Annotated in this window: 90 protein-coding genes and 2 pseudogenes (1 of these 92 running past the window's edge); 41 read left to right on the forward strand and 51 right to left on the reverse strand. The window is 69.5% G+C overall.

Features of this window, described 5'->3' with window-relative positions:
• Positions 1-87, forward strand: a pseudogene (locus ACSVC7_RS06045) (IS5/IS1182 family transposase); the annotation flags it as partial.
• Positions 88-276: 189 nt separating this feature from the next.
• Here the strand turns inward: ACSVC7_RS06045 and ACSVC7_RS06050 are convergent.
• Positions 277-1,947 carry a methyl-accepting chemotaxis protein gene (locus ACSVC7_RS06050; protein ID WP_448208605.1) on the reverse strand — a complete coding sequence of 557 codons (1,671 nt, stop codon included), beginning with the start codon at positions 1,945-1,947 and terminating at the stop codon, positions 277-279.
• Positions 1,948-2,721: 774 nt separating this feature from the next.
• Here ACSVC7_RS06050 and ACSVC7_RS06055 point away from each other — a divergent pair.
• Positions 2,722-3,624, forward strand: a complete 903-nt coding sequence (locus ACSVC7_RS06055) for a substrate-binding periplasmic protein (RefSeq protein ID WP_448208606.1) — start codon at positions 2,722-2,724, stop codon at positions 3,622-3,624.
• Positions 3,617-4,924, forward strand: a complete 1,308-nt coding sequence (locus ACSVC7_RS06060) for a dicarboxylate/amino acid:cation symporter (protein ID WP_448208607.1) — start codon at positions 3,617-3,619, stop codon at positions 4,922-4,924. Before ACSVC7_RS06055 ends, ACSVC7_RS06060 begins: the two co-directional genes overlap by 8 nt.
• A gap of 77 nt (positions 4,925-5,001) precedes the next feature.
• Here the strand turns inward: ACSVC7_RS06060 and ACSVC7_RS06065 are convergent, their stop codons facing one another.
• The gene (locus tag ACSVC7_RS06065) at positions 5,002-14,916 is read right to left on the reverse strand and encodes a LamG-like jellyroll fold domain-containing protein (protein WP_483508081.1); all 9,915 of its coding nucleotides are present in this window, start codon (positions 14,914-14,916) and stop codon (positions 5,002-5,004) included.
• Positions 14,917-16,502: 1,586 nt separating this feature from the next.
• Positions 16,503-18,599, reverse strand: a pseudogene (locus ACSVC7_RS06070) (Ig-like domain-containing protein); the annotation flags it as partial.
• Positions 18,600-18,908: 309 nt separating this feature from the next.
• Here ACSVC7_RS06070 and ACSVC7_RS06075 point away from each other — a divergent pair.
• Genes ACSVC7_RS06075 through ACSVC7_RS06090 form a run of 4 tightly spaced genes read left to right on the forward strand, consistent with a single transcriptional unit; the run spans position 18,909 to position 26,357 of the window.
• Complete coding sequence (locus tag ACSVC7_RS06075; protein WP_448203753.1) at positions 18,909-22,007, forward strand: ABC transporter substrate-binding protein; 3,099 nt, start codon at positions 18,909-18,911, stop codon at positions 22,005-22,007.
• Positions 22,004-23,713, forward strand: a complete 1,710-nt coding sequence (locus ACSVC7_RS06080) for an ATP-binding cassette domain-containing protein (protein WP_448203754.1) — start codon at positions 22,004-22,006, stop codon at positions 23,711-23,713. The genes ACSVC7_RS06075 and ACSVC7_RS06080 overlap by 4 nt, the downstream gene beginning before the upstream one ends.
• 38 nt (positions 23,714-23,751) lie before the next feature.
• Positions 23,752-25,023, forward strand: coding sequence for an HlyD family type I secretion periplasmic adaptor subunit (locus ACSVC7_RS06085; protein WP_448203755.1), 1,272 nt, complete (start codon positions 23,752-23,754; stop codon positions 25,021-25,023).
• A 5-nt stretch (positions 25,024-25,028) separates the two neighbouring features.
• Positions 25,029-26,357, forward strand: coding sequence for a TolC family protein (locus tag ACSVC7_RS06090; RefSeq protein WP_448203756.1), 1,329 nt, complete (start codon positions 25,029-25,031; stop codon positions 26,355-26,357).
• Positions 26,358-26,686: 329 nt separating this feature from the next.
• On the opposite strand, the gene ACSVC7_RS06095 is transcribed toward ACSVC7_RS06090, so the two are convergent.
• The 7 genes from ACSVC7_RS06095 to ACSVC7_RS06125 form a co-directional block, all read right to left on the reverse strand.
• Complete coding sequence (locus tag ACSVC7_RS06095) at positions 26,687-27,115, reverse strand: response regulator (protein WP_448203757.1); 429 nt, start codon at positions 27,113-27,115, stop codon at positions 26,687-26,689.
• On the reverse strand, positions 27,115-29,991 hold the full coding sequence (locus ACSVC7_RS06100) for an ATP-binding protein (protein WP_448203758.1): 2,877 nt from the start codon (positions 29,989-29,991) through the stop codon (positions 27,115-27,117). Before ACSVC7_RS06100 ends, ACSVC7_RS06095 begins: the two co-directional genes overlap by 1 nt.
• A 90-nt stretch (positions 29,992-30,081) precedes the next feature.
• Positions 30,082-31,146 (reverse strand): amino acid ABC transporter substrate-binding protein, encoded by a 1,065-nt coding sequence (locus ACSVC7_RS06105; protein WP_448203759.1) that lies wholly within the window; start codon positions 31,144-31,146, stop codon positions 30,082-30,084.
• 125 nt (positions 31,147-31,271) lie between these two features.
• On the reverse strand, positions 31,272-32,894 hold the full coding sequence (locus ACSVC7_RS06110) for an ATP-binding cassette domain-containing protein (RefSeq protein WP_448203760.1): 1,623 nt from the start codon (positions 32,892-32,894) through the stop codon (positions 31,272-31,274).
• Positions 32,895-33,092, reverse strand: coding sequence for a hypothetical protein (locus ACSVC7_RS06115; protein WP_448203761.1), 198 nt, complete (start codon positions 33,090-33,092; stop codon positions 32,895-32,897). It abuts the gene before it with no gap.
• A gap of 49 nt (positions 33,093-33,141) precedes the next feature.
• Positions 33,142-34,194: a TAXI family TRAP transporter solute-binding subunit gene (locus tag ACSVC7_RS06120; RefSeq protein WP_448203762.1), complete on the reverse strand. Its 1,053-nt coding sequence runs from the start codon at positions 34,192-34,194 to the stop codon at positions 33,142-33,144.
• On the reverse strand, positions 34,194-34,940 hold the full coding sequence (locus tag ACSVC7_RS06125) for a YcjF family protein (protein WP_448203763.1): 747 nt from the start codon (positions 34,938-34,940) through the stop codon (positions 34,194-34,196). The genes ACSVC7_RS06120 and ACSVC7_RS06125 overlap by 1 nt, the downstream gene beginning before the upstream one ends.
• 317 nt (positions 34,941-35,257) lie before the next feature.
• Between ACSVC7_RS06125 and ACSVC7_RS06130 the strand changes: the two genes are divergently transcribed.
• The 3 genes from ACSVC7_RS06130 to ACSVC7_RS06140 are packed head-to-tail and all read left to right on the forward strand — an operon-like array spanning position 35,258 to position 40,680.
• A complete protein-coding gene (locus ACSVC7_RS06130; protein WP_448203764.1) occupies positions 35,258-37,825 on the forward strand; it encodes an ABC transporter substrate-binding protein in 2,568 nt (855 codons plus the stop codon).
• Positions 37,826-37,834: 9 nt separating this feature from the next.
• Complete coding sequence (locus ACSVC7_RS06135; RefSeq protein ID WP_448203765.1) at positions 37,835-39,529, forward strand: ATP-binding cassette domain-containing protein; 1,695 nt, start codon at positions 37,835-37,837, stop codon at positions 39,527-39,529.
• The gene (locus ACSVC7_RS06140; RefSeq protein ID WP_448203766.1) at positions 39,511-40,680 is read left to right on the forward strand and encodes a prohibitin family protein; all 1,170 of its coding nucleotides are present in this window, start codon (positions 39,511-39,513) and stop codon (positions 40,678-40,680) included. The genes ACSVC7_RS06135 and ACSVC7_RS06140 overlap by 19 nt, the downstream gene beginning before the upstream one ends.
• Positions 40,681-40,775: 95 nt before the next feature.
• On the opposite strand, the gene ACSVC7_RS06145 is transcribed toward ACSVC7_RS06140, so the two are convergent.
• Positions 40,776-41,042 (reverse strand): hypothetical protein, encoded by a 267-nt coding sequence (locus ACSVC7_RS06145; RefSeq protein ID WP_448203767.1) that lies wholly within the window; start codon positions 41,040-41,042, stop codon positions 40,776-40,778.
• A 227-nt stretch (positions 41,043-41,269) separates the two neighbouring features.
• Here ACSVC7_RS06145 and ACSVC7_RS06150 point away from each other — a divergent pair, with 227 nt between their 5' ends.
• A complete protein-coding gene (locus tag ACSVC7_RS06150; RefSeq protein ID WP_448203768.1) occupies positions 41,270-41,482 on the forward strand; it encodes a hypothetical protein in 213 nt (70 codons plus the stop codon).
• 36 nt (positions 41,483-41,518) lie between these two features.
• Here the strand turns inward: ACSVC7_RS06150 and ACSVC7_RS06155 are convergent, their stop codons facing one another.
• The gene (locus ACSVC7_RS06155; protein WP_448203769.1) at positions 41,519-43,036 is read right to left on the reverse strand and encodes an AMP-binding protein; all 1,518 of its coding nucleotides are present in this window, start codon (positions 43,034-43,036) and stop codon (positions 41,519-41,521) included.
• Between the two features lie 179 nt (positions 43,037-43,215).
• Here ACSVC7_RS06155 and ACSVC7_RS06160 point away from each other — a divergent pair, with 179 nt between their 5' ends.
• Positions 43,216-43,617, forward strand: coding sequence for a response regulator (locus ACSVC7_RS06160; protein ID WP_448203770.1), 402 nt, complete (start codon positions 43,216-43,218; stop codon positions 43,615-43,617).
• Between the two features lie 80 nt (positions 43,618-43,697).
• On the opposite strand, the gene ACSVC7_RS06165 is transcribed toward ACSVC7_RS06160, so the two are convergent.
• From ACSVC7_RS06165 to ACSVC7_RS06180, 4 genes are all read right to left on the reverse strand, one after another.
• Positions 43,698-43,871 (reverse strand): DUF465 domain-containing protein, encoded by a 174-nt coding sequence (locus ACSVC7_RS06165; protein ID WP_448203771.1) that lies wholly within the window; start codon positions 43,869-43,871, stop codon positions 43,698-43,700.
• A gap of 112 nt (positions 43,872-43,983) precedes the next feature.
• Entirely contained in the window at positions 43,984-44,580 is a 597-nt protein-coding gene (locus ACSVC7_RS06170; protein WP_448203772.1) for a DUF1003 domain-containing protein, read from the reverse strand.
• A 120-nt stretch (positions 44,581-44,700) separates the two neighbouring features.
• The gene (locus tag ACSVC7_RS06175) at positions 44,701-44,910 is read right to left on the reverse strand and encodes a hypothetical protein (protein ID WP_448203773.1); all 210 of its coding nucleotides are present in this window, start codon (positions 44,908-44,910) and stop codon (positions 44,701-44,703) included.
• A gap of 60 nt (positions 44,911-44,970) precedes the next feature.
• Positions 44,971-46,371, reverse strand: coding sequence for a YeiH family protein (locus ACSVC7_RS06180; protein WP_448203774.1), 1,401 nt, complete (start codon positions 46,369-46,371; stop codon positions 44,971-44,973).
• Between the two features lie 359 nt (positions 46,372-46,730).
• Here ACSVC7_RS06180 and ACSVC7_RS06185 point away from each other — a divergent pair, with 359 nt between their 5' ends.
• Entirely contained in the window at positions 46,731-47,780 is a 1,050-nt protein-coding gene (locus tag ACSVC7_RS06185) for a C-terminal binding protein (RefSeq protein ID WP_448203775.1), read from the forward strand.
• Here ACSVC7_RS06185 and ACSVC7_RS06190 read toward each other — a convergent pair.
• Positions 47,777-48,193 carry a hypothetical protein gene (locus tag ACSVC7_RS06190; protein ID WP_448203776.1) on the reverse strand — a complete coding sequence of 139 codons (417 nt, stop codon included), beginning with the start codon at positions 48,191-48,193 and terminating at the stop codon, positions 47,777-47,779. The genes ACSVC7_RS06185 and ACSVC7_RS06190 overlap by 4 nt on opposite strands.
• A gap of 249 nt (positions 48,194-48,442) precedes the next feature.
• On the opposite strand from ACSVC7_RS06190, the gene ACSVC7_RS06195 reads away from it, so the two are divergent.
• A complete protein-coding gene (locus tag ACSVC7_RS06195) occupies positions 48,443-48,643 on the forward strand; it encodes a hypothetical protein (protein ID WP_448203777.1) in 201 nt (66 codons plus the stop codon).
• Between the two features lie 27 nt (positions 48,644-48,670).
• Here ACSVC7_RS06195 and ACSVC7_RS06200 read toward each other — a convergent pair whose 3' ends face one another.
• Together ACSVC7_RS06200 and ACSVC7_RS06205 are read right to left on the reverse strand one after the other, a co-directional pair.
• Positions 48,671-48,997, reverse strand: coding sequence for a hypothetical protein (locus ACSVC7_RS06200; protein ID WP_448203778.1), 327 nt, complete (start codon positions 48,995-48,997; stop codon positions 48,671-48,673).
• A gap of 107 nt (positions 48,998-49,104) precedes the next feature.
• Positions 49,105-49,683 (reverse strand): hypothetical protein, encoded by a 579-nt coding sequence (locus tag ACSVC7_RS06205; RefSeq protein WP_448203779.1) that lies wholly within the window; start codon positions 49,681-49,683, stop codon positions 49,105-49,107.
• A gap of 891 nt (positions 49,684-50,574) precedes the next feature.
• Between ACSVC7_RS06205 and oxlT the strand changes: the two genes are divergently transcribed.
• Positions 50,575-51,903: an oxalate/formate MFS antiporter gene (gene oxlT / locus ACSVC7_RS06210; protein ID WP_448203780.1), complete on the forward strand. Its 1,329-nt coding sequence runs from the start codon at positions 50,575-50,577 to the stop codon at positions 51,901-51,903.
• Positions 51,904-52,006: 103 nt separating this feature from the next.
• Here the strand turns inward: oxlT and ACSVC7_RS06215 are convergent, their stop codons facing one another.
• The 5 genes from ACSVC7_RS06215 to ACSVC7_RS06235 all read right to left on the reverse strand — a co-directional run bounded on the left by ACSVC7_RS06215 (position 52,007) and on the right by ACSVC7_RS06235 (position 56,977).
• A complete protein-coding gene (locus tag ACSVC7_RS06215) occupies positions 52,007-52,729 on the reverse strand; it encodes a Bax inhibitor-1/YccA family protein (protein WP_448203781.1) in 723 nt (240 codons plus the stop codon).
• 43 nt (positions 52,730-52,772) lie between these two features.
• Complete coding sequence (locus tag ACSVC7_RS06220) at positions 52,773-53,630, reverse strand: anti-sigma factor family protein (RefSeq protein WP_448203782.1); 858 nt, start codon at positions 53,628-53,630, stop codon at positions 52,773-52,775.
• A 2-nt stretch (positions 53,631-53,632) separates the two neighbouring features.
• The gene (locus ACSVC7_RS06225) at positions 53,633-54,160 is read right to left on the reverse strand and encodes a sigma-70 family RNA polymerase sigma factor (RefSeq protein ID WP_448203783.1); all 528 of its coding nucleotides are present in this window, start codon (positions 54,158-54,160) and stop codon (positions 53,633-53,635) included.
• A 132-nt stretch (positions 54,161-54,292) separates the two neighbouring features.
• Complete coding sequence (locus ACSVC7_RS06230) at positions 54,293-56,518, reverse strand: xanthine dehydrogenase family protein molybdopterin-binding subunit (RefSeq protein WP_448203784.1); 2,226 nt, start codon at positions 56,516-56,518, stop codon at positions 54,293-54,295.
• 3 nt (positions 56,519-56,521) lie between these two features.
• Positions 56,522-56,977 (reverse strand): (2Fe-2S)-binding protein, encoded by a 456-nt coding sequence (locus tag ACSVC7_RS06235; RefSeq protein ID WP_448203785.1) that lies wholly within the window; start codon positions 56,975-56,977, stop codon positions 56,522-56,524.
• Positions 56,978-57,250: 273 nt separating this feature from the next.
• Between ACSVC7_RS06235 and glgP the strand changes: the two genes are divergently transcribed.
• On the forward strand, positions 57,251-58,951 hold the full coding sequence (glgP, locus tag ACSVC7_RS06240; RefSeq protein WP_448203786.1) for an alpha-glucan family phosphorylase: 1,701 nt from the start codon (positions 57,251-57,253) through the stop codon (positions 58,949-58,951).
• A gap of 103 nt (positions 58,952-59,054) precedes the next feature.
• Complete coding sequence (locus ACSVC7_RS06245; protein WP_448203787.1) at positions 59,055-59,444, forward strand: hypothetical protein; 390 nt, start codon at positions 59,055-59,057, stop codon at positions 59,442-59,444.
• 36 nt (positions 59,445-59,480) lie between these two features.
• Here the strand turns inward: ACSVC7_RS06245 and ACSVC7_RS06250 are convergent, their stop codons facing one another.
• From ACSVC7_RS06250 to ACSVC7_RS06275, 6 genes are read right to left on the reverse strand one after another with little or no spacing between them, the layout of a single operon-like run.
• Positions 59,481-60,239 carry an ABC transporter ATP-binding protein gene (locus tag ACSVC7_RS06250; protein WP_483508090.1) on the reverse strand — a complete coding sequence of 253 codons (759 nt, stop codon included), beginning with the start codon at positions 60,237-60,239 and terminating at the stop codon, positions 59,481-59,483.
• Entirely contained in the window at positions 60,236-60,955 is a 720-nt protein-coding gene (locus ACSVC7_RS06255) for an ABC transporter ATP-binding protein (protein WP_448203789.1), read from the reverse strand. Before ACSVC7_RS06255 ends, ACSVC7_RS06250 begins: the two co-directional genes overlap by 4 nt.
• Before the next feature lie 16 nt (positions 60,956-60,971).
• Entirely contained in the window at positions 60,972-61,943 is a 972-nt protein-coding gene (locus ACSVC7_RS06260) for a branched-chain amino acid ABC transporter permease (protein WP_448203790.1), read from the reverse strand.
• Complete coding sequence (locus ACSVC7_RS06265) at positions 61,940-62,830, reverse strand: branched-chain amino acid ABC transporter permease (RefSeq protein ID WP_448203791.1); 891 nt, start codon at positions 62,828-62,830, stop codon at positions 61,940-61,942. Before ACSVC7_RS06265 ends, ACSVC7_RS06260 begins: the two co-directional genes overlap by 4 nt.
• Positions 62,831-62,834: 4 nt before the next feature.
• Positions 62,835-64,385 (reverse strand): amidase, encoded by a 1,551-nt coding sequence (locus tag ACSVC7_RS06270; RefSeq protein ID WP_448203792.1) that lies wholly within the window; start codon positions 64,383-64,385, stop codon positions 62,835-62,837.
• Positions 64,386-64,419: 34 nt separating this feature from the next.
• Complete coding sequence (locus ACSVC7_RS06275) at positions 64,420-65,652, reverse strand: ABC transporter substrate-binding protein (RefSeq protein WP_448203793.1); 1,233 nt, start codon at positions 65,650-65,652, stop codon at positions 64,420-64,422.
• 141 nt (positions 65,653-65,793) lie between these two features.
• On the opposite strand from ACSVC7_RS06275, the gene ACSVC7_RS06280 reads away from it, so the two are divergent.
• Positions 65,794-66,489 (forward strand): FadR/GntR family transcriptional regulator, encoded by a 696-nt coding sequence (locus tag ACSVC7_RS06280; RefSeq protein ID WP_448203794.1) that lies wholly within the window; start codon positions 65,794-65,796, stop codon positions 66,487-66,489.
• A 42-nt stretch (positions 66,490-66,531) separates the two neighbouring features.
• On the opposite strand, the gene ACSVC7_RS06285 is transcribed toward ACSVC7_RS06280, so the two are convergent.
• Genes ACSVC7_RS06285 through ACSVC7_RS06325 form a run of 9 tightly spaced genes read right to left on the reverse strand, consistent with a single transcriptional unit; the run spans position 66,532 to position 75,533 of the window.
• Positions 66,532-66,990 carry a Zn-ribbon domain-containing OB-fold protein gene (locus ACSVC7_RS06285; protein WP_448203795.1) on the reverse strand — a complete coding sequence of 153 codons (459 nt, stop codon included), beginning with the start codon at positions 66,988-66,990 and terminating at the stop codon, positions 66,532-66,534.
• Between the two features lie 32 nt (positions 66,991-67,022).
• Complete coding sequence (locus ACSVC7_RS06290) at positions 67,023-68,186, reverse strand: thiolase C-terminal domain-containing protein (RefSeq protein WP_448203796.1); 1,164 nt, start codon at positions 68,184-68,186, stop codon at positions 67,023-67,025.
• 1 nt (position 68,187) lies between these two features.
• Positions 68,188-69,195, reverse strand: a complete 1,008-nt coding sequence (locus ACSVC7_RS06295) for an aldo/keto reductase (RefSeq protein WP_448203797.1) — start codon at positions 69,193-69,195, stop codon at positions 68,188-68,190.
• 1 nt (position 69,196) lies between these two features.
• On the reverse strand, positions 69,197-70,087 hold the full coding sequence (locus ACSVC7_RS06300) for a 3-hydroxyacyl-CoA dehydrogenase (RefSeq protein WP_448203798.1): 891 nt from the start codon (positions 70,085-70,087) through the stop codon (positions 69,197-69,199).
• Between the two features lie 54 nt (positions 70,088-70,141).
• Positions 70,142-70,948: an enoyl-CoA hydratase/isomerase family protein gene (locus tag ACSVC7_RS06305; protein WP_448203799.1), complete on the reverse strand. Its 807-nt coding sequence runs from the start codon at positions 70,946-70,948 to the stop codon at positions 70,142-70,144.
• Positions 70,927-72,201 carry a TRAP transporter large permease gene (locus tag ACSVC7_RS06310; protein WP_448203800.1) on the reverse strand — a complete coding sequence of 425 codons (1,275 nt, stop codon included), beginning with the start codon at positions 72,199-72,201 and terminating at the stop codon, positions 70,927-70,929. Before ACSVC7_RS06310 ends, ACSVC7_RS06305 begins: the two co-directional genes overlap by 22 nt.
• Entirely contained in the window at positions 72,198-72,794 is a 597-nt protein-coding gene (locus ACSVC7_RS06315; protein WP_448203801.1) for a TRAP transporter small permease, read from the reverse strand. Before ACSVC7_RS06315 ends, ACSVC7_RS06310 begins: the two co-directional genes overlap by 4 nt.
• Positions 72,775-73,803 (reverse strand): TRAP transporter substrate-binding protein, encoded by a 1,029-nt coding sequence (locus ACSVC7_RS06320; protein ID WP_483508092.1) that lies wholly within the window; start codon positions 73,801-73,803, stop codon positions 72,775-72,777. The genes ACSVC7_RS06315 and ACSVC7_RS06320 overlap by 20 nt, the downstream gene beginning before the upstream one ends.
• Positions 73,804-73,847: 44 nt before the next feature.
• A complete protein-coding gene (locus ACSVC7_RS06325) occupies positions 73,848-75,533 on the reverse strand; it encodes an AMP-binding protein (RefSeq protein WP_448203803.1) in 1,686 nt (561 codons plus the stop codon).
• Between the two features lie 205 nt (positions 75,534-75,738).
• Between ACSVC7_RS06325 and ACSVC7_RS06330 the strand changes: the two genes are divergently transcribed.
• Entirely contained in the window at positions 75,739-76,629 is an 891-nt protein-coding gene (locus ACSVC7_RS06330) for an IclR family transcriptional regulator (RefSeq protein WP_448203804.1), read from the forward strand.
• 204 nt (positions 76,630-76,833) lie between these two features.
• On the opposite strand, the gene ACSVC7_RS06335 is transcribed toward ACSVC7_RS06330, so the two are convergent.
• From ACSVC7_RS06335 to ACSVC7_RS06350, 4 genes are all read right to left on the reverse strand, one after another.
• Complete coding sequence (locus ACSVC7_RS06335; RefSeq protein ID WP_448203805.1) at positions 76,834-78,081, reverse strand: ABC transporter substrate-binding protein; 1,248 nt, start codon at positions 78,079-78,081, stop codon at positions 76,834-76,836.
• Between the two features lie 58 nt (positions 78,082-78,139).
• The gene (locus ACSVC7_RS06340; RefSeq protein ID WP_448203806.1) at positions 78,140-79,201 is read right to left on the reverse strand and encodes an amidohydrolase family protein; all 1,062 of its coding nucleotides are present in this window, start codon (positions 79,199-79,201) and stop codon (positions 78,140-78,142) included.
• Between the two features lie 234 nt (positions 79,202-79,435).
• Positions 79,436-80,578, reverse strand: coding sequence for a CaiB/BaiF CoA transferase family protein (locus ACSVC7_RS06345; RefSeq protein WP_448203807.1), 1,143 nt, complete (start codon positions 80,576-80,578; stop codon positions 79,436-79,438).
• A 127-nt stretch (positions 80,579-80,705) separates the two neighbouring features.
• Positions 80,706-81,416, reverse strand: coding sequence for a TetR/AcrR family transcriptional regulator (locus ACSVC7_RS06350; RefSeq protein WP_448203808.1), 711 nt, complete (start codon positions 81,414-81,416; stop codon positions 80,706-80,708).
• A 207-nt stretch (positions 81,417-81,623) separates the two neighbouring features.
• Between ACSVC7_RS06350 and ACSVC7_RS06355 the strand changes: the two genes are divergently transcribed.
• The 13 genes from ACSVC7_RS06355 to ACSVC7_RS06415 all read left to right on the forward strand — a co-directional run bounded on the left by ACSVC7_RS06355 (position 81,624) and on the right by ACSVC7_RS06415 (position 96,266).
• On the forward strand, positions 81,624-83,243 hold the full coding sequence (locus ACSVC7_RS06355) for an AMP-binding protein (protein ID WP_448203809.1): 1,620 nt from the start codon (positions 81,624-81,626) through the stop codon (positions 83,241-83,243).
• Between the two features lie 7 nt (positions 83,244-83,250).
• Positions 83,251-85,245, forward strand: coding sequence for an oxidoreductase (locus ACSVC7_RS06360; RefSeq protein WP_448203810.1), 1,995 nt, complete (start codon positions 83,251-83,253; stop codon positions 85,243-85,245).
• A gap of 34 nt (positions 85,246-85,279) precedes the next feature.
• Positions 85,280-86,044, forward strand: a complete 765-nt coding sequence (locus ACSVC7_RS06365) for an SDR family NAD(P)-dependent oxidoreductase (protein WP_448203811.1) — start codon at positions 85,280-85,282, stop codon at positions 86,042-86,044.
• Positions 86,045-86,066: 22 nt separating this feature from the next.
• Positions 86,067-87,239 (forward strand): thiolase family protein, encoded by a 1,173-nt coding sequence (locus ACSVC7_RS06370; protein WP_448203812.1) that lies wholly within the window; start codon positions 86,067-86,069, stop codon positions 87,237-87,239.
• Between the two features lie 20 nt (positions 87,240-87,259).
• The gene (locus ACSVC7_RS06375) at positions 87,260-88,417 is read left to right on the forward strand and encodes an acyl-CoA dehydrogenase family protein (protein ID WP_448203813.1); all 1,158 of its coding nucleotides are present in this window, start codon (positions 87,260-87,262) and stop codon (positions 88,415-88,417) included.
• 13 nt (positions 88,418-88,430) lie between these two features.
• Positions 88,431-89,492 (forward strand): acyl-CoA dehydrogenase family protein, encoded by a 1,062-nt coding sequence (locus ACSVC7_RS06380; RefSeq protein WP_448203814.1) that lies wholly within the window; start codon positions 88,431-88,433, stop codon positions 89,490-89,492.
• 13 nt (positions 89,493-89,505) lie between these two features.
• Positions 89,506-90,657 carry an acyl-CoA dehydrogenase family protein gene (locus ACSVC7_RS06385; RefSeq protein WP_448203815.1) on the forward strand — a complete coding sequence of 384 codons (1,152 nt, stop codon included), beginning with the start codon at positions 89,506-89,508 and terminating at the stop codon, positions 90,655-90,657.
• A gap of 27 nt (positions 90,658-90,684) precedes the next feature.
• Positions 90,685-91,503: a crotonase/enoyl-CoA hydratase family protein gene (locus ACSVC7_RS06390; RefSeq protein WP_448203816.1), complete on the forward strand. Its 819-nt coding sequence runs from the start codon at positions 90,685-90,687 to the stop codon at positions 91,501-91,503.
• Between the two features lie 241 nt (positions 91,504-91,744).
• Positions 91,745-92,803: a copper-containing nitrite reductase gene (nirK, locus tag ACSVC7_RS06395; protein ID WP_448203817.1), complete on the forward strand. Its 1,059-nt coding sequence runs from the start codon at positions 91,745-91,747 to the stop codon at positions 92,801-92,803.
• 396 nt (positions 92,804-93,199) lie between these two features.
• The gene (gene ubiT / locus ACSVC7_RS06400; protein WP_448203818.1) at positions 93,200-93,835 is read left to right on the forward strand and encodes a ubiquinone anaerobic biosynthesis accessory factor UbiT; all 636 of its coding nucleotides are present in this window, start codon (positions 93,200-93,202) and stop codon (positions 93,833-93,835) included.
• 5 nt (positions 93,836-93,840) lie between these two features.
• The gene (gene ubiU, locus ACSVC7_RS06405) at positions 93,841-94,851 is read left to right on the forward strand and encodes a ubiquinone anaerobic biosynthesis protein UbiU (protein ID WP_448203819.1); all 1,011 of its coding nucleotides are present in this window, start codon (positions 93,841-93,843) and stop codon (positions 94,849-94,851) included.
• A 14-nt stretch (positions 94,852-94,865) separates the two neighbouring features.
• A complete protein-coding gene (gene ubiV, locus ACSVC7_RS06410; protein ID WP_448203820.1) occupies positions 94,866-95,780 on the forward strand; it encodes a ubiquinone anaerobic biosynthesis protein UbiV in 915 nt (304 codons plus the stop codon).
• Positions 95,781-95,897: 117 nt separating this feature from the next.
• The gene (locus tag ACSVC7_RS06415; protein WP_448203821.1) at positions 95,898-96,266 is read left to right on the forward strand and encodes a c-type cytochrome; all 369 of its coding nucleotides are present in this window, start codon (positions 95,898-95,900) and stop codon (positions 96,264-96,266) included.
• A gap of 120 nt (positions 96,267-96,386) precedes the next feature.
• On the opposite strand, the gene ACSVC7_RS06420 is transcribed toward ACSVC7_RS06415, so the two are convergent.
• From ACSVC7_RS06420 to ACSVC7_RS06440, 5 genes are all read right to left on the reverse strand, one after another.
• Positions 96,387-97,508, reverse strand: coding sequence for an NnrS family protein (locus ACSVC7_RS06420; RefSeq protein WP_448203822.1), 1,122 nt, complete (start codon positions 97,506-97,508; stop codon positions 96,387-96,389).
• Positions 97,509-97,831: 323 nt separating this feature from the next.
• Positions 97,832-98,038 (reverse strand): DUF1656 domain-containing protein, encoded by a 207-nt coding sequence (locus ACSVC7_RS06425; RefSeq protein ID WP_448203823.1) that lies wholly within the window; start codon positions 98,036-98,038, stop codon positions 97,832-97,834.
• Positions 98,035-100,086 (reverse strand): FUSC family protein, encoded by a 2,052-nt coding sequence (locus tag ACSVC7_RS06430; protein WP_448203824.1) that lies wholly within the window; start codon positions 100,084-100,086, stop codon positions 98,035-98,037. Before ACSVC7_RS06430 ends, ACSVC7_RS06425 begins: the two co-directional genes overlap by 4 nt.
• Positions 100,087-100,391: 305 nt before the next feature.
• Positions 100,392-101,297 (reverse strand): efflux RND transporter periplasmic adaptor subunit, encoded by a 906-nt coding sequence (locus ACSVC7_RS06435; RefSeq protein ID WP_448203825.1) that lies wholly within the window; start codon positions 101,295-101,297, stop codon positions 100,392-100,394.
• Between the two features lie 13 nt (positions 101,298-101,310).
• A complete protein-coding gene (locus ACSVC7_RS06440) occupies positions 101,311-101,805 on the reverse strand; it encodes a MarR family winged helix-turn-helix transcriptional regulator (RefSeq protein WP_483508098.1) in 495 nt (164 codons plus the stop codon).
• Positions 101,806-102,005: 200 nt separating this feature from the next.
• Here ACSVC7_RS06440 and ACSVC7_RS06445 point away from each other — a divergent pair, with 200 nt between their 5' ends.
• The 3 genes from ACSVC7_RS06445 (at position 102,006) to ACSVC7_RS06455 (ending at position 105,611) form a co-directional block, all read left to right on the forward strand.
• The gene (locus ACSVC7_RS06445; RefSeq protein WP_448203827.1) at positions 102,006-102,431 is read left to right on the forward strand and encodes a hypothetical protein; all 426 of its coding nucleotides are present in this window, start codon (positions 102,006-102,008) and stop codon (positions 102,429-102,431) included.
• A 74-nt stretch (positions 102,432-102,505) separates the two neighbouring features.
• A complete protein-coding gene (recD2, locus tag ACSVC7_RS06450) occupies positions 102,506-104,707 on the forward strand; it encodes an SF1B family DNA helicase RecD2 (RefSeq protein WP_448203828.1) in 2,202 nt (733 codons plus the stop codon).
• 34 nt (positions 104,708-104,741) lie between these two features.
• Positions 104,742-105,611: an alpha/beta fold hydrolase gene (locus ACSVC7_RS06455; protein ID WP_448203829.1), complete on the forward strand. Its 870-nt coding sequence runs from the start codon at positions 104,742-104,744 to the stop codon at positions 105,609-105,611.
• An 11-nt stretch (positions 105,612-105,622) separates the two neighbouring features.
• Here ACSVC7_RS06455 and ACSVC7_RS06460 read toward each other — a convergent pair whose 3' ends face one another.
• The 3 genes from ACSVC7_RS06460 to ACSVC7_RS06470 form a co-directional block, all read right to left on the reverse strand.
• Positions 105,623-106,195, reverse strand: coding sequence for a calcium-binding protein (locus ACSVC7_RS06460; RefSeq protein WP_448203830.1), 573 nt, complete (start codon positions 106,193-106,195; stop codon positions 105,623-105,625).
• Positions 106,196-106,544: 349 nt separating this feature from the next.
• The gene (locus ACSVC7_RS06465) at positions 106,545-106,913 is read right to left on the reverse strand and encodes a hypothetical protein (protein ID WP_448203831.1); all 369 of its coding nucleotides are present in this window, start codon (positions 106,911-106,913) and stop codon (positions 106,545-106,547) included.
• 240 nt (positions 106,914-107,153) lie between these two features.
• The gene (locus ACSVC7_RS06470; protein WP_448203832.1) at positions 107,154-107,474 is read right to left on the reverse strand and encodes a hypothetical protein; all 321 of its coding nucleotides are present in this window, start codon (positions 107,472-107,474) and stop codon (positions 107,154-107,156) included.
• A gap of 395 nt (positions 107,475-107,869) precedes the next feature.
• On the opposite strand from ACSVC7_RS06470, the gene ACSVC7_RS06475 reads away from it, so the two are divergent.
• The 6 genes in view from ACSVC7_RS06475 to ACSVC7_RS06500 are tightly spaced (at most 8 nt apart) and all read left to right on the forward strand, a layout consistent with a single transcriptional unit that may run on beyond the window.
• A complete protein-coding gene (locus tag ACSVC7_RS06475; protein ID WP_448203833.1) occupies positions 107,870-108,718 on the forward strand; it encodes a glucose 1-dehydrogenase in 849 nt (282 codons plus the stop codon).
• A gap of 3 nt (positions 108,719-108,721) precedes the next feature.
• Positions 108,722-109,012 (forward strand): hypothetical protein, encoded by a 291-nt coding sequence (locus tag ACSVC7_RS06480; protein WP_448203834.1) that lies wholly within the window; start codon positions 108,722-108,724, stop codon positions 109,010-109,012.
• A complete protein-coding gene (locus tag ACSVC7_RS06485) occupies positions 108,999-110,591 on the forward strand; it encodes an FAD-dependent oxidoreductase (protein WP_448203835.1) in 1,593 nt (530 codons plus the stop codon). Before ACSVC7_RS06480 ends, ACSVC7_RS06485 begins: the two co-directional genes overlap by 14 nt.
• 3 nt (positions 110,592-110,594) lie before the next feature.
• On the forward strand, positions 110,595-112,781 hold the full coding sequence (locus tag ACSVC7_RS06490; protein ID WP_448203836.1) for an NAD(P)/FAD-dependent oxidoreductase: 2,187 nt from the start codon (positions 110,595-110,597) through the stop codon (positions 112,779-112,781).
• 8 nt (positions 112,782-112,789) lie between these two features.
• Positions 112,790-114,865: an amylo-alpha-1,6-glucosidase gene (locus ACSVC7_RS06495; protein ID WP_448203837.1), complete on the forward strand. Its 2,076-nt coding sequence runs from the start codon at positions 112,790-112,792 to the stop codon at positions 114,863-114,865.
• Between the two features lie 3 nt (positions 114,866-114,868).
• Positions 114,869-115,343, forward strand: partial view of an MGH1-like glycoside hydrolase domain-containing protein gene (locus ACSVC7_RS06500; RefSeq protein WP_448203838.1) — the beginning only. The gene runs 2,216 nt beyond the window's last position; only the first 475 of its 2,691 coding nucleotides appear in the window; it begins with the start codon at positions 114,869-114,871; the stop codon falls past the right edge of the window.

The raw sequence follows: 115,343 nt of genomic DNA on the forward strand, positions 1-115,343 counted from the left end.
CGGGCCATTGCCACACGCTACGACAAGCTTGCCAGCACCTTTCTGGCCGCCGTTTACCTCGTCTCGGCTGTCATCTGGCTCAACTGACGACACGCTCTAACCCGGTCGGCGCGGCGTCATACCGTCGGCACCTGAAGGCGCCGCCGGCATGACCCTTTCGATCAATGCTAACGCATTGGCCTCTCGGACATTGCCACCGGCAATGTCCTGCCGGCCCAAGGGATCTGCCGGGTTTCACGGTTGAAAAATGATGGAAGCGATCATTTTCCAGCCGTATCACACCCGGTAATACTGAACCGTGTCGACCAACCCCTGGCCAAGCTCGTTCAGGTTGGCGGCGGCGCCTTCCAACTGGCGGGTTCCGGCGGCGGTCTGGCTGCCGGCTTCGCGGATGTTGCGGAGGGCCTGGGTCACCTGCTCCAGGCCGATCTGCTGCTGGTTGGTGCCGGCGACGATCTGCTGGAAGGCCAGCACGCTCTCCTGGATGCTTTCGGCGAGGTCGCGGATGGTCGCCTGGGTGGCGTCGGTCTGGCGCTTGCCGGCGCCGACGCGCTTGACCGCCTCCTCGGTCAGCATGACCGAGGAGTTGATGCCGTGCTGGATCTCGCTGAGGTTGGAACGGACCTGGGCGGTGGCCTCCTTGGCCTGATCGGCGAGGCTCTTGATCTCACTGGCCACCACGGCGAAGGTCCGGCCGTGCTCACCGGCGGCGGCGGCCTCGATGGCGGCGTTGAGCGCCAGCAGGTGCGAACGTTCGGCGATGTCGTTCACGGTCAGGATGATCTCGCCGATCGCCTGGGTCCGCTCCGACAGGACGACGATGTTCTCGGCCACCGCTTCGGCCTGCTCGCGGATGGCGTCCATCGCCTGATTGGTGTCCTCCACCGCCTTCAGCCCGGTCTCGCCGCTGGCCGCCGCCGCCTGGGCGCTGTGCGCCACGTCCTGGGCGCGCCGGTTGATCTGGGCGCCCGACTCGGTGATCTCGCTCAGCGTCGCGGTGGTCTGCTCCACCGCGGCGAGCTGCTGGGCGACGCTGGCCGCCTGCTGCTGCGTGGAGGCGCGGATCTGCGCCGTGGCCGCGTGCACGCTCTCGGCCGTGATGCGGGTGGAGGACGCCACCATGCGCAGCTTGGCCGTCATGGCGTTGAGGTGCGTGCCCAACGTCGCCAGTTCGTCGGAACCGGTGGTCGCGACGTCCTGTGTCAGGTCGCCGTCCCGCACCCGCCCGGCGAGCGCGACCGCCGTGGCGAGACGGGTGGTGATGGTGCGGCTGGTCAGGAGGGCGATGAGGATCGCGGCGGCGATCGCGATGCCGCCGGCAAGGAGCACGGAGCGGAGCAACTCCTGATACAGTTCCCGGACGCGTTCCTGACCGGCCTGGGTCAAGGCGCGGGTGCTGTAGCCGCCGCTGCGGATGTTCGCGTCGATGGTCTCGCGAAGCGCGTCGATCTGTGGCTGGAGCGCGCGCGCGTCCCGGTCACGCCCCTGCTGGAGCAGGTCGAACAGCGTCGTGGCCTCCGTCCGGATGCGCTGGAACGCCTCGCCCAGGGCGTCGGCCCGCTCGATCAGTCCCTTCCACAGCCGCTCCCGCTCGGGCGAGATGGGCTCCGCCGCGCTGTTCGCCGCCAGGGACCGGAGTTGCTCGACGAACACACGGACCTTGTCCGCGTCGGCCCGGTAACGCTGCTGCAACGGGGTGAGATTCGGCGGACGCGCCTCGTCCCGGGCCATTGCCGATTCGGCCAGGGCGCGTTCCCGCTGTCCGCGCAAATCCGCCTGCAGCACGGCGATTTCCTTCAGCAGGTCCGTCGCATCGGTGTCATGGCGCGACACCTCGTCGACGACGCCCAGGACGCCATCGATGCGGTGCGCTTCGTACAACAGAGGCAGAAGCACGAGGAGGCACATGACACCGAAGCCGATGCCGAGCTTTTGCGCGATCTTCACGGGTGATCCTCACGATGGCGACCACCGACACCTTTATCACCGATCGCCACACCCCTCCACAGGGCAGGCCGGCCCGCGCCAGCCGTAGCGCCTCCGCCATGAACAAATTCTCAAGAATGGGATCGCCCATTCCGTAAAATCCGCAAAAGCCCTACCAGCCAGAGCACATTTTCAATTTCTGCACGGCAGCGCTTTATCCAACAACCGATCGCTCTTGATGCAGACCGCAGCGGCTTCTTAACGCTTTCGTGATAAAGTCGGAATAAACTTTCGTAGAGTGAACTGGGAACGCTGTTCTTCTGATCGGTGACTTGGCGTCCACCGATCAAAGCCACTTGGATGTGTGTTCACAAATGACAGACCACAACATTCGCGGGAAAGTCAACTCCATCCCACCGATGACGGATTCGTGCCGGATGGATAAATCCATAAAAGCATCCTCGTTCCAGAATGCTGAGACATAGCGTCCAGGCAACTACAGGTTTATCAAAGCAAAGATCACACCAAAGCATGTTGCCTTTGCGTTTCTTTAAAACCTTTTCCACGCCGACCATCAACCGTGAGGTCACTGACGTCATGTCAAATATTCTGACGGGCCGAAAGAGGCATCCTCGATGACATCACATACCTTCGCTTGGTAGAACCATCATGGCCTTGCGTATGACAGCGTTCCGTTTTAGCGCCGGACTGGTCGGCAACCATCCCGATTATTCCCGAACCGCATCTCCTGAAACCCCCACCCTCGCACCCCGTCGCTCGGCGCGAGCGCGGCGCATGCATTCCGACTTCCAGGCCGTTGTCCTGGCCGCTTTCCTGGCGCTGCTCGGGTTCCTCTGCGTGGCCTTCGGCACGCCGGCAACCGGGTTTGCCGCAACGGACATGGCTCCGGACATCCAGAGCATCGTCACCCGTGGGACGTTGCGCGTGGCCGCCTACCAGCACGACCTGCCGCCCTTCATCTTCACCAAGGACGACGGCAGCCTGGACGGCATCGACGTCAAGCTGGCGGAGGACATCGCCAGCAAGCTGGGCGTGAAGGTCGAGTTCATCCGCACGACCGCGAATTTCAACGAACTGCCCGCCATGCTGGCGGAGCGCAAGGCGGACCTGATCATCTCCGCCCTCAGCGTCACCTTGCAGCGCGCCAAGGCGATCCGGTTCACGCGGCCCTACGTGCGGCTGCGCAAGGCGGTCATGATCAACCGGATCAAGACCGTCGGCGACGTCGAAACGGCGGCCGACGTCGGGAAGCTCGACCGTCCGGAGATCGTCATCGGCGCGAACCAGGGCAGCGCCTATGCCCAGTTCGCCCACGAACTGTTCCCGAACGCCACGCTGCGCACCTACGCCCGGCACCGCGAGGCGGCGCCCGACCTGCAGGCCGGCACCATTCAGGCCTTCCTGTGCGACGAGACCTGTTCGGACTCCTACAATCGCAAGCAGCCCTGGCAGAAGGACCGGCCCTTTCCGGAATGGGGCCTCTATGTCCAGACCTTCTTCATTCCCGGCGGCACTGACCCCATCGCCATCGGCGTCCATCCCGAAGACGCGATGCTCCAGGAATGGCTGAACCAGTATCTGGCGGCAGCGGCGGACAACGGGAGCCTCGCGGCGCTGACCGGGCGCTTCCTCGACCAGGGCCGGAAACCGGGCAAGGGAAACAGCGGACATGAGTAAGCTTTTCGAAGTCGTTACCGGCACTTGGGGCCTTCTCGGCGCCATCGCCGCCGGCATCGCGCTCGGCCTGATCGTCCCGGCCGCCGGAAACGAGCTGAAGCCGCTGGCCGAGCTGTTTCTGACGCTGATGCAGATGACGGTGATCCCGATCATGGCGACGGCCCTGATCAGCAGCGTCGGCAAGACCGTCATCAACGGCGACGGCGCCCGCGTCATGCTGCGGTCGGCCGGCTTTTTCGCGCTGGCCCTGGCGGTGGCCGGGGTCGTGACCTTCGTCATCACGGTGATCGTCGCCCCCGGCTCCGGCCTGGACGGCGCGGACCGGGGCGCCATCGCGCAGGCCATGACGGACACGGAGGCGGCGCCGCACGCGCCAGGCGGGCTTTGGGCCTTCTTCTCCTCGATGATCCCCGCCAACATCGTGGAATCCGCGTCCAAGGGCCACATCCTCGCCATCATGACCTTCTCGATCCTCCTCGGGCTGGCGCTCGGGCTGCTGGAGGAACGGCAGGGCGAGGACGCGCTGCGGCTCGTCGACGTCATCAACGGCGCGCTGATCTCGATCATGGAGTGGGTCCTGAAGGGTCTGCCCTTCGGGATGTTCGCGATCATGGCCAGCAACGCCGCGACCCTGAGTTGGGCTTCGCTGGCCAGCGCCGGAAAGCTGATCCTGGCCTTCGCCCTCTCGACCGCCGCGGTGATGGCGCTCCTGACCATTGCGGCCTGCATCCGCGGGCGGGTCTCGCCGGGCCGCCTGTTCCGGGCGACGCGGGACGGCATGATCATCGCGGCGTCCTCCCACTCGGAACTGGCGGCCATGCCGTCCATCATCCGCGGCGTCCAGGAGCTCGGCGTGTCGATGGAGAGCGCGCAGCTTCTCGTTCCGCTCTCCACCAGCCTCTACAAGATCGGCAACATCGTCTTCATGATCGTGATGGCCTTGTTCGTCACTGAGCTTTACGGCCACCCGCTGACCATCTCCGACATCGTCATCCTCTTCTTCGGCTGCCTGCTTGCGTCGCCGGCGCTGGACAACGAGAGCTTCAGCGGCCCGCTGGCGCTTCTCAGCGGCGTTCTGAACCCGATCGGCCTGCCGGCGGACGCGTCGCTGGTCATGATGATGCTCATCGACCCGATCGTGAACCCGATGCTGGCCCTGCTCGGCGCCTTCGGCATCGCGACCGCGCCGATTTTCATTGAAGAGAAGTCCGGCAAGGACCGGCCGGGCGCCCGCCCGCGGAAGGAACTGGACCTCCCTCCCGTCGAGCCGACCCGCCAGGGTATCGCCGAAACGGTCTGAGAATACGATGCGTTTTGCGGCCCGAAAGGCCGCAAAACGCATCCATCATGCGGATAAGAATTCCCTGAGCGTGGGGCTCACACGACGGTGACGTTCACGGTGTGGGTGACCGTGTTGGTCCCGTCGTTCACATGGACGGTGAAGCTGTCCTGCCCGTGGTAGTTGCTGTTCGGGGTGTAGGTGTACGCGTACTCCGAATAGCTGTGCGTGGCCGCATTTTCCGCGCTGGTGACGGCGAGCGTGCCATGCGACGGCGCGCTGCCGTTGCTGTAGGACAGCGCGCTTCCCTCCGGGTCATAGCCCAGCACCATCCCCTTGAACGCCGAACCGCTGGTCACCGCGACCGAGTCCTGGTCGAGGTTGGTCGCGTTGCTGATCGCCCCGGACGGAGCGCCGGGGTTGGAGGCCTGGGCCGTGCCGCCCGACGTCTCGTCGAACTTCCAATAGCCGGCCAGCCCCTTCTCGCCGCCCAGCAGCCGGTGCGTGCGGTCCGCGGCGATCTCCGCGGCGCTGCGGGCGGTGGACCACACCTGCGCCTCGTCGATGCCGCCGGTGAAGAAGCGGTTGGCGGCATCACCGCCGATGGTCAGGTTGGCCGCGGAAGCGCCCAGGCCGTTCGTGCCCATGGCGGTGCTGCCGTCGGCGTTTCCATCCACATAAAGCGTCAGTTTGGTGCCGTCATAGACGCCGGCCACATGGTGCCAGCCGCCGTCGGCGATGGAGGTCGCGCCGTCGACGCCGACCGCGCCGCCCACGCCGTCGCCGACCTCGAACCGGGCGTGGGTGCCGGTGCCGTCGAGCGCGAGGCGATAGCCGATGGGGTCGGACGTGCCGCTCATCTTGCCGATGATGGTCTTGTCGGCGCCGGCCCCCGCAACCTGCACCCACGCCTCCAGCGACAGCGCGCCGGTGGGCGACAGGCCCGCGGTGGATGGGACCGTCACTTGCGAGGAGGTTCCGTCGAAGCTCAGGGCATGGTTGCCCGATCCGATGGGAAGTCCGGAACTGCCGGGAATTGATACGACGAGGTTGTCGATCTCGTGCTTGTCGTTCGCCCCGCCGGTGGAGGCGGCGAAGCCGAGCTTCACCGTCGAGGGCATGGTGTAGCCGACGTTCTGCGCTCCGAAGTCGAAATCGTTGAGCAGCGTGTGCCAGGTCGCGCCGCCGTCCCAGCTCATCGACAGGGTGACGTGTTCGTTGCCGTCCACGGTCAGATCGACCTTGCGCCAGCCGCCGTCGACACCGCCAAAGGCGCTGACGTCCACCGCGCTGCCGTTGATGTACTTGTACTCGCCGGCGCTGGCGTTGCTGTTGGTCTGGGTGGCCGATCCGCGGATCGACACGTAGTCGTGATAGACGCCCCAGCCGGTCCCAAGCCCGTCCCCGTTCCAGAGATCCTTGGACAGGAAGTTCCCGAACTCGTCGAAGGCGATGCCCATGTAGGCCTTGTAGACGCCCGGCGTGCTGCCGCCGTAGCCATACCCGAGCGCGGCTCCGGAGGCGCCCTGGGTCGGGTTCGTCACCGATCCGTCGATCATGTAGAAGGTGAGGCCGTCCGCGCCGGTTCCACTGCCGGAGTAGTAATCGAACGACACGTGCAGGCCGTATTTCAGGTCGATGGCGCTGTTGTAGAGGGCGTCGCCCACCTGTGCATTGACCGCGTCGGTCAGCCGGAGGTCACCGCCGGTCACGGTGCTCACCCCGTGGAACGACCAGCCGGCGGGTGTGGACGCAAAGCTCTCCTGCACCGGGAAGCCGGATGGGACCGGGTTGACGGTGACGGTCGCCGTTTGCGTGCCGGTGCTGAAGGCCGTGGTGCCGCCGTTGCCGGTCGTGCTGGCGTAGGTCCCGTGCGTGCCGGTGGACTCGTCCCAGGCGCGATAGGTGACATTGGCCGTGCCGCTCCACCCCGCGCTCGGCAGGAAGCGCAGCTCATCCGCGTCGTGCAGCAGCAGCGCGTTGGACGCGCCGAGGGTGCCGCCGTTGATGCCGGTCCAGCTTCCGCTGCCGGCCAGCTTGTACTGCCATGTGCCGTGCGCGTCGTCGACCGACGTGATCGCCACCGACGCGTTCTTCGCCCCGTCCTGGTCGGTCACGCTGCTGGCCGGGACCAGGGCCGTGATGGTGGTGCCCGTTGGGTTGGCGTCGGACATGGCGACGGCGGTCAGGACCCCGGTCTTCGTGCCGTCCATCACCGGCGCGTCGTTGGCGTCGGCGACCCCGATCGAGAAGGTCTTGTCGTAATAGAGGTTGGTGCTGTCCGTCGCCCGGATGGTGACGGAATAGGCATGACCGGGCGCTGTTTCGTAATCCAGCGCGGCGGCGGTGCGCAGTTCCCACGCGCTGCCGTTCTTGTAGACCTCGAACCGGCCGTCGGAGTTGACGATGGAGAAGCTGTGCGTGTCGCCCGCCGTGGCGTCGGTGGCCGACAGGTTGGCGATGACCGTTCCCACGGCCGTGCTCTCCTGCACGGTGACGGTGTCGCCGACGCCGCCGTCCCGCACCTCCCAGACATAGACGCCGGGTTGGCCGATGTTGCTGTAGCCCGTGTTGTTGACGAAGCTGGCCGTGCCGGACCCCTGAACTTCACCGTAGATTTTCGGCGTCACGTTCCCGGCGGTCCAGCCGGCCGTGCCGTAGCCGCTCGACCCTCCCCAGTTAAGGGTGTCGTACCGGTATTCGATGGCGAAATCGCCGCTGCCCAGATCGTGCAACAGGATCTGGTAGGAATTCGCCGACGTGACTCCGCTGTTGAAGGCGTGGACGTCCTTGTAGGTCACGGTCACGGTGTGGGTGGCGCTGTCCGCGTCGACGTAGATGTTTCCGCCATTGTAGGTGTCGATGTCGGTGTAATGCACGGCGATCATCGGCGTCGTGACCGACGCGATGCCCGACGAGTTGAAATCACTGCGCCCCGTCCCGAAGGTGACGTAGCCGTTGCTCCCGACATAAAACTGCGTCGCGGCGCTGTAGGTCGTGCCGCCCAGCCTGAAGCCGTTGGCGAAGACGGAGGACACGTCGACCTGCCAATAGGTGTCGTCGGCGTGGGGAAGCGTGGTCTCGCCATAGCCTGCGGCACCGCCCAGCCCGCCAACCAGCGCGTGCCCCCCGGCGACCGTGTAGCCGCCGCTGCTCAGCGTGACGTTCGGCGACAGCACGATGTTCGTCGGCGCAGCACCGGGCGAATTGCCGACAGTGAAATTGAACTGCTGCGTGGAGAGAACGCCGCCGACGCCGTCCCGCACGGAAAAGGTGAAGGAATCCGTGCTGCTGGTGCTGTTGTCGTTCTGGTAGGTGATCTTGTTCTTGTCGATGTCGTCCTGCGTGAAGGTGTCGTTGCCCCCCAGCGCGGTGCCGTTCAGCTTCAGCGTGCCGTGCGTGGGCAGCCGCTCGACGGTGAAGGTCAGCTGGGACGCGGTGTTGTCCGGATCGGTGACGTGCAGGTTGTTGTTCGACACCACCACGCTGCCGCCGCGCGCCACGGCTTCGGCGTTGTTGACCGCGATCGCGGGGGCGTCGTTCACCGCGATGACCGAGGTGGAGAGCGCCACGCCCTGGGCGCTGATCGCCGTTGTCCCGCCGGTGGCCCCCACGCCCGACAGGTCCATGGTGGACCCGGCCGACACGCCGGTGCTGTTGTCGATCAGCCGCACCGTCAGGTCGCCCGGCGTGCCGTTCCAGTTCGCGGCGGGCAGGAAGCGCAGCTTGGACCATATGCCCAGCGTGACGGCGGAGCCGGTCAGGTCGCCGCTGCCGATGCTCGTCCAGCTGTAGCCGCTGTCGAGCGAGTACTGCCAGACGCCCTGCGCCGTCGTCGCCGCGTTGCCGACCACCGCCACCCCGGCCAGCGAATGGGCGGGGCTGCCGCCCGCCACCGTGTCCACCGGGTCGGAGAAGTTGCCCGAAAACAGCGACCACACCCAGTTGCCGGACGGCGACGCATCCTCGGTCACCGCCGCCAGGGTCGCGGAGCCGGACGCCACCGGCGCGTCGTTCACTCCGGCGACCGACGTTCCGACCGTCACGTTGCCCGTGCTGTAGGCTGTCGAGCCCCCGCTGGCGCCCGCGCCGGACAGGTCGACCGTTGTGCCGGACGTCACGGTCATGCTGCTGTCGACGAGGCGCGCGGTCAGCCCGCCCGGCGTGCCGTTCCAATTGGCGGCGGGCAGGAAGCGCAACAGCGTCGCGCTGCTCAGCAGCAGGGCGGAGCCGGTCGTCACCGTCGCGGAGATGTCGGTCCAGTGCGCGCCGCTGTCGGTGGAGTACTGCCACACGCCCTGCGCCGATGTCGCCGCGTTGCCGACCACCGCCATGCCGGCCAGCGTGTTGGCGCTGCTGCCGCCGATCACGTTGTCGGTGGAGTCGTAGAAGTTCGCCGCCACATATTTGTTGGTGGTGAACAGCGATCCCACGGTCGCCCCCGCCGGCGCGGAGTCCTCGTTCACCGCGGCCAGCGTCACCGCCCCGGCCGCGAGCGGCGCGTCGTTCACCGCCGTGATGCTGGTGCCCAGCACGATCGCTTGAGCGCTGAAACCCGTCGAGCCACCGGTGGCTCCGGCCCCCGACAGGTCCGCGGTGGTTCCCGAGGTCACCGTCGCGTGGTTCTCGTCGATCAGGCGCACCATCAGGCTGCCCGGCGTGCCGTTCCAATCCGCGTCGGGCAGGAAGCGCAGCTTGGCCGAGGCGTTCAGCAGCAGGGCGGAGCCGTTGGAAACCGTCTGGTCGATGGTGATCCAGGTGGTTCCGTCCGTGGAATACTGCCATGCGCCCTGGGTGAGGGCCGAGGCTCCGTTCCCGACCACCGCAACGCCCTTCAGCGTGCCGATGCCGTAGGCTCCGGCGGAGAACAGCGACGACACCGTGGCTCCGCTGGGCGTGGAGTCCTCGTTCGCGCTGGCCAGCGTCGCCGGCGTGGACAGGGCCACGGTGGACGCGCTGCCCGAAGTGGTGACGGAGGTGCCGATCATCACCGCCTCGCCGCTGATCGCGGCCGTCCCGCCGCCGCTGCCCGCGGTGGAGAGATTCGCGGTGGTGCCGTCGGTGAAGGTGGCGCTGCCGTCGATCAGCCGCACCATCAGGCTGCCCGGCGTGCCGTTCCACCCGTTGGCCGGCACGAAGCGCAGCCTGGCGGCCGTGTCCAACTGCAGCGCCGAGGCGTCGGAAATCGTGGCGGCGATGGTGGTCCATGTGGAACCGCCGTCGATGGAATACTGCCAAGCGCCCTGCGCGGTGGCGGCGCCGTTGCCGACCACGGCGATGCCGGCCAGCGTGTTGGCGCTGCTGCCGCTGGTGACCGTGTCCTTGCCGTCGAAGAAGCTGGTCGCGACGAGGGACGCCACGGTGGCTCCCGTGGGGTTCGTCGTGTTCTCGGCGACCGAGGCCAGCGTGGCGTTGCCCGAGGCCACCGGCGCGTCGTTCACGGCCGTGACGCTGGTGGCGAGCGTGACCGTGCCCGCGCTGACCGCCGACGTGCCGCCGGTCCCGAAGCTGACGTTCGTGGTCGTGCCGGCGGTGACCGTGCCGGAGCTGTCGATCAGCTTCACCGTCAGACTGCCCGGCGTGCCGTTCCAGTTCGCCAGGGGGAGGAAGCGCAGCTTGGCCGTGCTGTCCAGCACCAGCGCGGTGCTGTCGGAGACGGTCTCGGGAATGTCGACCCACACGCCGCTGGTGATGGAATACTGCCAACCCCCCTGCCCCGACGTCATCCGCGCCGCGTTGCCGACCACGGCGATGCCGGCCAGCGTGTTGGCGCTGCTGCCGTTCGTCACCGCATCCGCCGCGTCGGAGAAGTTCGCCGCGAATAGGGAGGCCACGGTGGCACCGGCGGGCGTGGCGTCCTCGCTGACGCTGGTCAGCGTCGCCGAACCCGAGGCCACCGGCGCGTCGTTCACCGGACTCACGCTGGTCGCAAGCGTCACCGACCCGGTGCTGTAGGGCGTGGCCCCGCCGGTGCTGCCGACCGTGGACAGGTCCGCCGTGGCGCCGGTGACCACGGTCGTGCTGCCGTCGGCAAGATGCACGCTCAGGCCACCCGGCGTGCCGTTCCAGTCCGCCGCCGGCAGGAAGCGCAGCAGCGTGGACGCGCTGAGCAGCAACGCGGAACCGGTTGTCACCGTTGTGGCGATGCTGGTCCAGCTAGCCCCACCGTTGCTGGAGTACTGCCACACGCCCTGCGCCGCCGTCGCCGCGTTGCCGACCACCGCCACGCCGCCCAGCGCGTTGGCGCTGCTGCCTCCGCTCACCGCGTCCACCGGATCGGAGAAGTTGGCCGCGAACAGCGCCTGCACGGAAGCGCCGCTGGGCCAGGAATCCTCTCCCACACCGGCCAGCGTCGCCGAGCCCGCAGCCACCGGCGCATCGTTGACCGGGCTGACCGTGGTCCCGACCGCCAGGTTCACCGCGCTGATCGCCGTGGTCCCACCGGTGCTGCCCGCCGCCGACAGGTCCACTGTGCTGCCGAAGGTGACCGTCGCGCCGTCTTCGACCAGGCGAACGGTCAGGCTGCCCGGCGTGCCGTTCCAGTTGGCCGCCGGCACGAAGCGCAGAAGGGCCGCGCTGTCCAGCAGCAACGCCGTGCTGGTCGAGAGCGTGGTGGACACCGCCGTCCAGCTGGTGCCGCCATTGCTGGAATACTGCCACACGCCCTGCGCCGCCATCGCCGCGTTGCCGACCACGGCGATGCCGGCCAGCGCGTCGGCGCTGCTGCCTCCGCTCACCGCGTCCTTGGCGTCGGAGAAGGAGCCCCCGACCAACGCCGCCACCGTGGCACCGGAGGGGCTGGCTGTGTCCTCCGCAACGGCAGCCAGGGTGCCATTGCCGCTGGGCACAGGCGCGTCATTCACCGCCGTGACGCTGGTGGCGAGGGTCACCGCCCCAGCGCTGTAAGGCGTGCTGCCGCCGGTGCTGCCGACCGTGGACAGGTTCACCGTGGTCCCAGTGACCACGGCCGTGCTGCCATCGGCGAGATGCACGCTCAGGCCACCCGGCGTGCCGTTCCAGTCCGCCGCCGGCAGGAAGCGCAGCAGCGTGGAAGCGCTGAGCAGCAGCGCAGCGTTGGCGGACAGAGTGGTGGCGATGCTGGTCCAGCTGGCCCCACCGTTGCTGGAGTACTGCCACACGCCCTGCGCCGCGGTCGCTGCGTTGCCGACCACCGCCACGCCCCCCAGCGCATTGGCGCTGCTCCCACCCGACACCGCATCCGCCGCATCCGAGAAGTTCGCCGCGAACAGAGAGGCCACCGTGGCCCCAGTAGGCGTGGCATCTTCATTGACACTGGCCAGCGTCGCCGAGCCCGAAGCGACCGGCGCGTCGTTCACCGCCGTGATCCCGGTGGCGAGCGTCACCTCCCCGGTGCTGTAGGGCGTGGTCCCGCCGGTACTGCCGACCGTGGACAGGTCCACCGTGGTCCCGGTGACCACCGTCGTGCTGCCGTCGGCGAGATGGACGGTCAGAGCGCCCGGCGTGCCGTTCCAATTAGCCGCCGGCACGAAGCGCAGCAGGGTGGAAGCGCTGAGCAGCAGCGCAGCGTTGGCGGACAGAGTGGTGGCGATGCTGGTCCAGCTGGCCCCGCCGTCGCTGGAGTACTGCCACACGCCCTGCGCCGTGGTCGCCGCGTTGCCGACCACGGCGATGCCGGCCAGCACATTGGCGCTGCTCCCGCCCGACACCGCATCCGCCGCGTCGGAGAAGTTCGCCGCGAACAGGGAGGCCACGGTGGCCCCGGCCGGCGTGGCGTCCTCGCTGACGCTGGCCAGCGTCGCCGAGCCCGAAGCCACCGGCGCGTCGTTCACCGCCGTGATCCCGGTGGCGAGCGTCACCGCTCCAGTGCTGTAGGGCGTGGTCCCGCCGGTGCTGCCGACCGTGGACAGGTCCACCGTGGTCCCGGTGACCACCGTCGTGCTGCCGTCGGCAAGATGGACGGTCAGCCCACCCGGCGTGCCGTTCCAGTCCGCCGCCGGCAGGAAGCGCAGCTGCGTGGACGCGCTGAGCAGCAGCGCAGCGTTGGCGGACAGAGTGGTGGACACCACGGTCCAGCTGGCCCCGCCGTTGCTGGAGTACTGCCACACGCCCTGCGCCGCCGTCGCCGCGTTGCCGACCACCGCCACGCCGCCCAGCGCATTGGCGCTGCTCCCGCCCGACACCGCATCCGCCGCATCCGAGAAGTTCGCCGCGAACAGAGAGGCCACCGTGGCCCCGGCGGGCGTGGCGTCCTCGTTGACGCTGGTTAGCGTCGCGGAACCCGAGGCCACCGGCGCGTCGTTGACCGGGCTGACGCTGGTGGCGAGGGTCACCAATCCGGTGCTGTAGGGCGTGGCCCCGCCGGTGCTGCCGACCGTGGACAGGTCCACCGTGGCGCCGGTGACCACCGTCGTGCTGCCGTCGGCGAGATGGACGGTCAGAGCGCCCGGCGTGCCGTTCCAGTCCGCCGCCGGCAGAAAGCGCAGCAGCGTGGACGCGCTGAGCTGCAGCGCGGCGCTGGCGGACAGAGTGGTGGCGATGCTGGTCCAGCTGGCCCCGCCGTTGCTGGAATACTGCCACACACCCTGCGCCGCGGTCGCTGCGTTGCCGACCACCGCCACGCCCCCCAGCGCATTGGCGCTGCTGCCTCCGCTCACCGCATCCGCCGCGTCGGAGAAGTTGGCCGCGAACAGGGCGGCCACGGTGGCCCCGGCCGGCGTGGCATCCTCGCTGACGCTGGCCAGCGTCGCCGAACCCGAAGCCACCGGCGCGTCGTTCACGGCCGTGACGCCAGTGGCGAGCATCACCGATCCGGTGCTGTAGGGCGTGGTTCCGCCGGTGCTGCCGACCATGGACAGGCCCACCGTGGTCCCGGTGACCACCGTCGTGCTGCCATCGGCAAGATGGACGGTCAGAGCGCCCGGCGTGCCGTTCCAATTGGCCGCCGGCACGAAGCGCAGCAGCGTGGAAGCGCTGAGCAGCAGCGCAGCGTTGGCGGACAGAGTGGTGGACACCGCCGTCCAGCTGGCCCCACCGTTGCCGGAGTACTGCCACACGCCTTGCGCCGTGGTCGCCGCGTTGCCGACCACGGCGATGCCGCCCAGCGCGTCGGCGCTGCTGCCTCCGCTCACCGCATCCGCTACATCGGAGAAGTTCGCCGCGAACAGGGCGGCCACGGTGGCTCCGGCGGGCGTGGCGTCCTCGTTGACGCTGGTCAGCGTGGCGTTGCCCGAGGCGAGCGGCGCGTCGTTCACGGCCGTGACGCTGGTGGCGAGCGTGACCGTGCCGGCGCTGACCGTCGACGCGCCGCCGGTCCCGAAGCTGACGTTCATGGTCGTGCCGGCGGTGACCGTGCCGGAGCTGTCGATCAGCTTCACCGTCAGGCTGCCCGGCGTGCCGTTCCAGTCCGCCGCCGGCAGAAGGCGCAGCTTGGCCGTGCTGTCCAGCACCAGCGCCGCGCCGTCGGAGACGGTCTCCGGGATGTCGAGCCACACGCCGCTGGTGACGGAATACTGCCACCCCCCCTGCCCCGACGTCATCCGCGCCGCGTTGCCGACCACGGCGATGCCCGCCAGCGTGTTGGCGCTGCTCCCGCCCGACACCGCGTCCGCCGCGTCGGAGAAGTTCGCCGCGAACAGGGAGGCCACGGTGGCCCCGGCCGGCGCGGCGTCCTCGTTGACGCTGGTCAGCGTCGCCGAGCCCGCAGCCACCGGCGCGTCGTTGACTGGGTTGACCGTGGTGCCCACCACCACGTTCTCCGCGCTGATCGCCGTGGTCCCACCGGTGCTGCCAGCAGCCGACAGGTCCACGGTGCTGCCGAAGGTGACCGTCGCGCCGTCTTCCACCAGGCGAACGGTCAGGCTGCCCGGCGTGCCGTTCCAGTTGGCCGCCGGCACGAAGCGCAGCAGGGCCGCGCTGTCCAGCAGCAACGCCGCGCTGGTCGAGAGGGTGGTGGACACCGCCGTCCAGCTGGCGCCGCCATTGCTGGAATACTGCCACACGCCCTGCGCCGCCGTCGCCGCGTTGCCGACCACGGCGATGCCGGNAGAGTGTCGGCGCTGCTGCCTCCGCTCACCGCGTCCGCCGCGTCGGAGAAGGAGCCCCCGACCAACGCCGCCACCGTGGCGCCGGCGGGGCTGGCCGTGTCCTCTGCAACGCCAGCGAGGGCGCCATCGCCGCTGGGCACCGGCGCGTCATTCACCGCCGTGACGCTGGTGGCGAGCGTCACCGTGCCCACGCTGTAGGCGGAGACGCCGCCGGTCGCCGTCAGGTTCGCGGTCGCGCCGGTCGTGAGGGTGGTCGAGCCGTCGGCGAGATGAACGGTCAGGCCGCCCGGCGCGCCGTTCCAGTCCGCCGCCGGCAGAAAGCGCAGCAGCGTGGACGCGCTCAGCAGCAGCGCGGCGTTGGCCGACAGAGTGGTGGACACTGCCGTCCAGCTGGCCCCGCCGTCGCTGGAGTACTGCCACACGCCTTGCGCCGCGGTCGCCGCGTTGCCGACCACGGCGATGCCGGCCAGCACATTGGCGTTGCTGCCGCCCGACACCGCGTCCGCCACGTCGGAGAAGTTCGCCGCGAACAACGAGGCCACGGTGGCCCCGGCCGGCGTGGCGTCCTCACTGACGCTGGCCAGCGTCGCCGAGCCCGAAGCCACCGGCGCGTCGTTCACGGCCGTGACGCTGGTGGCGAGCGTCACCGACGTGGCGGTGAAGGCCGAGGCGTTCGCGGCGGACGACAGGCTGACCGTCGTACCGGAAACCACGGTCGCGCTGCTGTCGTAGAGCCGGGCTGTCAACGCTCCGGGCGTGCCGTTCCAGTCGGCCGAGGGCAGGAAGCGCAGTTGCGCCGCCGCGTCCAGCACCAGCGCGGAGCCATCGGAAAGGCCGCTTGGAACGGCGGTCCAGCGGACACCGTCGGTCGAATACTGCCAAATGCCCTGCAAGGTGCCGGCGGCGTTCGCGGTGATGGCGACGCCTCCGAAGGAATCGGCGCTGCTGCCGCCCGCAACGGCGTCACGACCGTCCGAGAACAGGGACGAGAACAGCGAAGCCACCGTGGCACCGGCCGGGGACGTCGCGTCCTCCGCCGTCCGCGCCAGCGTCGTCCCGGTGTCCGTCGTCGTCGGCGCATCGCCGACCGGAAGCACCTGGGTGCTCAGCGTCACCGTGCCGGCGCTGAAGTGCGAGGAGCCGCCTACCCGTCCTGTCAGGTCAACCGTGCTTCCGGACGCAAAGCTGTCGCCGCTCTCCGCGACGCGGACGGTCAGGCTGCCCGGCGTGCCGTTCCAGTCCGCAGCCGGGATGAAGCGCAGCCGGCTCGACGAATCGAGAAGCAGCGCCGCGCCTTCACCGGCTCCGGTGGGCACGGCGGCCCAGCCGCCTCCCGTCGAATACTGCCACACACCCTGCCCTGCCGTGGCCATGTTGCCGACCACGGCCACCCCGACGAAGCGTTCGCCCGCATAGCCGTTCACGACGTCCGCGGAATCCGAGAATCGCGCGGCGAACAGCGACTCCACCGAGGCGCCGTCCGTGCTGGTGACATCTTCGGCCACCGGGCTGAGGGAGGCCATGCCCGAGGCCACCGGGGCGGTGTTCTGGTAGGTCTGCAGGATGGAGGTCTTCGCCTCCGCCGTGCCGCCGCGCCCGTCGGACACCACGACCGACAAGGTTCCGGCGTCGCCGGCGAAACCGCCGGCCGGAACGAAGGAGAGGGACGCGTAGTCGGACAGGCTGAGCGTCCGCCCGACCGCGACGACGCTGCCATCCGAAGTCTGAAGAGTGCCGTGTCCCGGCACGCCGGTGACGGTGACGGTCAGGGTGTCCCCGTCCGCATCGGTCGGCACCGCGACGCCCAGACTGACCTTGCTGGCGCGGGCGGAAACCTCGACGGTCCGCGCCGCCGCCACCTCCGGCAGGTGATTCACGGCTTTTTCCACCCGAGCCTGCGTCACCTCCGGGGAACTGGTCGGCGTCGTGGTCTGGGGCGCCGGCGTCGTGGGTGTCGCCGTGGCGGTGGCCGCCACCGGGGAGGTCATTTCGGCCAAAGCCGGGGCGGTCGGTGCCACGGTCATGGACACGGGCGGCGTCGGGGTCGGCGCGGCAGCCGGTGCTGGTGCCGGGGAAGGAGACGGTGCTGCCGTGCTGGGCGAAAGCGATGTGGGCGACGAATAGGACGGCGATGCGTCCGATGCCACCACCGGCGCAGGCGGCGACACGCTGGCGCTCTGGGTCGGGGCCGGCAGGCCGGTCGCCTGCGCCAGCTGGGTCGAGGCCGCATCGGCGTTGCTGCGCGCGCCCTCCATCGCGTTCGTGAAGGACGTGCCGGAGGCGAGCGCGTCCGACAGGGCGGCCGCGAACACCCGGACGTCGCCCCCCGTGGTCGCCGCCATGTCGCGGATGGCCTGGTTTGCGTTCTGGCCGGACGCGAGCGCCGCCAGCAGGGGGTTGGACGGAACCGACACATCGCTCTGCTGCCGCGATGCGGCGTCGGACTGCGCCCGCGCCTCGCTCATGGCGAGCTGGGAGGACTGGCCGCTCGCCAACGCGGTCACCAGCGCCTGGACGAAAGGCGCGCTGTCGCCGGCGGCCGAACTCGTCCCCTGGGCGAGGCCGGCGATCTGCCGGTCGCCTTCCGACATGGGAACGGAACTCGCGGCCGCGGCGGCCGAGGTGGCGGACGCCGTCTGCATGGCGGCCTGGATGGCGGACGCGGGGCTGCTGCCGGATGCCAGCGCCTGCACCATCTTTTCGGCGAAGGCCGAGGCCCCGGCTTCTCCATGCGCTGATGTCATCGCGGCGACGACGGCCTGGGCGTCGGCCCCGCCCGTGGCCAGCGCGGCGGCGAGACGTCCCGCCGCGTCGACGGGGACGGCGCCGGCCGCGACCGCCGCGGCCACCGCCTGTGCGGCCTGCTGCGCGGAGGCCACCGCCGCTTCGGCGCTGCTGCCGGACGCGAGCGTCGTCTGCAGGTTGGCCAGGAAGCCAACCGCCTGTTCGGGAGAGAGACCGGCCACCGCCGCCTCGATCGCCTGCGCCGCGGCGGTGCCGCCGAGCGACAGGGACGCGATGAGCTGCTGCGCCGCGGATGTCGCCACCCCGCTCTGGTCCTGGAGTGCCTTGGCCACGGCAACGGCGGCCTGAAGCTCGCTGGCGAAGGAGCCGCCGTTCGGAGCGGCGGCAGTGGCCTTGGCGAAGGCGGCGGCGAGTTCCGTCGCCCCGGCGTTGCCGACGACCTTGCTCAACGCCTCCGTAACGTTGGCGCCGCTGGCCAGCGCCTGTTCGAAGGTCTGGGCGGCGTCCTTCGGAGCTTCGATCTGGCGGGCATGCTCGACCCCGGCGACGCGCGCCTCCTCGGCCGCCTGCTCGGGCGAGCTGCCGCTTGCCAGCGCGCTGAGATACTTGGCGAGAACGCCATCGGCGACCGTGGTGGCCTCGTCGCCGGTGACGCCCTGTTCGGCCAGAAACTTCACCAGTTCCTGGCGCGCGCCGGCATGCTCCTCCGCAACGCGCTCACCCGCGGTAATGGCATCGAGGAATGACTGCGGTACCGTCCAACCGGAAAAATCGGCTTCCATTCTTTTCGTCGCACCGCGGTGATCTGCCTCGGCCGGCTGATTGGGGTGCCCGACGGCCGCATCAATGCCGGAAATCTCCGCAACACTAAATCGATTGCGTGATCTTGTCGAGCGATGTTCCGGAAGCAACTTTTGCGCGCGCATCCGTAAAATGGCGGATACGCCAACGCATCAGCCCGTCAACGGAGCACACGTTATTCGAAGAGACCGCACAATCTGTGACATCTCGCAGCGCTTTAACGGATTGTTACTGATTTGAAACATTGACCGGGAAGAGAAACCGAAGTCATCCGACCGTACGGCTGGGACTCTATTTCGTTGCGCCGAATGGACTAGATCGATAGATTGCAAACGAAAATCCTACCAAATTTTCGATGCATTGCAGGTCGCGCCGCAGCTTCCGATCGTTGATCGAGCCGGTGGCGCGGCTTGGGGCACAGGAGCGACGAGCGCATGGCACCGGAGGAAGTAAAGGTCCGTTGGCGGGAGCGCCTCGCCGGTCTCTCGAAACGCTCCTTGTTTCTGGTCTTTTTGGGCATCGCCGGCACTGTGGCCGTGCTGCTCTCGCTGGCCACGCGGATCGCGTTCGACCGCACCCCCGACACGGAAATCCGCATCGGTGTCGTAGCGCCGCTGACCGGGCCGAGCGCCGCGCTCGGCCGTTCCATCCGCGAAGGGGCGGAACTGTTCGCCGCGCAGATCAACCGCGCCGGCGGCGTCAACGGCATGCCCCTGCGCGTCATGGCCGTGGATGACGGCGACGATCCGGCCACCGCCCGCAAGGCGGCGGAGCGGATCGCGGCGGCCGGCGTCGTCGGCGTTGTCGGGCACTGGTCGGGCGAGGCCGCCGCAGCCGCGGCCGAGGTGTACCGCGCCGCCGGGGTGCCGGCCCTGACCCCCGCCCCGCGCACCGCCTCCTCTTCCTCTGGCGCGCCGGAGAATGAGCCCGGCATCTTCCACGTCAGCTTCGACCGGACGTTCGAGACGCGCTTCCTCGCCAACTACGTGCGCAACGTGCTGGGCGAGAAGATGGTGTCCATCATCCACCAGCGCCGGCCCGAGGACGAGGCTCTCGCCAAGACCTTCGACGAGGTGATGCAGCGGTTCGGAACGCGCGTCCTGAACCGCTGGGACTTCGATCCGGCGGCGCCGGATGCGGCGGCCCAGCTCGACCAGATCGCCGCCGAGATCCGGGACAAGCGCATCACCGGCAGCGTCTTCGTGCTGGCCGATCCCGTCCCGGCGGCCAAGGCGCTGGCCGCCCTGCGCCAGGGCTCGGTCAAGAACCGCGCCTTCGGTCTGCGCGGCCTCGCCACCAACGCCTTCCTGGACGCCTTCCGCGAGAGCTGGACCGCGCAGGGCACGCCGGCCTCCGGCCTGAACGGCACGCTGACCACCACGCCGCTGCTGTTCGACACGGCCGGCGAGACTGCCCAGACCTTCCGGGCCGAGTACATGCGGGCACACCGCGTGCCGCCGGACTGGCTCGTCGCGTCCGCCTACGAGAGCGCCCGCCTGCTGCACGAGGGGCTGAACCTGCGCCGGGGCCAGACCGGCGACCTTTCGGACATGAAGGCGCTGCGCGCGCGCATCCGCACGGCGCTCGCCCAGCCGGGCCGGACGCACGACGGCGTTCTGGGTCCGCTGAGCTTCGACGCCGCGGGCGCCGCCGCGCCCAAGGCGGTGGTCGGCGTGTTCGACGGCACCTCGCTCATCGCATCGCTCACCCAGCTCTCCCCCATTCGGGAGGAGAACATCGGGAACTATCTTGAGGAACTGGTCGCCGGGCGCGCGCTCTACGTCAACGACCGGTTCATGTACAAGACGAACGTCGTCTACACCGGCGTGAATCTTGAGAAGATCTCGAACTTCGACCCGAACGCCGGCACCGTGGACATCGCGTTCAATCTGTGGTTCCGCTGGCGCGGCGACCTCACGCCGCAGGATGTGGTCTTCAACAACGCGGTCACGCCGATCCGCTTGGAAAAGCCCGAGCGCGAGGTCCAGGCGGGGGACATGCTCTACCGGTCCTACCGCCTGAAGGGGACCTTCTACACCAACTATTCCCAGGCGGAGCGCGTCTACGGCACGCATGTGGTCGGCGTGGCCTTCCGCCACCGCACGCTGGCGCAGAACAACCTGATGTACGTCAGCGACGTGCTGGGCATGAACCTGAACACCGGCGGCGCCCTCCGGGACGCGGTGGCCAGCTCCTTCGAGGCCGGCCGGGCCGATGCCGGGAACGCGGAGGACGGTTCGCTGCTCCGGCGCGTCGCCAACTGGTTCGCCCAGTCCGGCGGCGGCGCCGACCCGCTGGTCGAGATGCTCACGCGGCTGCGCGCGCTGGCCGGCGCGCCGGGCTGGGCGGTGGGGCGGGCCTGGATCTCCCAGGACGTGTTCGAGCGCATTTCCGAGGGCGACCCCGCCTTCGTCGGCTTCGGCAAGCCGCAGCCGGTCTTCTCGCAGCTCGACATGGGCGCGGTGCTGAAGGCCGACGCCTTCGACATCCGCGACCACCTGCCGAGTTCGTCCTTCATCTACATCGCCATCTTCTCGCTGGTCGGCTCCGTCCTGGCGAGCCTGCTCGACCGCAAGGACCGCGGGCAGTTCTGGCGCATGCAGACGCTGGGGCTGCGGGCGATCTGCTGGCCGCTCCTGCTGATGTCGGCCGGCAACATGGCGCTCGACTATGCGCTGGTGAACGTCCCGTCCAACACGGTGGACATCATCGTCGCGGTGTACAGCGCCCTGTGGTGGCTGGTCCCGGCGCGTCTGCTGGGCATCACGCTGGAGCGGTTCGTCTGGGTTCCGCTGGAGATGAAGACCGGCCGGAAAATCCCCAACGTCGTGCGCATGTTCGCGCGGCTGGTGGTCTATGTGCTGGCGATCCTGGGCATCGTCGCCTTCGTCTTCGCCAAGCCCATCACCAGCCTGCTCGCCACCTCCGGCCTGATGGCGATGATCATCGGTCTGGCGGTTCAGGCCAACATCGCCAACGTGTTCTCCGGCATCGTCCTGAACATGGAGCGGCCCTTCAAGGTGGGCGACACGATCAAGCTGAACGGCACCGTCGGCAAGGTCGTGGACATCACCTGGCGCACGACCCGCCTGCGCGCCGAGGAAGGCCACATGATGGCGCTCGCCAACGGCAAGGTGTCGGAAGCTGAAATCCACAACATGAGCGACATCCAGGACGCCTTCATGCGGGTCAGCTTCTTCACCCACCCGCAGTACGAGCCGGAGCGGGTCGTGAGGATCGTCCGTGAAGCGCTGGACACCCTGCCGGAGATCACCGCGCCCGGCGCGCCGGTCTCGCGCGCCCTGTTCGTCGGTGTGGAGTGCGCGGGCGGCGTGTGGGTGGCGCGCTACGACGCGACCTTCTCCGCCCCCGGTCTGGCGCGCCGGGTCCTGATGTCGGATGAGCTGCGGCGGACGGTCTGGCACCGCTTCTGCCAGGAAGGCATCCGCTGGACCAATCCGCCGGGCGAGGAGGAAGAGCCGGCGTCCGCCGTTCCGGCCATCGCCGCCGGCCGGGTGGAGCAGCCGGCATGATGGTCAAAGGCCGGGCGGGCACCGTGTCGGGCGTGGGTGAAATCCTCGCCCGGCTCGCGCGGTCGCCGGCGGCGACCGGGCAGGTCCTCGCGGCGAGCGCGCTCATCAGCGTGCTCGGTCTGGCGGTCTCGCTCTACACCATCCAGATCCTCAACCGCTTCGTCAGCAACGGCGTCACCGGCACGCTGCTGACCCTGACCGCCGGGGTCGGCCTCGCGGTCGTGGCCGAACACCAGCTGCGCAAGCTGCGCTGGTCCATCGCCGAGACCATCGCCGGCGACCAGGAGCGGCGGCTTGCCGTGGGCACCTACGGGCTGCTGCTGACCGCGCGCCAGAACGACCGGCTGGGCTGGCCGGCCGCCGTCCAGGAGGATCTGCTGCGGGGGATCGAGCGGGCCGCCGGCGCGCTGGGGCCGGCCGGCATCACGGCGCTGGCCGACCTGCCCTTCGCGGTGGCGGTCCTGGCGGTGCTGACGCTGCTGTCGCCCGTGCTCGGCGCCGTGACCGCGCTGTTCTGCGCGGCCCTGGCGCTCCAGGCGTGGCGCGACCAGCGGCGGCTGGCCCTCCCGACGGCGCAGTTCGCCCAGGCCTCGGCGCAGGCCGGCGCGCTGGTCGGCGCGGCGGTCGGCACCGGGGAGACGATCCGCCACTTCCGCGGTCAGGCCCGGATGATGGCGCTGTGGCAGGCGGCGAACCGGCAGGCGCAGGGGTTGGGCCGGCTGATCGGCTGGATCCAGCTCGGCGGGGGATCGCTGACCCAGGTGGTGCAGAGCCTGCTCGGCGTGGCGGTGGTCGCGGCCGGCGCGCTGGAGGTCGTGGCCGGGCAGCTGGACGTGGCGACGCTGGTCGGCGCCAACATGATCGCCGGGCGCGTGCTGATGCCCTTCGGGCGCATCGTCCAGCTGGGGGCGTCGCTGCACAAGGCGGGCACCGCCCTGACGCAGGCGCGCCGCTTCGCCGAGGTCGCGGTCGAGCGCGAAGGCGGGCGCACCCTGCCCGACTGGCGCGGCCAGATCAGCCTGCGGGGCGTGGCCTTCGGCTACCCCGGCCAGGAGGAGCCGGCCTTCGGCCCCCTGGACCTCGACATCGAGCCGGGCGGCGTGGTGGTGGTCACCGGGCGGAACGGCACCGGCAAATCGACGCTGGTCAAGGTCGTCGCCGGGCTGCTCGACCCGGTGCGGGGACGCATCCTCGCGGACGGCGTGGATGTCCGGCAGCTGTCGCTGGACTGGTGGCGCGGGCGCGTGTCCTACCTGCCCCAGGAGCCGGAGTTCCTGCCCGGCACGCTGCGCGACAACCTGCGGCTCGCCCGCCCCGACGCCAGCGACGCCGACCTGCTGCGCTGCCTCGCCGAGGCGGACCTCGCGCGGTTCGTGGACAGCCACCCGCAGGGCCTGGACGCGGTGCTGGAGAACGGCGGGCGCACCCTGTCGCCCGGCATCCGGCGCCGGCTCGCCCTGGCGCGGGCGCTGCTGGCCGACGGCGCCCTCTACCTGTTGGACGAGCCCTCGGAAGGGCTGGACCGCGAGGCCGCGCAGATCGTCTACGCGCAGCTGATCGCGCTGGCGCGGCGCGGCCGGACGCTGCTGATCGTCTCGCACGACCCGGTGATCCTGTCGAGCGCGCGGACCGTGGTCCGTCTCGACCAGCCGGCCAGCACCAATCAGCCGGCCTCCCCCCAACCCCTGGCCGAGGCCGTCCCGTGACCCGCCCTGCCCCTCACGACGCCCCTCACAACGCGTCGATGGTTGCCAGCACGCCGCCGGGCCGCGTGCGCCTGCTGTCCGAGGTCGGCGTCGTGCTGGCCGGGCTGGCGGTCTGGGCGTCGGTCGGCACGCTGGACGTGGTGACCACCGCCAGCGGCGAGGTGGTGCCGTCCAGCCGGGTCAAGGTCATCCAGCATTTGGAAGGCGGCATCGTCGCCGAAATCCTGGTCCATGAGGGAGAGCGCGTCGAGAAGGACCGCCCCCTGTTCCGCCTCGACCCGACGCGCGCCCAGGCGGAGTCGGAAGAGTTGAAGCAGCGCCTGCTCAGCCTCCAAGTGGACATCGCCCGCCTGACCGCCGAGACGGAGAACGCCGCCGCCGTCCGTTTCGACGACCGGCTGCGCGCGGCCGTGCCCATGCTCGTCCAGGCCAGCGAGGATCTGTTCGCCAGCCGCCGCTCCCGCCTCGCCCACGAGATCAAGAGCCAGGCGCAGCAGGTGGTCCAAAAGGAGCAGGAACTGGAGGAGACGCGGACCCGCCTGCGCAACAACCGCCGCGGGCTGGAGATCGTCACCAGTCAGGTCACCATCAGCGAGAACCTCGTCAGCAAGGATCTCAGCAACCGGATGAGCCACCTCGACCTGCTGCGCCAGCAGCAGTCGCTGCGCACGCTGGTGGACGCGGACCAGAGCGCCCAGCCCCGCCTGGAAGCGGCCCTGCTGGAGGCCAAGGAGCGGCTTGCCTGGGTGGAGGGCAGCGCGATCGAACAGGCGCGGCGCGATCTGGCGACGGCGCGCCAGCAGTTCGACGAACTGTCGCAGCGCCTCCTGAAGTTCCGGAACATCGAGGAACGCACCGTGGTGCGCGCGCCGGTGGACGGGATCGTCAAGACCGTCAACGTCACCACCGAGGGCGGCGTGATCCAGCCCGGCCAGACGCTGGCCGAGGTGGTGCCGGCGGGCGACCATCTGGTGATCGAGGCGCGGCTGCCCATCCAGGACATCGGCTACGTCCATGCCGACCAGCCGGCCAAGATCGCCCTGAATTCCAGCGACTCCAGCGCGTTCCGCCCGATCTCCGGCTCGGTCGCGCGGGTCAGCCCGGACGCCACCGTCACCAACGACGGGCACGCCTTCTACCGGGTCCGCATCCTGCCGGAACAGACCGCCTTCGAGGGGACGGGCCGGCGCTACCAGCTGTACCCCGGCATGCAGGTCGTGTGCAGCGTGCGGATCGGGCAGAGGACCATCCTTGAGTATCTGTTGAGCCCCTGGTTCAACGCCATGCGGTTCGCCTTCCAGGAGAAATGACTGCTGTGACGCACCTTGCCCGCCGCCGGTGGACGCATCGGACGTTCCGTATCGCGCTGGTCGGTCTTGCTTTGTCGGCGTTGCCCCTGATTCTGCCGCCCGCCGAGGCCGCGCCGCCGGATTCCTCGCCGCGCGCCGCGCTGGAGCGGCTGATGGGGACCAGCCGCCGGGTCGCCGCGGCCAAGTCCGACCTGGAGGGCAGCGACGCCAACCTCGCGCGGGCACGGGCCGGCTGGTATCCGGAACTGCGCCTGACCACCGAGGCCGGCCGCGAGATCCAGCGCACCCCGACCGGGGATTCGCGCCTGCCGGCCTTTCAGGCCGGCGTGTCGGTGCGCCAGCCGCTGCTGGATTTCGGCCGGATCGGCGGCGAGATCGAGAAGGCCGGACTGGCGCGCCGCCAGAGCGAAACCACCGTGCGCGATTCCATGCAGGACGTGATGCTGGAAGGGCTGGTCGCCCACATCAACCTCGTCCGCACCAAGCAGATGACCGATTACGCCCGGCAGTCGGTGCGCAACATCGAAAAGCAGACCGGCCTGGAAGAAAGCCGCGTCGATCTGGGCGGCGGTTACGCGTCGGACGTGCTCCAGGCGAAAAGCCAGCTCGCCGGCGCGCGCGCCCGCCTCGCCCGCGCGCAGGGCGCCCAGGTCAACGCCCTGAACCGCTACCGCGCGGTGTTCGAGGAGGAGCCGCCGGCGGCGACCGCCAAGCTGGTCGTCCTGCCGCCGTCCGCCCTGCCGCCGACGCTGGAGGACGCGGTCCGGCACGCGCTGGAGAGCAGCCCGCAGACCGAGATCGGGCGCCTGTCCGTGGACATCGCCCGCGCCGAGGTCGGCCGCGTGCGCGGGGCCGAGCTGGCGCCGCGCATCGACGCGGTCATCGACATCGGCAACCAGCACAACGTCCAGGGCCTCAACGGGACCAAGCGGGAGGACTCCTACAAGGTCCAGATGACCATGCCCTTCAACCTGGGCATGGCCCCGCTGCACTCGATCGACGCCGCCCAGGCGGCGGCCCGCGCGTCGGCGAGCCGCTACGCCGACCGGCGCCTCGCCATCGAGGAGCAGGTCCGCAACGCGTGGCAGAACTATGAGACGGCGCGGGAGACCTACAGCTACTTCGACAATCAGGCGCGCATTGCCGCCGAGTTCCTGCGCCTCGCCCGCGAAGAACGGCAGCAGGGCCGGCGCTCCCTGATCGACGTGCTGTCGGGTGAAACCTCGCTCTACAACGCGCAGAGCGACGCGGCGTCGGCGCAGGCCGACGTGTCCATCGCCGCCTTCACCCTGCTCCGCGTGATCGGCGGCCTCGACCTGGACGTCGTGCCCTGAGGGCTGCCCTGCCTCCGGTCACTTCCTACGGAATGCACGCATGTTGCGATGAGGTGAGTGGCTGAGCTTACCAAAAAGCCCTTCTCCCCTTGGCCTCACGCGCAAACGAAGTTTGCGCTGACGGCGACAGGCGGCCTGTGGCCGCCGAGAGCGGGGAGAAGGGTTGGGATGAGGGGTCGTTACGCCCGGCAGGGCGGAAAATAGAATTTCCGGCCGTCCTTCGGCCGGCGCCACCCTCACCCCAACCCCTCTCCCCTCAAGGGAGAGGGGTTTTTTCGTTCTAAATCAGCTACTTACCGTACAGCAACATGCGTCCATCCCCGATGCGATCACTTCGCGGGCACGCGGGCCTGGAGTTCGGGGCTGGCGGCGTAGACGGCGTCGATGCGGTCTTTCATTTGCGCCAGACTGACCGGCTTCACGAGGTAGCCGTTCACGTTGTGCTCCAGCGCGGTGCGGACGGATGCGGCGTTGTTGTCGGCCGTCAGCATGATGACGGGCGTCTTGTCCAGGTCCTTGACCTTGATGGTCCGCACGCCCTGGAGGACCTGCAGCCCGTTCATCGGCTTCATGTGGATGTCGCAGAAGACGATGTGCGGGCGGGCGCGGACGATCTCCATCAGCCCGTCCTTGCCGTTGCTGCGCTCGCTGATGGACCGGACCCCGATCTGCGTCAGGATCTGGCGCAGCAGGTTGCGGGTGTACGTCTCGTCCTCGATCAGCAGGATCGACAGCTTGTCGTAAGGAACGTCGGGCATCAGTTCTCTCCGTTCGCAGGCACGGCGAAGACCAGGGCGGCCGCGCCCGAAAGTTCGTCCAGGGTCGGGTCGAGCAGGCTGTGCAGAAGGGCGGCGGTGTCGGCGTCTCCATCATCCAGGGAGTCCTGAAGATCGCTGGCCAACTGGCCCAGCCGCCCCGCGCCGAGGGAGCGCGCGCCGCCCTTCAGCGAATGGGCTTCCTCGCGCGCCGTGCCCAGGTCTCCCGCCTCCAGCGCGGCGCCGATGGCGCTGATGGTGCCGCCCGCGTTCTCCAGGAAGCCGCGCATGAGGGGCGCCGCCTCGTCCAGGTCGTCGCCGAAGGCTTCCCTCAGGCGGTCGAGGTCGAGGATTTCGGGATCCACGGCGATTTCCGGGCGCACGGGCGGCGCAACGGCGGCAGCGGCTTTGGCTGTGGATTTCCGGGGCTCGGCCCGGCGGCGCAGCGCCGTGGCCTGCGGCAGAAGCCGCTCCAGAAGCGCGAACAGCTGCCGGGCGTCCACCGGCTTGGTCAGATAGGCGTCCATGCCGGCTTCCAGGCAGCGCTGCTCCGTTCCCGGCAGGGCGTCGGCGGTCAGCGCCACGATGGGCAGGCGCGCGCCGGTCCCGTCGCCGCCCTCCAGATCCCGGATGGCCGCCGTAAGGGCGAAGCCGTCCATCTCCGGCATGTGGAAGTCGGTGAGCAGCAGGCCGTACCGACCGCCGCGGTAGCGGTCCAGAGCCTCCAGCCCGTTGCCGGCCAGCTCCATGGCGTAGCCGCCCTGGGACATCATGCGCCGGATGACCACCTGGTTGGTCGGGTTGTCCTCCGCGACCAGGATCAGTGCGCCCGCTTCCCGCGCCTCCTCGACGGAGGGCGCCTCCCAGCCGGAGACCTTCGGGTCCGCCTGATGCTCCCGCCGTTCCAGGCTCGCCCGGCCGATGCCCGCCGCCAGCACGTGCCACAGCCTTTGGCGGCGCAACGGCAGCGTCAGCGTGCAGAACAGGCCGATGCGGTGCGCCTCGGCCAGCGTCGAGGCGAGCATGCGGTTGGCGACGAGGACCACCGCCGGCCCGCCGTCTCCCCCCTGCGCCACAAGGTCCCGGCCCGCGGTCAGCGCCTCGTCGTCGAGCGCCAGGGCGCGCAGCAGCGCGACGCAGCGCCGTCCATCAGCGGAACCGGCGGCAACGGCGTCGGCCAGGTCCCGGCCCTCGAAGCCGGTCCAGCGCACGTCGCGCACCCCGGCGGCCTCCAGCGTGTGGGCGAGCGCTTCCCTGACCGGTCCTTCGAAGCCGGCGGCGACGACGACGGCGTCGTGGATGTCCACAGAGGGGCGCAATGGATCCGCGGACGCGACCGTCAGCGGCAGTTCGAACCAGAAGGTCGATCCCACCCCCGGCGTGGAGAAAACGCCGATGGTGCCCCCCATCATGCTGCACAGCTTGTGGCAGATCGCCAGCCCCAGGCCGGTTCCGCCATACTGGCGGGAGGTCGAGCTGTCGGCCTGCTGGAAGGGCTGGAACAGCTTGCCGCACTGTTCCGGCGTCAGGCCGATGCCGCCGTCCCGCACCTCGAACCGCAGGAGCGCCGCCCCGGAATCTCCAGGAACCGCGCCGAGGTTCGTCACCGTCACGACGATGGTGCCCTCCGCCGTGAACTTGATGGCGTTGCCGACCAGATTGATGAGCACCTGCCGGATGCGCGTGGGATCGCCCAGCAGCGCCGCCGGGACCTGCGGGTCGATGTCCACGACCAGCTCCAGGCCCTTCTCCTCGGCCCGGCCCTCCAGCATCTCGGCGGTGCCTTCGACCACGTCGGTCAGGTTCAGCTCGATCGCCTCCAGCTCCAGGCGTCCGGCCTCGATCTTCGAGAAGTCCAGGATGTCGTTGATGAGCGTCAGCAGCGTGGTGGAGGACGCGCGGACGATGTCCAGCATGCCGCGCTGGTCGTCGGTCAGCTCCGTCTGGTCCAGCATCTCCGCCATGGCGATGACGCCGTTCATGGGGGTGCGGATCTCGTGGCTCATCATCGCCAGGAAGGAGGATTTCGCCCGCGTGGCGTCCTCCGCCCGGTCGCGCGCGACGCGCAGCTCCTCGGCGAGCTCGCGGAGCATCCGCTCGTCGTCGCGCAGCTGCCGGGCGTTGTCGCGGAAGCGCGACAGGGCCGACGCCAGCGCCCCCATCTCGTCGTGCCGGCCCTTGGAGGGGATCGGGCGGTCCAGATCGCCCCCGGCGACCGCCGACATCGCGCCGGTCATGGTGACCAGCGGCCGGATGACCCGGCTGCGCAGGGTGCTGAAGGCCAGCAGGAACATCACCGCCGTGGCCGCGAGCAGGATCACGAGCCGCTGGCGGAAGGCCTCCACCTCGTCCAGCGCGGATGTGTAGATGCTCTCGCCGTAGCGGTCCTGCATCTCCGTCAGCTTCTGGATGGCGACCAGCAGCGGGTTGACCGACGGGTACATGTCGCGGGCGATGAAGGCGGTCAGGCCGGCGATGTCCTGGGCGCCCAGGATGTCGATCAGCTCGTCCAGCGCCGCGTTCGCCTCGTCCATGTTGTCCCGCGCCGAGCGGACCAGATCGCGTTCGGCCGGCGTCTTGACGTGCGCGACATAGCGCTCCCACGCCGGCCCGGCGGCATCCTTGGCGCGTCGGACGGCGGCCTCGCCCTCCTCCCACGGCATGTCGCCGACGCGGACCCGGACGGCCGACACGATCGCCGCCGTGGTGTAGGCGTCCGACACCGTCTTGAGATCGAGCGAGGGCAGAAGGGCGCCGCGGTGGATGCGCTCCACCTGGGTCTGCGACAGGCCAACCGCCGACAGGCTGCCCAGCGCCAGCGCGACGATCAGCGCGGCGATGAGGGCGAAGATGATGTGGAAGCGGGTCCGTATGGTCATGCTGGGCTCACTGCCGTTCGACTCTTCCACCGAACCGCCGGGAGGCGGTCGCTTCTTTCAGGAGACCGCCTCCCGGCGGTCGCGCGCGGCTCAGCGCAGGGGCAAGGCGATGAGGAGGCCGCCCTTGGTCCAGAGTTCATTCAGCCCACGCTCAAGCTTCAGCGGCGTGCGCGGCCCCACGTTCGCCTCGAACACGTCGCCGTAGTTTCCGACCTGCGACACGATCCGGAACGCCCATTCGTCGTCGAGGCCCAGCGGCTCGCCGAAGTGGGGGACGAGGCCGACGATCCGCCGGATCCGCGCCACGTCGCTCCCGCGCATCTCTCCCGCGTTGCGGCGCGTCACACCGAGTTCCTCCGCCTCGACCATGGCGGCGAGCGTCCAGCGCACGATCTCCAGCCAAGCGTCGTCGCCCTTGCGCACCAGCGGGCCGAGCGGTTCCTTCGAGATGCGCTGGCGCATGACGACATGCTCGTCCGGCTGCGCCATCTCCATGACCCGGAGCGCGGCCAGCGCGGCGGAATCCGACGTCATCACGTCGCATTCGCCCGACCGGTAGCTCTCGACCATCTCGCGCAAGGGTCCCTTCGCCACGGGGCGGAAGGGGATGTTGAGCGATCGGAAATGCTCGATCAGGTTGGTTTCGGAGGTCGTCCCCCGCTGGAAGCAGATCGCCAGATTGGCCATCTGCCGCACCGTCCGGATGTTGCGGGACCGGCGCACGAGAAAGCCCTGGCCGTCGTAATAGCTGACTCCCACCGGTTGAAAGCCGCCGGCGGCCAGCCGGGTCAGCGTGATCGTGGTGCTGCGGCTGAGCACGTCGATCTCGCCGGATTCCAGCAGTTTCAGCCCCTCGGCCGTGGTGGCGGGCACGAAATCGACCCGTTCGGCGTCGCCCAGCACGGCGGCGGCCACCGCCCGGCAGAAATCCGCGTCGAATCCGGTCCAGCGCCCCTGCGCATTCCGGATGGAGAAGCCGACCACGCCCGTACTGACCCCGCACCGGATGGTTCCCCGCTCCTTCGCCGCCGCCAGGGTCGGCGACGCGGCGGCGGCCGGACCGGCGGTGGCGGACAACAGCGTCAGGACCAGCGCCACCATCGTGATCGGGCCGCCCCGGCGCAGGAGGACGTGCCGGAAAGTCTTCAGGATCATGGAACGCCTATGGTGAGAAGCCAGCCCAATTCAGTCGCGCGACACGGGAAGGGCAGAGACGGTTTCCCTTTAGCAATTGAAGCAAATGCCACAATACGCTTGTGTTCGAACAGGGCAAAGGCCCTTCAGCAAACCGCCATTTCGTGCGGCACGCCGGTGCGCACGTCGAACAGGCGGTCGCAGCAGCCGAAGAACTCCTTGTCGTGGGTGACCGCGATGACCAGCTTTCCCTGGTCGCGCAGGCCGGGAAGGATGTGGTGGTAGAAGCGTTCCCGGAAATAAGGGTCCTGGTCGGCGGCCCATTCGTCGAACACGTAGACGGGCCGGTCCTCCAGCATGGCGATGATCAGCGCGACGCGCGTGCGCTGCCCCGAGGACAGCCGCAGCGTCGAGAAGGTGCCGTCCTTCAGCTCCGTCTTGCCGGTCAGCCCCAGCTCGTCCAGCAGCCGATCGACCTTCTCCTGGTCGACCTCGGCGCCGTAAAGCTTCGAAAAGAGATAGTGGTCCGCGAACACGACCGAGAACAGCGAGCGGTAGCGCGCCAGCTGGTCCGGGCCGATCGTCTCCCCATTCACCACCATGTCGCCGGCATGCGCGCCGTACAGGCCGCACACGACCCGCAGAAGGGTTGACTTGCCGGACCCGTTGCTGCCGGTCAGGAAGACGATCTCGCCGCCCTTCAGCGCCATGTCGGCCGGCCCCACGGTGAACCGCGTCTTGGCCAGCACGTCGATGTTGTCGTAGGTCACGCCGCGCAGCTCCAGCGTCCGCACCGGTTCAGTGATCGGCTGCGGGGGGACTTCCGGCTCGTCGCGCTCCAGCTTGTCGAGCTGGCGCTCCAGGTCGGTCAGCGCGCCGGCGATGCGGCCCAGGATCATGAACTCCGTGGAGGTGCCCATGGCTTCGCGCACCACGCCGAAGATGAAGGTGACCGCCACGGCCACTTGGATGACGACGCTGGTGGGGGTGTCCGTGAAGCGGGGCTCGATGAAGATCAGCGCGCCCAGGAAGACGAACAGGATCAGCTCGGCGCTGCCGTAACCCTTCAGCACGTTGGTGCGCAGCGAGCAGTTGTCGAGATAGCTCTGCTTGGAGACCCTGCCGATCTCGGCGTTGATCGCGTCGGAAAGCCGCCGGTTCATCTTGGCTTCGCGAAAGCCGTTGAGCAGTTCGGAGGCGACGTTGAGGAAATGCTCGTCCGAATGCTGCATGGCCTGCATGCGGCCGTCGATGCGGTGGGCGGCTTCCCAATAGGTCATGGCGATCACCGCCATCATCGCCGCGACGATGACGAACTGGGCCGGCGACAGGGTGTAGATGTAGAGGGCGATGAACAGGACCTGCAGCACGTCCTTGAACAGGATCGCCACGAAGAACGACAGATAGCCGATGGCCGAAACGTTGGAGACGGTGTTGATCAGGAAGTTGGACTGGTCGGTCAGCTCCGCCGACTTCATGTCGATGCGGCGGACCTTCTCGATCAGCCGGATCCGCACCTGGTGGATCACCCGCATGATCTCGTCGCCGCCGACCTGCAGGACATAGCCCTGGGCGAAATGGCGCCCGGCCACGAACAGGGCGAACAGCAGCGGGTACTGGGGCGGAAGGGAGCGGATGTCCTGGCTCCAGACCACCTGGTTGATGATGACCAGGATCAGGACATCGGCCAGCGCCAGCGCCGCGCCCATGGAAATGAAGACGGCGAAGGGAAGCTTGCCCTCGCGCCGGATCAGGTCGATGAAGCCCATCTACGAACGCTCGATCTGCCGTGGCGGCTCGCGCCCCCCCTGCCCCGTCACCAGCAGGAGCAAGGCCACCAGCACCGGCGTGAACAACAGGGACAGCAGGAAGAATCCGGTCGTCCCGATACGCCGGCTTCGGCCGTAGGACGCGACGATCAGGCAGACGACGACGTAGGCGGCAAAGGCCAGATAGAAGAATATCATCGCCGATCCCTTTTCCTTATCTCAGCGGTTCTGGTCTCGAAAACTGCGCTCATTTGGCGGCCGTGGTCAGGCCGATCTCGGCGAAATAGCGGGCCGCTCCCGGATGCAGGGGCACCGGCAGGCCGTCCACCGCCCCGGCGGCGGACAGCGAGGCCGCGGCGCGATGGCCGTTGGCCAGGATCGGGAGGTTTTCCATGATGGCGCGGGTGATGGTGTAGACGGCCGCCTCGTCCACGTCGGCGCGCACCGCCAGGAAGGTCCGCTGGCCGATGGTGGAGACCGGCTGCTCCTGCCCGGTGTAGGTGCCGGGCGGAATGACGTGCCGCACGAACATGCCCAGGCCCCGGTCGATGGCGAGCCGCTGGCGGTCGGTGAAATCGAGAATGCGCACCGCGGACGGATCGCGCGACAGCACCGCGTCCACCGTCGAGACCGGCAGCCCGCCCCCCAGCGCCATGCCGGCCACGTCGCCCATCATCAGCGCGGAGGCCCCTTCGATGTCGGCGTTGTTGACGACCGTCACCGCCCGGCGGATGTCCGCCCCGGCCCGGGCGAGGATCAGATGGCTCGTCGCCTCCGTGCTCGACCCGCGCGGCCCCACCGAAAAGGGCGCCCCGTCCAGGTTGCCGAGGTCGGCAACCGTTCCGGTGGCGACCCGGCGGGATTGGATCAGCACATGCTCCACATTGGGCCACAGCCCGGCCACCGCCCGAAGCGAGGGGTCCGGACCGGCGTCACGGAACAGCCCGGCGCCCTGCCGCGCCCAATGGCCGAACAGCGCTTCCATCATGGCGAATTCCGCCCGTCCCTTGCGGAGCAGGACGGCGTTCTGCCACGACCCGAGGCTGGCCATCGGGTAGAGATCCAGGTCCAGCTCGGCCGGCACCCGCATCTTGACCAGGGCGGACAGGCTGACGCCGACCGCGTAGAAGGGGCTGGCGATGCCGTCGGTCGCGAGCCGGAAGCTGGGCCGATGCTCCGCCACGGGGACCGGCGCGGGCGCCGGTGCGGCACCCGCGTGGTGCGGAGTAACGCCCGTGACACCCGCGGCCGCGACGCCGCCCAGCAAACCGCCCAACAAGCCGCGCCGGGAGAGAGCCATCACCCCTCGGTGGTCTGCTGGACCGGCCGGCGGACATGCAGGGGAGCGGCGCGGGTCACGTCTTCCTCGCCGGTGGCTTCAACCGCGACGGCCGGTTCGGAAGCCAGGGGCGACGTGGCGGCGGCTTCGGACTCCACCGGGGCGGGCTCCACCGGGGCGGTCTCCGTCTCCACGGCGACGTCCTCGGCCTTGCCGCGCCGGTTCTTCAGCTTCGCGGCCTGCTTCTGGAACAGCTCCTTGCCCTTGGCGAACTGCTCGCGGAAGTAGGTGCGGGCGGCAACGGCGTCGAAATCCAGGAAGGTGCCGCCGGACTCGAAATGCTGGATGAACACCTTGCCGACAGCATAGGTGCTCGCCGCGGCCAGAAGCGGCACGGTCGCGAAACCGACCGCCGAACCGACCACGGGGATCGCCTTGATCAGCGAGCCGACGGTCCCGACCGCCAGCATGTGCGGCATGGCGCCGCCGACCAGCGCCGAAAGGGACGTTTTGCCCCAGTTCTCGACGAACTCCACCTCGTAGATCTTGGACAGCTCGGCCAGCATCTTCAGCTGAACGCCGGCGACCGCCGCGATGTCCATCATGGGGAAGGGAATCACCCCGCCGCCGAAACCGAAGGCCGCGTATTTCGTGATGATCGAATTCGCCTCGTCCAACCGGCTCTTGCTGATGGTTGCCGGATTGTGCGCAGGGGCGGCCAACTCAGGGTTGGCGGCATCTTCGGGCGCAGCAACAACGTCGGACATATTGCAATCTCCAGGAGAGTCGTGAGCGTGATCGGCAAGTCCCGCGACCAACCTAAAAGCAATTTGCGGGTTACCTGATGGAATCAGTTTTCGGCGATCCCTATATCAGTTGCGACGATCGCGATAAAGCGGCTGGATACACCATGTGAACGGCTGTCCACATCTTATTCACATTCTATTCACAACCACGAATTACGATGCGCCGCCGTTCAGGCACTTGATCTTCACCCGGTGGCTTGGCGCCCGTTTGCAAAGAACGTCGGCCGCCGCGTCCCCTTGAAAGTCGCATCGTGAGTTTGAGAACATTCGCTGAAGGGATGGCCGGCAAGCGTCGGCGGGTGATCGTCGGCGCGGTGGCGGGCGCCGCATTGGCGGCAACGGCGGCCATCGTCGCTACGGTCGCCGGCTCCGAGAACGCGGCGGATCCCGTCGTGCTTGCCTTCGCGGGTGGGGTTTCGACGGCGAACGGCCGGACCACGCTGGACGCTGCCCGACTGTTCGTGAAGGACGTCAACCAGGCCGGCGGCGTCAACGGCAGGCCCGTGGCGTTGGAGGTGCACGACGACCACGACAACGCGGAAAAGGCCCAGGACATCGCCTACACGATCGGCCAGCGCGGCTCGGCCGTCGCGGTGATCGGTCACAACGGCAGCGGCGCCTCGCTGGCCGCAGCCCCCATCTACGCACGGTTCGGCGTGCCGGCGATCACGCCCACCGCCACCCACGACGCGCTGACCGGCAACGGCTGGTATTTCCGGACCATCTTCAACAACAGTTATCAGGCCCGCTTCATGGCCCGCTACGCCCGCCTCATGCTGGGGCGCACGGAGGGCGTGCTGGTGAACGCGAACGATGCCTATTCCAGCCAGATGGCCGAAACCGTGGGCAAGGCGGCGGTCGATGTCGGCCTCACCATGCGCAAGCGCTGGCCGCTGTCGCCCGACGACAAGGCGGTGAACGCCAGGGCGGTGGAGGAGCTTGCGGACTTCCTGGCCGGGACCGGCCGCGGGGCGGTGGTGTTCCTGATGGCGGGAAGCGATCACGCCAAGGCCGTGCTGACGGCCATCCGCGACCGCGGCCTGGACAATCCGGTGATCGGCCCCGACGTCCTGGGGCGCGAGGCCTTCGCGAACAGCTTCGCCGACCTGCCCAGGGAGCGCCAGAACCCGGGCTTCTACACGAACGGCCTGTTCGTCACCATGCCGCTGATCTACGACGTGTCCAGCAGCGTGGCGCTCGCGTTCCGCGACCGGTTCGAACAGACCTACGGGTACCGGCCGCCGTGGCAGTCCGCCTTCGCCTACGACGCCGTCGGGCTGGCGTTGAAGGCCGTCGCCGCGAAGAAGATCCTGGGCGGCACCGATTCCGTGCGGCGCGACCGCGAGGCGGTGCGGGACTATCTGGCCGGGCTGACGTCGCCGGACAGCGCCTTCGACGGCATCACCGGCCCGATCTTCTTCGAAGGCGGGGGCGACCCGAAAAAGCCCATCTCCATGGGCATGTTCCAGAGCCGGGTCATCACCCCGCTGTCGCAGCTGACACTCGTGTCCAATCCCAGGGCGCTGCGCGACCTGGACCGCCGTCTGGAGCGGGGGGAAATCGTCCGGTTCGAGGACGAGTACCTGTACCGCAACACCATCGTCTACACCGGGCTGCGGCCAACCGGCCGGTGGGAGATCGACCCCGACAACGGCCGCTTCTCCGCCGAGTTCGAGCTGTGGTTCCGCTACCAGGGCGACGCGCCGGTGGCCGACGTCACCTTCCCCACCGCCGTCGAGCCCATCACGCTGGGCGCGCCTGAGAAGGACTACACCGTCCAGGGCGTCACCTACCGCCTGTACCGGGTCAGCGGCCGCTTCCGTCTGGACGCCGGCGGCGGCGCCGTTCCGTTCGGGCACCACCAACTCGCCATCTCGTTCCGCAACCGCGGCGCGACCGCCGAGCGGATCGTCTATGTGCCCGACAGCACGGTCCCGGCGAAGAGCGTTGCCGACCTGACGGCGGAGTTCGCGCGCAGCGGATTCCTGACTCCGGGCAGCGGATGGACGCTGACGCGGGCGGCGGTCCTGTCCGACCGCCTGCCGGCGCCGTTCCGCGGCGAGCCCGACGCCCTGGACGCCAGCGTCGAGCGCTTCCCCTACTCCACCTTCGCCACCAGCCTGGACGTGAGCGAGGCGGGAACCCGCATCCGCCGCGCCCTTGCGGTGCCCGAACCCGGGCTGGTCACCGGCGGGCTTGGCCTCCTGCTCACCGGACTGGTCGCGCTGGATTGCGCGCTGCGCCGCCGCCCTGTGGTCCGCGCGCTCATGCCGCTGGCCCTGGCCCTGGCCGCGCTGGCCCTGATCTACGTGGCAGAAATCGGGCTGGTCGGGCCGTGGGCGAGCCGTCTGCCCGCCACGCCGGCCCAGGTCGTCAAGGCGGTGGACGTGGCCCTGTGGCTGCTCGGCGCGGTCACGGTCAACGCTCTGGTGGCGCGGCTGGCGTGGGACGGCTTCGCCGCGCGGACGGGGCGCCGGGCGCCGGGTTTCCTGCGCCTGCTCGTGTCCGCCGTCATCCTCATCGCAGCCGGGCTGGGGATGGCCGTCTATGTCTTCCAGCAGCCGGTGACCCTCGTGGCCGCCGGCATCGGCCTCGTCGTCGCCGTGCCCGGCTTCGCCATGCACCGGCAGATCGCCAGCCTGATCGCCGGCATGGCAATGGCCCCCGAACGGCTCTTCCAGGTGGGCGACGAGGTGCGCATCGGCAATCTCGGCGAGGGCCGGGTGGTGGAGGTCGGCTGGCGCGCCACCGTCCTCGCCACCGCCGACGACCGGGTCATCAGCATCCCCAACGCCATCGTCGCCGCATCGATCATCGATCGGACCGTGGCCCGAACCGGGGGCTGAGCCGGCGCCATGTCGTGGATTGCCCTTCTGAACAAGGAAAGCCGGGTTCCCATTCCCCGCATCGCCATCGGCTCGGCCCTGTCGGGGGCCTGCCGGTCGGGGGTGCTGGGCACGGTGGTCGGCGCGATCAACGTCGCCGACGACCCCCGGCGCATGCTGGAGCAGTTCTTCTTCTTCGGCATCCTGGTGGTCGCCTACAAGGTCCTGCACGCCTTCGAGCTGGAGCGCATCTCCGCCGAGATCGAGGACATCGTGCACCGCCTGCGGGTGCGCATCATCGACAAGCTGCAACGGGCCGAGCTGCGCCACCATGAGAAGCTGTCCCAGGGTGCGGTCAACGCCGTCCTGAACACCGAGCTGCCGGCCATCGGCAAGGCCGTGATCACGCTGTTCAACGCCATCCAGGCGGGGACCACCATCCTGTTCACGATGCTGTTCGTCGGTTCGCTGTCGCAGACCGCCTTCTTCTTCATCTTCTTCGGGGCGGCCTTCACGCTGTCCACCCAGGCCGCCATCTTCCGGCGCATCCGCGCCGACATGGCGGCGGCCTACGGCGACGAGACGGCGCTGAACGAGGTGGTGGGCGACGCGCTCGACGGGTTCCGCGAGACGAAGCTGGACAGCCGCAAGCGCCTGGGCCTGCGCGCCGTGGTCAGCCGCATGTCGGAGACGCTGGGGGTGCGGCGCAAGCGGGTGCAGCGGCTGCTGGCGCAGCAGCTGGTCATGGCCCAGGTGTCCTACATGGTGCTGACCGGGCTGGTGGTGTTCATCGCCCCCAAGGTCGATCCGACCTTCCACGAGGTGATGCTGAAGACGGCCATCTGCATGGTCTTCCTGATGGGGCCGCTCAACACCTTCGTGGGCGCCCTGCAGGTGCTGATCAACGTCAACGCCGCCGCCGACAACGTGATGGAGCTGGAAGCCACCGTCGACCGCATGGCCGAGGAGGAAGCCGCCCACCTGACCGCGTTCGACAGCTGGTCGCCGGCTCCGGACGGGGACGCCCCGGCGAGGCCCCTGCCCTTCGCGCAGTCGGTGGCGCTGTCCGGGGTGACCTTCGTCCACCACACCACACCGGAACTGAAGCCCTTCCGCGCGGGGCCGCTGGACCTGGAAATCCGCAAGGGCGATCTGGTGCTGATCGTCGGCGGCAACGGGTCCGGCAAATCGACCATGCTGCACCTGCTGACCGGCCTCTACCGGCCGACCAACGGCACGATCACGGTGGACGGCCAGACCGTCACCCCCGGCAGCGTCCAGCGCTACCGCGAGCTTTTCGGGGTGATCTTCACCAACCACCACCTGTTCACGCGGCTCTACGGCCTGGAGACCATCGACCTGGAGCGGCTCGACGCCCTGCTGGACTACACGGGCCTGACGGGCAAGACCAGCTACCAGGACGACCGCTTCGAGACCATCAAGCTGTCCACCGGCCAGCGCAAGCGATTGGCACTCGTGGAGATGCTGATGGAGGACAAGGAGATCCTTGTCTTCGACGAGTGGGCCGCCGAACAGGATCCGCCCTCGCGGGCGCGCTTCTACGACGAAATCCTTCCCGCGCTGCGGGCCAGGGGCAAGACCATCATCGCCGTCTCCCACGACGACGCCTTTTTCCATGTCGCCAACGTGCGCGTGACGATGGAGCTGGGCAAAATCACGTCCATTGAACGAAGGATCGAAGCGCCATGTCCGGAACTGCGGTGACGACGCCCATCACGTCGTCCTGGCGTCGCATCGAGGCGTGGGCGCGCCGGAACGCCTATCCGCTGATCGTGACGGTCATCGGCATCGCCCTGATCACCGTCTATTTCCTGGACCGGATCTTCGTCACCATCCCCCCGGGCCATGTGGGCGTGAAGTGGGAGCGCCTGTTCGGTGGAACGGTCACCGAGCAGATCTTCGGCGAGGGGCTGCATGTCATCATGCCGTTCAACCGGATGTACGCCTACGACACGCGCCTCCAGCAGGTGACCGAGACGTACGACGCCCTCTCCTCCGACGGCCTGGTGATGAAGGTGGAGGTGTCCGTGCGCTTCCGCCTCGTGGAGCGCAACGTCGGCTATCTGCACAAATTCGTCGGCCCCGCCTACGTTCAGACGCTGGTCATGTCCGAAGTGGCGGCGCAGATGCGCTCCGTCATCTCCAACTACACGCCCGAGGACTTGTATTCGCGCAAGCGGCAGAAGCTGCAAAAGGAAATCTTCGAGCAGGTCTCGCGGGAACTCGAAACCGTCTACGATCCCGACCAGCCCAGCCGCCGATTCGTGGTGGTGGAGACGGTGCTGATCCGCAACGTCGCCATTCCGGTCCGCGTCAAGGAGGCGATCGAAAGCAAGGTCGAGCAGTTTCACAAGATGCTGGAATACGACTACCGCATCCAGCGCGAGGCGAAGGAAAGCATCCGCAAGCACATCGAGGCGGAAGGCATCCGCAAATTCCAGGAAGTGGTCAGCAAGGGCCTGACGCAGGATCTCCTGACCTGGAAAGGCATCGAAGCCACGCAGTCGCTGGCGCGCTCCAACAACGCCAAGGTGGTGGTGGTCGGTTCGGGCAAGAACGGCCTTCCGGTCATTCTCAACACCGACTCCCCGGCATCGGGGGGCGGGCAGCCCCACGACCTCCACCCCCAGCCGGACGCCGAGGATCTCCAGGTCCGTCCCGAGGACTTCGACGTGCTGCGGGACGAAGCGCCCCAGCCGCCGAAGGGTCCGGGTCCGGACGCCGCGCAGACCGGGTCCGCCCAGAAGCCGCCGCTGTCGTCCACCTCCGCCTCCACCGTTCCAGGCGTTCTGGAAAGCGTGGTGAACCGCTTGAGCCAGCCCTCGATCGCCGAGCCATCGAGTCAGAAACGTTAAGGCGGATTTCGATCCGCTTTGGACCGCGACGGTGGGCCTGGACGCTCCTGCGTCCGAAGCTCGGCCGGCACCGCGCGGTCCTTCCGGATGGCTGGTTAATCGAACACGGGAATGACGTCCATACCGGTGTCGGTCACCGGGCCGTCGTTCGTCTGGCGATCCTCAACACGGACCGGTGGCACGCTGCTCATCGGGAGTGCCAGGGATGTCGCCGATTCCAGCGATGGGCTGACGGCCAAGGCCGGCGAGCCGGGCAGCGCCACGGCGCCGCTGAACAGGCCGACGCCAATAACGAGGCTGGCCATCAGCAGAGCGAAGCCGATGGCGACATGCCTCAGGGCAATATGATGATTCATCGTCATGACCGGAATCCCTCCAGTGCGAGTGCGGAGCGTCGGCAACCGCCGACCCGCGCAGCCTAGAAGGCGACCGTCCGCACAACTGTGGACCGGGCCACACCAATCAGGAATTGACGGGCATCTCGGGTGATTCGGCGGCTTTCCCCGCCAAGGTGTGGCGCGGGCAACTGTTCCCCGGCCGAAGGCACGGTAGACAAAAGCGACCATCACCTCACAACTGGAGAAGGGCGATGCAGGCCGCGCTGACCGTACAAACGGATGACCGGTTCGCTTTCGGTGCGCGTCATTGGCTGGCGGAACGGGGAATCCGCTGCGAGAGCATTTCCATCGACGTGCCCGGCTGCGGCAGCGCTCCCGGCACGCGGCATTGGACGCTGACGTTTCTCCGTCACGAGGACGCTGCCGCCTTCAGAACATTGTTTTCCGGCATCGTCGTCGCCTGAGAGCCCGGCGGAACCGGCACAAGCCCGTGGTCCGGCCTACAGTCCGTCAGCCAGCCGTTGCCGCAGTTCGCGCTTCACGACCTTGCCGTAATTGTTTTTCGGCAGCGCCTCGACGAACAGGTAGCGCTTGGGCTTCTTGAACCGCGCGATGTTGGCCGCGCAATGCTCGTCGAGGGCTGCGGACGCGAGTTCGACCCCCGGCATCGGCACGACGAAGGCCACGACGATCTCGCCCCATTCGGCGTGCGGCTGCCCGGTCACGCAGACCTCGGCCACGCCGGGGTGGCGGAGCAGCGCCTCCTCGACCTCCCGCGGGTAGATGTTGGTACCGCCGCTGATGATCACGTCCTTCGACCGGTCGCGCAGGGTCAGGTACCCGCGCTCGTCGAAGGCGCCCATGTCGCCGGTGTAGAGCCAGCCGTCGCGCAGCGCCTCCGCGGTCGCCTTCGGGTTGCTCCAGTAGCCGGACATCACGACGTCGCCGCGGCAGACGATCTCGCCGATTTCCCCGGCGGGCAGCGGGCGGCCCTGGTCATCGACCACCGCGACCTCCACCCCGCTGCGGGCGTAGCCGACCGAGCCCAGGATCCGGTCATCGTCCGTCGCGTGGTCGGCGCGGCGCAGGCCGGTGATGGTCATGGGCGATTCGCCCTGCCCGTAGATCTGCGCGAAGACCGGGCCGAAGGTGGCGAGCGACTTCTTCAATTCCTCCACATACATCGGACCGCCGCCGTAGACGATGGAGCGCAGGTTCGCCGGGCGCCGGCCGGAGCGTTCCGCCTCCAGCCGCAGCCGCTGCACCATGGTCGGCGCCAGGAACGCGCCGCAGCCCGGATGATGGTCGCAGAGGCCGAGGAACTCCGCCGGATCGAAGGCCGACGACGCCGGCACGACCTGCCGCGCGCCCCGCGCGATGTAGGCCGGCATGTAGAGGCCGGAGCCGTGCGACATCGGCGCGCCGTGCAGCAGGCTCGACGCCTCGTCCACCGTCTCCATGTCGGCGAGATGGGCGACGGTCATGGCCAGCAGGTTGCGGTGCGACAGCATGGCGCCCTTTGACCGGCCGGTCGTCCCGCTGGTGAAGAACAGCCAGGCGAGCGCTTCCGGCGTGGGGTCGATGGGGCCGGTCATCTCCTCCGTGAACAGGGCGGCGTAGCGCTCGCCGCCGATCGTCACCCGCAGGCACCCGGCCGCCGGCGATCCCTCCAGTTCACGCTCCAGCCCTGCGGCGAGCTTCGGCGACACGAAGACGACCGAGGCCCCCGCGTCCTCCAGAATCTGGACGACCTCCTTGGCGTGAAGCTTCGCGTTGACCGGCGTCGCCGCCATGCCCGCCGCCCAGATACCGAAGAACAGCTCCACACACTCCGGCGCGTTCTCCGTGACGATCGCGACCCGGTCGCCCGGCTGCCCGCGCTCCCGCAATGCCGCCGCGAGTCGCAGCGCCCGCGACCGCAGTTCGGCGAAGCTGTGGACCCGGTCCGTGCCGCGGAACACCGCGCCGTTGTTGGGGAAACGGGTTGCCGCCTGATCGAGAAGAGAGAAAAGGTTCACCTGCGCACCCTGACCTGCCGTCTGTGGAGCCAATTATCGCTTATGCCGATCATGCGTGACCATCGATATTCCGTTTGCTCCACGATCCAGCGCCGGCCGTGGAACGCCTCGAAGCGCGGGCTGTTCCCCTTCCATCCACCCGACGCCATAAGTCGGAAGTGAAAGGCGGGAGAATTGAGATGAAAATTATGATTGTCGAGGATGACGCCATAGCGGCGCTGTCCGTCGAGACCGTTCTGCGCTTCTGCGGCCATCAGGTCATCGGACCGTTCGCCTCGACCGCCGAAGTCGTGCGGGCGGATTACGGGGGCGATGCCGATCTGGTGCTCATGGACATCAATCTTGAAGGGCACTCCTCGGGGCTGGACTGCGCCCGCGTGCTGCACAAGCGATACGGCAAGCCGGTCGTCTTCATCAGCGGCGACAAGGAGCGAGCCCGGTCGGGCCGGGACGTGGCGCTCGGCTCGATGGCCAAGCCCATCTCGGAATCGACGATGATGGCCGGCATCCGGGCCATCGAGGCGCTGCTCCATGGAAAAAAGCCGGCCCACCTTCCGGCCGGGCTTGAGGTGTTCCACTGATACCCTGTCCGTACCCCGCCCGGATGCGCGAAGGGCGCCCGGTCGGGGGCGCCCTTTCGGCTTGATTGCCTTTTGGCTTGTCAGTGGAGCAACCGACCGTCCAGCCGCTCCTTCACGTACAGCTTTTCCAGCTTGAGGCGCTTCAGGGCCATATCGTCGGGTCTCGCGCGGCCATACTCAGCCCGAAGCATGGCTTCCAGCTCAGCATGGCGTTGGCGAAGTGCGTCGATGGTCTCCGTCTCTATTGTCTCCATGGGAGCACCTATGGTCTGGATTTTCGACAGGCTCGGCTGGGCCTGCCCCAGGGACATAGGGCCGACCGGCCGCCGGACCACCTGTACTTCCTGGGCGGGCCACGTCCCCCCTTCAGGCTGATTTGTCCTGCGCCTGCGACGCCTCGATCTCATCCAGCACCGCGTCCGGGGCCACGTCCCGCGTGATTTCATCCAGTTCCCGGTCGATCGGCGTCGTCACGCCCATATGGTCGGCGATGGCCGAGACGAGGCTGACGAGCTTCGTGACCTCATGCTCGGCAAGCAGGCTGATCTGAAGGTCCAGGTCCGCCCGCTTGTCCGCCACGGCGGCCATGCGGTTCTGGCTGATCAGCACGAAAGTGGACAGGAAGATGGCCTCCACCGACGCGATCATGGCCAGGATGACGAAGGACGGATCCCACCGGGGAACGCCCGGAATCCAGCCCAGGTTGGCGATGATCCAGATTCCGAAGAAGGCAAGGTGCAGGTAGACGAACCGCATGCTGCCGGTGAAGCGGGTGATCGCATCCGCGATCCGGGCCTCGGCGGTGGCCTCCACCTCCTCCCGCTGGCGCCGCATCTGCAGGGCCTGGATGTTCCGCTCCAGCACCGAACTCAGGCCCGAAGCCTGCGGCGGCGGGTAGACCGGGCCGCCCTTCCCGGCCGTGCGTTCAGCGGAAGGATTCCCGTTCCTGCGCTCTGCGTCCATGCGTCCTTCCCTTGAGCCGCCGCATGCACGCGCCTCCATTCCTGGGCGCGATACTCGGGCATTCCAGAGAAGAACCGGCGCCGCGGAGCGGGGTTCCCGCGACGGCCATCCGGCCGTGGCTCAGGCGCCGTCGGCCGGGGCGTGATCCGCGCAATACGCCTGGGCGCCGATGTAGCGGTCGTGCCGCAGGCAGAGCCCGTCCGACGCCCGGACGGAGGCGTAGCCGGAGCTGAGGCTGGTCAGGCCCGGAAAGGCCGCTTCCAGAAAGGCCGGATCGTTGCGGAAATGGACGCAGGTCCGGCAACTCGGCGGGTTTGAATCGGCGGGCATGGCGGTTTCTCCAGAAAAGGACGCCCACGCGGCGGGGCCGCGTGAGCTTTCCTCCCCGCGTCAGCGGGCCAGATTCTCCCAGTGGGAGGCGAACACGACGGCCGACAGCACGAAGCCGAGCACCACGTTGATCACCACGCCGATGGTGAAGGCCGTCATCGGCTTGCGACCGGCGTGCGCCAGTTCGCGGAAGCGCGTGGTCAGGCCGATGCTGAGGAAGCAGAAGATGAAGGTCCAGGTGCGCAGGTCCTTGATCGGCCCGGCCAGGACCGGGGCGACGGACTTGTTGTAGTCGCCCATGCTGTAGCCGCTCGCCACCAGCGTGATCAGCACCGACGCGACGACGAAGCCCAGGATGAACTTGGGGAAACGCCACCAGATCTCGGCGGCCTGCGGCCGGCGGCCGATCGCCCCGGCGTCCCAGCGGGTGGTCGCGATGATGGCCAGCACGAAGGCCCAGATGCCGATCCACACGTCGCGCCCGACCACCTTCATCAGGGTGAAGGCCCAGACCGCCTGGTCGCTGGTCCCCGAAATGCCCGGCACCTTGCCGGCCAGCCCGCCGTACGCCTCGGCCGCGGCGAAGCCGGCGGCGTCGGCGAACTCCGACGTGCCGATCCACGCGCCGGCCACGCCGGTCGGCAGGCCCAGAAGCCGCGACACGAAGGGCAGCAGGAAGATCATCACCACCGCCCAGACGATCACGGTGGTGATCGCGACGGAGGCATCCTCCCGCTTGGCGCCGACGGCACCGGCGATGGCGATGGCCGCCGAAACGCCGCAGACCGCGCCACCCGCGCCCAGCGTCGCGCTCATCCGCCGGTCAAGGCCGAGCGCGCGCCCCGCCCAGAAGATCGCCAGGAAGGTGACGATGGAGACGATGGAGGCCTGGAAGATGGCGATGGGGCCGGCCCAGGCGATCAGCGTGAAGGGCAGCGTGGCGCCCAGCAGGACGATGCCCGTCTTGACGTAGAACTCCACCCGGAAGCCCGCGTCCAGCCAGCGCGGCAGCCCGAAGACGTTCGACACGATCAGGCCGACGAGCAGCGCGACCAGCGGCGGCTCCAGATTGTAGGCGCTCGCCTGATCCCAGGCGCCGATGGCGAAAATGACGACCGACGCCAGATACAGCAGAACGAAGGAGGGCAGGAACGCCGACGCGCGGTGCCCCATCACGGTCGTCGCGACGGTGAAGATCACCGCCCAGGCGGCGAACTGGGCCACATACCGGATCGCGTTGTCGGCGAAATGCGCGCCAAGCTGCGCGAGGCTGGACCATTTCGCCGGCGTGACCGCCAGCCACTTCAGGCTGGAGCCGTTGGTGAACAGCAGGTAGGCCACGGCGATGATGCCGAGGCCGAGCCAGATCGCCCACCAGTCTTCCTTCTTCCAGAGATCGCTCCAACCCGACGCCGTCGCACGGTGCGGAGCCGGTGAAATCACGGCTTCCGTCTGTGTCATGTGTCTATCGATTCCCGACTTGGCTCCCGCCGCCCCGCAGACGCGGTTCCGGCCGGGCAGCGCGATTGTGGACCCCAGACAAGCCGCGCGCAGACCCGGTAAAAACCGATGCCGCTTCGCGGTTGCATTCGTGGAAAATAAGAACCCCAGATATCCTTCGATGTCAAATGTCCATAGTTTCACACAATGATTTTGCTTTTATGCGCGGCGGCTCCGCAAGAGGGGTTTATGCCATCCGCCTTCGCGGGTCTGACGGAAAGGAGAGTTGATTGTCCCGCTCAAACGCCGATGCTGGCCGCCAATGCTGGCTGTACAATCAGCCAGCCGAAGCACCAAGGCACCGGGGAGAAATGCACAGAATGTCGATGGGAAAATCGGGTTCTTTCGTCGTCGGCGTCACCGACCACATGATCCCGCCACCGGACGTGGAGGCGGCGGTTCTGGACGGGTTCGCCGAGGTGGACTTCCTCGACACCCGGCGCGAGGAGGACCTGGATCCGGAACGGCTGGCCCGGCTGGACGCGCTGCTCGTCTGGAGCACCCGGATCGGCCCGGCCACGGTGGCGAAGCTTCCCCGCTGCCGGATCGTGGTGCGCTTCGGGGTCGGCTACGACAAGGTCGACGTGGCGGCGCTGGAGGCCGCCGGCATTCCCTTCTGCAACAACCCCGATTACGGGACGGAGGAGGTAGCCGACCATGCGATGGCGCTGATCCTCTCGCTCCAGCGGCGCCTGTGGGAGCATGACGCGCGGGCGCGGGGCTACACGACGGTGTGGCAGGCCAACACACTGACTCCGCTCCGGCGCTCCAGTGTGGCGACGGTCGGCGTCGTCGGGGTGGGACGGATCGGCACCGCCGTCGTGAACCGGCTGAAGCCCTTCGGTTACCGGATCCTCGGCTACGACCCCCACCAGCCCGCCGGCCATGAGAAGGCGGTGGGCTACCGGCGCGTCCGCCGGCTGGAGGAGCTGCTGGCGGAATCCGACATCGTCACCTTCCACTGCCCGGCGACGAACGAGACGCGCGGGCTGATCGACGAGTCCTTTCTTGCGGCCCTGAAGCCCGGCGCCATGCTGGTCAACACCGCGCGTGGCGAGCTGTTCGCCGGGCTGGACCCGCTGGAGGCGGCGCTGCGCGACGGCCGGCTGGCGGCGGTCGGGACCGACGTCCTTCCCACCGAACCGCCCGCCCCGCATTCCCTGCTCGACGCCTGGCGCAAGCGGGAGGACTGGCTGGCCGGGCGCCTCGTCGTGACGCCGCACAACGCCTTCCATTCGGACGAGGCGGCGGTCGAGATGCGGCGCAACGCGGCCGAGACGGTGCGCCTGTTCCTGGAAGACGGCGTTCTGCGCAACCGCATCCTGCCCACGATGCTCGAACGCGGACCAGGCCTCGGGGGGAAGGGTTAAAGCTCCTCGCCAAGGTCGCGGAGGCGCTCTTCCAGTTCGTCGATGTAGGTCAGGGCATCCGCCAGATGCTGCTCCAGAACGCGGATGCGTCGTTGCTCCTTGGTTTCGCGGCCACCGTGCGTCGGCGCGGTCTCGGTCTTTGGGGCGCGTGGCGGAGGTGCGACGGGTTCGGGTTGCTGAGGTTCCGGCGGCGGCGCGGCGGGAACGGAAACGCCGACGCGAGGGCCGGCGTCGGGTTCGGGAGGCGGGGACAGGGGGCGATCCAGCAGAGTCGGGCGAGTTTCCGGGGCACGGTCGGCGGTTGGCGCGGTCTCGTCTCGTCCCGTCGCTGGTTCCGCTTTGTCCGTGGGGGTCGGGGGCCGGTCCTGACCACCGGCCAGAAAGCGTTGCAGCGTGTCGCGCATCGTCGTCATGTGAAATCCTTGCCGCGGACGGCGGCGGCGGGGAGTGCTGATTCCTCCAACACGTCCACGAACGGCTTTGCGGCCACAAAATTCCATGGTTGTTCCAAACATCGCCGCCCCGAAGGGCGGCCCGCGGCTCCGCAAATCGCCGGCTACCCACATTGCGCGGCGTCCGTCCGTCGTCCTCTTAATGTCACGTCAACCAATCCAGGCCATTGGTACGCTCATCCAATCATCTCGATGGACGGGAACCAACGCATGGCGATGATGTCCGTTTGGAAGCAGATCGACCCGTGCCACTTTGTGATGCAGGGCGGGCGCGGCCGGATCGAGCTTCGCTACCATTCAGCCGGGCATGAGAGCGGCTGGGGTGTTTACGCCGACGGCGCGCTCGTCCAGCGCAGCCCCCGCTTCACGGAGGCGCGCGGCGTCGCCCTGGGTCTTGCCGCCGGGGCGTAAAAGGCGGCACGACCGGGCTCGCTATCGTCACGCCGCACCCCTGGACCGGGCGCGCTGGCCGGCCGTGCCGGACCAGATCGACAGGCAGGCGGGGGCGCTGTCCCCGCTGCCGATCAGAACGGCCCCGCCGCGGTCGTGGAAATACAAGGCATAGCCGCCGCCCTTCTCACGCTCGAACGTGAAGATGGGAGAGGGCTGGTCGGCGATCATCACCGCAATCCGGTCACCCCATACGCCCGAGCAGCGGGCGATCGAGGTCCAGCGGCCATCGACCAGCCGCGGCAGGGCGATCGCGTTGAACGTGGCGAGGTCGGCGGGGCTGAAGCGGGCGCGGGAGAAGGGGACGACGGTCATGGCGGCGGCTCCGGGTGGTGACGCCACCACCCTGCACCGTCCCACCGCGGCGCGCTGTGACCGGGTCCACAGGCCGGACGCTTTGACCTTTTTTTATTCCAATCGCATCAGTCCAGCGTCCAGCGGGCCATCTGGGGGAAGGGCGGCAGGCCATTGTCGCCCATATGGCTGAACATGCCGGAATAGCCGGTCATCCCGACGTTCGCCAGGGCCAGCGGGCCGAAATGGGTGCCCTGCTCCAGCCACGCCTGCATCGGATGCGTCCCTTCATAATGGTAGCCTTTGTAGGCGCCGGAGAAGAAGATGCATCCCGGCGGCAGGCCCAGATGCAGGGCGGCCGCGTAGGACCAGGCCTGGGACATGTATTCGCCCCGCTCGGCCGCCAGCTTGAGGTGCGGATCCGCCGCGCCGTCCGGTCCCCGCTCCTCCGCGAGAAGGGTTTCGATGTCCACCTGAAGGTCCGTCCCCAGCCGCGGCCAATAGCGCCGCGGCACGACGATCATGTGCCCGGCCTCGTGCAGGACATCGCCCGCCCCCGTCAGCGTGTCGGGATCGACATGGATCACCCCGGCATGGATGTTCACGCCCGGCAGGAAGCCGTTGTGAGCCCCCTCGCCAAATTCGATGTCCATGCCGATGCCGCGCAGGAAGGCGACGATGGGCTCCAGCGCTTCCGGGTGATGCATCCGCTCTCTCCGTCAATTCGAAACTCGGCCGGGATATTCGCGTATAGGACGCGAACAGGCAACACATACTCCCGGTCGCGCGCGTTCCCCGTTGTCGCATCGCCGCGTTGGGCGCACCGACGACCGCCCCTGATACTCGCCACACGGACAGTCGGCTTGCTGAACTTTTTTTGAATGGCGCGGGATTATGCGCGCCCGTCGGGCCGTATGCGGAGAACGGAGCCACAAGGACGGGGGAACCGGCATCACGGGAGGCGATTGTGTTGCGCCTGACGGCGCCCAGGGCGTTTTTGTCTTTGCCTTTACTGCCGGCACGCTCAGTGCCCGCACAGAGCACCGGCTTGCTTTCATGCAGTCGTCACACAAAAACACGTGAGCATATTCGAAGTACCCTGTCTGTTTTTATTTGATTACATATAGTTCTGAATTTTTTCATTGAACTATATCTGGAAGTCACCATTGTAAGGCTGCGGCTCCTGACGTTGAAGCAGACGACAGCGCCGCAACTCCTTAGAATGCGATCTCACTGAGAGGCCGCACCGAAATCGGTGCGGCCTTTTTTATTTCCGCACACAGAAATCGCGAATGTGCTGCCCACCCTTCACAACGGACAGGCGGGGCATAACCTCCCTTTTACTGTCCTGTTCCGCGTCCGGCCCCGGCGATAAAGGGGCACTATGCAGAATGTCCTTGTTGCCGTCCGCTCTGAACTGGTATACCACGTACCAAATGCGGCACACCAGAACTCCGGACACACAACGGAGGCGCCGCCACCGTAAGAACGACCAAAAGAACAAGGGCAAAACGGCCCAAACTCTTGTCCTGAAAAAAATGACAAGCAGCCCCGCCCGGCTGAGAGAAACCGCGCGTTATCCGCTTTGGGAGGAAGTAATGAGCCAAACTATGGCAGCGCCGCCGGTCAATCCACCGATTCAGACGTCGGACAAGACCCGCTGGATGCAGATCGTCGCCGGCATCATCTGCATGGTCGCGGCGGCCAACATCCAGTACGCCTGGACGCTGTTCGTGCCGGAAATCCAGGCGACGCAAGGCTGGACCCGCGCGTCGATCCAGACGGCCTTTACCATCTTCGTCGTCGTGCAGACCTGGCTGACGCCCATCGAAGGCTATTTCATCGACCGCTACGGCCCGCGCGTCATCGTCGCCATCGGCGGCATCCTGACCGGGCTTTCCTGGATCGTCGACAGCTACGCCAACACGCTCGCCGTGCTGTATGTCGGCTCGGCCATCGGCGGCATGGGCGTCGGCTGCGTCTACGCCACCTGCGTGAACAACGCGCTGAAGTGGTTCCCGGACAAGCGTGGGCTGGCCGTCGGCCTGACCGCGGGCGGCTACGGCGCCGGCTCCGCCCTGACCATCCTGCCGATCGCCGGCATGATCGCCAGCAGCGGTTATCAGTCGACCTTCTTCTGGTTCGGCCTGATCCAGGGCTGCATCATCTTCGCCGCCGCCTGGCTGCTGCGCACCCCGGCCGCCGAGGAGGTGAAGACCTCCAGCAAGGTCGCCCAGAGCCGCCGCGACTACACGCTGGCCGAGGCCCTGCGCACGCCGGTGTTCTGGGTGATGCAGGTGATGTTCATCTGCACGGTGACCGGCGGCCTGATGGCCGTGGCGCAACTGGGCGTCATCGCCCACGACCTGGGCGTCAAGGAAACACCGATCAGCGTGCTCGGCATCACCATGGCCGCCCTGCCTTTCGCGCTGATGCTGGACCGCGTGATGAACGGCATCTCGCGCCCGCTGTTCGGCTTCGTCTCCGACCACATCGGCCGCGAAGCGACCATGTTCATCGCTTTCACGCTGGAAGGCTGCGGCATCATCATGCTCAGCCGCTTCGGCCATGACCCGATGATGTTCCTGATCCTGTCGGGCATGGTCTTCCTGGCCTGGGGCGAAGTGTACAGCCTGTTCAGCGCCACCTCGGCCGACACCTTCGGCACCAAGCATGCGGGCAAGATCTACGGCGTTCTCTACTGCGCCAAGGGTGTTGCGGCGCTGCTCGTTCCGCTCGGCAACCTGCTGATGGAGGCGACCGGCACTTGGGCGACCGTGCTGTACGTGACCGCCGCCATGGACCTGACCGCCGCCTTCTTCGCGCTGTTCGTCCTGAAACCGATGCTGAAGCGCCACCACGCCCGCAACGCCGAACGCGTCACCGCTCCGAAGACCGTTCCGGCCACCGCGACGGCCGGGACCTGAGGTCTCCGCCTCCCACGACCGAACGACAAGGGGGCCACGTCTCGTGGCCCCCTGACTTTTGCGAAGTCCTTCGCAAACGGACGGGAACGATGCCCCAACCGTATCACTCGTCGCGCTGTCCCATGAGCTGGAGCAGCATCTGGAACAGGTTGATGAAGTTCAGGTACAGCGACAGGGCGCCCATGACGGCAAGCTTGCTGTTGGCCTCGTGGCCGTAGCCCTCGGCGTACTGTTCCTTGATGGTCTGGGTGTCGTAGGCGGTCAGGCCGGTGAAGACGACCACGCCGATGACGGAGATGGCGAACTGCAACGCGCTGGAGCCGATGAAGATGTTGACCAGACCGGCGATGACGATGCCGATCAGGCCCATCATCAGGAAGGAGCCCATCTTCGACAGGTCGGCCTTGGTGGTGTAGCCCCACAGGCTCATGCCCGCGAACAGCGCGGCGGTGATGAAGAAGACGCGCGCCACGCTGGCCCCGGTGAAGACCAGGAAGACGGAGGCCATGGACACGCCCATCACCGCGCAGAAAGCCCAGAACAGCCCTTGCAGGCCGCTCGCCGACATCCGCTCGAACCGCCAGGACAGCACCATCACGAAGGCCAGCGGCGCCAGCATGACCACCCATTTCAGCGGCGTCGTGAAGATCGGCACGTACAGCGCCGGCGTGCTCGCCACCAGGAAGGCCACCAGACCGGTCAGGCCCAGCCCCAGCGTCATGAAGTTGTAGACGCGCAGCATGTGCCGGCGCAGCCCCTCGTCGAACGCGGCCCCGAAGGGCCGCGCGGCGGTGTCGTATCGGCTGGCGTAGTAGGGATCGCTCATCGTTTCACCATGGCTGTGTGATTGCTTTGAATTGTGCCGGCGGTCAGAACCACGCCATGCGGGCGTCGCGGGCGTGGGCGAGGATTTCGCTTTCCGACCGCTCGCCGCAGAGCGCGTAGACCGTGTTCCCGACCTGCCAGTAGGCGACCGCGACGTCGCCGATCCGCTCCGCCTGCGGCGCGGTCACCGCGAAGTGGTCGACCTCGCTGGCGAACAGGGTGATCAGGCCCTCGCGCCCGGCGTGGTAGGCGGCCTGGACCGCGATGCCGCCGTCCCAGGACACGGTGCGCAGGCCGTCGGGCACGCGGGCGATGTCCAGTTCGGGCAGCGGCACCGTGACTTCCGGATTGTGCGAATTCAGGCGCTTGAACAGCGAATGGGCGGCGTCCGCGAAGGGTTTGAAGCTGATCTCGCTGTGTTGCGCCTGCTGATGGGTCTGCGCCGCGACGGTGATGTAGTGGGTGGCGGCGTGGGCCGCGGCCACGGGGTTGACCGAAACGGACTCGGCCGTGCCGTGCAGCACCCAGCCGATCCCGATCAGGCAGAGCGCCGCGACGGCGCGGCGCCGTCCGACGGAAGAACCGGCACCCGCCCGCCCCCGCGCCCGGTCGACCATGGCGCCTATGGTGGCACCGATGGGGCGCCGCCACCCGGTCCGGCGCGCGTGCGGCGGGCCGGGGGAGGGCGCCTCCGCCGCGGCCGTGGGCTGGACCGGCGCCGCCTCCGTCATGAACAGGCTGATTTCGTTGCGCAGGCGCATGTCGTGCATGACGCGCGCGGCCGCTTCCGGGTGGCTGGCCAGATAGGCCTCGACCTCGATCCGCCGCGCGGCATCCAGTTCGCCGTCCACATAGGCGTTCAGGTCGATGTCGCTGATGGGGCCGCTGATGGGTTCGCTCATCGCTATTTCACCACGCGTAACGAGGGATGCGACCCGTGGGCCGGCGGGTCCTTCCGCTGCTCGCCGCCGGTCGCGGTCCGCAGCGCATCGCGGGCACGCCCCAGGCGCGACATCAGCGTGCCGACGGGAATGCCCAGACATTCGGCCGCGTCCTTGTAGGTCATGCCGTCCAAGGCGACGAGAACCAGCGCCTCGCGCTGCTCGACGGGCAAGGCCATCAGCGCCGCCATGGTCTGGTTCAGGTGGACACGGCTCAACTGAGGCGCCGGGGCGGCGTCCTCGGCCATGGAGATCAGGGTGCCGGCGGCCTGACGTTCCGCCTGCCGGCGACGCCAGCGGTCGACGAAGGTGTTGTGGACGATGGCGAGCAGCCATTTCCGCAGGTCGCGCCCGTTCAGGTAGGACGCCTCCCCCTCCATCGCCCGGACGAGCGATTCCTGGACGAGATCCTCCGCTTGGTCGGGGTCGCGCATCAGCACAAGCGCGTACCGTCGCAGAACGTCCAGGTGTTGCCCCAACTCGTCTTTCATGACCCCGATGCCCGATCTCTCCCCCGTATACGGGCAGGGGTCACCGATAATCCCGCGTGTTTGAAAAAATCTTCGCAGCGGCTGAAAAGCCCCCTCTCCCATCGGGGATGGGAGAGGGGGTGCAAGCGCCGGTCACGCCGTGGTTTGCGCGCCCATGGGCAGAATGCGCACGCGGCGCCCGGTGGCCGCTGACAGGGCATTCGCCACCGCCGGGCCGATGGGCGGCACGCCGGGTTCGCCGACGCCGCTCGGCGGATCGGCCGAGGGCACCACATGCACCTCGACGCGCGGCATTTCCGTGAAGCGGAGCACCTGATAGCTGTCGAAGTTGCCCTGGTCGACCCGCCCGCCGGTCAGCGTGATCCGCGAGTGCAGGATGGCGCCCAGCCCGAAGCCGATGCCGCCCTCCATCTGCGCGCGGATCTGGTCGGGGTTGACCGGCACACCGCAATCCACCGCGCACACCACCCGCTCGACCCGGAAGCCGCCCTTGCCGTCCGCCGCGACCTCGGCCACCTGGGCGACGAAGGTCGAGAAGGATTCGTGCAGGGCGACGCCGCGGAACCGTCCGGCCGGCAGCGGCCGGCCCCAGTCCGCCCGCTCCGCCGCGAGGTCGAGCACCCGGCGCAGGCGCGGCTGGTTCTCCAGCAGGCCGCGGCGGAACTCCACCGGGTCCTTGCCGGCGGCCGACGCCAGCTCGTCCACCATGGTCTCCATGACGTAGGCGGTGTGCGTGTGCCCGACCGAGCGCCACCACAGCACCGGCACGCCGACGTCGGTGGTGGTCAGCTCGGCCGTGAAGTTCGGCAGCGTGTAGGGCATGTCGGCCACGCCCTCGACCGAGGTGGCGTCCACGCCGTCCTTGACCATCATCGGCTCGAAGGGGGAGCCGCGCAGGATCGACTGGCCGACGATGCGGTGCTTCCACGCCACCGGACGGCCGGCGGAGTCCAGCCCGGCCTTGACCACATGCAGGTACATGGGCCGGTAGCGCCCGCCGGCCATGTCGTCCTCGCGCGTCCACAGCACCTTGACCGGCGCGCGCCAGCCGATGGCCTTGGCGCATTCCACCGCTTCCAGGATGATGTCGGAATCGGGCGTGGCGCGCCGGCCGAAGCTGCCGCCGGTCGGCATGACGTGCAGCTTCACCTGCTCCGGGGCCAGCCCGGCCGCCTGGGCGGCCATCGCCTGATAGAGGTCGGGGATCTGGTGGCCGCCCCACACCTCCAGCAAATCGCCCTGCCGCCGGGCCACCGCGTCGAGCGGTTCCAGCGCCGCGTGGGCGAGATAGGGGAACTCGTAGGCCGCCTCCACCACCTTGGCCGCCCCGCCCATCGCCGCGTCGGCGTCGCCGCGCTTGGCGGCGACGGCGGTCGGCGGCTGCGCGGCGAGGCGCTTGTACTCCGCCATCAGTTCGTCGGAGCCGCGGGCCTCCGCCTTGGAGAGATCCCACTCCACCTTCAGCGCCTCGCGGCCCTTCATCGCCGCCCAGCTGTGCTCGGCCAGTACGGCGACGCCGCGCGTGATCTGCACCACGTCGACCACCCCCTTGACCGCCTTGGCCGCCGTCGCGTCGAAGGACTTCACCGTGCCGCCGAACTGCGGCGGGTGGGCGACCACGGCGGTCAGCATGCCCGGCAGCTTGACGTCGATGGTGTAGGTCTGCCGCCCGGTGGACTTGTCGGCGCTGTCGACGCGCCGGAACGTCTCGGTCCCGATGTAGGTCCAGTCCTTGGGGTCCTTCAGCGCCACGTCGGCGGGCACCGGCAGCTTCGCCGCCGCGTCGGCCATCTCACCGAAGGTCGCGCGCTTGCCGGAGGCGTGGGTGAGCGCGCCGCGCTCGACCCGGATTTCCGGGGCCGGAACGTTCCACGCCCCCGCAGCCGCCTCCACCAGCATGGCGCGGGCGGTGGCGCCGGCGCGCCGGTAGCGCTCGAAGGAGGAGGCCATGGCCGTGGAGCCGCCGGTGCCCTGGGCGTCGCCGCCCCAGGCGAGGTTGCCGTACAGCTTCGGGTTTCCGGAGCCACCTTCGACGCGCATCTGCGCCGGGTCGGCGCCCAGCTCCTCGGCGACCAGCGTGGCGATGCCGGTGTAGGCGCCCTGCCCCATCTCCAGGTGGGCGGACAGGACGGTCACCGTGTTGTCCGGCGCGATGCGCAGATAGCCCTGGAACGGGGTCGGCAGCGGCGCCTTGGCCGCGCGCGGACCGGTGGCGGCCAGCGCCGGCAGGCCGAGCGTCAGCCCGGCGCCCGCCGCGCCGGACAGGACCAGGAAGTTGCGGCGCGACAGCCGCGCCGGGGCCTGCGGCGCGGCCTGCCGGGAGTTGGGGCCGGACAGGGGATTGAAAAAGGAACGCATGGATCAGGCCTCCATGATGCGGGCGGCCTCGTGGATGCCGGCGCGGATGCGTTGATAGGTGGCGCAGCGGCAGAGGTTGCCCTCCATGGCGGCGTCGATGTCGGCGTCGTTGGGCTTGGGGTTGCCGCTCAGCAGCGCGACCGCGGCCATCACCTGGCCGGACTGGCAATAGCCGCACTGCGGCACGTCCAGCGCCACCCAGGCCTTCTGCACCGCCTCGGCGGCCTTGCCCGACAGCCCTTCGATGGTGGTGATCTTCTGCCCCTCGACGGTGCCGACCGGGGTGACGCAGGCCCGGATCGGCGCCCCGTCCAGATGGACGGTGCAGGCCCCGCACTGGGACGCGCCGCAGCCGAACTTGGTTCCGGTCAGGCCGATCAGGTCGCGCAGAACCCAGAGCAGCGGCATCTCGGGATCGGCATCGACCTCATGGGTGCGGTCGTTGACGGTAAGCTTCATCCTACAGCTCCTGGATTGGCCATTCCGGACCGGGGGGTTCGACACGCGAAGGCCTTGGAAACGATGGGGACCGGGATGGGGATCGGCCGCTGCGGCGGTCGAACACCCCACCGGACCGGATGGGGGACGTCCAAGAAGGTGGTGCGACGGTCGCGCCAGGACCAGGGTCAGGCCGCGATTGAGCTGGCCTTAACACAGGTTGCTGGCCTTAACACAGGTTAGTGCCGCAGCGCCCGCGCCGGGCAGACTGGTGGCGCAACGCCGGGAGGTTCCATGATCGACGCGTTCACCGAACGATGCCGGATCGCCTATTTCTCGATGGAGGTCGCGTTGCGGCCGGAGATCCACACCTACGCCGGCGGTCTCGGAATCCTCGCGGGCGACACGGTCCGGTCCTGCGCCGATCTGGAACTGCCGGTCGTCTTCGTCACGATGATCAGCCGTGACGGCTACCTGCGTCAGGCCATCGACGACGCGGGCCGGCAGAGCGAGCAGCCGGATCCCTGGGAGCCCGAGCGCTGGGCCCAGCCCCTCGGCGCGAAGGCCGCCGTCACCATCGAAGGCCGGGACGTGTGGGTGCGCCCCTGGCTGTACCGGCACAAGGGCACGCTCGGCTACGAGGTCCCGGTGCTTCTGCTGGACACCGCGCTCGACGAGAACGCTCCGCAGGATCGCGACATCGGGCATCATCTCTACGGCGGCGGCGATGCCTATCGCCTCCGCCAGGAGATCGTGCTGGGCATCGGCGGCTTCCGCCTGCTGCGCGCGCTCGGCTTCGAAATCGAGACCTACCACATGAATGAAGGGCATTCCGCCCTGCTCGCGCTGGAACTGCTGCACGGCCACCGGCGCCCGAACGGGGGAGCGCCCGATCACCACGGCGGCCACGGCGGCTATGATCCGGAGATCGCCCGGCAGCGCTGCGTCTTCACCACCCACACTCCGGTGGAGGCCGGGCACGACCGCTTTCCCTACGATCTGGTGGAGCGCGAGCTGGGGGACTCCATCGACATCGCCGCGCTGAAGACCCTCGCCGGTCCGGAATCGCTCAACATGACCCGCCTCGCCCTCAACCTGAGCGGCTACGTCAACGGCGTCGCCAAGCGGCACGCGGAGATCTCCCAGCAGCTCTTCCCCGGTTACCGCGTGCACGCCATCTCCAACGGCGTCCACGTCGAGACCTGGACCTGCCGGAGCTTCGCGCGCCTCTATCACAACCATTTCCCGAACTGGAGCCATGAACCGGAGGTGCTGGTGCGCGCCGACGGGCTGGACGATGCGGCCGTGTGGGCCGCCCACATGGAGGCCAAGCGGGCGCTGCTGGACCGCGTCGCCGCGGAGACCGGCACCACGCTGGCGCCGGACGTGCTGACCCTGGGCTACGCCCGGCGCATGACCGGCTACAAGCGCCTCGACCTCCTGTTCGCCGACCTCGACCGGCTGCGCGCGCTGGCGCGGGACCATCCCTTCCAGGTCGTCATTGCCGGGAAGGCTCACCCGAAGGACGAGGTCGGGAAGCGGGTCATCGAGGCGCTGCACCGTTGCGGGCGGGAGCTTGCCGGCACGGTCCCCGTGGTCTTCCTGGCCAACTACGACATGGACCTGGCGCGGCCCCTCACCTCGGGCTGCGACGTCTGGCTGAACACGCCCCTGCCGCCGCTGGAGGCGTCGGGCACCAGCGGCATGAAGGCCGCTCTGAACGGCGTGCTGAACCTCGGCGTGCTGGACGGCTGGTGGATGGAGGCCTGCATCGACGGCACCACCGGCTGGGCCATCGGGGACGCGAACCTCGGCACCGCCGGCGACGACGCCGAGGATCTCTACCGCAAGATGGAAAGCGACGTGCTGCCGCTCTACCATGGCGACCGGGCGCGCTGGACCTGGATGATGAAGCAGTCAATCAGCAAGATCGCCAGCATCTTCAACAGCCAGCGCATGATGCGGCGCTACGCCTCCGAAGCCTATCTGCGCTGACGGGATGCAGGCTGACGGGGCTGGTGCGGCCGGCTGCCGTGGCTCCGCTCCATCGAGCCATCCCGCCCGCCCAAGGACGCCGACGCTGAACAGGGAGGCTGCCATGGTGACGAAGCGCCGATCCGCGCGGGGCTGGCTGTTGAAGGGCATCGACCCGGAGGGAGCCCTGGTCCGGCATGTCGAAGAGGTCGCGGCCAAGGACGGCATCACCGTCGAGGCGTGGGTCGAGCACTGGCTCGGCCTGGTCCTGCAGCATCATTACAGCGTGCAGGCCGATGGGGCGCGTGCGCCGACGGCTGCCGAGCAGGCGGAAATTCTGAAGGCCGATGTGCGACGAAACCTGAAGGCCCTTGAGGACAACCTCAGCCGCATCTATCAGACCGTCGAGCGGACGCATCAGGGCATCGAGAGAGTGGAAGGGGTTGTGAACACCACGGAGGAGCGCGTCCATTCGCGGGAAGAAGGCGCTTCCCGCCGCTCGAAGGACAGGTGAGCCTTGGGCTGCAAAAGCCGGCGAGCCGGTTCGCCTTCAGTAATTCAGACCCAGCCAGGTCTTCACCTGCTCGTGCATGTCGCCCATGAAGTGCTCCCGCGGCCCCTCGCCGGTGACTTCGCCCAGGCTCAGCACATAGGTGTGGTCGGACAGCTCGATGACCTTGCGGATGTTGTGGTCCACCAGCAGGATCGCCATGCCCTCGCGGGCGAACAGGCCGATCCAGTCGAACACCTGCTCGGCGATCTTCGGCGACAGGCCGATGCTCGGCTCGTCGATCATGCAGAGCTTGGGGCGCAGCAGATAGGCCTTGGCGAACTCCACCTGCTTCTGCTGCCCGCCGCTGAGCGCCCCGGCCTTGCTGTCGAGCCGCGCGTGGACGAGGGGAAAATGCTCCAGCATCTCCGCCCAGCGGTCGCGGCCGGCACCGGCCGCCCCGGCCGCCCCGGCCAATTGATTGCGGCGGCGCAGCGGGATGGTCAGGTTGTCGCGCACGCTCATGTGCGGGAACAGGCTGGATTCCTGGGGGATCAGCCCCATGCCGAGCCCGATCAGCTCGTGCGGGCGGATGCCGGTGATGTCTTTGCCGTCGAACAGGATGCGCCCCGCCTTCAGCGCCAGCAGCCCGCAGGCCGCCTTCATGATCGTGGACTTGCCGGCGCCGTTCAGCCCGATCAGCCCGCGCACCGATCCGGCCGGCACCTCCACCGTCACGTTCCTCAGCACGTCGATGTCGGCGGAATAGCCGGCGGTGACGCTCTCCAGGCGCAGCAGGGGATAAAGTTGGGCGCTCATGCCGCGTGCCCTCCCAGATAGGCCTCGATCACCCTCGGATCGTCCAGCACGGCGCGCGTCGGCGCGTCGGCGATGACCGTGCCGGCGTTCATGCAGACGGAGCGCGGGCACAGCTCCACCACGATGGGCATGTCGTGGCTGACCAGCAGGAAGGTCTGCCCCTCCGCGTGCCGGCGCCGCACGAAGTCGGCCATGATGGCGCGCATGGTCGGGTGCACGGCGGCGAAGGGCTCGTCCAGCAGCGCCACGCGCGGCGGCACCATGAAGCAGGTGCCGAACTCCAGCAGCTTGCGCTGCCCGCCGGACAGCTGACCGGCGTCGAGGTTCATCACATGGTCGATGCGCAGCTCCTCCAGCAGGGTGAGCGCCCGCCGCTTCGCCTCCTCCGCCCCCAGCCCGAGCGCCCGGCCGGCGACCAGCAGGTTGTCGAGCGCGCTGATGCGGTTGAAGGCGCGGGTCAGCTGGAACATGCGCAGCACGCCGCGCTGCGCGATGCGGTCGGCGCTGAGCCCCAGCAGCGAGCGCCCGTCCAGCAGGATCTCGCCACTCCCCACCGACAGCATGCCGCTGAGCATGTTGATGAGCGTCGTCTTGCCGGATCCGTTCGGGCCGATCAGCCCGACCAGCTCGCCCGGTTCGACGTCGAAGGAGACGTGATCGACCGCGGCAATGCCGCCGAAGGTCTTCGCCACCTTGCGGATGGAAAGGATCGCCATGCCCGCCTTCCCCTTGTCAGCGCGCGCCGACCGCCGGGCGCGCCGGCGCCGCGGCCCGCCGCCGGGTCAGCGCCAGCCGCACCAGCCCCCACAGCCCATCGCGGAAGAAGCGCGCCACGATGATGACCAGCAGCGCGAAGACGATCAGGTGCCAGCCGCCGAAGTCGCGCACCGCCTCCGACCCCAGATAGACCAGGAAGGCGCCGAGGATGGGACCGACCAGCGTCCCCATGCCGCCGATCACCGTCATGCTGATGACGAAACCCGTCTGCATGAGCAGCCCCAGCTCCGGGCTGACGAGCTGGGCGAAATGGGCGTAAAGCGTCCCCGCCAGCCCGCAGATGGCGGAGCTGGCGACGAAGGCCGCCACCTTCCAGCGCACCACCGGCACGCCGCGGCTGGCCGCCGCGATCTCGTCGTCGCGGATGGCCTGCAGGAACAGCCCGGCCTTGGACTTCAGCGTCAGGAAGATGCCGACCTGCACCGCCAGCAGAACCGCCAGGAACAGGTAGTAGTAGGCCAGCCGGCTCTCGAAGATCCCCGGCACGCTGAGCCCCAGGTCGCCGCGCGTGATGTCGTAGGAATTGCCGACGACAAGCCGCGCGATCTCGGCGAAGGACAGCGTCGTCAGGCCCAGGTACGGCCCGCTCAGCTTCAGCGCCACGCGCCCCAGCACCCACCCCAGCACGGCCGCCGCCAGGATCCCCACCGGGATGCCGACCCAAAAGGGCTGCTCGTACCGGTAGGCCATCAGCCCGGTGCCATAGGCGCCGATCATGGCAAAGGCGGCGGGCGCCAGCGACATCTGCCCGGTGTAGCCGGCCAGCAGGTTCCACCCCGCCGCCTGCAGCGCGAAGTACATGCACACCACCAGCACGCCCAGCCAGTACTCATTGGCGACCACCAGCGGCGCCAGCGCCACCAGCGCCAGGAGCAGCAGCGACGCGGCGAACTCCCGGTTGGCGCGGGTTTCCGAATTGTCGATCATACCTCGCGCCCCCGCTGTCCGAAGAGGCCCTGCGGCCGGACCAGCAGCACCAGAACCAGGATCGCCAGCCCGAAGGTGTCGCGGTAGTCGTAGCTGATGTAGACGGCGGCGAAGCTCTCCAGCACGCCCAGCATCAGGGCGGCGACGAACGCCCCGGCGATGGAGCCCATGCCGCCCAGCACCACCACCACGTAGGACTTGATGGCGGTGAACACGCCGACCTCCGGCGAGGCGTTGATCAGCGGCGCCAGCAGCCCGCCGGCCAGCGCCGCCAGCGCGCCCGCCGCCGCGAAGACCAGGGCGCTGACCTTGCCCGTGTCGATGCCGGCCAGCGAGGCGCCCAGCCGGTTCTGCGCCACCGCCTGGATCTGCTTGCCCCAGAAGCTGTAGCGGATCAGCAGGAACACCGCGGCGACGACCGCCAGCCCGACCGCCGCCGCCGTCAGCCGCTGCCCGCTCATCATGAAGGGGCCGAGCGCCATGCGCGGGCTCGCCACCAGCGACGGGCCGCGCATGGGGTAGGGGCCAACCACCTTGTCCACCAGATTGATCAGCAGCAACGACAGCCCGAAGGTGACGATGATCGCATACTCGTCCCGCAGGTTGCCCCAGGACGAATAGCCGGCGTAGAGCGGTCGCATCAGCGTGTGCTCCGTCGCCCAGCCGAGCGCCGCCCCAGCGGCCAGCGCCACCGGCAGCGCCAGCCACGGGTTGATGCCCAACGCCACGCAGGCCAGCGTGTAGGCGTAGGATCCCACCATGTAGAACTCGCCGTGCGCGAAGTTCACCACGCGCAGGATGCCGAAGATCAGCGACAGGCCGATGGCCATCAGCGCGTAGAATACGCCGGTGATCAGCCCGTTGACCGCGAGGTCGAGCGCCAGCATGCCGTTACCCCCTCCCCGCCAGAACCGCCTCGACCGCTGCGCCGATGCCCAGCACCGCCACGTCCTCGCCCGGCCGCCCGACGATCTGCAGGGATGCCGGCAGCCCGTCCGCATCCTCGCCGCAGGGCAGCGTCAGCGCCGGCATTCCGGCGAGGTTGAACGGGGCGGTGCAGCGGGTCAGCGCGGTGTGCACCGGCAGGCTGGTACCGCCCACGTCCACGCTGGCCGCACCGGCCGGCGGCGCGGTGGACAGCAGCGTCGGCAGCACCAGCGCGTCCGCCCCATCGAGCGACGCCAGCAGGGTGCGCGTGAGGTGCCGGCGCAGGCGCTGCGCCTTGACGTAGTCGGCGGCGCGCAGGAAGCGCCCGATCTCCAGCCGCACCCGCACGTCCTCGCCCAGCCCCTCCGTCCCGCGCAGGGCCAGCGCCTCGTGCCCCTGGGTGGCCTCGGGGGCGATGGTGAAGAACTGCACGGCCGGGGCGAGATCGATGTCGGCGATGGTGCGGTCCTGCACGGTGAAGCCGGCGGCCAGCAGCCGCTTCAGCGCCGCGCCGAACAGCCGCGCCACCTCCGGCGTCACGAGGTCCATGAAGAAGTTCGCCGGCCGTACCAGCCGGAAGCGCCGGCCCGCCAGCGCGGCGACCGGCCCGGTCACTTGGCCGGGGTCCAGCCCCGCCATCACCTCGAACATCAGCGCGGTGTCCGCGACGCTGGCTGCCAGCGGCCCGACATGGTCGAGGGAGGGGGCGAGGTCAAGCACGCTGGTGCGCGGCAGCGCGTCGTAGCTCGGCTTGAAGCCCACCACACCGCAGCAGGCCGCCGGAATGCGGATGGACCCGGCGGTGTCCGTGCCGATGGCGAGTTCCGCCATGCCCGCCGCGACCGCCGCCGCCGAGCCGCCGGAGGAACCGCCGGGCAGCCGCCCGGCCCCACGCGGGTTGCCGACCGCGCCGAAATGCGGGTTGGCGCTGGTGATGCCGTAGGCGAGTTCGTGCAGGTTGGTGGTGCCGACGATGACCGCCCCCTCCGCCCTGAGGCGCGCCACCACCGGCGCATCCTCCGCCGCGACGCGGGGGGCGACGGCCCGCGTGCCGCCGGTGGTCGCCAGCCCGCGCACCGCCACCAAGTCCTTCACCGCCACCGTCACCCCGGCGAGCCGCCCGGCCCGCGCCCCCGCCGCCACGGCGTCGGCCTGGGCGCGCGCCCCGGCCTCGTCCACCGTGATGAAGGCGTTCAGCGCCGCCCCCCGCCGGATGCGGTCAAGCCGCGCGTCGAGCCGCGCCCGCGGATCCAACTCCCCGGCCATGACGCGGCGGGCAACCTCCGCCACGCCCGTCGCCGGTGACGGTGCCGCGGCGTCCGGGAAAGCCAGCGGGGGACGGTCCGGGCTCAGATGCGGGGCATCGTCCACGGCGGGCGCGGCGGCGAAGCGTTCCACCTCCGCGCGGTTCATGCGCAGCCGCTCCGCCCAGAATTCCGCACGCTCGCGGTCCGGCAGCCCGTGCAGCGCCGCCATGGCCTCCAGCCGGGAGGCGAGATTGTCGTCGAAGATCATGCCGACCTCCAAAACCCGCTCCGGGAGAGGGCTTTCACTTCGCCGGCTTGGCCAGCTTGCTCATGTCGAAGGGCATTCCCGGCGCCTGGACCAGCGGGGTCTTGTCCAGCGGCTGCTTCACCTCGGTCACCTGGAAGGTGACGTAGGGGATGTCCACCCATTGCTGGAACGTGTAGCCCGGCTTGTCGGAGTAGGTGATGGTGCCCCGCGTCCCGGTGAAGTTGGTCTTCTGCATGGCGGCGATCACCGCGTCCGGCTCTGTGGAGTTGGCGCGCTTGATGGCGTCGGCGATCACGAACAGCGAGTCCGCGGCCTGGAAGATCAGGCGGTTCGGCTCGTTCTTCGTGCGCTTCCTGTATTCCTCGCCCACCTGCTTGCCGAGATCGGGGATCGGCATGCTGGGGTGGTAGAGGCCGAACACGATCATGTCCTTGCCAGCTTCGGTCACGTTGTCCCAGAAGTCCGGGTAATCGACGATGCCGGCACCGTCGTAGAACCACGTCTTCGCCGTCGGCGCCACGCCCTGTTCATAGAGCTGGTTCATCATGATGTAGGCGCCGGGCGGCAGCATGGCGTTGATCACCATGTCCGGCGGGTTGCCCTTCAGCGCCAGGATGGCCGGGGTGTAGTCCTTCGAGGCGCGGTCCATCCGCTCGTAGCGGTAGCTGACGTTGGGCGCCTTCTCCTTGACGAACTGCGCCAGCGCCTGCGCCTGCCCCAGGCCGTAGTCGGTGTTCTCGGCGAAGGTGACGACGGACTTCACGCCCATCTGCGCGATCACCTCGGCCATCGCGGAGGCCACGCGCGTGTTGTAGTTGTTGGGATTGAAGACCTGCTTGTAGCCCTTCTTGCGGATGTCGTCCGACCAGCCGTTGGTGTTGACGTAGGGGACGTTGTAGCGCTTGGCCACCTCGATTTCCGCCAGCACGTTGGAGCTCTGGTGCTCGCCGGTCAGCGCCACGACCTTGTCGCGGGTGATCAGCTTCTCCGCCGCGGCGCGCCCCTTCTCGGGCACGCCCTGGCCGTCCTCGTAGAGGATCTCGACCGGCCGGCCGAGCACGCCGCCCTGCTTGTTGATCATGTCGCGGGCGATCTCCAGCCCGTCCTTGACCTGGGTGCCCTGCACCACCGAACCCGGCGGCGACTGCGCGATGATGGCGCCGACGCGGATCGGCTCGCCGCCCTGCGCCAGCGCCCCGCCCGACAGGGCGGTCCCGGCCAGCAGGACGGCGAGCCCGACACTCTGTCCAACCACGCTCCTGGACATGCCTCGTCTCCTCCCCGAATTGGTGGCCCGCCGGCGGCGTCTCGCGTATGATTCTTGGTCTGACCGGTCGGACCGCTTCCGCACAATAGTTTGCTGCGCGAACAATCGTCAATCCGGCCAAAGGGAGGAGGAAAGGCGCGCATGGACCAGAAATGGCGCCCGATCACGCAGCAGGTGGTGCAGCGCCTCCAGCGCATGATCGCCGACGGCGAACTGGAGCCGGGCAGCCGCCTGCCGCCGCAACGCGAATTGGCGGAGCGCTTCGGCGTCAGCCGTGCCTCGCTGCGCGAAGCCGTCCTCCAGCTGGAAAGCCTGGGCGCGATCCGGGTGGAGCCGAGCCGGGGGGCCTTCGTCCGCGCCCCTGCGGAACAGCGCCTGCCCGCAGCCGAGCATTGGCGCTTCAGCGACCGCTATTCGGAGGCCGAGGTCTACCAGCTCCGCTACGCGCTGGAGGGCTTCACCGTGCGCCTGTCGGCCCGGCACGCGGCGGCGGAGGACGTGGCGCGGCTGCGCGCGATCAACGCCGCCATGCTCGATGCGCTCACCTCCGGCGATCTGCCGGCGGCGACGGAGCGCGACTTCGACCTGCACATCGCGATCATCGAACTCGCCGGGAACCGCGCGGTGCGGGAAATCATCCAGCTTTACAAGCCGGTGATCCTGGAATCGCAGCGCCTGCCGCTGGGCGACCGCGAGCGCCTGATGGAACCGGTGCAGGAGCACGAGGCCGTCATCCGCGCGCTGGAGCGTCACGACGGCGACGTCGCGGCGGTCGCCATGCGCCACCACATCGCCCGCGCCGCCGAGCGCCTGAAGGTGCCGTTCGCGGCGAGCTGACATCGCCGGATGGAGCCGTCGACGGTGTCTCGTCCGTCGAGGTCAGCCGGCCGGCCCTTCGCCGTGCGCGTCCAGAACAAATCGCGGAACGGCGACCCCGTCCGCACGCCGGTCGAACACCGCACGGACGGGGGCCCCGACCGTCAGGTCGCCGATCCGGGCGTCGACGATGTTGGTGATCAGCCGCACGCCCCCCGCGTCGGCCAGTTCGACCACCGCGGTCACGTAGGGCACGGCCTGCTCCATGTCCGGCACGATGGCCCGCTCGACCACCGAGTAGGAGTAGAGCGTCCCCCGGCCGGACACCGCCACCCAGTCCAGCGCCTGCGAGCGGCAGCGCGGGCAGAAGGGGGTCGGCGGCATGCGGAAGGTGCCGCAGCCGGCGCAGCGCGGGATGGCGAGCCGCCCTTCGGCGGCGGCGTCCCAATAGGGTTTCGTCCAGGCATCGGTGACCAGCTGGAACAGGGATTCCGGCGGTCGTCTGGCAATGCGCCGGTCCATTGTCGTTTCTTCCTTCGTCGCTTCTTCCATCGTCATCTCCGCAGGATCAGGCCGCTGACCGGGATGTTCGACGGCCCGCCGGTCACCAGCGCGAATTCGGCGTCCCGCACCTGGTTCGCGGCGCAGCCGCGCAGTTGCTCCACGGCCTCCCGGACGTGGCTCATGCCCCAGATGTAGCCGCCGGACAGCTGGCCGCCGTCGGTGTTGACCGGGATCGACCCGCCGTCGAAGCGGATGGCGCCGCCGGCGACGAACGGCCCGCCCTCCCCCTTGCCGCAGAAGCCGTAGTCCTCAAGCTGCATGATGACCTGCGAGGTGAAGTGGTCGTAAATCTGGGCCACGTAGATGCCCGCCGGCCCCACGTCGGACGCGGCGTAGAGCCGCTTGGCGACCGCCGCGTGGCCGGAGGAGGCGAAGGTCTCGTCCGGCATGTTCATCCAGTAGATCGACCGCCCCCAGTCCCCCGCCCCGCCATGGGCGGAGGCGTGGACGTAGACGGGCTTGCGCCTCAAATCCCGCGCCCGCTCGGCGCTGGTCAGGATCACCGCCACCGCGCCGTCCGATTCCAGGCAGAAGTCGTAAAGGCAGTGCGGGTCGGCGATCAGCGGCGCCGCCATGTACTCGTCCAGCGTCAGCGGCTTGCGGATCAGCGCCGCCGGATGGGTCACCGCGTTGGCGCGGGTGGACAAGGCCACCTCCGCGAAATGCTCGCGCTTGGTGCCGTACAGGTGCATGTGCCGCCGCGCCAGCAGGGCGAACATGTGCCCCGGCCCCACCAGCCCCGCGGACTGGTAAAAGGCGCTTTCCGGCGAGGGGGCGTAGCTGGTGGGCATGGCGCCGTAGCGCAGCGTGCTCTGCTGCACGCCGCCGACGCAGACCACCACCTCGGCCATGCCGGACACGATGGCCGACGCGGCCAGCCCCACGGCGCCCGCCGATCCGCCGCCGCTGCCGGTCAGGGTCGCGGTGTAGCGGACCTCCGGGATGCCCAGCGTCTCGACCAGGGCGCCGGTGTCGAAGCCGCCGGCGAAATAGGCGAAGCCGTCGATGGCGGCGACGTCCAGCCCGGCGTCGGCGGCGGCGGCGATGATCGCCTTGCCGACCAGCTCGTCGAGCGTCTGCGGGGCGGAGCGTCCGCGCTTGTAGTAGGGCGTCGCCCCCACCCCGACGATGGCGGTGCGGTCGCGGATCGTCATGTCAGCCCCGCGCGTTCGCGGGTGTGGCCGGAACCCAATGGCGCGATCCCGCGACCTCATCCGGCGCGATGGCGTGGTCGAGATGGGCCAGCTCGTCCGGGCTCAGGCGGATGGCAACGGAACCGGCGTTTTCCTCCAGATACTTGACCCGCTTGGTGCCGGGGATCGGCAGGATGTCGTCGCCCTGGTTCAGCAGCCACGCCAGCGCGATCTGGCCGAGCGTCGCGCCGTGCGCCGCCGCCACCGACCGGACCCGGTCGAGCAGCGCCAGATTGCGGGCGAGGCTGTCGCCGGAAAAGCGCGGCGAGGCCAGCCGCAGGTCGTTGGGGCTGAGGTCGGCCGTGCTGGTGATCCGGCCGGTCAGGATGCCCCGGCCGAGCGGGCTGTAGGGCAGGAAGGCGACGCCCAGTTCGCGGCAGGTCGGCAGCACCTCGCGCTCCACGTCGCGCGTGAACAGCGAATATTCGGACTGGAGCGCGGCGATGGGATGGACGGCCTGGGCGCGCCGCAGGATGTCCGGCGGCACCTCCGACAGGCCGATGGCGCGGATTTTCCCCTCGCGCACCAGATCGGCCAGCGCGCCGACCACCTCCTCGATGGGCCGCGCGGGATCGTGGCGGTGCACGTAGTAAAGGTCGATGACATCGGTGCCGAGCCGCGTCAGCGAGGCCTCGCAGGAGCGGCGCATGTGCTCCGGCGAATTGTCGAGATCACGGTCGTGCGTGCTGCCCTCCGGCCCGTCCGGATCGCGGAGGATGCCGAACTTGGTGGCGATCTGCACGCTGTCCCGCCGGCGTCCCTTCAGGAAGCGGCCGATCAGCCGTTCGTTCTCGCCGCGCCCGTAGAGGTCGGACGTGTCGAGCATGGTGATGCCCAGCTCCACCGCGCGGGCCAGCGTGCGCTGGGATTCCGCCTCGTCCCCCTGCCCGTAGAATTCCGACATGCCCATGCACCCAAGGCCGAGGGCGGAGCTTTTCAGGCCGGAGCGGCCCAGATCGACGGTGCGCATCTCAGGCACTCCTCAGGCCGGAACCGGGCACCTTCGCCCCGTTCTCGTAGGTGTAGACGCCCCGCCCGACCTTCCGGCCGGTGCGGCCCGACTTGACCATCTTGACGATCAGCGGACAGGGTCGGAACTTCTCGCCCAGCGTCTGGTGCAGGTAGGTCAGGACCGCCAGCCGCGTGTCCCATCCCGTCATGTCGCCGAGTTCCAGCGGCCCCATCGGGTGGCCGAGTCCAAGACGGAGCGCGGTGTCGATGTCCTCGGCGGTGGCGACGCCGGATTCCAGCATGTACATCGCCTCGTTGCCGAGCAGCGCCGACATGCGGCTGGTCGTGAAGCCCGGCGCCTCGTTCACCACGATGGAGGTCTTGCCGACCGCCTCCGCCCACGCCTTCAGCCGCTCCACCACGGCTTCCTCCGTGGCGAGGCCGCGGATGATCTCGACCAGCTTCATCTTGTGGACGGGGTTGAAGAAATGCATGCCGGCGACCCGGCCGGGACGCTGCGACGCCGCCGCGATCTCGGTGATGCTGAGGGCGGAGGTGTTGGTCGCGATGATGGCGTCCGGCCGCACCACCGGATCGACGGTCCGGATGATCTCGATCTTCACGTCCAGCCGCTCCGACGCCGTTTCCACGACGAGCGCCGCGCCCTCGGCGCAGGCGGCCAGATCGGTCGCCGGGGTGATGTTGGACAGCGTCCGGGCGGCCTCGTCCTCGGTCAGCTTGCCGAGCGCCACCGCGTCGGCCAGGATCTTGCGGATGGCGCCCAGCGCGTCGTCGAGCGCGGCGGCCTTCACGTCGAACAGCGCCACGGGATGGCCGCGCACCGCGAAGGCGTGGGCGATGCCGCGGCCCATGATGCCGGCCCCCACCACGACCACATTGTCAGCGTTCATCGATGGTTCACCTCGTTTCGGCCCGGCGCCTGGACGGCCGTGCCAGACTGTCGTTCAGCGCCCCTTGAAGACGGGGCGGCGTTTTTCGCGGAAGGCGGCGGCCGCTTCCATCCGGTCCTCGGTGGTCAGCAGCAGCGTGAAGAGGGTCTTCTCCAGGGCGATCCCGTCGCTCAGCGGCAGGTCGGTCCCGGCCAGGACAGCCTCCTTCAGGTAAGCGGCGGCGACCGGCGACTTGGCGGCGATGCCCTGGGCCAGTTCCAGGGTCAGGTCGGTCAGCGCCTCCGGCGACGGTGCGAGGCGGGTGACGACGCCAAGCCGTAACGCCTCCTCCGCGCCGAACCGCTCCCCGGTCAGCATCAGGTCGAGCGCGCGGCCGACGCCGATCAGCCGCGGCAGGCGCTGCGTGCCCCCGGCGCCGGGAATGAGGCCGAGGTTGATCTCCGGCAGGCCGAACAGGGCGTCGGCGGAGGCGACGCGGATGTCGCAGGCGAGCGCGATCTCGAACCCGCCGCCCAGGCAGAAGCCCTGGATGGCCGCGACGGTCGGCTTGGTCAGGGACGCCACGGCGTCGACGTAGCCCACAGCCGGGTCGCTGCGCCGCGCCGCGACGGGGGAGTCCACCGGGCGGAACTCCTTGATGTCGGCGCCGACGCAGAAGGCGCGGGTGCCCGCTCCCCGGAACAGGACGGCGCGGACCTCCGGATCCGCCTCCAGGTCGCGGCAGGCGCGGGTCAGGCCGGTGCGCACGGCCATGTTGATGGCGTTCATCGCGGCGGGGCGGTTCAGCGTGACGACGCCGACGCCGCCCCGCCGTTCGACGAGGACCGCGTCCTCGCCCCTTACATCTTGCTCGGCAGCCATAGGCTGATCTCCGGAAAGGCCACGAGGATGGCAAGCGCGAACAGGTGCGCGATGAAGTGCGGGAGGGAACCGCGGAACACCTCGCCCACCGGCATGCCGGAATAGCGGGCGACGACGAAGCAGTTCAGGCCGATCGGCGGCGTGATCAGGCCGACCTCGGCCGTCACGATCTTGACGACGCCGAACCAGATCGGGTCGAAGCCCAGCGACTTGATGATCGGCAGGACGATGGGCACGGTCAGGATCAGGATCGCCGTCTGGTCCATGAAGCAGCCGAGCAGCAGGTATCCCATCAGGATCACCGCGATGATGACCCAGCGCGACACATGCAGCGCGCCGACCCAGGTGACCAAATCCTGCGTCAGCGTGAAGAAATAGCCGAACACGGCCGCACCCATGACGATCATCATGACCATGGCGCTGCCGTAGACCGCCTTCACCAGGCAGGACCGGAAGGACGCGACGGTCAGCCGCCCGCTGGTCAGCGCCAGGACGAAGCCCCCCACCGCGCCCAGCGCCGCCGCCTCCGTCGGGGTGGCGATGCCGCTGTAGATCATGCCGGTGACGAAGGCGAACAGCAGCACGATGGGAAGCGTCAGGCGCAGCAGCCGGACCTTCTCCGCCCAGGACACCCCGGCCACCGGCGGCGCGCGGGTCGGGTCCAGCAGGACCAGCACGTAGATGGTCAGCAGGATGGTCGCGGTGACGACCACCGCCGGCAGCAGCCCGGCGATGAGCAGCTTGCCGATGTTCACCTCGGCGATCAGCCCGTAGATGATGAAGCCGACGGACGGCGGGATGAGGATCGCCAGCGTGCCGGAAATCGCCACGACGCCCGAGGCCATGCGCGGCTCGTACCCCTGCTTGATCATCGCTGGCAGGGTGGTGGCCGACAGGGTCGCCGCGGCGGCGGTGCTGGTGCCGCAGATCGCGGCGAAGCCGGCCCCGGCCAGCGTCGTCGCCATGCCCAGCCCGCCGCGCACCCGGCCGATCCAGGCCGCGGCGGCGCGGAACAGGCCATCGGCCACGCCGCTGACCAGGATGAACTCCGCCATCAGCAGGAACATCGGGATGGTGATCAGCTCGTAGCCGCTGACGGTGGACAGCGGGGTGGTGGTCAGGACGCCGCGCACGGTCTCCCAGCCGCCCATCAGGTAGAGGCCCAGCGTCCCCGACAGCGCCATGGCGAAGCCGACGGGAACCGCCAGCGCCAGCATCAGGAACAGCAGGAACAGGGGAATCGGTACGATCATTTCGCCACCTTGTCCATCGACAGGGGCAGGGCCGTGCCCGGCCGGCGGGTGACGGCGAGCAGCGTGCAGCCTTCGACCACCAGCCGCTCCGCCGCGCGCAGCATCACCAGCAGGGAGCCGACCGGAACCAGCGCCGCCGACGGCCAGACCAGCCAGTTCAGCGTGACGCTCGGCACCACCTCGCCCTCGCCGATCGCGTCGATCAGCCGGTCGGTGCCGAAGACCGCCAGGATCGCGAACAGCAGCAGCGTGATCACGCGGCCCAGAAGAAGGACGCGCAGGCGCATCGCCGGCGGCAGCTTCGGCACCAGGATGTCGACCGCGATGTGCGCGCCGTTGGCGTAGGATCCGGGCAGCCCCAGGAAGAACATGCCCGGGATCAGGTAGAGCGTCAGCAGGTCGGGCGCCCAGGCGAACGGGCTGAGCAGCACGTAGCGCATGACCACGTCCAGCGCCACGATCGCCATGGTGGCGAACATGACGGCGGCGGCGGCGGTGTCGGTGGCGTGCTCGATCCGGGCGAGCAGCCGGCCGACCGTGCCGCTGGCCGGCGGAGGCACGGGGATCCCGTGCTCAGCGTGCTCCGAGGGCATCGCGGAACTCCTTCAGCACCTTGCTGGCGGGCCGGCCGCGCTGGTCCAGCTCCTTGGCCCACTCGTCGGCGAGGGAGGCGGAGACGGCGTTGAACCCGGCGACCGCCTGCGGGGACAGCTCCACCATCTTGGTGCCGGCCGCCGCCATCTTCTCGCGGGCGTTGGCGACGCCCTGGTCGACCCGCTCGCACACGCGCCGGGCGGCGGCGTCCGACGCCTTCGTGATGGCGTCCCTGGCCGGCTGGTCCAGCTTTTTCCAGGTCTGGTCGTTCATCACCGTGACGACCACCTGCCCGCCGAAGCTGCCGTTGTTGGTCGAATAGCTGGTCATGGGAACGAGGTCGTAGGTCACGGCGCTTTCCAGCGCGAAGGCGTAGCCGTCGATGGTGCCGCGCGACAGCAGCTCGTAGGTCTCCGGCCCGGAGGAGATGCGCATGGGCACCGCGCCGAGCTTGTTCATCATCAGCTCGCCCGCCCGCGTCGCCACGGCGATCTTCAGGCCGCGCAGGTCGTCCGGCCCCGTGACCTCCTTCGCCTTGGTCTCCAGCTGGAACGGCGGCAGCACGACCGGGTACAGCAGGTGCACGCCGTTCTTGGCGAAGTCGTAGGTGGCGATGGTGCCCGCCTTCACCCCGCTCATGTAGGCGCGCAGGCCCTCGCAGCCGCTCTGGAACATGCCGGGCAGCTGGGCGACGTTGGACAGCTCCATCTTGTCGGCGGCGAAGGACACGCCGAGCACGCCGATCTGCGCCACGTTCGTCTGGGTGACGCGCAGGATCTCCGACCCCTTGCCGAGCTGCTGGGAGGGGAAATGCTGGAAGGTCAGGGCGCCGTTGGTGGCCTTGGTGACCTCCTCCATCCACGGCTTCAGGCCGACCTCGACCAAGTAGTGGGTCGGCGGGAGATAGTCGGCGATCTTCAGGGGCTCCGCGGCCCGGACCGGGGGCGTCAGCCCGGCGTAGGCGGCCAGCGCGCCGGCGCACAGGCACAGGTGTCCTCTCATGAGCATGCCTTCCTCCCATTCTCGTCGGCTTTTTTTGAATAAAAGCGGTTTCAGGCCCGCTTGCGCCCGCCCGCCAGCGCGCAGCCGGAGCGGACGCGATCCCAGGTGGCGGCGGTCACGCCGCGGTCGCGCAGGTCCTTCTTGCGGATCTTCTGCGACGGCGTGCGCGGCAGTTCGTCCACCACCTCGATGAAGCGCGGCACCATGAAGGCGGGCATCCGCGCGTCGCACCAGCGCACGAGGTCCTCGAAGGACAGGGTCGCGCCGGGATTGAGGACGACGCAGGCCATCACCTCGTTCTCGCCGCCCTCCTCGTCGGCCTTGACGCCGACCACCGCGCATTCGGCCACGGCCGGGTGGGTGCGGACCACCGACTCCACCTCGAAGGAGGAGATGTTCTCGCCGCGCCGCCGCAGCGCGTCCTTGACCCGGTCCACGAAGTAGTACCAGCCCTCCGCGTCGCGGCGCATGGCGTCGCCCGTGTGGAACCACAGGTTCCGCCACGTCTCCACCGTCTTTTCCGGCATGCCGAGGTAGCCCTCGCACATGATGTTCGGCGCCTTGTGGCGGACCAGCAGCTCGCCGACCTCGCCCTCCGGCACCTCCTCGTCGGTTTCGGGATCGGCGAGGCGGACCTCGAACCACTGGTCCATCAGCACGCCCGAGGCGCCGGGCGGGCGCTTGGCGCCGCGCGGGGTCTGGAAGACGTTGGAGATCTCCGTCTGCCCGAAGCCGTCGACGAACTCCGACACGCCGAAACGCTCGGTGAAGGTGCCGGCGAGGTCGGGCGACAGCGGGGCGGCGTAGATGCGCGACAGCCGGTGGTCGCGGTCGTCGGGCTGCGGCGGCTGCGCCAGGATGAAGGCCATGGTGGAGCCGAGCAGGTTGCACACCGTCGCCCCCGACCGCCGCGCCCGGCCGATGAAGTCCGACGCGCTGAAGCGCGGGTAGAGGACGCAGTGCGCCCCGGCGATCAGGCAGGGGTACACGGTCAGGAACTGGGCGTTGCCGTGGAACAGCGGGAAGCCCGTCATGTAGACGTCGTCCTCCGTCAGCCCGACAAGCTGCACGTCCTCCTCGGCGAAGAAATAGAACTGCGAATGGGACATCAGCACGCCCTTCGACAGCCCCGTCGTGCCCGACGTGAACAGCACCGCCGCAAGGTCACGCGGTGTCAGCGGCGTGCCGAGGTTGCTCGCGTCCTCGTCATACAGGTCGGCAAAGCGGCTGACCGTGATGCGCCGGAAGCCGGCGTCGTCGCCGTCCAGCAGGATGCAATGCTCGACATGCGTCAGCGAGTCTTCGATTTCCGCCAGACGCGGCGCCAGTTCGGCGGTGGTGACGACGATCTTCGCCTTGCTCAGCGAGATCTGATGGCGCAGGAAGTCGCCCTTATAGGAATCGCCGACGGTCACCTCCACGGCGCCCAGCTTGCTGAGGCCGTACCAGGCGAACACGTACCCCAGTCCATTCGGCAGGAACAGGACAACGAAGTCGCCCTTGCCCACGCCACGCTTGGCGAAGCCACGCGCCAGACGGTTGGCGATGCCGTTGACGTCCGAAAAGGAATGCGCCGGTCCGGCGTCGGTCCAGGACAAACAGGGCCGGTCCGGCCGAACAGCCGCCTGATGTTCCAAAACGGCGGGCAGAGTCCACCGGTCCTTTGGAAAATGAGGCGTGAAATGGGGGTAGGTGAGCATTGTCGGACGGCCTCTCAATGCTTCGCATGGAGACATCACCGGCAACGGCGGCAGCGCCGATTGTTCGTGATCTCAACAATACCCTACCCCGCCCCCGAGGGGTGCGCAACGGCTTTTTTCTCTATGGAGAAATTCTTTCTGAAAAAATAGAAAATAGGCCACGGACGGGTTGAGGGGACGTGCCCAGTTGGCGCAGGATGAACTGGCGCAGGATGGGGACGGACAGGGAAAGGAGCCTGGAGTGTCGGCGAACAAAGCGGAAGCCAAGGCAAGCCCCGAAACCGCCAAGCGCAAGCGCGGCCGTCCACCCAGCCGGCGCGCGGCGCCGCCCCTGCCCGTCCCGGCCGAGGGCGAGGCTGTGCCGAGCCAGGGGCCGGACGCCGGCAAGTCGGTCGGGGCCGTCCTGAACGGCATCCGGATTTTGAAGTTCCTGAGCCGTGCCCCGGCTCCGGTCAGCCTGACCCACATCGTGCAGGAGCTGGACATGAACACCAGCACCTGTTTCAACATCCTGCGCACGCTGGCGCAGGAGGACTACGTGCGCTTCGACCCGGTGGGGAAGGTCTACTCCATCGGCCTCGGCGTGATGGAACTGGCCCGCGGCGCCGCCACGGTCGCCAGCGACGTCAACGTGGTCCGCCCGATCATGGAGCGCATCGCGCGGGAGCACAACGTCACCGTCACCCTGTGGCGCCGCATCTCCGTGGACCGCATGATGCTCGTGCTCGAAGCCCTGGGCGCCGGCAACATGCGCATCAAGATGAGCGTCGGGCAGAGGCTTCCCCTGCTGATCGGCGCCGCCGGCCGCCTGATGGCGGCGCATGCCGGGCTGTCGCGCGGCGCGCTGAAGGCGCAGTTCGCGTCCATCCGCTGGGACCATCCCCTGTCCTTCGACGCCTTCCTGGCGGAGGTCGAGGATGCGGCCGGGCGCGGCTGGGCGCTGGACAACGGGAACTACGCGCTGGGCACCGCCTCGGTCGCCGTGCCCATCCTCAACGAGCATGGCGGCCCGCTGATGGCCTGCACCGCGACCATGTTCATCAACCAGTACGACCCGACCCGCGCCGAACGGCTGGCCGCCGAACTGGCCGAGGTCAGCCGCGCGCTCGCCCCCGCCCTGCCCCATCTCTGATAGGGCCTTTTGACCGCGTTTTGCCCTCTCCCAGCCCCGCTGGGAGAGGGAGGGACCCGCGAAGCGGGAGGGTGAGGGCAAGGTTTTTGCGAGAATCCTCAGTCCACTTTTTCTGGACTCTCGGCAAAACCTTGCCCTCACCCTCCCATGCTGCGCATGGGCCCCTCCCTCTCCCGCCGGAGGCGGGCGAGGGATGACGGCGGCCTACTTCTTGGCCGCCTCCTGCTTCACGCCTTCCTGCTTGACCAGGGGGCACTTGCTTTCCGACAACGGCGCGAACGCCTCGTCGCCGGGGACGGTCCGCACGAACTTGTAATAGTCCCACGGATACTTGGACTCGGACGGGGCCTTCACCTGGAACAGATACATGTCCCGCAGCACGATGTTGTCGGCGCGGATGTGGGCGTTCTTCGTGAACATGTCGTTGACCGGCGTGCTGCGCATCGCCGCCAGGACCGCGTCGGTGTCCGCCGTCTTCGCCGTTTTGACCGCCTTCAAATAGTGGGTGACGGCGGAATAGAGCCCGGCCTGCACCATGGTCGGCATCTTGTTGCGCGCCTTGAAGAAGCGCTGCGACCAGGCGCGCGTCTGGTCGTTCAGGTCCCAGTAGAAGGGCTCGGTCACATACATCCCCTTGGTCATCTCCAGGCCCAGCGAGTTGATGTCTGTGACCATGGGCATCAGCGGCACCAGCGCGACCTTGCCGGCGAGGCCGTATTCGTTGGACTGCTTCACGGCGTTGATGGCGTCGGGACCGGCGCTGCCGAAGCCGATGGCCCGCGCGCCCGACCCTTGCGCCGTCAGGATCTGCGAGGAAAAGTCCTGGTTGTTGAACGGGTGCTTGGACGAGCCGAGCACCTTGCCGCCGGCCGCCTTCACGCCAATGGTGGCGTCCTCCTCCAGCGAGCGGCCGCCGGCGTAGTCGGCGGTCACGAAGTACCAGCTCTTGGCACCGGCCTCGGTCACGGCCTTGGCGGTCGTCGCCGCGACGGCGCGGGTGTTGTAGGTCCAGTGCAGCAGGGTCGGCTTGCAATCCTCGCTCGACAGGCTGTTCTGCCCGGAGGCGGTGGCGAGCACGAGCTTGTTCTTCTCCGCGCCGATGTTCGACACGGCCAGCGTCACCGAGGCGCCGGCCACGTCGGTGAGGACGTCCACCCCATCCTCGTCGAACCAGCGGCGCGCGATGCTGGAGGCCACGTCGGCCTTGCTGGTGTGGTCGGCCGAAACGACCTTGATCTTGAAGCCGGGCTTCTCGGCCGCGATGAAGTCCTCCACCGCCATCTCTGCGGCAAGCACCGACCCGGCGCCGACCGCGTCGGAGAACACGCTGCTCATGTCGGTCAGGACCCCGATTTTCACCTCGGGCTTCATCGTCTGTGCGCCCGCCGCCGTGGCCGCCGCCAGCGCGGCCAGGAACGACGCGGTCCCCAACAGCCCCTTCGAAAACGACATCTCTTCCTCCCGATTTTTGCTTGCCCGATTTTTGTTGGTCGTTCGCGGGTCCCGCCCGTCAGGCAAGCACCTCCGCAAGCCCGTAGACCCGCGCCGCGGTCCCGGCGAACAGGTCCGCCTTCTCGTCGGCGCTGTGGCCGGCGGCCAGCCGCTTGAAGCCGTTCCACAGGACGGCGTAGCTGCACGACAGCTGGTCCACAGGGAAATTGCTTTCGAACATCGCGCGCTGCGGCCCGAACGCGTCGATGCAGGTTTCGACATAGGGGCGCCACGCCCCGGCGAGCTGTTCGGACGAGGGCGGTTCGGGCCACTCGTGGAAGCCGAAGCCGCTCAGCCGCATCGCCAAACCGCCGATCTTGACATGCACGTTGGGGCAGCGCGCCACCTCCAGAATGCCGGCCTTCCAGACCTCGAAGACCTCGGCGCGATTGTCGGCGTAGGGACCGACACCGATCGGGCCGCCGACGTGGTCGAGGATGATCGTGGTGTCCGGGAAGGAACGCGCGAGGTCCGCGACGTCCGATAGCTGGTGATGGTAAACCCAGGAATCGAAGGTCAGCCCCAGCGGCGCCAGACGCGCGAAACCCCTGCGGAACTGCGGGTCGAGCAGCAGCCCCTGCGGCGGGGTGCGCATGGTGGTGCGGATCTCGGGGTGGGGGTCCCAGGCGGTGGATTGCCGGATGCCCCGGAAATGGCCGCGCCCCGCCTCGATGTGCGCTTCCAGCACGGCGGCGACGCCATCCCCCTCGCGCAGGTCGGCGTAGGAGACGATGCCCGCGCACAGCGCGACCGGACCGTAGGCGCCGCCCCTGCTCGCCTCGGCGATGGCGGCGACGAATTCGGTTTCGCCGACCGGGCGCATGTTTTCCGGCCCGTCGGTGCGGTAGGCTTCGGTGCAGTCGGTGAAGATCGTGCCGCGGACATTGTGGCCGGCGGTGGCGTCCCGCAGCAGTTCCTCCGCGAGGTAGCGCGGCTGGCGCGGGAGATCCCACAGGTGATGGTGCGGGTCGATGATCGGCAGGTCGGGCTCCAGGATCGGTTCCTGCCGCTTGGCGAGCCACGCCGGATCGGCGGACGGCAGGATGGAGGCCTGCTTGCCCGCGTAGACGGTGGTCGTCATGGCGCCCCCCGGTTGCTGCGGTACCGGCGGGGACCAATGTCCGCCGCGCCGATCTCCGTCAACGAGACGTCCTGTGTTTGCAAAGCGTGCATATCCTCCCTCTCCCTCAGTAACCAGAACCATTCTTTTCTGACTTTTTTCGTGCCCAACTCGCTTGCCACACCAGCGATGACGAGCCCATTCGGCCCAAAGCCGGACCAACAAAAACAATCAGACCGTATGGCGTCTCCCCGCTCAGCGTCCGGGCGACAGGCGGTCGATCTCGTCCGTTGAGAAGCCCCAGTCCGCCAGAACCGCGCGCGTGTGCTCTCCCGGTGCGGGGGGCGGCCCCTGGACGGCGGGCTTCGTCCGGCTGAAGCGCGGCGCGGGCGCCGGCTGGACCACCCCGTCCACCTCGACGAAGGCCCCCCGCGCCGTTGCGTGCGGGTGCTGCGGCGCCTCCGCCAGGGACAGGACGGGGGCGAAGCAGACGTCCGTTCCCTCCAGCAGAGCGCACCACTCGTCGCGCGTCCGCGTCCGGAAGGCATCCGCGAAGGCGGTCCGCAGGCGGCCCCAGTTCGCCTCGCTCCGGTCGCGCAGCGCGGCGTCCTCCAGGCCGAGGAGTTTCAGCAGCGTGTCGTAAAAGCGCGGCTCCAGCGGCCCGATGGCGACGTGTTTGCCGTCCTTGGCCTCATAGACGCCGTACCACGGCGCTCCACCGTCCAGCAGGTTGCTTTCCCGCCGGTCGCGCCACAAGCCGGCCCGCAGCAGCCCGAACAGCGCAGCGCCCAGCGAGGCCGCGCCATCCACCATCGCCGCGTCCACCACCTGCCCCTTCCCGGACCGCTCGCGCTCCAGCAAGGCGCAGACGATGCCGAAGGCCAGATACAGGGCGCCGCCGCCATAGTCGCCGACGAGATTCAGTGGCGGCACCGGCCGGTCGGCCGGGCCGATGGCGTGCAGCAGGCCGGTCAGGGCGATGTAGTTGAGGTCATGCCCGGCGGCCTTCGCCAGCGGCCCGTCCTGCCCCCACCCCGTGACCCGGCCATAGACCAGCCGCGGGTTGACCGCCAGCAGCGCGTCCGGCCCGAGGCCGAGCCGTTCCATCACGCCCGGTCGGAACCCTTCGATCAGCGCATCGGCCTGGGCCGCCAGCCGCTTGAACGCCTCGACCCCACCCCGGCTTTTGAGGTCGAGCACCACCGACCGCCGGCCGCGGTTGGTGACATTGCAGGCGGGCGGAATGTCGATGCCGGCGTCGGGCACGGCCTCCCGGTCGATGCGGATGACCTCGGCGCCCATGTCCGACAGCATCATGGCGCAGAAGGGACCCGGCCCGATTCCGGCGACTTCGATGACCCGCAGCCCGACCAGCGGACCCGTCGGCGTTTCGCTCATCGCACCCTCCCTCCGGCACGCCTCCACGTTTTGGCGAAGGTGGCCGGGCGGCGCCCGGTCTGGCGCCACCGTTTTTGTTTGCTACGCTGATTATAGGCGAGACACGCGGAGCCGCAACCAGAAAAAATCACACGTGATGATTTTTGCCGTTTCCCTTGGGCCGCTCCAGGCCGGCCAGATCGGACCCGTGCAGCAGCACACCGGCGACGAAGCTCTTCAACAGCGCGAGGTGCGGCGCCATGTCGATGTCCGGCCCCTCCTGCATCCGCCGGAGGGCGAAGCCGCGCAAGGTGTCCAGCACCATGCGCCGCAAGCGGACGACGGTCGCGGTGTCCATGGGCGAGTCGGCGAACAGGCGCACCCACTCCAGATCGCGCGTCTCGGTGACCTTGCCCAGCTTGGTCCGGATGTTGTCGTGCAGCCCTTCGTTGAAGCGTTCGTAAAGGCGGATTTCCAGCGCTGCGATGTAATCGTTGTTGCCGAACACGCTCCAGTACTGGCTGACGACGCGGTCGACCCGCTCGACCACCGGAAGGCCGGTGAACAGGCCGAGGTTCATCTCCTCGTCCATCCAGCGGGTGATCTCCTCGATGGCGGCAAAGAAAATCTCGTCCTTTGACGCGAAATGATACTGAAGCGCGCCGCGCGACACACCGGCGCGGTCGGCGATGTCGGGCGTGGTGACGCTGGCGTAGCCCCGCTCGACCAGCAGGTCGATGGTCGCCCGCACCAGCTTCTTGCGGGTGGAGCTGCTGCGCTCCTGCTGCGGCCGGCGCGCCTCCCGTCGGGTTGCCTGGTCCCGGAGATCGGCGGCGTTGCTCGTGTTTGGCGGGGCCATGGGGGACTGCTCCATCCTCTCTCCGGTGGGGACGGCCGGCCTGTGCCGGCGGCCATCTGCTCCGTGCGACGGATAATTTAGCATACACCATCAAACGTGTTGACAGCGAAAACATTCACGTGTGACTTTATTTTCCGCAGGCCCAACGATCGGCCGCACCAAGAATCCAAAAAATCCAAAAAACGACATTCAAGGGAGGAAACCGGCATGCCGTCCTCGTCCCGGCTTTTCGAGATGCTGGAAGGCGCGCCCGACGAGGCGCCGGCCGTGGTCACCCCGGGCCGCACCGTCACCTACGGCGCCCTGCGGCGCGGCTCCGCCCGCCTCGCCGCCGCGCTCAAACAGCGCGGCCTGTCGCGCGGCGACCGGCTGGCGCTGTGGCTGACCAACGTGCCGGAATGGCTCACCGTCGCCATGGCCTGCTCGCGCCTCGGCGTGGCGGTGGTGCCGCTGAACGTGCGTTTCGGCAGCCACGAAGTCGGCAGCCTGCTCGCCCGGACCGGTTGCCGCGCCGTGGTGCTCGCCCCCGGCCATCGCGACGGCCTGTGCGTGGAGGTGCTGCGCGCCGTGCCGCCGGAGCAGCGGTCGTCCCTGTCCCTCGTCGTCACCTGTGGCCCTGACGCTCCTGTGCTGGCCCCGGTCTTGGATGGCATCGCGCAGGCAAGCCTCGACGCGCTGCTGGCCGAGAATGGAACCGACGGCTCCGCCGCCGACGGCCAACCCGGCGACGTCTGCCTGATCCTGTCCACCTCCGGCACCACCAGCGCGCCGAAGCTGGTCCTGCACACGCAGGAGCGGAACTGCCGCCACGTCGGCGACGCCGCAGCCGCGGTCGGCCTGTTGGAGCCGGGCACCTCGCTGCTGTTGGGAATCCCGATGTGCGGGGCCTTCGGCTACACGCTCGCCCTCACCACCCTGCGGGCGCAGCGGCCCATCGTCCTGATGGAAAGCTTCGTTCCGGAGGAGGCCGCACGCCTGCTCATTGACCATGGCGTCACCCACATGCTGGGCACCGACGACATGCTGGACAAGATCCTGGCCGTGGTGCCGGAAGGGAAGCCTTTCCCCGCCCTGCGCATGTTCGGCCACGCCAACTTCACGCCGGCACTCACCGGCGTGCTCCCAGGCCGGGCGGAGGCGCACGGCGTGCTGCTGCGCGGCTTTTACGGAATGACCGAAACGCTCGCCATGTTCGCCGCCCAGCCGCCCGACGCGCCGCTGGAGCGCCGCTCCCAGGGCGGCGGGTTGCCGGTCTGCGCCCAGGCCGCCGTTCGGGTGCGCGACCCGGAAAGCGGCGCGCTGCTGCCCGACGGCACGACCGGTGCCATCGAATTGCGCGCGCCCAACGCCATGGCCGGCTACCTGAACGATCCGGCCGCGACCGCCGCCGCCTTCACCGACGACGGCTGGCTGCGGACCGGCGACCTCGGCTTGCGGCTGCCGGACGGCGGCTTCCTGTTCATCGCGCGTATGAAGGACGTGCTGCGCATCGGCGGCTATCTGGTCAGCCCGACCGAGATCGAGGACGTCATCCTCGCCACGCCGGGCGTCGTCACCTGCCAGGTGGTCGCCGCCTCCTGTTCCGCCGGAACGCGCCCGGTGGCCTTCGTCGTCCTGGAGGACGGGCGCACGCTGGACGAGCCGGCGATGCTCGCCGCCTGCCGGGCGCGGCTTGCCGTCTACAAGGTCCCGGTGCGGGTCTTCGCGCTGGACGCCATGCCGGTCACCGATGGGCCGAACGGCGCGAAGGTGAAGAAGAACGTGCTGCGCGACATGGCCGACGAACGCCTGAACGCCGCCGATGCCCTGTCCCCGGCGCGGGCGTGAGGCGCGCATGACCACGCCCTTCCCCACCCTTTTCTCCCCCGGCCGGCTGCGCGGATTGGATCTGCGCAACCGACTGGTGATGGCGCCGATGGAATCCAATCTGGCCGCGCCGGACGGCTCGGTGTCGGACGCGATGCTCGCCTACTACGCCGCCCGCGCGGCCGGCGGGGTGGGGATGGTGATCGTGGAATATGCCTGCGTCGACCGCCCGCTCGGGCTCGGCGGGGCGCCGCAGCTCGCCATCGACGACGACGCGCTGATCGACAGCCACCGCCGCCTGACCACGGCCATCGCCGCGCAAGGCGCGCGCTCCTGCCTTCAGCTGTTCCACGCCGGGCGGCAGACGTTGCGGCGCTTCACCGGCGGAGTGCAGCCCATCGCCGCGTCCCCCATCGCCTGCCGGGTGTACCGGGAGGAGCCGCGCGCGATCACCGTGCCGGAGATCGAGGCGCTGATCCGGAAATTCGAGGCGGCCGCCGCGCGCGCCATCGCCGCCGGCTACGACGCGGTCGAAATCCACGGCGCGCACGGCTACCTGATCGGCGGTTTCCTGTCCGGGGCCGCCAACCGGCGCACCGACGCCTATGGTGGGTCGCTGGACAACCGCCTGCGCTTCCCGCTGGCCGTGGTGTCGGCGGTGCGGCGCGGGGCCGGCAACCACCCGGTGCTCTTCCGCCTGTCCGCCGAGGAGTTCGTCGAGGGCGGCACCACGCTGGACGAGGCGGTGGCGATGGCCCCGCGTCTGGTCGCGGCGGGTGCGGACGCGCTGCACGTCTCCACCGGCACGGCGGAGCGGCTGGACCGCAACGTCGACCCGGTTTCGGCGCCGGAGGGCTGGCGCATCCCGCTGGCCCGCCGGTTGCGGGACGCCGCCGGAGCGCCGGTGCTGACCGTCGGCGTCATCCGCCGGCCGGAGGTCGCCGAGGCGGCCCTGGCGGACGGCTCGGCTGACTTCGTGGCGCTCGGCCGCGCCCTGCTGGCCGACCCGCAATGGCCGGACAAGGCCCGGCGGGGCGACGTGGCGGCCATCCGCCCCTGCACCTCCTGCAACTGGTGCGTGGACCAGCTTTTGGCCCACAAGCCGCTGGGCTGCGCGGAGAATCCCCGCGCCGGGCGGGAGACCGAACCGCCGCTGCTGCGGTCCGGCGACGGGCGCAGGGCGGCGGTGGTCGGCGGCGGTCCCGGCGGCATGGTCGCGGCGCTGCTTCTGCACGACGCCGGCTTCCGCGTCACGCTGTTCGAGCGGGCGGGCGAACTCGGCCTGGGCCTCGTCGCCTCGGCGACCCCACCCGGCAAGGACAAGTTCTTCTGGTACCGCGACTATCTGGTCGGGCGCCTGACGGCGGCCGGGGTTGAGGTCCGCCTGGGCGCCGCGGCGGAGGTCGCGGACGTGCTCGCGCTCGACCCGGCCCTGGCGGTCGTCGCGACGGGCGCGGGGAACCGCGCGCTGTCGGTCCCCGGCATCGACCACCCGCAGGTCGCCTTCGCCCACGACGTGCTGACTGGCCAAGCGCCGTTGGCCGACGGACCGGTCGTCATCCTCGGCACCGGGGAGACCGGCTGCGAATGCGCCGAGCACGCGGCGGAACAGGGCCGGGAGGTGCTGCTGGTCGGCCGATCGCCGGAACGTCGGCTGGCCCGCCGGGCGCAGTACGTCTACCGCCGCCAGCTCGTTGCCCGGCTGGAGGGCAACCCGCGCATCCGCATCGAAACGGGGCTGGAGCTTGCCTCGGTCGGCGACGGCCACGCCGTCCTGCGGGACGCGGAGGGCCGTGGGCATCACCGGGCGGCGGGGCGCGTCCTGCTGGCGCTCGGCCGGCTGCCCGACAACGCCCTGGCCGACGGCCTGCGCGCGGCGGGCCTGCCGACCCTCGTCATCGGCGACAGCCGGGAGGTCGGGCGGATCGGCGACGCGGTGCACGACGCCCACCGCGCCGTCCGCGCCTTCACGCGCGACGGCGGCCCGGCGACCGCGCCGCCCGTCACGGCGCTGTCCTGCTGAAACGAACATAAAAAGTCAGGGAGGAACCCGAGGCATGAGAATCGACGGCATCACCACCCTCGTCACCGGCGGCGCGTCCGGGCTGGGCTTCGCCACGGCGGAGCGGCTGGTCGGCCAGGGCGCGCGCGTCGTCATCGTCGACCTGCCAGCCTCCGCCGGGGAGGAGCGGGCGGCCCGGCTGGGTCCGAACGCCCGCTTCGCCGCCGCCGACGTCACCGACACCGCGCAGATGGAAGCCGCCCTCGACGCCGCCGACGCCTTCGGGCCGTTGCGCGCCGTCGTCCACTGCGCCGGGCGCGGCGGACCGGTGCGCGTGCTGGACAAAGAGGGGAATCCGGGCTCGCTGGAGACCTACACGGAGATCGTGCGCCTCAACCTGATCGGCAGCTTCAACGTGCTGCGCCTCGCCGCCGCCCGCATGGCGCGGGGCGAGGCGGTGGAGGGCGAGCGCGGCGTGTGCGTCCTCACCGCCTCCATCGCCGCCTATGAGGGGCAGATCGGCCAGATCCCCTACGCGTCGTCGAAGGCCGGCATCGTCGGCATGACCATCGTGGCGGCGCGCGATCTGGCGAGCCGGGGGATCCGCGTCTGCACCATCGCGCCGGGCCTGTTCGACACGCCGATCCTCGCCCGCCTGCCCGAACCGGTGCGTGCCTCGCTCGGCGCCTCGGTGCCCAACCCGCCGCGCCTCGGCTTCCCGGCCGAATACGCGCAGTTGGCCGCCCACATCATCGAAAACCCCATGCTGAACGGCGAAACCATTCGCCTGGACGGCGCGCTGCGCATGGCGCCGCGCTGAACCCTTCAGGAGCACCAGACCCATGCGCGAGGTTGTGATCGTCGAGGCCGTCCGCACCCCGATCGGCCGTTTCCGTGGTTCGCTCGGCACCGTGCGCGCCGACCATCTGGGCGCCGTGGTGCTGCAGGCGCTGGTGCGGCGCGCGGGCATCGCGCCGGATCTGGTGGACGACGTGGTGTTCGGCTGCGTGACCCAGGTGGGTGAACAGTCGACCAACGTTGCCCGCACCTCCCTGCTCAGCGCCGGCTGGCCGACGCGGATCCCCGGCATGTCGGTGGACCGCAAGTGCGGCTCCTCCGAAGCGGCGGTGCACGCGGCGCTGGGGTCGATCGCGTCGGGCGAATTCGACGTGGTGGTCGCCGGCGGCGTGGAAAGCATGACCCGCGTCCCCATGGGGGGCAACCGCGACGTCCACGGCAAGCCGTTCGGCTGGAAGCTGCTGGAGGCCCACCCGCAGATTTCCCAGGGCGAGGCGGCGGAGCGGCTGGCCGACCAGTACGGGCTGTCGCGCGACGCCCTGGACGACTACGCCATCGCCAGCCACTGCCGGGCCGCCGCCGCCGCGGACGAGGGCCGCTTCGACCGCGAGATCGCCCCCGTGCCGGTCGACTCCTGGCGCGAGCCGGACGCGCCCCAAGGCACCCCGCCCTTCACCCGCGACGAGACGATCCGGCGCGACACCAGCCGCGAGAAGCTGGCCACCCTGAAGCCCAGCTTCCGCCCGGACGGCCGCGTCACCGCCGGCAACTCCTCGCAGATCTCGGACGGGGCCTCGGCGCTGCTGCTGATGGCGGCGGACGTCGCCAAGGCCCACGGCCTCCGGCCCCGCGCCCGCTTCCGCGCGGTCACCACGGTGGGCTCCGACCCGACGCTGATGCTGACCGGCCCACTCCCGGCGACCCGGCGGGTGCTGGAGCGCAGCCGCCTGACGCTTGGCGACATCGACCTGTTCGAGGTGAACGAGGCCTTCGCCCCGGTGCCCCTGATCTGGCAGCGGGAGTTCGACGCGCCGGCCGACCGCATGAACGTCAACGGCGGCGCCATCGCGCTCGGCCACCCGTTGGGGGCCAGCGGCGCCCGGCTGATGACCACGCTGCTGCACGAGCTGGAACGCCGGGACGCCACCTTCGGCCTGCAGACCATGTGCTGCGCCGGCGGCCTCGGCACCGCGACCATCATCGAGCGTCTGGGCTGATGCAGGGGGAAAACGCCGTCATGAAACCCTGGCCGCTTTGGGACACCCCCTTCTTCGAGGATCGCCACCGCGCCTTCGCGGAGCGGCTGCTGACGCTCGACCTGCCGGAGGAGGACGCCGCCGACCTTGCCGGAAGCAGCCGGCGGATCGCCCGCGCCATGGGCGACTGCGGCCTGCTCGACATCGTCGTCCCACCGGGCGCCGAGCGCGGCGACGCGCGCATCGACCTGCGCTCGGTCTGTCTGGCGCGCGAGATCCTCGCCTACCGCTTCGGCGACGTCGCGGATTCGGCGTTCGTCATGCAGGGCATCGGCACCGCGGCGCTGTGGCAGACCGGCAGCGCCACCCTGTGCGACCGCTATCTGCCGCCAGCCCGCCGGGGCGAGGCCATCGCCGCCTTCGCCCTGACCGAGCCGGACACCGGGTCCGACGTGGCGAACCTGACAACCAGCGCGGTGCGCGACGGGGACGGCTTCCGGATTTCCGGCGAGAAGACCTTCATTTCCAACGCCGGCATCGCCGACCATTACATCGTGGTCGCGCGCACGGGGGAGGCGCCGGGGGCGCGCGGGCTCACCGCCTTCCTGCTCGACGCCGGCATGCCGGGCCTGACCGCCGGCCCGGCCATCGACTTCATGGCACCGCATCCCGCCGCCCCGCTGACCCTCGACCGCGTCCGCGTCGGCGCCGACCGGATCGTCGGTGCGCCGGGGCAGGGCTTCAAGGTGGCGATGGCAACCTTCGACGTCTTCCGCGCCTCGGTCGGCGCCGCCGGCATCGGCGCGGCCCGCCGCGCGCTGGACGAAAGCCTCGCGCGGGTCACCGGCCGCCGCATGTTCGGCAAGGCGATGGCCGAGATCGAGGGCGTGCAGACCAAGCTCGCCGACATGGCGACGACGCTGGAGACCGCGGCGCTGTGCGTCTACCGCGCCGCCTGGACCAAGGACGTGACCGGCGGGCGCTGCACGCGCGACGTCTCCATGGCCAAGCTGGTCGGCAGCGAAGCCGCGCACGCGGTGGTCGATGCCGCCGTCCAGCTGTTCGGCGGCCTGGGCGTCACGCGCGGCTGCGTGGTGGAGAAGCTCTACCGCGAGGTCCGCCCGATGCGGATCTACGAAGGCGCTTCCGAGGTCCAGAAGCTGGTGATCGCCCGCGACCTTCTCAAATCCTGTCAGTGATCGGGCCATGACCATGAGCGACACGAGTCACATCCTGTCCGACACCGCGCACCGGCTGTTCGCCGAGCGCTTCACGCCCGAAGCCCTGCGCGACGCCGACGCCGGCCTTTGGCAGGCGGACGCCTGGGCTGCCATCGAGGAGCTTGGCCTGCCCCTGGCGCTTGTGCCGGAGGAGGCGGGCGGCTTCGGCCTCGACCCGGTGGAGGCGCTGGACCTCGTCCGCATCGCCGGTGCCTACGCCGCCCCGGTGCCGCTGGCGGAAACCATGCTGGCGGCGAAGCTGCTGGCCGAGGCCGGGCTGGAGGTGCCCGCCGGTCCGCTGAGCGTCGCCCCGGTTCATCATGACGACCGGCTGACGCTGACCCGGTCCGCCGAAGGCTGGCGGCTGACCGGCACCGCGCGCCGCGTGCCGTGGGGGCGCGTGGCCGCCGGTGTGGCCGTGCTCGCCCCGGCCGACGGCGCGGCCTACGTCGTTTCCCTCCACCCGGAGCAGTGGGTGATCGAGCCGGAGGCCAATCTGGCCGGCGAGCCCCGCGACACCCTGCGCATCGACGCCACGCTCCAGCCCGGACAGATGGCCCCGGCGGCCAACGGCGCCGACGCGATGACGCTGCGCGCCATGGGGGCGACGGTGCGCAGCCTCGCCCTGGCCGGGGCGATCGGCCGGGTGCTGGAGCTGACCACCCGTTATGCGGAGGAGCGTGTCCAGTTCGGGCGCGCCATCGGCAAATTCCAGGCGATCCAGCAGAACCTCGCCGTGCTGGCCGGCCACGCGGTGGCGGCGGGCGCCGCGGCCGATGGCGCGGCGGAGGCGATGGCCGACGGCCTGCGCCTGCTCCCCATCGCCGCGGCCAAGATCCGCTGCGGCGAGGCGGCGGGGGTTGCGGCCTCCATCGCCCATCAGGTGCACGGCGCCATCGGCTTCACGCAGGAGCACGCCCTGCACCATCTCACCCGCCGGCTGTGGTCCTGGCGCGAGGAGTTCGGCGGCGAAGCCGCGTGGAGCCGCGTCATCGGCCAGCGCGTCGCCGCCGCCGGCGCCGACGGCCTGTGGCCGCTGATCACCGCCGCCTGAGGAGGGACGGGACATGCAACGGATTTCCTTCCCCGCCCCGCCCGTCGATCCGGACGCCGAGGCGTTGCGCGCCGAGGTGCGGGCCTTCCTGCGGACCGAGCTGGCCGACCGTCCGCCGCGCAAGCGCGCGGAGTCCTGGAACGGCTTCGACGCCGACTTCAGCCGCAAGATGGGCGCACGCGGCTGGATTGGCATGACCTGGCCCAAGCGCTACGGCGGGCACGAGCGCAGCGCCCTGCACCGCTATGTGGTGCTGGAGGAGGTGCTGGCGGCCGGCGCACCGGTCGCCGCCCACTGGATCGCCGACCGCCAGAGCGGCCCTCTGCTGCTGAAATGCGGCACGGAGGAGCAGCGGCGGACCATCCTCCCCCGCATTGCCGCCGGGGAGTGCACCTTCTGCATCGGCATGAGCGAGCCCGACTCCGGCTCCGACCTCGCCGCCGTGCGGACGCGGGCGCAGCCGGTGGACGGCGGCTACCGGGTCAACGGCACCAAGCTGTGGACGACCTACGCCCACCGCGCCGACTGCATGATCCTGTTCTGCCGCACCGACGGCGGGACCGACAGCCGCCAGGACGGCACCAGCCAGTTGCTGGTCGACCTGAAGAACACGCCGGGCGTCACCATCCGCCCGATCCTCGACATGTCCGGCGCGCACCATTTCAACGAGGTGGTGTTCGAGGACGTCTTCCTGCCCGACAGCGCGCTGATCGGCAACCGCGGCGAGGGCTGGAAACAGGTGATGAGCGAACTCGCCTTCGAGCGCAGCGGGCCGGAACGGTTCCTGTCCTCCATGGCGCTGCTGACGGAGCTGGTGCGCGTGCTGGGCGAGGCGCCGTCCGACCTTGCGGCCGTAGCACTCGGCCGGCTGACCGCGCATCTGATCGTGCTGCGCCGCCTGTCGCGCTCCGTCGCCGGCATGCTCCAGGCCGGCGAGAACCCGACCTTGCAGGCCTCGCTGGTCAAGGACCTGGGGGCGGTCTTCGAACAGGAAATCCCCGAGATCGCCCGCCAGCTGGTCGAGGCGGAGCCGGACGCCCGCTCCACACAGGAGTTTTCCGCCGTCCTGGCGCGCACGCTGATGGACGCGCCCTGCTTCTCGTTGCGCGGCGGCACGCGGGAGATCCTGCGCGGGATCATCGCCCGCGGCCTCGGCCTGCGCTGAACCACCCCTTCCGACAAAGGCCCGCCCATGTCCAATCTGATCATGTCCGACCCCATTCTGGAAGAGCACGACGAGGACGGCATCGTCATCCTGACGCTGAACCGGCCAGAGCAGCGCAACCCCATCTCCGACCCGGAGATGATCGAGGCGCTGGTCGCCACGCTGACGCGCCTCGACGCCGCCATGTCCACCCGCGTCATCGTCCTGACCGGCGCCGGCAAGGCCTTCTCCACCGGCGGCAACCTCAGGGCCATGGGCGAGGCCGGCGGCATCAACGACCCTCTGCCGGCCCAGACCCGGCGCAATTACCGCCTGGGCATCCAGCGACTCCCGCAGCTGTTCGAGGCGCTGGAGGTGCCGGTGGTCGCCGCCGTGAACGGCCCGGCCATCGGCGCCGGCTGCGACCTCGCCTGCATGTGCGACCTGCGCATCGCCGGGGAAAGCGCGCGCTTCGCCGAGAGTTTCGTCAAGGTCGGCATCGTGCCGGGCGACGGCGGGGCGTGGCTGCTGCCGCGCGTGATCGGCTTCGCCAAGGCCTGCGAGCTGGCGCTGACCGGCGACGCCATCGACGCCGCCGAGGCGCTGGCCTGCGGGCTGGTGTCGCAGGTGGTGCCCGACGCCGAACTGCTCCCGCGCGCCAAGGCGCTGGCGCAACGCATCGCCGTGAATCCGCCCCATGTGGTGCGCATGACCCGGCGCCTACTGCGCGAGGCTTCCAAGGTGAACCTCGACACGCTGCTGGAGATGTCCGCCGCCATGCAGGCGCTGGCCCACGCCACGGACGACCACAAGGAGGCCGTCGCCGCCTTTCTCGAAAAGCGCCCTGCCCGATTCACCGGCGCGTAAGACAGCACTGGCCAATCCCCCGCGCTTTGTTTATAACAATTCCAGTCTAGAAAGAGCACACACGCCGTAGGGAAAGACAAAGCCACACAATCGACGTGGTCTTTGCCAAATTGCCGTATACAAAAGCCAAAATGTCGCAGGGGTGCCCTTGATTATTGTCAAGCGTTAACTTTCTGCTCCCGCGCATCGTCTTGCCACCGCGCCTGGCCAGCGCGCTTCCATCTTGAAGAAGGACAAGACTATGACCGGCAGGAAACGTCTCCTTGGCACCGCGGCGCTCGTTTTCGGTGCGCTTGTCTCCTTTGCCTCCATCGCTCCGGCGTCCGCCAACAACGGCGCGCCGGTGGACATCGTGCGCAACCCGACCGACCTGCCCGCCCCGCTGGCCAAGCGCGCACCGCAACACATCAAGGTGAACCTGGAATCGGTCGAGGTGACCGGCCAGCTCGCGACCGGGACCAGCTACCGCTACTGGACCTTCACCGAGCCGGGCAAGGCGCCCAAGGTGCCCGGTCCCTTCGTCCGCGTCCGCGTCGGCGACACGGTGGACGTGACCATGTCGAACGCGGCCGACAGCGCGCTGAACCACAATGTGGACTTCCACGCGGTGACCGGCCCCGGCGGCGGCGGCGAGGCCACGATGGCCGCTCCGGGTGAGCACAAGGGCTTCACCTTCAAGGCGCTGAACCCCGGTCTCTACGTCTATCACTGCGCCACGCCGCTGGTCGCGCAGCACATCTCCAACGGCATGTACGGCCTGATCCTGGTGGAGCCGGAAGAAGGCCTGCCGAAAGTGGACCGCGAATTCTACGTGATGCAGGGCGAGATCTACACCGAGCAGCCCTTCGGCACGAAGGGCGAGGCCACGGAAAGCTACGACAAGCTGCTGGCCGAACAGCCGGAATACTACGTCTTCAACGGCGCCGCCGACGCGCTGATGGGCGACAAGGCCCCGAAGGCGAAGGTGGGCGAGACGGTGCGCGTCTTCTTCGGCGTCGGCGGCCCGAACAAGACCTCCAGCTTCCACGTCATCGGCGAGATCTTCGACCGGGTCTACGACCAGGCCTCGCTGACCGCCAAGCCGCTGACCAACGTGCAGACCACCGCCGTCCCGGCCGGCGGCGCGACCATGGTGGAGTTCAAGGTCGAGGTGCCCGGCAAGTATGTGCTGGTCGACCATTCCCTGTCCCGTGCCGCCCGCGGGCTGAAGGGCATCCTCCAGGTCGACGGTCCGGGCGACACGGCGATCTTCAAGGTCAACCCGGAGACGAAGCAGGTCACCGAACTGCCGAACAAGTGACCGGCGTTCTCTAGGACGAACTACGGGATACACAGTTCTCGCAAGAACGGTAAGCAGCTGACCTTGCTCAAAAAGAGCCCCTCTCCCTTGAGGGGCGCGCCGCCGGAGGACGCCGAAGGCGTTCGCCGGCAAGCGTGGTTGGGGTGAGGGTGGCAGGCCGGCGAAGCCGGCTGGGAAGCCTTTTTCCCGCCCTCCGGGCGGTAACGACCCCTCATCCCAACCCTTCTCCCCCAAGGGGAGAAGGGCTTTTTATTCAGCCACTTGCTGTAGCGCAGCAACATGTGTGCATCCCGTTCGCGGCGGCGGAGCCAGCGTCGGCTTGACCATTGTCAAGGACGGCCGGCGCCCGGCGCGAAATATCGTGCACGAAGAAATGACGGGGGAGGGAAGCGCCCAATGCGCGATCCCGATTTGAAAACCGACGAAACGACGGACGGAGACCGCGCCCGCGCCGTCGAGGTGGGGCTGACGCGGGCGGGGCTGGGGCTGGCGCGCCGGCTCGGGGACGGGCTCGGCGGGCTGCTGTCCGACCGGCTGCTCCGCATCCTCGCCGGCCGACACCCGCGCGCCTTCGCGGCGCTGGCGGAACTGCCCGACGCCCGCCTGCTGATCGACCCGGTGGACGCGCCGGCCGCTCTCCTGCTCCGCGTCGGCCCGCAGTTGGCCTTGCGGGTCAGCGAGCGCGGCGTGCCGGCGGACGCCACGGTGCGCGGTCCCTGCGGGCGGCTGCTCGACCTGCTGGAAGGCCGCATCGACGGCGATGCCCTGTTCTTCCGCCGCGAACTGACGATCGAGGGCGACACCGCCCTGATCCTGGCCCTGCGCAACACGCTGGACGGGGAAGAGATGGACCTTTTCGCCGACGTCGCCACGGCGGCCGGGCCGTTGCGGCTCGCCCTGCCGCTGGCGCGGCGCAACGCCGGCCGGCTGCTCGGCCTGCTGGACACCGCGCACCGACTGGCGCCGCCGCCCGTGCGCTGGGGACTGTCGGCGCTGGGGCGCCGGGTCGCCGGACCGCGGCGGGAGGCATGAGTCGCATGGAACCGTTCGAACTGATCTGCCCGGCCGGCAATCCGGCCGCCCTGCGCGCCGCCGTTGACGCGGGCGCCGACGCGGTCTATCTGGGCTTCCGCGACGAGACCAACGCGCGCAACTTCCCCGGCCTGAACTTCTCGCGCGAGGATGTGGCGGAGGCCGTGGCCTACGCCCACGCGCGCAAAGTCCAGGTCTTCGTCGCCATCAACACCTACCCGCAGGCCGGCAACCTCGCCCCCTGGCAGCGCGCCGTGGACGACGCCGCAAGGCTGAAGGCGGACGCGGTCATCCTGGCCGACGTCGGGCTGCTCGACTACGCGGCGCGCAAGCATCCGGACCTCCGGCTGCATCTGTCCGTGCAGGCGTCGGCCGCCAACGTCGAGGCGATCCGGCTCTACCGAGACGCCTTCGGCGTGCGCCGCGTGGTGCTGCCGCGCGTGCTGACCGTGCCGGAGATCGCGCGTCTCAACGCCGAGATCGACATCGAGACGGAGGTCTTCGTCTTCGGCGGCCTCTGCCCGATGGCGGAGGGGCGCTGCTCCCTCTCCTCCTACGCGACGGGGCTGTCGCCCAACAAGCAGGGCGTCTGCTCCCCCGCCAGCCATGTGCGGTACGAGCCGCGCGGCGGGGCGCTCGCCTCCCGGCTCGGCGGCTTCACCATCAACGTCTTTGGCGAAGGGGAGCAGGCCGGCTACCCGACGCTGTGCAAGGGCCGCTTCGTGCCCAGCAAGGACAACACCACCGGGAGCGCCACGGGGCCGGCCTACCTGTTCGAGGAGCCGACCAGCCTCAACGCCATGGAACTGCTGCCGGAATTGAAGACCGCCGGGGTGCGCGCCCTGAAGATCGAGGGGCGGCAGCGCGGCAAGGCCTACATCGCCACCGTCGTGGCGGCCTACCGGCAGGCGCTGGACGCCTTCGCGAAAGGCCAGGCGGTGCCGACGCTCGACCTGGACGCGATGGTCGAGGGCGGCAGCCAGACGACCGGCGCCTACAAGCGCGCCTGGCGCTGAGGAGGACGACGACCATGACGCCACGCCTGACTCTGGGCCCCGTGCTGTTCAACTGGCCGGCGGACCGCTGGCGCGACTTCTACTTCCGCATGGCCGACGAGGCGCCGGTGGACACCGTCATCGTCGGTGAGATCGTCTGCTTCAAGCGGGCGCCCTTCTTCGCCGCCGTGATGGACGACGTCATCGCCCGCCTCGCCGCGGCGGGGAAAGAGGTCTGGCTCGCCAGCCCGATTCTGGTGGGCAGCGAGCGGGAACGCGCGGCGATGCGCGATCTGGTCGGCTGCGACCTGCTGCCCGTCGAGGCGAACGACATGGGCGCCCTGGCCCTGCTGGAGGGGCGCCGTCACGCGGTCGGCCCCTTCATCAACAGCTACAACGAGTCCACGCTCGCCTGGCTGGCCGGACGCGGGGCCGTGTCGGTGTCGCTGCCCGCCGAGCTTCCGGCCGAGTCCGTCGCCGTGCTGGCAAAGACGGGTGCCGAGCTGGGGCTGTCCGTAGAGGTGCAGGTGTTCGGCCGCGCGCCGCTCGCCATCTCCGCCCGCTGCTACCACGCGCGCGCCCATGGGCTGCACAAGGACGGCTGCCAGTTCGTCTGCGGCAACGACGCGGACGGCATGCCGGTGGCGACCATGGACGGGCAGCCTTTCCTGACGGTCAACGGCACGCAGACGATGTCGCACGGCTATCTCTGCCTCGCGGCCGAGATGGAGCGGCTGAAAGCGATGGGCGTCGACCGCTTCCGCCTGTCGCCCCAGGACATGGACATGGTCGCCGTCGCCGCCGCCTTCCGGGCGGTGCTGGACGGCGACCGCGACGGCGGGGAGGTCGCGGCGGAACTGAGCCGCCTGGCCCCCGTGCCGCTGGAAAACGGCTTCTTCCACAACATGGCGGGCGCCACCCCGGTCGCCGGGCTGGGTACGGGCGCGTGACGCTCCCGTCCCCCGCCATTTGAAGTCCGCCGGCCCGCCCCTTGGTCCATCCCTTCGGGTCCAGGGGCGGCCGTCCGACGCGCGTGTTTGTTCAAACCGTCTAGTGAGGAAAGCAGAATGAAGCGTACGTTTGCCGCGCTGGCCGTTGGCCTCTTCGTGAGCCTTCCCGGCATCGCCTCGGCGCAGGACGCCGACGCGGGCGAGAAGGTCTTCAACCAGTGCAAGGCCTGCCACACGATCGAGGCCGGCGGCCCGAACCGCGTCGGCCCGAACCTGCACGGCATCGTCGGCCGCAAGGCGGGCTCGCACGAGGGCTTCAACTACTCCGACGCCATCAAGAACGCCGGCACCTGGGACGAGGCCAGCCTCGACAAGTACCTGACCGACCCGAAGGCCGCCGCTCCCGGCAACAAGATGGCCTTCGCCGGCGTGAAGAACGAGCAGGCCCGCAAGGACCTCATCGCCTTCCTGAAGAAAAACAGCTAAGCGAGTAGCCATTTTTTCGAGTTCTTGACTCTGGTCAAGGATCGTTGAGCGTCCAGCCGCGAGATTTCCCCCCGCAATCCTTACCAGATTGCGTCATCACATGATGATGATATCTCCCGGTTATTGCCTCGACCGCCCATCGGCAACCAGCCGGTGGGCGTCTTTTTTTGGCACCGTACCGCCGGTGAGCAGCACCCGCCCGAAGGCGATCAGGAACAGCAGGACGGCGCCGGCCCAGGCGGACCCCGCCCCGGCCAGCAGCGCCGCCCGCCCCTCCCCCGCCCCGTCGGCCAGGACGCGCGCCACCACGGCCACGATCGTGACGCCATAGCAGGCCGTCACCACCGCCGAATGGGAAAAGGCCCGGCCGGCGTGCTTGCGGATCATGCTCGACATCACCGCAAGGCACATCAGCCCGATCGCCCCGACCGTCCAGACATGGACCGCCGCTTTCAATTCCGCCGCCAGCGCGGCAAAGCCCAGCGGGATCCCGGCGTAGGCGACGTGGACGACCAGCACGGACGGCCGGTCGGCCGCCCGCCAGCCCCGCCATTGGATCAGCCGGACCGCCTGGGTCAGCGCGGCCAGCAGGCTTGCCCCGGCGGTGAAGACCGACGCGGGCGTTGCGACCCAGCCGGCGAGCGCGCCGACGGCAAGTGCCGCCGCCGTTCCCTCAAACAGGGGGCATTCCTTGAACAGCGCCCGCTTATCGGGCAGCCCGAGATGGGATGCGGTGAGGCTCGGCGCGACACGGCCGCCCAGCACCATGACCAGCCCGAGCAGGGCCGCCAGCGCCAGCCGCCCGGACGCGCCGTCCAGAACAGCGCCGCCGCCGCTCCCCAAGTCCCAGAAAGCCGCGCCGGCCAACAGGGCGGTGAGCGCCGCGACGATCCCGTTGCGCCGGTCCCGGCACAGCAGGACCTGCCCCGTCACCAGCGCGGCGAGCCCGGCCAGAAACGGCGCGTGGGCCGCGGGCATCCACGGGGACGCCGCCCGCCCAACGAGCCAGAGCGGCACGAGAAGCCTCCAGCCCCCCGGACAGGCCAACGGCCGCCCGCTCCAGCGCGGCAGCGCGGTCCGCAGGAACCCGGCGATCACCGCCGGAAGCGTGCCGAACAGCAGCGCCCGCCCATGCCATAAGGGGAAGCCTCCCGTGTCCCAGCCGAGCACGGTCGGCACCCAGGGGCCGACCGCCAGGAGGGCGTCCAGCGACGCCAAGAGGAAGAAGGCACGGAACGGCACGTATACGACAACCCGCTGCTTGCGGCGCGCAACCTCCCACGCCCCGGCGCATGGCCGGTTGACTGCCGTCAAGCGAGAATCTCGTCCAACTCCATTGATCGAGAGCAACCCAATGGTGGTGGAAAGCCCCTCTCCCTTGAGGGGAGAGGGGTTGGGGTGAGGGTGGCTACGGGCGGCAGCCCGGAAAAAACCCCCCTCGCCCCGTTTTATAGCCCCTGGTGGGGCTCCCCCTCATCCCAACCCTTCTCCCCCGGAGGGGAGAATGGCTATTTACGATGCCTCGCCAAAGACTTACACAACTGTTCGACATCGACAGCGCAGTGTCACCGCCACTGCGCCGTAGCCGCCGTCAGGGCACTCAGCAGGACGACGTAGAGCGCGAGGTCGAACAGCGGCGGGTGCCAGACCCAGCCGTAGAAGCCCACCGCCCGCAGGCTGCGGCGCAGCACGCCGGAAAGGACCCAGGCTGCGATTGCCAGGATCAGCAGCGGGGGGATGAACAGTCCGTAGACGTCGATTTCGCCGATCATGCGGTCACCGGTTCAGCAACAGCCGGCGCCAGGGGCGCCGTTTGGGGGAAGAGGCTGCGGCGCAGGCCCGCCAGCGCGATCACGGCGCGGTCGCGCTCGGGCGAGCGCGGCTCGGCGACGAGGCCGGACAGGGCGGCGTCCAGCATGGGCAGGACCTCCGCCGGCGGCGGGGCCAGGCGCTTGGCGGACAGGTCGCGGAAATGCTGCCCCACCGCGCCGAGCAGGCGCGCGACATGCGGGGCCGCCGCACCGCCGATGGCCCGGCGGGCGCGTTGAAGCTCCGCGACGTTCAGGCCGATGCGCAGGTCGTTCACCGCGTCGGCGGCGGCAAGGTCGCGCTGCTGCGCCCCGGCGAGCGCAAGGCGCGAGGACAGCAGGCCGACACGGTCGAGCATGCGGTTCTCGAAACTGCCCACCGGTATGCCGGAGCGCGCGGCGGTCAGCGCCGCGATCTCCCGCCAGCCGGCGTGGAGCAGGCGCCGGGCGCTCCACGCCGCGCCGACGGAGCGGCAGAGCTGCGTCACCAGCATCGCCGTGGCGATGCCCGCCACCTGCCCGACATTGCTGTTCAGGAAGGAGGCGAAGTCCGCCGTGCCGGTGTCGATCAGGCTGAGCGCCCCCGCCACGCCCATCAGCAGCGCCATGGCCTTGCCCATCGTCGCCGGCCGCGCCACGAAAACGCCCAGCAGCAGGAAGGTGGGGGCGAGGCCCAGCACCAGCATCGGAAAGCTGTCGAAGGACGGCAGCACGACCAGCAGGTAGACGGCCGCGATCGGCACCGACAGGACGGTGAAGTCCAGGAAGATCCGGATGCCCGGCACCGGGTCGTCGAGCGAGGCGAAGAAGCAGACGAAGACCGCCGTCATCATCGCCGCCGCCGATCCCGACGACCAGCCGGTGGCGATCCAGAAGGCGCAGACCGCCGCGATGCCCAGCACCGCCGCGGCCCCCGACCACAGGGCCATGCCGTGGTCCAGGTGGAACACCCCGCGCGCGCGGCTGCGGGTCAGCGGATCCAGATGCTCCGGCAGGGTGGCGTCGCCGTTGCGGATGTGCGCGCGCAGTTCCCGGCAGTCCTGATGGATGTCCACCAGCGTGCGCAGGCGTGTCAGCAGGTTGAGCAGTGTGGCGTCGCGCCAGGTCGCCCCCGCCTCCACGGCCGGCATCAGCCGGTCGAGCGCCGCGCGCAGGGCACCGGCCCCACCGGATGAAGCGTCGTCGGCGACCCAGCGCTTTACCGTCTCCAGAACGGCCGCGACCTCCGCCGGCAACTCGCCGCCCTCGGCGCGCAATGCGTTCAGCCGGTCCTCCACGGCTGCCAGCACCGGCAGCAGGTAGGCCATGCGGTCCTGGAGCGCGCGCACCGCCCGCGTCATCCAGCGCACATCGGAGGTGTCGTAGGGCAGATGCGTGGACATCACGCGCAGTTCGGTGATGTCGCGGGCGAGCTTCTGTCGGTCCCCGGCGCTCGCGCCGTTGCCGTCAAGCGCGTCGAGCGTCCAACGCTCCGCATCGCGCAGCGTGGCGTCCAGCCGGCCGAGCAGGACCGGGCCGACGCTCTGCGGGAAGACGACGCTGTGCACCAGGGTCGCGCAGCCGATGCCCAGCAGGATCTCCTCCACGCGGGCAAGCCCGGTGTCGAAGATGGTGCCGGGGTCGGTCACGGCCGGGAAGCCGATCAGGCCGATGGTGTAGCCGGCCAGCATGAACACGTAGCTCGACGGCGTGCGGTCCAGCAGAGAGATGTACAGGCACACCCCCACCCAGAGGCCGAGCGCCAGCGTCAGCAGCTCCGGCGCATCGGACAGGGTCGGCACCAGCGCGATGGCGCCGGCCGAGCCCAGCGCGGTGCCCAGCACCCGGAACAGCGCCTTCGACCGCACCGCGCCCGACAGCGGGCCGGACACGACGTAGGCGGTGGTCATCGCCCAGAAGGGCCGCGGCAGTCCCATGCCGAACGCCACGTAGAGCGCCATCATGGAGGCCGCGAAGGATTTCAGGGAGAACAGCGCCTCCCCCCAGGTCGGCAGAATTTTCGGAAACGTCATGGAACTGCTTTGCCAGCGCCGAAGAGTTGTTGGATTTGGCGCGAGGCCGTTCTCCTACGTAGGGCTACGGGATGCACACTATTCGCTTCTGCAGCAAATGATTGATGTGCTTCTTTCTTCTTCGTCATCCCCGCGAAGGCGGGGATCCAGACGCCCGTCTGGGCGTCATATGAGCCATCTTTGACTCATGTCGCCGCTGATCGCGGCTCATGCTGGATTCCCGCCTTCGCGGGAATGACAAAAAACATGCGCGCCAATGAGATACCGCACACGCGAGGTCTCGATGGACGGAGCGAACAGAGCGGTCATAGCCCGGCCACGGACTTGGCCCGATCCTTTACGGCTTCATCCTTCACGACTTCGACGGTGACGGTGCGGCCGGCGACGAGGTCGCGGGGGTCGGGCACGTCCTCCAGCGCGACGCGCACGGGGATGCGCTGGGCCAGCCGCACCCAGTTGAAGGTCGGGTTCACGTTGGGCAGAAGGCCCGTGCCCTCCGTCCGGTCGCGATCCACGATGGCGCGGGTGACGCTGTCCACATGGCCGCGCAGCCGGCTCCCCACCCCCATGATGGTGACCGCGACCGGATCGCCGGCGTGGATGCGGGGCAGCTTCGTCTCTTCGAAATAGCCCATGACGTAGAAGGAGGCGCGGTCGATCACCGCGATCACCGGCTGGCCGGCGGTGACGTAGTTGCCTTCCTTCAGCTGCAGGTTGGTGACGAAACCGTCCACCGTCGCCTTGACCTCCGTCCGCTCCAGGTTGAAGCGCGCGAGGTCGAGGGCGGCTTCGGCCTGCCGGGCCGCCGCGGCGGCCTTCGCCATGGCCGACGCGACCTCCTGCTTCTGGGCGGTGGAGACGACGTTGGTGCCCAGCTGCTCGTACCGGCTGGCCTCCGCCCTGCGGTAGTTCAGCTCGGCGCGGGCGCTTTGCAGGTTGGCCTCCGCCTGCTCGACGGCCAGCTTGTAGCGGCCGGGGTCGACGACGAACAGCACGTCGCCCTTCCGGACCGGCTGGTTGTCGCCGACCTTCACGGCGGTCACCAGCCCGGCGACGTCGGGCGACACCTGGACGATGTCGGCGCGCACGCGGCCGTCCCGCGTCCAGGGCTGGTTCATGTAGTAGTCCCACAGCCACCAGCCGGCGCCCAGCGCCGCGACCGTCACCACCAGCGTGACCGCGAAACGGGTCAGACAAGAAAGGAATCGCACGATTTTCGTCCGGTCACGGCCGCATGTTCTTGGCGTTGGTCTCGATGATCGACATCACGCGGAAGCAGGCGTCGATGTCCTCCGGCGAGGCGCCTTCCAGGAAGCGCCGGCGCACACCGTTCAGCGCCGCGTTCACCCGCACCAGAAGCGCGCGGCCCTCGTCGGTCAGGTGCAGGGTCTTCGCCCGCCGGTCGTCCGGATCCTCGCGGCGCTCGACCAGCCGGGAGGATTCCAGGCAGTCCAGAAGCCGCACCAGCGACGGCCCCTCCACCCCCATCTCCTCCGCCAGATCGCGCTGGCGCATGCCGTCGCCAAGCTCGCTCAACAGCATCAGCGGAGAGATGACCGAGGAGGAAAAGCCGCAGTCGGCCAGCACCTTGTTCGCCTCGCGGCGCCACAGGTGCGCGGCGCGGAACAGGTGGATGCCGAAGCTGGGCGGGAAGCCCAACGGCTCCCCGTCCAGTGGCTTTCCGTCCAGTGGCTCCCCACGCAGGGGATCGGCGGGCAAAGGCACAACGGGCGTTGGTGAATTCGATGTCATGCCTATTTAATAGTTTTGCTATCGATTTCCGTCCAGTGGTCAGGGCGGTTCCCGGGATCAACGCAGGCATGCGCGCAGGCGGGGTCCGGCCGACGCTTGTCACACAAAGCTGCGTTGACGGTGCCGCCGGAGCGCCGATATGTGGCGTGGGGCCACGGGAGCAGCGGATGTTCAGCGGGACCTACGATGCCGGCACCACCTCGTCCCTGCTGGATGCGCTTCTGCGGGCGCTGGAAACCTTGCCCGGCATCGACGAGGCGCCCTGGGACCTGGACTGCCTCCGCGTCGCCCTGCGCATCGCCCGCGCGACCGGGGCGGCGGGCGACCTGACGCGGGCGGACCTGGCGTTCAGCGCCCTCAGCCCGGACAACCGCGCCCTTCTCCTGCGCCACATCTCCCGGCTTGCCCAGAAGCGCGCCTCGCAAAGCACGGAGCCCCCGTCGCCAGTGCCGGTGCCGGTGCCGGCGCAAGGGGATGAGGTCCGCTCCGGCCCCATCTCCAGCATCATCGCCGCGCTCCTGGGCCGTCCGCCCCCCGGCAGCGGCGTGGTCGCCTCAGGCCGCCTCAAGCGCGACATGGTCGGAAGCCGCTGACGGGCGCTTTGGTTTTCCGGGATGTTTCGCCATATGCTGGGGATGATGCCGCCCATCCTCCTTCCGCCCCGTCGATGATCCCCTCCCTTTCCGCTCCCCCGGACCGTGAACTCGTCGTCGGCGCCGTGGAGCGGGTGACCTTCCACAACGCCGAGACCGGCTTCTGCGTGCTCCGCGTCAAGGTGCGCGGGCGGCGCGACCCGCTGACCGTGGTCGGGCGGGCGGCGGCCATCGCTCCGGGCGAGACGGTCCAGGCCACCGGGCAGTGGGTGAACGACCGCACGCACGGCCCGCAGTTCCAGGCCGACCATCTCCGGTCCGCCCCGCCCGTTTCGGCCGACGGCATCGAGAAGTACCTTGCCTCCGGCCTGATGCGCGGCATCGGCCCCGTCTACGCCCGCAAGCTCATCCAGGCCTTCGGCGAGCACGTGCTGGAGGTCATCGAGAGCGAGCCGGAGCGTCTGCGCACCGTGCCCGGCATCGGGCCGGGGCGGGCCGCGCAGATCGTCGAGGGCTGGCGGGAGCAGCGCGCCATCCGCGACATCATGGTGTTCCTGCACGACCACGGCGTCGGCACGGCCAGGGCGGTGCGCATCTACCGGCTCTACGGCGCGGACGCCGTCCGCTTGATCACGGAGAACCCCTACCGCCTCGCCAAGGACGTGCGGGGCATCGGCTTCGCGACCGCCGACGAGATCGCGCGGAAGTTCGGCATCGCGCCCGATTCCCCGCTCCGCGTCCGCGCCGGGCTCACCCACGCGCTGACCGAAGCCATGGGCGAGGGGCATTGCGGCCTGCCGCGCGCCGCCCTGGTGGAGGCGGTGCGCGACCTGCTCACCGTCGACGCGGCCCTGGTGGAAACCGCCATCGAGCAGGAGGTGGCGGACCGCACGCTGGTCGCGGACACGCTGGCGGAGGAGCCGGCCCTGTTCCTCGGCTGGCTGTTCCACGCCGAGCGCAACATCGCCGAGCGGCTGTCCGCTCTGGCGCGCGGCCGTCCGCCCTGGGACGCCATCGACGCCGACAAGGCCATCCCCTGGGTGGAGGAGAAGGCGGGCCTGACGCTGGCGCCCAGCCAGGAGGCGGCGTTGCGGCGCGCGCTCGACGCCAAGGTGCTGGTCATCACCGGCGGCCCCGGCGTGGGCAAGACGACGCTGGTCAACGGCATCCTGAAGATCCTCGCGGCCAAGGGCGTGCGCCTGCGCCTCGCCGCCCCCACCGGGCGCGCCGCCAAGCGCATGACCGAAGCGACCGGCGTGGAGGCCAAAACGCTGCACCGCCTGCTGGAAATCGACCCGCGCGGCGGCGGCTTCAAGCGAGACGAGGAGAACCCGCTGGACGGCGACCTGCTGGTGGTGGACGAAACCAGCATGGTCGACGTGCCGCTGATGTACGCCCTGCTGCGGGCGGTGCCCCCAAACATGGGGCTGCTGCTGGTGGGCGACGTGGACCAGCTGCCCAGCGTCGGGCCGGGGCGGGTGCTGGGCGACCTGATCGACGGCGCTCTGGTGCCTACGGTGCGCCTGACCGAGGTCTTCCGGCAGGCGGCGACCAGCCGGATCATCGTCAACGCCCACCGCATCAACGCCGGGCAGCTGCCGGAGGTGCCGCGCAAGGGCGAGGCGAGCGACTTCTTCTGGGTGGACGCCCCCACGCCGGAGGAGGCGACCCGCCACATCGTCCATCTCGTCGCCCGCCATCTGCCGCGAACGCGGGGCTGCGACCCGATGCGCGACATCCAGGTGCTCTGCCCGATGAACGTCGGGCCGGCGGGCGCCCGCGCCCTGAACGCCGCCCTGCAACAAGCCCTGAACCCGCCCACGGCGCAGCGCGTGGAGCGCTTCGGCGCGGCCTTCGGGGTGGGCGACAAGGTGATGCAGGTGGTCAACAACTACGACAAGGACACCTTCAACGGCGACATCGGCCGGATCGAGAGCCTGGACACCGAAGCGGGCGAGCTGGCGATCCGCTTCGACGAGCGGCTGGTCCCCTACCGCTTCGACGAGCTGGACGAGATCGTGCTGGCCTACGCCACCACCATCCACAAGAGCCAGGGATCGGAATACCCGATGGTCATCATCCCGCTGCTTCTGCAACACCAGATCATGCTGCACCGGAACCTGCTCTACACCGGCGTCACGCGCGGCAAGCGCCTCGTCGTTTTGGTCGGCGACAAGCGGGCCTGCGCCATGGCCGTGTGGGGCACGCGGACGACGCCCCGCCACACCAAACTGACCGAATGGGCACGGGTCTACGATGCCCGGCTCCCGTCCTGAACCTCCGCCCCGAACAGCCGGACAGGCCGACCGAATGACCGGAGATCGCTCGGAACGCTTGCGGTTCGACCTGACGTGGCTGAAGGACGCCGCGCGGACGGTGTTCGACGCCCTCGCCCACCAGCCTTGGCTGGCACCGGGCGAGACGCGCGACGGCATCGAACGGCGCAGCGTCCGCCTCGCCTCGCCGCTCTCGGCCGAGATCAGCTATCTCACGGCGGGCGACCCGTCCGGACGCCGCGTGCTGTTGGTCCATGGCAGCCCGAGCCAGGCGGAGGACTGGCTGCCCTGGCTGCGCTCCGTCCCGGCCGGGCAGCACTGGCTGGCCGTCGACCGACCCGGCTTCGGGTGCAGCGGCCCGCAGGACACCCCGACCGACCTGGGCGTGCAGGCGGCGGCGCTGCGCCCGCTGCTGCGGGACGGCGTGGACGGCAAGACGGTGCTGGTCGGCCGTTCCATGGGGGCGCCGGTCGCCGTCCGCGCGGCGCTGGACTTTCCCGATCTCGTCGGCGGGGTGCTGCTGATCGGCGGCGCGCTGTCGGCGGAGCTGGAGCGCGTCCACTGGCTCCAGCGCGTTGCGGCCCGGCCGGCGGTGGCCCGGCTGCTGCCGCGCGTCCTGCGCAACTCCAACAGCGAGCTGATCGCGCTCAAGGCGCAGCTGGCCGACCTCGCCCCCCGCCTGGAATCGCTGCGGGCCGCCGTGACGGTCGTGCACGGGACGGCCGATCCGCTGGTGCCCTACGCCACCGTGGACTTTCTGGAACGGACCCTGACGGGAAGCGTCAAGCTGACCGTGGTCAGGGTCGCGGACGGGGATCATTTCCTGGCGGCGGACCACCATGAGGCGGTGGTCCGCCGAGCCCTTCAGTCCCTCGTCGCGGAGCTGGAGCGGACCGGGACGTAACGCCCGCCTTCTCAGCGCGACACGAACCAGAACGGAGACACGGCCGCAGCGCTCACCCCGGACAGGGTCACGCTATCCCCCGGCATCAGCGTCAGCACGGCGTTTCCAAGGGCGTCGGCATTGACGACCGGCGCGACGCCAATCGGCAGGCCGATGCGATCCCCCTCGGCGGGGTTGAAGTCGGTGACCAAGTCGTTCCCGTCGCCGGGCGCGAACAGGAACAGGTCGGCGCCAAAGCCGCCCGTCAGGACATCGTCGCCGCGTCCACCCACGAGCGTGTCGTCGCCGCCGTCCCCGATCAGCACGTCGTTGCCGTCAAGCCCCTGCAATGCATCGGACAAAGGCCCGCCGAGAAGGGTGTCGTTGCCGAGTCCGCCCACAAGCGACAGGCCGGTTACCGGTCCGCCGAAGGGCGGTGAAACGCTCGTCGACGGGAGGACCGGGACCGTGGTGATGGGCGTTGATGCCGGCTGCGTGATGATTGGCGCGGGCGTGGTCAGGCTGGTGGCGATCGGCGTGGTTGGACCGGGGATGAGGGGCGGCACGGGATCGGTGGTGAACGGCGGCACCGGGCTGGTCGTCATGGGCGGGACCGGGCCGGTAGTCATTGGATTCGTGGTCAGGGGGCTCGTGGTCAGGGGGCTCCCAATCAAGGAGATGGGTTGCCCAACGACGACAGTCCCGGAGAATCCGGACATCGCCGTGCCGGTTGTGCCAAAAGTCGGCTGCGTGTTCACAAAGGGGTCAGCGAGCGTGAGCATTGAAGCCTCCGCAGAGAGCCCTGGAGCGCAATGTGCGTTCAAGGCTCAACAGCTTGGGAAGACTTTTGATCCGGCCGTCGGGTCTGCCCCTATTCCCTCGCTTTCCGCCGAATGCCAGCGTGGTGCATGATTGAGTAGCATGGGACCGGGACGCAACGCCCGCCCTTCCGCGTCAGAAGGACGGCCAGCCCAAAAGCCACAACACGGCCGCCACCACCAGAAGGACCCCCGCCAGGACCACACCGGCAACGGAGCGTCGCTGCCTCGCCTCCCGCTGCTCCACAGCGCGGCGGACCTTCAGCAGGTGCTGCTGCTCGGGGGACAGGAACCGGCCGAGTTCGGCGTCCTGGAGCACGCGCGGCGGCTTTCCGGCCGGGGGCCGCCGGACGGGAGGCCGGACGGGAGCCGGCGCCGCCACGGCTGCCGCGTTGGCACGCGTCGCCTGGACCGCCTCCGCCGCTGGCGGGCGCATGCGGGCCGTCGCCGTCGCCGGCGAGTGCCGTTTGCCCTTGCGCCGCGTCTTCCGCCGTCCTACCGACATTTCGCCCCCGCCTCGGTTAAGCGAGAGACATACCGCGCGCCGCGCGCCGTGTCACCCGGATGCCGCCACGGCACCAGCAACGTCACAGGCATGCCCTAAATAACGCCGATAACAATTCTTATCGGCAAATATGTTTTTCGAGAATCCCGCATGAGGCACCAAACCGTCTGTTTGGTATCACGAAGCCAGACGCCCGGACCGTGGGCTGCGGGTCCACGGTCCGGACACCCTCCTCCCGCCCTACCGCTGGGAGATCCGGACGTTCGGGGCGGAGCGGAGGCCCAGCATGTTGCGTGCGAAGGTCAGGAACTGCTCGGCCTTGGCTTGCGAACCCTGGTCGGACAGGGATTCGGCCTGCGTCAGATAGCGGTCGATCTCCGTGCGTTGGTACCGCTCGAAGTTGCGGGTGTGGTCGTTGCGCACAACGTCCTTCGCTTCGTCCAGCCGGGCCGTGAAGCTGCCGGGGGTGGGGGCGTCCTCGTGGGTCGCGGCGAAGCTGGCTCCCGATGTCAGGAAGGCGGTCGAAAGCAGGGCGGCGGCGAAAAGGCGATGCACGGTCATGGCGAACTCCCTGGGTCGTCTTGAGAAAAGGGTGCTCCGACGGTCGATCCGGGCTTGTGCCAATGACGCTGGGGCAGTCCGCGCGGAAGCGGAAATTGATTGTTGGCATCGCCTCCATAGCGGCCGGGCATGGGCATAGCCGGGCTGCATCGAACCGATAAACCCTTGCAATTTCACAAGCGGACCGGCGCGGGCCTACCCTGATGGCATGACGTGATCGCAGCAGGGCACAGGGAGGGCGTCATGAGCATCCTGCGCAGTTTCGCCCGTGATTGGGCACGCTGGTCGACCGCCGAGCGGCGGGCCGCCGTGGTCTTCGTGGCGATGGCCCTGGTCTCGCCCGCCACCTGGCTTCTGTAGCGGCGACGGACCCACACGACATCGGGAGACAGACCATGGAAGGCGATTTCGGGCTGGCCCTGCACGGGCCGGCGACGGGAAAGGCGCGTCCTCTGGCCGGGCAGCGCGCCCTGGTGACCGGCGGAAATTCCGGCATCGGCCGGGGCATCGCGCTGGCGCTCGGCGCCGCCGGGGCGGACGTCGTCGTCAACTACGTCGCGGACGATGCGGCGGCTGAGGCGGTGGCCGACGGCATCCGCGCCCACGGCGCCCGCGCCCTGCCCGTCAAGGCCGACGTGGCGCGCGAGGATCAGGTGGAGGCCATGTTCGACGCCGCCGACGAGGCCTTCGGCGGGCTGGACATCCTGGTCAACAACGCCGGCCTGCAGCGCGACGCGCCCATCGAGGCGATGACGCTGGAGCAGTGGAACACGGTGGTCGGCGTCAACCTGACCGGCCAGTTCCTGTGCGCCCGCGCCGCCGTCCGCGCCTTCAAGCGCCAGGGTTTCCGGCCGGAGCGGTCGCGCTCGCTCGGCAAGATCGTCTGCGTCAGCTCCGTCCACGAGGTCATCCCCTGGGCCGGGCACGTCAACTACGCGGCCAGCAAGGGCGGCGTGATGCTGATGATGAAGACGCTGGCGCAGGAGCTGGCGGCCGACCGCATCCGCGTCGTCGGCGTGGCGCCGGGCGCCGTCCGCACCCCCATCAACACCCACGCCTGGAACACGCCCGAGGCCCACGCCGAACTCCTGAAGCTCATCCCCTACAAGCGCATCGGGGAGCCGGAGGACATCGCCCACGCCGTCGTCTGGCTGGCCAGCGACGCCGCCGACTACATCACCGGCACGACCCTGTTCGTGGACGGCGGCATGACGCTCTACCCCGGCTTCGAGTCCGGAGGCTGAACCATGGGCGAGGCATTCCGAAGCCACTGGCCGGAATATCTGCCGGAATATCTGATGGAGATGAGCATCAACCCGGCCCGTACGCTGGCCTCGGCGGTGCCCGGCGGGGTGTGCCCAGCGGCATGTGGACGGCGGCGTGGATTTACGCCGTGGCGCCGCCGCCTGCCCGGCCTCCACCCCGTGCGCTGCGCCAAGCTGAACCACGACCCGCACAGCCGCTGCATCTTCTGCGGCCAGCCGGCCCGCAGCCCGCTGCGCGGCGTCGAACAGGGAGGGATCCATGCCACAAACTGACAGGTCACCAACGGACCCGAACGGCCGCTACGACGTCATCATCATCGGAACGGGGGCCGGCGGCGGCACGCTGGCCCACCATCTGGCCCCGACCGGCAAGCGCATTCTGCTGCTGGAGCGCGGCGACTTCCTGCCCCGCGAGCGCGACAACTGGGATTCCCGCGCCGTGGTGGTGGAGGGCAAGTACAAGGCGCCGGAGACCTGGTTCGACAAGGACGGCCGCCCCTTCCAACCCGGCACGCACTATTGCGTCGGCGGCAACACGAAATTCTACGGCGCCGTGCTGTTCCGCCTGCGGGAGCGCGACTTCGGCCCACTGCATCACAAGGCCGGTGTCTCGCCGCCCTGGCCGATCATCTACGCCGACCTCGCCCCCTACTACACGCGGGCGGAGCGGCTCTATTGCGTGCATGGGGAGCGCGGCAGCGACCCGACGGAGCCTCCCGGCGCCGATCCCTACCCGCACCCGCCGGTCAGTCACGAGCCGCGCATCCAGGAGCTGTTCGACGACCTGCGGCGCGCCGGCCACCGCCCCTTCCCGCTGCCCGTCGGCATCCGCCTGGACGAGGCCCGCCCGCAGGCCAGCGCCTGCGTGCGCTGTTCCACCTGCGACGGCTTCCCCTGCCTCGTGCAGGCCAAGGCGGACGCGCACACCACCTGCGTCGCCCCGGCGCTGGAGCACCCCAACGTCACGCTGTTGACCGGCGCCCATGTGGAACGGCTGGAAACCAGCCCGTCCGGCCGGGAGGTCACCGGCGTGGTTGTCCGCCGCAACGGGGTGGAGGAAACCCACCGGGCCGACATCGTGGTGGTGTCCTGCGGGGCGATCAACTCGGCGGCCCTGCTGCTGCGCTCCGCCAACGACCGGCATCCGGGCGGGCTCGCCAACCGGTCGGGCGTGGTCGGGCGGCATTACATGTGCCACCTGAACTCCGCGCTGATCGCCGTGTCGCGGCGGCCGAACCCGACGCGCTTCCAGAAGACGCTGGGCCTCAACGACTTTTATTTCGGCGCGGACGACTGGGACTTTCCGCTCGGCCACATCCAGATGCTGGGCAAGACCGACGCGGCGATGTTTTCCGCCGAAAGCCACGGCCTGCTGCCCGGCGCGGCGGCGGAGCGGTTCGCGTCCCACGCGCTGGACTTCTGGCTGACGTCGGAGGACCTGCCCGATCCCGAAAACCGGGTGGAGGTGGGGCGCGACGGGCGCATCACGCTGCGCTACACGCCCAACAACGTGGAGGCGCACGACCGCCTGACCGCCAAGCTGAAGACGCTGCTGCGGCACATCGGCTGCGAGCGCACGCTGATCCCGCGCGAGGCCTATTTCGGCAAGCGCATCCCCGTCGCCGGCACCGGCCACCAGAACGGCACCATCCGCTTCGGCCACGACCCGGAAACCTCGGCGCTGGACGTGACCTGCAAGGCCCACGACCTGGACAACCTCTACGTCGTCGATTCCAGCTTCTTCCCCTCCAGCGCGGCGGTGAACCCGACGCTGACCATCATCGCCAACGCCATCCGCGTCGGCGACCACCTGATCGAGCGGCTGGGCGCGACCGTATCACATCGGAGATGAGCCATGAGTGACCGCGTCCTCCGCACCCCCATCGTCATTGCCACCGCCGCCCGCGACGCGCTGTCGCTCGCGCAGAAGACCGCCGGGCCGGCGCTGGACCTCACCATTCGCCTGTGGCTGGCACAAGCCTTCTGGCTATCGGGGGCCGTGAAGCTGCACGACTGGGACCAGGCGCTCTATCTCGCCCGCTTTGAGTATCCGGTGTCCTGGCTCGACCCGGTGACCGCCGCCTGGGTCGGCGCGGGGGTGGAGCTTCTGTGCCCGCCCCTGCTGCTGCTCGGCCTCGCGACCCGCCTCGCGGCGCTGCCCATGCTGGCGCTGGTGCTGGTGGCGCAGGTCGCCTACCGACCGCTGGACCAGCATCTGTTCCAGGCCGCGCTGCTGTCCTGGTTCGTGGTGATGGGCGCCGGGCCGCTGTCGCTCGACCGGAGGCTGGCGCGCGGCCTGCCGGGCAGCGCCCTGCCCTTCGCGCGCTCGATCGCGAACGCTCTGCGCACCGTCACGCGCCTCGGCGGGCCGCCGGTCGCGCTGCTGGTCCGGTTGCTGATGGCGGCCGTCGCCCTTCGCTCCGACTCGCCTGTCGCGGCGGCCTGCGGCCTTCTGCTGGCGCTTGGCCTCGGAACGCGGCTGGCAACGTTGCCGCTAATGGCCGCGATGCTGGGTGACGGCCAATCCTATGGGCTGATGGCGCTGGGTCTGATCTTCGTCTTCGGCCCCGGCCCCCTGTCGCTCGACCATATCGTGGTGCACGCCCTCGCCCGCCGCTGGCCGAGGCTCGCCGGCATCACGCCGCCGCTGCCGGAGGACGCGCCGCACGTCGTCGTGGTCGGTGGCGGCTTCGGCGGGCTGGCCGCCGTGCGGGGTCTGGCGCAGGCGCCCTGCCGGGTGACGCTGATCGACCGGCGCAACCACCACCTGTTCCAGCCGCTGCTCTATCAGGTCGCGACCGCCAGCCTGTCGCCCGCCGACATCGCCATGCCGATCCGCAGCCTGCTGCGCGACCAGCCCAACGCCCGCGTCCTGCTCGGCCGCGTCACCGGCGTGGACACCGAAGCCCGCACCGTCGAGTTGGAGGACGGCCGCGCCGTTCCCTACGACCATCTCGTGCTCGCCACCGGCGCCCGGCACGGCTATTTCGGCCGCGAGGAGTGGGAGCCCTTCGCCCCCGGCCTGAAGAAGGTTGAAGACGCGACGGAGATCCGCCGCCGCCTGCTGCTCGCCTTCGAGGAGGCGGAGAACGCCGCCGACCCCGCCCTGCGCGACGCCTTCCTGACCTTCGTGGTGGTCGGCGGCGGCCCGACCGGGGTGGAACTGGCCGGCGCCATCGCCGAGTTGGCCCGCCACGGGCTGGAGGGCGAGTTCCGCGCCATCGACCCGGCGCAGGCCCGCGTGCTGCTGGTGCAGTCCGCCCCGCGCCTCCTGCCCGCCTTCCCGGAGCCGCTGTCCGCCAGCGCCCGGGCGTCCCTGGAATCGCTGGGCGTCACCGTCCTGACCGGCAGCGCGGTGGAGGCGGTGGACGAGGCCGGCGTGACCGTCTCCGGCCGGCGCATCGCGGCGCGCACCGTCTTCTGGGCGGCGGGTGTCGCCGCCTCCCCCGCCGCGCGCTGGCTGGGGGTGGAGGCCGACCGCGCCGGCCGGGTGAAGGTCGGGCCGGACCTGTCGGTGCCCGGCCTGCCGGAGGTCTTCGCCATCGGCGACACGGCGGCCAGCGACGGCTGGGACGGGCAGCCGGTGCCGGGACTGGCACCCGCCGCCAAGCAGGGCGGCGCCCACGCGGCCTGCGTCATCCGCGCCCGGCTGGAGGGACGCCCCGCCCCGGCCCCCTTCCGCTACCGCCACGCCGGCAGCCTCGCCACCATCGGCCGCAAGGCGGCGGTCGCCGACTTCGGCCGGATCCGCCTGACGGGGGCGCCCGCCTGGTGGCTGTGGGGTGTCGTGCACATCCTCTTCCTATCCGGAATGCGCAGCCGCCTGGGCGTCGCGGTGGAGTGGTTCTGGGCTTACCTGACTCTGCGCCAGGGCACCCGGCTGATTACGGGCGGGGTGGCGGTGGGCCACTCACGGGTGCCCCCTCCCTCCCACTTCGTGGGCCCCTCCCTCCCCCGCTTCGCGGTGGAGGGCCAGATCCCCTCTCCCGCGAAGCGGGGGAGGGTTAGGGAGGGGGCAAGCGGGCTCGCACAAACCCAATGAGAAAGGACATGACCATGCTCATGACCCGCCCACCACCTACCACCATCACAGATCCCGCCGTCATGCCGATCCGCTTCGGGCGCGCCGTCTGCGGCGACCTGACCCAGGCGGAGCGGCGGGAATGGTGGCTTGCCAACGGGCTCGGCGGCTACGCGGCCGGGACGGTGGCGGGCAGCCTGACGCGGCGCTACCACGGCCTGCTGATCGCGCCCGTCGAACCGCCGCTCGGGCGGCGGGTGGTCTTCGCCAAGGCGGACGCCACGCTGATTCTGGAAGGACGGGATTATCCCCTGTTCACCAATCGCTGGGCCAGCGGCGCCGTCGCCCCCGCCGGGCACGAGACTGTGGAAAGCTTCCATCTCGACGGCCGCATGCCGGTCTGGACCCACGCCGTCGCCGGCCTTCGGATCGAGGCGCGCGTGTGGCTGGAACCGGGCGCCAACACCGTCTACGCCGCGTGGCGGCTGTCCCCCGACGGCGGTAACATCCCGGACGCACGCCTGCGCGTGGCGCTGCTGGTCAACGGCCGCGACCACCACGGCACCACCGACCGCCACGGCTTCCAACCGGCGTTGGAGGCGGACGCCCCCGACCGCTTGCGCGTCGTCGCGCCCGGCGCCTTCACCCTGACGATCCAGGCCCCCGGCGGGCGCATCGAGCCGCGCCGCGACTGGCACGCCGACTTCCTGCTGCCCGTCGAGGAGGAACGCGGCCTTCCCTCCGTCGACCATCACCTGTGCGCCGGGGAAGCCGTCCTCGCCCTGCGCCCCGGCGCATGGGCCGGCATCGTCGGCAGCGTGGAGCCCGAAGCCGACCCCGACATCCCCGCCGCGCTGGACCGCCACCGCGCGCGGGACGCCGCCCTCCTCGACACCGCCGACGCCGCACTGCCGGAGATGGCCGGGGCGCCCGGCTGGGTGCGGCGGCTGGTGCTGGCCTGCGACAGCTTCCTCTTCGCCCGCCCCCTGCCGGAGGTGCCGGACGGGCTATCGGTGATCGCCGGCTATCCCTGGTTCGGCGACTGGGGCCGCGACACCATGATTGCGCTGCCCGGCCTGACGCTCGCCACCGGGCGGGCCGACGCGGCGCGGCGCATCCTGGAGACCTTTGCCCGTTTCGTGGACCGGGGCATGCTGCCCAACATCTTCCCCGGTGCGGGCGAGCGGGCCGACTACAACACGGTGGACGCCGCCCTCTGGTACCTGGAGGCGTGGCGCGCCTATGTCGAGGCGACCGGCGACGACGCGGCGCTGGCCGGCAGCTTCCCCGTGCTGGCGGACATCGTGGCGTGGCACCGCCGGGGCACCCGCTACGGCATCGGGGAGGATCCCGCCGATGGCCTGCTGCGCGCCGGGGAGCCGGGGCTTCAGCTGACCTGGATGGACGCCAAGATCGGCGACTGGGTGATCACGCCCCGCCACGGCAAACCGGTGGAGATCAACGCCCTCTGGTACAATGGGCTCCGCGCCATGGCCGGCTTCGCCGAACGGCTGGGCCAGCCCTCCGCCCCCTACGCGGAGGCGGCGGAGCGCGTGCGGCACTCCTTCGCCCGCTTCATCCGGCCGGAGGGCGGCCTGTACGACGTCATCGACGGCCCGAACGGCGCCCCGAAGGACGATGACGCGACCATCCGCCCCAACCAGATCCTCGCCGTCAGCCTGCCGCACTCGCCGCTGGAGCCCGCCGTCCAGGCCCGCATTGTCGAGGAATGCCGGCGGGAGCTGCTGACCAGCTACGGCCTGCGCTCCCTCGCGCCCGGCCATCCCGACTATCGCGGCCATTATCGCGGCGGCGTGTGGGAGCGCGACGGCGGCTACCACCAGGGGCCGGTCTGGGCGTGGCTGCTCGGCCCCTACGCCCTGGCCGTGCACCGGGTGACGGGGGACGCGGCGGCGGCGCAACGGCTGCTCGACCCCATCGCCGACCACCTGACCGACGCCGCCCTCGGCCAGGTCAGCGAGATCTTCGACGGCGCCCCGCCGCACGCGCCGCGCGGCTGCCCGGTCCAGGCCTGGTCCGCCGCCTGCGTGCTGGAGGCTTGGTGGCGCCTGGAACGCGCCAAATCATTGAATGGGAGGACCTGAACCATGCGCAACGCCGAACAACGACGCCTCGAATCCCAACGGTCCGGCGCGGAGAACTGGCGCCTGTGGGGACCCTACCTGTCGGAACGCGCCTGGGGCACGGTGCGCGAGGACTACAGCCCCCACGGCACCGCCTGGGAGGACTTCAGCCACGATCAGGCCCGCTCCCGCGCCTACCGCTGGAGCGAGGACGGGCTGGGCGGCATCAGCGACGACCAGCAGCGGCTGTGCTTCGCGCTCGCCCTGTGGAACGGCCGCGACCCGATCCTGAAGGAGCGCGCCTTCGGCCTGACCGGCAACGAGGGCAACCGGGGCGAGGACGTGAAGGAATACTACTTCTACCGCGACGCCACGCCCAGCCACGGCTGGCTGCGCTACCTCTACAAATACCCGCAGGCCGAATTCCCCTACGCCCGCCTGACCTTCGAGAACCGGATGCGCGGCCGCACCGACCCGCCCTTCGGCCTGCTCGACAGCG

The organism is Azospirillum mesophilum, from assembly GCF_053470405.2.

What these genes read in the sequence shown, in the direction of transcription:
- ACSVC7_RS06055 (WP_448208606.1), top strand. Translation starts at nt 2,722, where the DNA reads ATGCATTCCGACTTCCAGGCCGTTGTCCTGGCCGCTTTCCTGGCGCTG.
- ACSVC7_RS06060 (WP_448208607.1), top strand. Translation starts at nt 3,617, where the DNA reads ATGAGTAAGCTTTTCGAAGTCGTTACCGGCACTTGGGGCCTTCTCGGC.
- ACSVC7_RS06075 (WP_448203753.1), top strand. Translation starts at nt 18,909, where the DNA reads ATGGCACCGGAGGAAGTAAAGGTCCGTTGGCGGGAGCGCCTCGCCGGT.
- ACSVC7_RS06080 (WP_448203754.1), top strand. Translation starts at nt 22,004, where the DNA reads ATGATGGTCAAAGGCCGGGCGGGCACCGTGTCGGGCGTGGGTGAAATC.
- ACSVC7_RS06085 (WP_448203755.1), top strand. Translation starts at nt 23,752, where the DNA reads ATGGTTGCCAGCACGCCGCCGGGCCGCGTGCGCCTGCTGTCCGAGGTC.
- ACSVC7_RS06095 (WP_448203757.1), bottom strand. Translation starts at nt 27,115, where the DNA reads ATGCCCGACGTTCCTTACGACAAGCTGTCGATCCTGCTGATCGAGGAC.
- ACSVC7_RS06100 (WP_448203758.1), bottom strand. Translation starts at nt 29,991, where the DNA reads ATGACCATACGGACCCGCTTCCACATCATCTTCGCCCTCATCGCCGCG.
- ACSVC7_RS06105 (WP_448203759.1), bottom strand. Translation starts at nt 31,146, where the DNA reads ATGATCCTGAAGACTTTCCGGCACGTCCTCCTGCGCCGGGGCGGCCCG.
- ACSVC7_RS06110 (WP_448203760.1), bottom strand. Translation starts at nt 32,894, where the DNA reads ATGGGCTTCATCGACCTGATCCGGCGCGAGGGCAAGCTTCCCTTCGCC.
- ACSVC7_RS06115 (WP_448203761.1), bottom strand. Translation starts at nt 33,092, where the DNA reads ATGATATTCTTCTATCTGGCCTTTGCCGCCTACGTCGTCGTCTGCCTG.
- ACSVC7_RS06120 (WP_448203762.1), bottom strand. Translation starts at nt 34,194, where the DNA reads ATGGCTCTCTCCCGGCGCGGCTTGTTGGGCGGTTTGCTGGGCGGCGTC.
- ACSVC7_RS06125 (WP_448203763.1), bottom strand. Translation starts at nt 34,940, where the DNA reads ATGTCCGACGTTGTTGCTGCGCCCGAAGATGCCGCCAACCCTGAGTTG.
- ACSVC7_RS06130 (WP_448203764.1), top strand. Translation starts at nt 35,258, where the DNA reads ATGGCCGGCAAGCGTCGGCGGGTGATCGTCGGCGCGGTGGCGGGCGCC.
- ACSVC7_RS06135 (WP_448203765.1), top strand. Translation starts at nt 37,835, where the DNA reads ATGTCGTGGATTGCCCTTCTGAACAAGGAAAGCCGGGTTCCCATTCCC.
- ACSVC7_RS06140 (WP_448203766.1), top strand. Translation starts at nt 39,511, where the DNA reads ATGTCCGGAACTGCGGTGACGACGCCCATCACGTCGTCCTGGCGTCGC.
- ACSVC7_RS06145 (WP_448203767.1), bottom strand. Translation starts at nt 41,042, where the DNA reads ATGACGATGAATCATCATATTGCCCTGAGGCATGTCGCCATCGGCTTC.
- ACSVC7_RS06150 (WP_448203768.1), top strand. Translation starts at nt 41,270, where the DNA reads ATGCAGGCCGCGCTGACCGTACAAACGGATGACCGGTTCGCTTTCGGT.
- ACSVC7_RS06160 (WP_448203770.1), top strand. Translation starts at nt 43,216, where the DNA reads ATGAAAATTATGATTGTCGAGGATGACGCCATAGCGGCGCTGTCCGTC.
- ACSVC7_RS06165 (WP_448203771.1), bottom strand. Translation starts at nt 43,871, where the DNA reads ATGGAGACAATAGAGACGGAGACCATCGACGCACTTCGCCAACGCCAT.
- ACSVC7_RS06170 (WP_448203772.1), bottom strand. Translation starts at nt 44,580, where the DNA reads ATGGACGCAGAGCGCAGGAACGGGAATCCTTCCGCTGAACGCACGGCC.
- ACSVC7_RS06175 (WP_448203773.1), bottom strand. Translation starts at nt 44,910, where the DNA reads ATGCCCGCCGATTCAAACCCGCCGAGTTGCCGGACCTGCGTCCATTTC.
- ACSVC7_RS06180 (WP_448203774.1), bottom strand. Translation starts at nt 46,371, where the DNA reads ATGACACAGACGGAAGCCGTGATTTCACCGGCTCCGCACCGTGCGACG.
- ACSVC7_RS06185 (WP_448203775.1), top strand. Translation starts at nt 46,731, where the DNA reads ATGTCGATGGGAAAATCGGGTTCTTTCGTCGTCGGCGTCACCGACCAC.
- ACSVC7_RS06190 (WP_448203776.1), bottom strand. Translation starts at nt 48,193, where the DNA reads ATGACGACGATGCGCGACACGCTGCAACGCTTTCTGGCCGGTGGTCAG.
- ACSVC7_RS06195 (WP_448203777.1), top strand. Translation starts at nt 48,443, where the DNA reads ATGGCGATGATGTCCGTTTGGAAGCAGATCGACCCGTGCCACTTTGTG.
- ACSVC7_RS06200 (WP_448203778.1), bottom strand. Translation starts at nt 48,997, where the DNA reads ATGACCGTCGTCCCCTTCTCCCGCGCCCGCTTCAGCCCCGCCGACCTC.
- ACSVC7_RS06205 (WP_448203779.1), bottom strand. Translation starts at nt 49,683, where the DNA reads ATGCATCACCCGGAAGCGCTGGAGCCCATCGTCGCCTTCCTGCGCGGC.
- oxlT (WP_448203780.1), top strand. Translation starts at nt 50,575, where the DNA reads ATGAGCCAAACTATGGCAGCGCCGCCGGTCAATCCACCGATTCAGACG.
- ACSVC7_RS06215 (WP_448203781.1), bottom strand. Translation starts at nt 52,729, where the DNA reads ATGAGCGATCCCTACTACGCCAGCCGATACGACACCGCCGCGCGGCCC.
- ACSVC7_RS06220 (WP_448203782.1), bottom strand. Translation starts at nt 53,630, where the DNA reads ATGAGCGAACCCATCAGCGGCCCCATCAGCGACATCGACCTGAACGCC.
- ACSVC7_RS06225 (WP_448203783.1), bottom strand. Translation starts at nt 54,160, where the DNA reads ATGAAAGACGAGTTGGGGCAACACCTGGACGTTCTGCGACGGTACGCG.
- ACSVC7_RS06230 (WP_448203784.1), bottom strand. Translation starts at nt 56,518, where the DNA reads ATGCGTTCCTTTTTCAATCCCCTGTCCGGCCCCAACTCCCGGCAGGCC.
- ACSVC7_RS06235 (WP_448203785.1), bottom strand. Translation starts at nt 56,977, where the DNA reads ATGAAGCTTACCGTCAACGACCGCACCCATGAGGTCGATGCCGATCCC.
- glgP (WP_448203786.1), top strand. Translation starts at nt 57,251, where the DNA reads ATGATCGACGCGTTCACCGAACGATGCCGGATCGCCTATTTCTCGATG.
- ACSVC7_RS06245 (WP_448203787.1), top strand. Translation starts at nt 59,055, where the DNA reads ATGGTGACGAAGCGCCGATCCGCGCGGGGCTGGCTGTTGAAGGGCATC.
- ACSVC7_RS06250 (WP_483508090.1), bottom strand. Translation starts at nt 60,239, where the DNA reads ATGAGCGCCCAACTTTATCCCCTGCTGCGCCTGGAGAGCGTCACCGCC.
- ACSVC7_RS06255 (WP_448203789.1), bottom strand. Translation starts at nt 60,955, where the DNA reads ATGGCGATCCTTTCCATCCGCAAGGTGGCGAAGACCTTCGGCGGCATT.
- ACSVC7_RS06260 (WP_448203790.1), bottom strand. Translation starts at nt 61,943, where the DNA reads ATGATCGACAATTCGGAAACCCGCGCCAACCGGGAGTTCGCCGCGTCG.
- ACSVC7_RS06265 (WP_448203791.1), bottom strand. Translation starts at nt 62,830, where the DNA reads ATGCTGGCGCTCGACCTCGCGGTCAACGGGCTGATCACCGGCGTATTC.
- ACSVC7_RS06270 (WP_448203792.1), bottom strand. Translation starts at nt 64,385, where the DNA reads ATGATCTTCGACGACAATCTCGCCTCCCGGCTGGAGGCCATGGCGGCG.
- ACSVC7_RS06275 (WP_448203793.1), bottom strand. Translation starts at nt 65,652, where the DNA reads ATGTCCAGGAGCGTGGTTGGACAGAGTGTCGGGCTCGCCGTCCTGCTG.
- ACSVC7_RS06280 (WP_448203794.1), top strand. Translation starts at nt 65,794, where the DNA reads ATGGACCAGAAATGGCGCCCGATCACGCAGCAGGTGGTGCAGCGCCTC.
- ACSVC7_RS06285 (WP_448203795.1), bottom strand. Translation starts at nt 66,990, where the DNA reads ATGGACCGGCGCATTGCCAGACGACCGCCGGAATCCCTGTTCCAGCTG.
- ACSVC7_RS06290 (WP_448203796.1), bottom strand. Translation starts at nt 68,186, where the DNA reads ATGACGATCCGCGACCGCACCGCCATCGTCGGGGTGGGGGCGACGCCC.
- ACSVC7_RS06295 (WP_448203797.1), bottom strand. Translation starts at nt 69,195, where the DNA reads ATGCGCACCGTCGATCTGGGCCGCTCCGGCCTGAAAAGCTCCGCCCTC.
- ACSVC7_RS06300 (WP_448203798.1), bottom strand. Translation starts at nt 70,087, where the DNA reads ATGAACGCTGACAATGTGGTCGTGGTGGGGGCCGGCATCATGGGCCGC.
- ACSVC7_RS06305 (WP_448203799.1), bottom strand. Translation starts at nt 70,948, where the DNA reads ATGGCTGCCGAGCAAGATGTAAGGGGCGAGGACGCGGTCCTCGTCGAA.
- ACSVC7_RS06310 (WP_448203800.1), bottom strand. Translation starts at nt 72,201, where the DNA reads ATGATCGTACCGATTCCCCTGTTCCTGCTGTTCCTGATGCTGGCGCTG.
- ACSVC7_RS06315 (WP_448203801.1), bottom strand. Translation starts at nt 72,794, where the DNA reads ATGCCCTCGGAGCACGCTGAGCACGGGATCCCCGTGCCTCCGCCGGCC.
- ACSVC7_RS06320 (WP_483508092.1), bottom strand. Translation starts at nt 73,803, where the DNA reads ATGCTCATGAGAGGACACCTGTGCCTGTGCGCCGGCGCGCTGGCCGCC.
- ACSVC7_RS06325 (WP_448203803.1), bottom strand. Translation starts at nt 75,533, where the DNA reads ATGTCTCCATGCGAAGCATTGAGAGGCCGTCCGACAATGCTCACCTAC.
- ACSVC7_RS06335 (WP_448203805.1), bottom strand. Translation starts at nt 78,081, where the DNA reads ATGTCGTTTTCGAAGGGGCTGTTGGGGACCGCGTCGTTCCTGGCCGCG.
- ACSVC7_RS06340 (WP_448203806.1), bottom strand. Translation starts at nt 79,201, where the DNA reads ATGACGACCACCGTCTACGCGGGCAAGCAGGCCTCCATCCTGCCGTCC.
- ACSVC7_RS06345 (WP_448203807.1), bottom strand. Translation starts at nt 80,578, where the DNA reads ATGAGCGAAACGCCGACGGGTCCGCTGGTCGGGCTGCGGGTCATCGAA.
- ACSVC7_RS06350 (WP_448203808.1), bottom strand. Translation starts at nt 81,416, where the DNA reads ATGGCCCCGCCAAACACGAGCAACGCCGCCGATCTCCGGGACCAGGCA.
- ACSVC7_RS06355 (WP_448203809.1), top strand. Translation starts at nt 81,624, where the DNA reads ATGCCGTCCTCGTCCCGGCTTTTCGAGATGCTGGAAGGCGCGCCCGAC.
- ACSVC7_RS06360 (WP_448203810.1), top strand. Translation starts at nt 83,251, where the DNA reads ATGACCACGCCCTTCCCCACCCTTTTCTCCCCCGGCCGGCTGCGCGGA.
- ACSVC7_RS06365 (WP_448203811.1), top strand. Translation starts at nt 85,280, where the DNA reads ATGAGAATCGACGGCATCACCACCCTCGTCACCGGCGGCGCGTCCGGG.
- ACSVC7_RS06370 (WP_448203812.1), top strand. Translation starts at nt 86,067, where the DNA reads ATGCGCGAGGTTGTGATCGTCGAGGCCGTCCGCACCCCGATCGGCCGT.
- ACSVC7_RS06375 (WP_448203813.1), top strand. Translation starts at nt 87,260, where the DNA reads ATGAAACCCTGGCCGCTTTGGGACACCCCCTTCTTCGAGGATCGCCAC.
- ACSVC7_RS06380 (WP_448203814.1), top strand. Translation starts at nt 88,431, where the DNA reads ATGAGCGACACGAGTCACATCCTGTCCGACACCGCGCACCGGCTGTTC.
- ACSVC7_RS06385 (WP_448203815.1), top strand. Translation starts at nt 89,506, where the DNA reads ATGCAACGGATTTCCTTCCCCGCCCCGCCCGTCGATCCGGACGCCGAG.
- ACSVC7_RS06390 (WP_448203816.1), top strand. Translation starts at nt 90,685, where the DNA reads ATGTCCAATCTGATCATGTCCGACCCCATTCTGGAAGAGCACGACGAG.
- nirK (WP_448203817.1), top strand. Translation starts at nt 91,745, where the DNA reads ATGACCGGCAGGAAACGTCTCCTTGGCACCGCGGCGCTCGTTTTCGGT.
- ubiT (WP_448203818.1), top strand. Translation starts at nt 93,200, where the DNA reads ATGCGCGATCCCGATTTGAAAACCGACGAAACGACGGACGGAGACCGC.
- ubiU (WP_448203819.1), top strand. Translation starts at nt 93,841, where the DNA reads ATGGAACCGTTCGAACTGATCTGCCCGGCCGGCAATCCGGCCGCCCTG.
- ubiV (WP_448203820.1), top strand. Translation starts at nt 94,866, where the DNA reads ATGACGCCACGCCTGACTCTGGGCCCCGTGCTGTTCAACTGGCCGGCG.
- ACSVC7_RS06415 (WP_448203821.1), top strand. Translation starts at nt 95,898, where the DNA reads ATGAAGCGTACGTTTGCCGCGCTGGCCGTTGGCCTCTTCGTGAGCCTT.
- ACSVC7_RS06425 (WP_448203823.1), bottom strand. Translation starts at nt 98,038, where the DNA reads ATGATCGGCGAAATCGACGTCTACGGACTGTTCATCCCCCCGCTGCTG.
- ACSVC7_RS06430 (WP_448203824.1), bottom strand. Translation starts at nt 100,086, where the DNA reads ATGACGTTTCCGAAAATTCTGCCGACCTGGGGGGAGGCGCTGTTCTCC.
- ACSVC7_RS06445 (WP_448203827.1), top strand. Translation starts at nt 102,006, where the DNA reads ATGTTCAGCGGGACCTACGATGCCGGCACCACCTCGTCCCTGCTGGAT.
- recD2 (WP_448203828.1), top strand. Translation starts at nt 102,506, where the DNA reads ATGATCCCCTCCCTTTCCGCTCCCCCGGACCGTGAACTCGTCGTCGGC.
- ACSVC7_RS06455 (WP_448203829.1), top strand. Translation starts at nt 104,742, where the DNA reads ATGACCGGAGATCGCTCGGAACGCTTGCGGTTCGACCTGACGTGGCTG.
- ACSVC7_RS06460 (WP_448203830.1), bottom strand. Translation starts at nt 106,195, where the DNA reads ATGACGACCAGCCCGGTGCCGCCGTTCACCACCGATCCCGTGCCGCCC.
- ACSVC7_RS06465 (WP_448203831.1), bottom strand. Translation starts at nt 106,913, where the DNA reads ATGTCGGTAGGACGGCGGAAGACGCGGCGCAAGGGCAAACGGCACTCG.
- ACSVC7_RS06470 (WP_448203832.1), bottom strand. Translation starts at nt 107,474, where the DNA reads ATGACCGTGCATCGCCTTTTCGCCGCCGCCCTGCTTTCGACCGCCTTC.
- ACSVC7_RS06475 (WP_448203833.1), top strand. Translation starts at nt 107,870, where the DNA reads ATGGAAGGCGATTTCGGGCTGGCCCTGCACGGGCCGGCGACGGGAAAG.
- ACSVC7_RS06480 (WP_448203834.1), top strand. Translation starts at nt 108,722, where the DNA reads ATGGGCGAGGCATTCCGAAGCCACTGGCCGGAATATCTGCCGGAATAT.
- ACSVC7_RS06485 (WP_448203835.1), top strand. Translation starts at nt 108,999, where the DNA reads ATGCCACAAACTGACAGGTCACCAACGGACCCGAACGGCCGCTACGAC.
- ACSVC7_RS06490 (WP_448203836.1), top strand. Translation starts at nt 110,595, where the DNA reads ATGAGTGACCGCGTCCTCCGCACCCCCATCGTCATTGCCACCGCCGCC.
- ACSVC7_RS06495 (WP_448203837.1), top strand. Translation starts at nt 112,790, where the DNA reads ATGACCATGCTCATGACCCGCCCACCACCTACCACCATCACAGATCCC.